The sequence below is a fragment of the Azospirillum sp. VT-I1 genome, from assembly GCF_055698305.1.
The window spans coordinates 360,001-474,439 of record NZ_CP168802.1; the positions used below are offsets into that span (position 1 = coordinate 360,001).

Annotated in this window: 95 protein-coding genes, 1 tRNA gene, 2 rRNA genes, 10 pseudogenes and 1 CRISPR repeat array (1 of these 109 cut by a window edge); of the genes and pseudogenes, 29 read left to right on the plus strand and 79 right to left on the minus strand. The window is 67.7% G+C overall.

Going from position 1 to position 114,439, the window contains the following annotated elements; all coding sequences use genetic code 11:
- The 3 genes from AB8P05_RS15695 to AB8P05_RS15705 form a co-directional block, all read left to right on the plus strand.
- Positions 1–1,581 (plus strand): 23S ribosomal RNA (locus tag AB8P05_RS15695); it begins 1,164 nt to the left of the window's first position.
- A gap of 129 nt (positions 1,582–1,710) precedes the next feature.
- A 5S ribosomal RNA gene (gene rrf / locus AB8P05_RS15700) occupies positions 1,711–1,826 on the plus strand.
- 78 nt (positions 1,827–1,904) lie between these two features.
- Positions 1,905–1,981, plus strand: a tRNA-Met gene (locus AB8P05_RS15705).
- 179 nt (positions 1,982–2,160) lie between these two features.
- On the opposite strand, the gene AB8P05_RS15710 is transcribed toward AB8P05_RS15705, so the two are convergent.
- From AB8P05_RS15710 to ehuR, 22 genes and pseudogenes are all read right to left on the minus strand, one after another.
- Positions 2,161–3,954 (minus strand): helix-turn-helix domain-containing protein, encoded by a 1,794-nt coding sequence (locus AB8P05_RS15710; protein WP_472760003.1) that lies wholly within the window; start codon positions 3,952–3,954, stop codon positions 2,161–2,163.
- 81 nt (positions 3,955–4,035) lie between these two features.
- Entirely contained in the window at positions 4,036–5,310 is a 1,275-nt protein-coding gene (locus AB8P05_RS15715; protein ID WP_472760004.1) for an MFS transporter, read from the minus strand.
- 67 nt (positions 5,311–5,377) lie between these two features.
- Positions 5,378–5,986: an amino acid synthesis family protein gene (locus AB8P05_RS15720; protein ID WP_472760110.1), complete on the minus strand. Its 609-nt coding sequence runs from the start codon at positions 5,984–5,986 to the stop codon at positions 5,378–5,380.
- Between the two features lie 102 nt (positions 5,987–6,088).
- Entirely contained in the window at positions 6,089–7,126 is a 1,038-nt protein-coding gene (gene proX / locus AB8P05_RS15725) for a glycine betaine/L-proline ABC transporter substrate-binding protein ProX (RefSeq protein ID WP_472760005.1), read from the minus strand.
- A gap of 89 nt (positions 7,127–7,215) precedes the next feature.
- Positions 7,216–8,178, minus strand: a complete 963-nt coding sequence (locus AB8P05_RS15730; protein WP_472760111.1) for an ABC transporter permease — start codon at positions 8,176–8,178, stop codon at positions 7,216–7,218.
- 42 nt (positions 8,179–8,220) lie between these two features.
- Positions 8,221–9,381, minus strand: a pseudogene (locus tag AB8P05_RS15735) (quaternary amine ABC transporter ATP-binding protein); the annotation flags it as partial.
- 157 nt (positions 9,382–9,538) lie between these two features.
- Positions 9,539–9,853 carry an NIPSNAP family protein gene (locus tag AB8P05_RS15740; RefSeq protein ID WP_109050212.1) on the minus strand — a complete coding sequence of 105 codons (315 nt, stop codon included), beginning with the start codon at positions 9,851–9,853 and terminating at the stop codon, positions 9,539–9,541.
- Entirely contained in the window at positions 9,850–10,248 is a 399-nt protein-coding gene (locus AB8P05_RS15745; protein WP_472760006.1) for a carboxymuconolactone decarboxylase family protein, read from the minus strand. Before AB8P05_RS15745 ends, AB8P05_RS15740 begins: the two co-directional genes overlap by 4 nt.
- Entirely contained in the window at positions 10,241–11,068 is an 828-nt protein-coding gene (locus AB8P05_RS15750; protein ID WP_472760007.1) for an alpha/beta fold hydrolase, read from the minus strand. Before AB8P05_RS15750 ends, AB8P05_RS15745 begins: the two co-directional genes overlap by 8 nt.
- A gap of 2 nt (positions 11,069–11,070) precedes the next feature.
- A complete protein-coding gene (locus AB8P05_RS15755; protein ID WP_472760008.1) occupies positions 11,071–12,186 on the minus strand; it encodes an LLM class flavin-dependent oxidoreductase in 1,116 nt (371 codons plus the stop codon).
- Positions 12,187–12,231: 45 nt separating this feature from the next.
- A complete protein-coding gene (locus AB8P05_RS15760; RefSeq protein ID WP_472760009.1) occupies positions 12,232–13,743 on the minus strand; it encodes an aldehyde dehydrogenase in 1,512 nt (503 codons plus the stop codon).
- Between the two features lie 37 nt (positions 13,744–13,780).
- Positions 13,781–14,728, minus strand: a complete 948-nt coding sequence (locus tag AB8P05_RS15765; protein ID WP_472760112.1) for a flavin reductase family protein — start codon at positions 14,726–14,728, stop codon at positions 13,781–13,783.
- A gap of 307 nt (positions 14,729–15,035) precedes the next feature.
- Complete coding sequence (gene ehuB / locus AB8P05_RS15770) at positions 15,036–15,884, minus strand: ectoine/hydroxyectoine ABC transporter substrate-binding protein EhuB (protein ID WP_472760010.1); 849 nt, start codon at positions 15,882–15,884, stop codon at positions 15,036–15,038.
- Positions 15,885–16,021: 137 nt separating this feature from the next.
- Complete coding sequence (gene doeB, locus AB8P05_RS15775; RefSeq protein ID WP_472760011.1) at positions 16,022–17,044, minus strand: N(2)-acetyl-L-2,4-diaminobutanoate deacetylase DoeB; 1,023 nt, start codon at positions 17,042–17,044, stop codon at positions 16,022–16,024.
- Positions 17,045–17,046: 2 nt separating this feature from the next.
- Positions 17,047–18,234, minus strand: coding sequence for an ectoine hydrolase DoeA (gene doeA / locus AB8P05_RS15780; RefSeq protein WP_472760113.1), 1,188 nt, complete (start codon positions 18,232–18,234; stop codon positions 17,047–17,049).
- A 34-nt stretch (positions 18,235–18,268) separates the two neighbouring features.
- Entirely contained in the window at positions 18,269–19,219 is a 951-nt protein-coding gene (gene eutC, locus AB8P05_RS15785; RefSeq protein WP_472760114.1) for an ectoine utilization protein EutC, read from the minus strand.
- Positions 19,101–20,233, minus strand: a pseudogene (gene eutB / locus AB8P05_RS15790) (hydroxyectoine utilization dehydratase EutB). Before eutB ends, eutC begins: the two are co-directional and overlap by 119 nt.
- Positions 20,230–21,015, minus strand: a complete 786-nt coding sequence (gene eutA, locus AB8P05_RS15795) for an ectoine utilization protein EutA (protein WP_472760012.1) — start codon at positions 21,013–21,015, stop codon at positions 20,230–20,232. Before eutA ends, eutB begins: the two are co-directional and overlap by 4 nt.
- Before the next feature lie 33 nt (positions 21,016–21,048).
- On the minus strand, positions 21,049–21,705 hold the full coding sequence (gene ehuD / locus AB8P05_RS15800) for an ectoine/hydroxyectoine ABC transporter permease subunit EhuD (RefSeq protein WP_472760013.1): 657 nt from the start codon (positions 21,703–21,705) through the stop codon (positions 21,049–21,051).
- Between the two features lie 10 nt (positions 21,706–21,715).
- Positions 21,716–22,375, minus strand: a complete 660-nt coding sequence (gene ehuC, locus AB8P05_RS15805; RefSeq protein WP_200197015.1) for an ectoine/hydroxyectoine ABC transporter permease subunit EhuC — start codon at positions 22,373–22,375, stop codon at positions 21,716–21,718.
- A 65-nt stretch (positions 22,376–22,440) separates the two neighbouring features.
- The gene (ehuA, locus tag AB8P05_RS15810) at positions 22,441–23,226 is read right to left on the minus strand and encodes an ectoine/hydroxyectoine ABC transporter ATP-binding protein EhuA (protein WP_472760014.1); all 786 of its coding nucleotides are present in this window, start codon (positions 23,224–23,226) and stop codon (positions 22,441–22,443) included.
- Between the two features lie 123 nt (positions 23,227–23,349).
- Entirely contained in the window at positions 23,350–24,735 is a 1,386-nt protein-coding gene (gene ehuR / locus AB8P05_RS15815; protein WP_472760015.1) for a MocR-like ectoine utilization transcription factor EhuR, read from the minus strand.
- Between the two features lie 89 nt (positions 24,736–24,824).
- On the opposite strand from ehuR, the gene AB8P05_RS15820 reads away from it, so the two are divergent.
- The 3 genes and pseudogenes from AB8P05_RS15820 (at position 24,825) to AB8P05_RS15830 (ending at position 28,372) form a co-directional block, all read left to right on the plus strand.
- Positions 24,825–25,334 carry an Lrp/AsnC family transcriptional regulator gene (locus tag AB8P05_RS15820; protein ID WP_472760016.1) on the plus strand — a complete coding sequence of 170 codons (510 nt, stop codon included), beginning with the start codon at positions 24,825–24,827 and terminating at the stop codon, positions 25,332–25,334.
- Positions 25,335–25,624: 290 nt separating this feature from the next.
- Positions 25,625–26,964, plus strand: a pseudogene (locus tag AB8P05_RS15825) (NAD-dependent succinate-semialdehyde dehydrogenase).
- Between the two features lie 28 nt (positions 26,965–26,992).
- Positions 26,993–28,372, plus strand: coding sequence for an aminotransferase (locus tag AB8P05_RS15830; RefSeq protein WP_472760017.1), 1,380 nt, complete (start codon positions 26,993–26,995; stop codon positions 28,370–28,372).
- Between the two features lie 478 nt (positions 28,373–28,850).
- Here the strand turns inward: AB8P05_RS15830 and AB8P05_RS15835 are convergent.
- Positions 28,851–29,093 (minus strand): annotated as a pseudogene (locus tag AB8P05_RS15835) (type II toxin-antitoxin system VapC family toxin); the annotation flags it as partial.
- A 13-nt stretch (positions 29,094–29,106) separates the two neighbouring features.
- Between AB8P05_RS15835 and AB8P05_RS15840 the strand changes: the two are divergent.
- Positions 29,107–29,658, plus strand: a complete 552-nt coding sequence (locus AB8P05_RS15840) for an EAL domain-containing protein (RefSeq protein WP_472760018.1) — start codon at positions 29,107–29,109, stop codon at positions 29,656–29,658.
- A 285-nt stretch (positions 29,659–29,943) separates the two neighbouring features.
- Complete coding sequence (locus AB8P05_RS15845) at positions 29,944–30,717, plus strand: M48 family metallopeptidase (RefSeq protein ID WP_472760019.1); 774 nt, start codon at positions 29,944–29,946, stop codon at positions 30,715–30,717.
- 203 nt (positions 30,718–30,920) lie between these two features.
- Here the strand turns inward: AB8P05_RS15845 and AB8P05_RS15850 are convergent, their stop codons facing one another.
- The 6 genes and pseudogenes from AB8P05_RS15850 to AB8P05_RS15875 all read right to left on the minus strand — a co-directional run bounded on the left by AB8P05_RS15850 (position 30,921) and on the right by AB8P05_RS15875 (position 37,172).
- Positions 30,921–31,499 (minus strand): DUF1826 domain-containing protein, encoded by a 579-nt coding sequence (locus tag AB8P05_RS15850; RefSeq protein ID WP_472760020.1) that lies wholly within the window; start codon positions 31,497–31,499, stop codon positions 30,921–30,923.
- A gap of 258 nt (positions 31,500–31,757) precedes the next feature.
- Positions 31,758–32,522: an amino acid ABC transporter ATP-binding protein gene (locus AB8P05_RS15855; protein WP_472760115.1), complete on the minus strand. Its 765-nt coding sequence runs from the start codon at positions 32,520–32,522 to the stop codon at positions 31,758–31,760.
- Between the two features lie 11 nt (positions 32,523–32,533).
- A complete protein-coding gene (locus AB8P05_RS15860; protein ID WP_472760021.1) occupies positions 32,534–33,511 on the minus strand; it encodes an amino acid ABC transporter permease in 978 nt (325 codons plus the stop codon).
- A gap of 136 nt (positions 33,512–33,647) precedes the next feature.
- Positions 33,648–34,817 (minus strand): amino acid ABC transporter permease, encoded by a 1,170-nt coding sequence (locus tag AB8P05_RS15865; protein WP_472760022.1) that lies wholly within the window; start codon positions 34,815–34,817, stop codon positions 33,648–33,650.
- A 37-nt stretch (positions 34,818–34,854) separates the two neighbouring features.
- A complete protein-coding gene (locus AB8P05_RS15870) occupies positions 34,855–35,910 on the minus strand; it encodes an amino acid ABC transporter substrate-binding protein (RefSeq protein WP_472760023.1) in 1,056 nt (351 codons plus the stop codon).
- A gap of 76 nt (positions 35,911–35,986) precedes the next feature.
- Positions 35,987–37,172: pseudogene (locus AB8P05_RS15875) on the minus strand (trans-sulfuration enzyme family protein).
- A gap of 105 nt (positions 37,173–37,277) precedes the next feature.
- Between AB8P05_RS15875 and AB8P05_RS15880 the strand changes: the two are divergent.
- Entirely contained in the window at positions 37,278–38,177 is a 900-nt protein-coding gene (locus AB8P05_RS15880) for a LysR substrate-binding domain-containing protein (RefSeq protein ID WP_455173427.1), read from the plus strand.
- Between the two features lie 129 nt (positions 38,178–38,306).
- On the opposite strand, the gene AB8P05_RS15885 is transcribed toward AB8P05_RS15880, so the two are convergent.
- From AB8P05_RS15885 to AB8P05_RS15975, 19 genes and pseudogenes are all read right to left on the minus strand, one after another.
- Entirely contained in the window at positions 38,307–39,512 is a 1,206-nt protein-coding gene (locus AB8P05_RS15885) for an acyl-CoA dehydrogenase family protein (RefSeq protein ID WP_455173428.1), read from the minus strand.
- A gap of 30 nt (positions 39,513–39,542) precedes the next feature.
- Positions 39,543–40,529, minus strand: coding sequence for an ABC transporter substrate-binding protein (locus AB8P05_RS15890; RefSeq protein WP_455173429.1), 987 nt, complete (start codon positions 40,527–40,529; stop codon positions 39,543–39,545).
- Positions 40,530–40,563: 34 nt separating this feature from the next.
- Positions 40,564–41,349 carry a class II aldolase/adducin family protein gene (locus tag AB8P05_RS15895; protein WP_472760024.1) on the minus strand — a complete coding sequence of 262 codons (786 nt, stop codon included), beginning with the start codon at positions 41,347–41,349 and terminating at the stop codon, positions 40,564–40,566.
- Between the two features lie 26 nt (positions 41,350–41,375).
- Entirely contained in the window at positions 41,376–42,335 is a 960-nt protein-coding gene (locus AB8P05_RS15900; protein ID WP_472760025.1) for a D-isomer specific 2-hydroxyacid dehydrogenase family protein, read from the minus strand.
- 7 nt (positions 42,336–42,342) lie between these two features.
- Positions 42,343–43,467 (minus strand): LLM class flavin-dependent oxidoreductase, encoded by a 1,125-nt coding sequence (locus tag AB8P05_RS15905; RefSeq protein WP_472760026.1) that lies wholly within the window; start codon positions 43,465–43,467, stop codon positions 42,343–42,345.
- Between the two features lie 47 nt (positions 43,468–43,514).
- On the minus strand, positions 43,515–44,537 hold the full coding sequence (locus AB8P05_RS15910) for an ABC transporter substrate-binding protein (protein ID WP_472760027.1): 1,023 nt from the start codon (positions 44,535–44,537) through the stop codon (positions 43,515–43,517).
- A gap of 28 nt (positions 44,538–44,565) precedes the next feature.
- Positions 44,566–45,399, minus strand: coding sequence for an ABC transporter ATP-binding protein (locus tag AB8P05_RS15915; protein ID WP_455173434.1), 834 nt, complete (start codon positions 45,397–45,399; stop codon positions 44,566–44,568).
- 6 nt (positions 45,400–45,405) lie between these two features.
- On the minus strand, positions 45,406–46,218 hold the full coding sequence (locus AB8P05_RS15920; protein WP_472760028.1) for an ABC transporter permease subunit: 813 nt from the start codon (positions 46,216–46,218) through the stop codon (positions 45,406–45,408).
- Positions 46,219–46,346: 128 nt separating this feature from the next.
- Positions 46,347–47,252, minus strand: coding sequence for a LysR substrate-binding domain-containing protein (locus AB8P05_RS15925; protein WP_455173436.1), 906 nt, complete (start codon positions 47,250–47,252; stop codon positions 46,347–46,349).
- A 28-nt stretch (positions 47,253–47,280) separates the two neighbouring features.
- Positions 47,281–48,276, minus strand: a complete 996-nt coding sequence (locus AB8P05_RS15930; RefSeq protein ID WP_472760029.1) for an ABC transporter substrate-binding protein — start codon at positions 48,274–48,276, stop codon at positions 47,281–47,283.
- 8 nt (positions 48,277–48,284) lie between these two features.
- A complete protein-coding gene (locus tag AB8P05_RS15935; RefSeq protein ID WP_472760030.1) occupies positions 48,285–48,824 on the minus strand; it encodes a TauD/TfdA dioxygenase family protein in 540 nt (179 codons plus the stop codon).
- Positions 48,821–49,162, minus strand: coding sequence for a TauD/TfdA dioxygenase family protein (locus AB8P05_RS15940; protein WP_472760031.1), 342 nt, complete (start codon positions 49,160–49,162; stop codon positions 48,821–48,823). Before AB8P05_RS15940 ends, AB8P05_RS15935 begins: the two co-directional genes overlap by 4 nt.
- Before the next feature lie 9 nt (positions 49,163–49,171).
- Positions 49,172–50,206, minus strand: coding sequence for an ABC transporter substrate-binding protein (locus AB8P05_RS15945; RefSeq protein WP_472760032.1), 1,035 nt, complete (start codon positions 50,204–50,206; stop codon positions 49,172–49,174).
- A 20-nt stretch (positions 50,207–50,226) separates the two neighbouring features.
- Positions 50,227–51,830, minus strand: a pseudogene (locus AB8P05_RS15950) (rhodanese-like domain-containing protein).
- Positions 51,831–51,844: 14 nt separating this feature from the next.
- Positions 51,845–52,483: a cysteine dioxygenase family protein gene (locus AB8P05_RS15955; protein WP_472760033.1), complete on the minus strand. Its 639-nt coding sequence runs from the start codon at positions 52,481–52,483 to the stop codon at positions 51,845–51,847.
- A gap of 12 nt (positions 52,484–52,495) precedes the next feature.
- The gene (locus tag AB8P05_RS15960; RefSeq protein WP_472760034.1) at positions 52,496–53,290 is read right to left on the minus strand and encodes an ABC transporter ATP-binding protein; all 795 of its coding nucleotides are present in this window, start codon (positions 53,288–53,290) and stop codon (positions 52,496–52,498) included.
- Positions 53,284–54,336 (minus strand): ABC transporter permease, encoded by a 1,053-nt coding sequence (locus AB8P05_RS15965; RefSeq protein ID WP_472760035.1) that lies wholly within the window; start codon positions 54,334–54,336, stop codon positions 53,284–53,286. Before AB8P05_RS15965 ends, AB8P05_RS15960 begins: the two co-directional genes overlap by 7 nt.
- Positions 54,337–54,385: 49 nt before the next feature.
- Complete coding sequence (locus AB8P05_RS15970) at positions 54,386–55,003, minus strand: malonic semialdehyde reductase (protein ID WP_472760036.1); 618 nt, start codon at positions 55,001–55,003, stop codon at positions 54,386–54,388.
- Between the two features lie 93 nt (positions 55,004–55,096).
- Positions 55,097–55,339 (minus strand): hypothetical protein, encoded by a 243-nt coding sequence (locus tag AB8P05_RS15975; RefSeq protein WP_472760037.1) that lies wholly within the window; start codon positions 55,337–55,339, stop codon positions 55,097–55,099.
- 421 nt (positions 55,340–55,760) lie between these two features.
- Between AB8P05_RS15975 and tauA the strand changes: the two genes are divergently transcribed.
- The 4 genes and pseudogenes from tauA to tauD all read left to right on the plus strand — a co-directional run bounded on the left by tauA (position 55,761) and on the right by tauD (position 59,340).
- Complete coding sequence (gene tauA, locus AB8P05_RS15980) at positions 55,761–56,741, plus strand: taurine ABC transporter substrate-binding protein (protein WP_472760116.1); 981 nt, start codon at positions 55,761–55,763, stop codon at positions 56,739–56,741.
- Between the two features lie 40 nt (positions 56,742–56,781).
- Positions 56,782–57,540 (plus strand): annotated as a pseudogene (locus AB8P05_RS15985) (taurine ABC transporter ATP-binding protein); the annotation flags it as partial.
- Between the two features lie 40 nt (positions 57,541–57,580).
- On the plus strand, positions 57,581–58,432 hold the full coding sequence (locus AB8P05_RS15990; RefSeq protein ID WP_472760038.1) for an ABC transporter permease subunit: 852 nt from the start codon (positions 57,581–57,583) through the stop codon (positions 58,430–58,432).
- 56 nt (positions 58,433–58,488) lie between these two features.
- Complete coding sequence (gene tauD / locus AB8P05_RS15995) at positions 58,489–59,340, plus strand: taurine dioxygenase (RefSeq protein ID WP_455173450.1); 852 nt, start codon at positions 58,489–58,491, stop codon at positions 59,338–59,340.
- A gap of 31 nt (positions 59,341–59,371) precedes the next feature.
- Here the strand turns inward: tauD and AB8P05_RS16000 are convergent, their stop codons facing one another.
- The 8 genes from AB8P05_RS16000 to AB8P05_RS16035 form a co-directional block, all read right to left on the minus strand.
- Positions 59,372–59,785 carry a hypothetical protein gene (locus AB8P05_RS16000; RefSeq protein WP_472760039.1) on the minus strand — a complete coding sequence of 138 codons (414 nt, stop codon included), beginning with the start codon at positions 59,783–59,785 and terminating at the stop codon, positions 59,372–59,374.
- 3 nt (positions 59,786–59,788) lie between these two features.
- Positions 59,789–61,048, minus strand: coding sequence for a recombinase family protein (locus AB8P05_RS16005; RefSeq protein ID WP_472760040.1), 1,260 nt, complete (start codon positions 61,046–61,048; stop codon positions 59,789–59,791).
- Positions 61,049–61,054: 6 nt separating this feature from the next.
- Entirely contained in the window at positions 61,055–62,140 is a 1,086-nt protein-coding gene (locus AB8P05_RS16010; protein WP_472760041.1) for a tyrosine-type recombinase/integrase, read from the minus strand.
- Positions 62,141–62,144: 4 nt separating this feature from the next.
- Complete coding sequence (locus tag AB8P05_RS16015; protein WP_472760042.1) at positions 62,145–63,821, minus strand: tyrosine-type recombinase/integrase; 1,677 nt, start codon at positions 63,819–63,821, stop codon at positions 62,145–62,147.
- A gap of 197 nt (positions 63,822–64,018) precedes the next feature.
- Positions 64,019–64,210: a helix-turn-helix domain-containing protein gene (locus tag AB8P05_RS16020; RefSeq protein WP_149270952.1), complete on the minus strand. Its 192-nt coding sequence runs from the start codon at positions 64,208–64,210 to the stop codon at positions 64,019–64,021.
- Complete coding sequence (locus AB8P05_RS16025; protein ID WP_472760043.1) at positions 64,207–64,371, minus strand: hypothetical protein; 165 nt, start codon at positions 64,369–64,371, stop codon at positions 64,207–64,209. The genes AB8P05_RS16020 and AB8P05_RS16025 overlap by 4 nt, the downstream gene beginning before the upstream one ends.
- Positions 64,372–64,416: 45 nt before the next feature.
- On the minus strand, positions 64,417–65,142 hold the full coding sequence (locus tag AB8P05_RS16030) for a hypothetical protein (RefSeq protein ID WP_472760044.1): 726 nt from the start codon (positions 65,140–65,142) through the stop codon (positions 64,417–64,419).
- Between the two features lie 176 nt (positions 65,143–65,318).
- The gene (locus tag AB8P05_RS16035) at positions 65,319–65,879 is read right to left on the minus strand and encodes a hypothetical protein (protein ID WP_472760045.1); all 561 of its coding nucleotides are present in this window, start codon (positions 65,877–65,879) and stop codon (positions 65,319–65,321) included.
- A gap of 353 nt (positions 65,880–66,232) precedes the next feature.
- Here AB8P05_RS16035 and AB8P05_RS16040 point away from each other — a divergent pair, with 353 nt between their 5' ends.
- Positions 66,233–66,712, plus strand: a complete 480-nt coding sequence (locus tag AB8P05_RS16040; RefSeq protein WP_472760046.1) for a helix-turn-helix domain-containing protein — start codon at positions 66,233–66,235, stop codon at positions 66,710–66,712.
- 39 nt (positions 66,713–66,751) lie between these two features.
- Here AB8P05_RS16040 and AB8P05_RS16045 read toward each other — a convergent pair whose 3' ends face one another.
- Positions 66,752–67,366: a hypothetical protein gene (locus AB8P05_RS16045; RefSeq protein WP_472760047.1), complete on the minus strand. Its 615-nt coding sequence runs from the start codon at positions 67,364–67,366 to the stop codon at positions 66,752–66,754.
- Positions 67,367–67,469: 103 nt separating this feature from the next.
- Positions 67,470–67,928 carry a hypothetical protein gene (locus AB8P05_RS16050; protein WP_472760048.1) on the minus strand — a complete coding sequence of 153 codons (459 nt, stop codon included), beginning with the start codon at positions 67,926–67,928 and terminating at the stop codon, positions 67,470–67,472.
- Between the two features lie 240 nt (positions 67,929–68,168).
- Between AB8P05_RS16050 and AB8P05_RS16055 the strand changes: the two genes are divergently transcribed.
- The 7 genes and pseudogenes from AB8P05_RS16055 (at position 68,169) to cas2 (ending at position 75,971) form a co-directional block, all read left to right on the plus strand.
- Positions 68,169–70,475 (plus strand): CRISPR-associated endonuclease Cas3'', encoded by a 2,307-nt coding sequence (locus tag AB8P05_RS16055; protein ID WP_472760049.1) that lies wholly within the window; start codon positions 68,169–68,171, stop codon positions 70,473–70,475.
- A gap of 9 nt (positions 70,476–70,484) precedes the next feature.
- Entirely contained in the window at positions 70,485–71,159 is a 675-nt protein-coding gene (gene cas5c / locus AB8P05_RS16060; protein WP_472760050.1) for a type I-C CRISPR-associated protein Cas5c, read from the plus strand.
- Positions 71,156–72,964: a type I-C CRISPR-associated protein Cas8c/Csd1 gene (gene cas8c / locus AB8P05_RS16065; protein WP_472760051.1), complete on the plus strand. Its 1,809-nt coding sequence runs from the start codon at positions 71,156–71,158 to the stop codon at positions 72,962–72,964. Before cas5c ends, cas8c begins: the two co-directional genes overlap by 4 nt.
- A gap of 3 nt (positions 72,965–72,967) precedes the next feature.
- Positions 72,968–73,921: a type I-C CRISPR-associated protein Cas7/Csd2 gene (gene cas7c / locus AB8P05_RS16070; RefSeq protein ID WP_472760052.1), complete on the plus strand. Its 954-nt coding sequence runs from the start codon at positions 72,968–72,970 to the stop codon at positions 73,919–73,921.
- Positions 73,922–73,955: 34 nt separating this feature from the next.
- A pseudogene (gene cas4 / locus AB8P05_RS16075) lies at positions 73,956–74,629 on the plus strand (CRISPR-associated protein Cas4).
- A 4-nt stretch (positions 74,630–74,633) separates the two neighbouring features.
- A complete protein-coding gene (cas1c, locus tag AB8P05_RS16080; RefSeq protein WP_472760053.1) occupies positions 74,634–75,674 on the plus strand; it encodes a type I-C CRISPR-associated endonuclease Cas1c in 1,041 nt (346 codons plus the stop codon).
- Positions 75,675–75,680: 6 nt separating this feature from the next.
- Positions 75,681–75,971, plus strand: a complete 291-nt coding sequence (gene cas2 / locus AB8P05_RS16085; protein WP_472760054.1) for a CRISPR-associated endonuclease Cas2 — start codon at positions 75,681–75,683, stop codon at positions 75,969–75,971.
- Positions 75,972–76,142: 171 nt separating this feature from the next.
- A CRISPR array of direct repeats spans positions 76,143–78,105; the repeat unit is 32 nt; unit sequence GTCGCCCCCTACGCGGGGGCGTGGATCGAAAC.
- 455 nt (positions 78,106–78,560) lie between these two features.
- Here cas2 and AB8P05_RS16090 read toward each other — a convergent pair.
- Both AB8P05_RS16090 and AB8P05_RS16095 read right to left on the minus strand, forming a co-directional pair.
- Complete coding sequence (locus AB8P05_RS16090; protein ID WP_472760055.1) at positions 78,561–79,316, minus strand: helix-turn-helix domain-containing protein; 756 nt, start codon at positions 79,314–79,316, stop codon at positions 78,561–78,563.
- Positions 79,289–79,648: a hypothetical protein gene (locus AB8P05_RS16095; protein WP_472760056.1), complete on the minus strand. Its 360-nt coding sequence runs from the start codon at positions 79,646–79,648 to the stop codon at positions 79,289–79,291. The genes AB8P05_RS16090 and AB8P05_RS16095 overlap by 28 nt, the downstream gene beginning before the upstream one ends.
- 313 nt (positions 79,649–79,961) lie before the next feature.
- Here AB8P05_RS16095 and AB8P05_RS16100 point away from each other — a divergent pair, with 313 nt between their 5' ends.
- The 5 genes from AB8P05_RS16100 to AB8P05_RS16120 all read left to right on the plus strand — a co-directional run bounded on the left by AB8P05_RS16100 (position 79,962) and on the right by AB8P05_RS16120 (position 95,539).
- Positions 79,962–89,075, plus strand: coding sequence for an MBG domain-containing protein (locus tag AB8P05_RS16100; protein WP_472760057.1), 9,114 nt, complete (start codon positions 79,962–79,964; stop codon positions 89,073–89,075).
- A complete protein-coding gene (locus AB8P05_RS16105) occupies positions 89,075–90,895 on the plus strand; it encodes a ShlB/FhaC/HecB family hemolysin secretion/activation protein (RefSeq protein ID WP_472760058.1) in 1,821 nt (606 codons plus the stop codon). Before AB8P05_RS16100 ends, AB8P05_RS16105 begins: the two co-directional genes overlap by 1 nt.
- A gap of 108 nt (positions 90,896–91,003) precedes the next feature.
- The gene (locus AB8P05_RS16110) at positions 91,004–91,504 is read left to right on the plus strand and encodes an invasion associated locus B family protein (RefSeq protein WP_472760059.1); all 501 of its coding nucleotides are present in this window, start codon (positions 91,004–91,006) and stop codon (positions 91,502–91,504) included.
- Between the two features lie 112 nt (positions 91,505–91,616).
- Positions 91,617–92,666 carry an AraC-like ligand-binding domain-containing protein gene (locus AB8P05_RS16115; RefSeq protein WP_472760060.1) on the plus strand — a complete coding sequence of 350 codons (1,050 nt, stop codon included), beginning with the start codon at positions 91,617–91,619 and terminating at the stop codon, positions 92,664–92,666.
- Positions 92,667–93,229: 563 nt separating this feature from the next.
- Positions 93,230–95,539: a tetratricopeptide repeat protein gene (locus AB8P05_RS16120; RefSeq protein ID WP_472760061.1), complete on the plus strand. Its 2,310-nt coding sequence runs from the start codon at positions 93,230–93,232 to the stop codon at positions 95,537–95,539.
- Between the two features lie 5 nt (positions 95,540–95,544).
- On the opposite strand, the gene AB8P05_RS16125 is transcribed toward AB8P05_RS16120, so the two are convergent.
- The 11 genes from AB8P05_RS16125 to AB8P05_RS16175 all read right to left on the minus strand — a co-directional run bounded on the left by AB8P05_RS16125 (position 95,545) and on the right by AB8P05_RS16175 (position 105,557).
- Positions 95,545–95,823 (minus strand): hypothetical protein, encoded by a 279-nt coding sequence (locus tag AB8P05_RS16125; RefSeq protein ID WP_472760062.1) that lies wholly within the window; start codon positions 95,821–95,823, stop codon positions 95,545–95,547.
- Positions 95,813–96,433: an RNA polymerase sigma factor gene (locus tag AB8P05_RS16130; RefSeq protein ID WP_472760063.1), complete on the minus strand. Its 621-nt coding sequence runs from the start codon at positions 96,431–96,433 to the stop codon at positions 95,813–95,815. The genes AB8P05_RS16125 and AB8P05_RS16130 overlap by 11 nt, the downstream gene beginning before the upstream one ends.
- A gap of 34 nt (positions 96,434–96,467) precedes the next feature.
- Positions 96,468–96,947, minus strand: coding sequence for a flagellar export chaperone FliS (locus AB8P05_RS16135; RefSeq protein WP_472760064.1), 480 nt, complete (start codon positions 96,945–96,947; stop codon positions 96,468–96,470).
- 40 nt (positions 96,948–96,987) lie between these two features.
- Positions 96,988–98,682 (minus strand): flagellar filament capping protein FliD, encoded by a 1,695-nt coding sequence (gene fliD, locus AB8P05_RS16140; RefSeq protein ID WP_472760065.1) that lies wholly within the window; start codon positions 98,680–98,682, stop codon positions 96,988–96,990.
- Between the two features lie 176 nt (positions 98,683–98,858).
- Complete coding sequence (locus AB8P05_RS16145) at positions 98,859–99,683, minus strand: flagellin (RefSeq protein WP_472760066.1); 825 nt, start codon at positions 99,681–99,683, stop codon at positions 98,859–98,861.
- A gap of 144 nt (positions 99,684–99,827) precedes the next feature.
- Positions 99,828–100,733 (minus strand): flagellin, encoded by a 906-nt coding sequence (locus AB8P05_RS16150; RefSeq protein ID WP_472760067.1) that lies wholly within the window; start codon positions 100,731–100,733, stop codon positions 99,828–99,830.
- 11 nt (positions 100,734–100,744) lie between these two features.
- Positions 100,745–102,487, minus strand: coding sequence for a flagellar hook-associated protein FlgK (gene flgK, locus AB8P05_RS16155; protein WP_472760068.1), 1,743 nt, complete (start codon positions 102,485–102,487; stop codon positions 100,745–100,747).
- 29 nt (positions 102,488–102,516) lie between these two features.
- On the minus strand, positions 102,517–103,065 hold the full coding sequence (locus AB8P05_RS16160; RefSeq protein WP_472760069.1) for a hypothetical protein: 549 nt from the start codon (positions 103,063–103,065) through the stop codon (positions 102,517–102,519).
- A gap of 168 nt (positions 103,066–103,233) precedes the next feature.
- The gene (locus tag AB8P05_RS16165) at positions 103,234–103,491 is read right to left on the minus strand and encodes a hypothetical protein (RefSeq protein WP_472760070.1); all 258 of its coding nucleotides are present in this window, start codon (positions 103,489–103,491) and stop codon (positions 103,234–103,236) included.
- A 4-nt stretch (positions 103,492–103,495) separates the two neighbouring features.
- Positions 103,496–104,806 carry a flagellar hook protein FlgE gene (gene flgE, locus AB8P05_RS16170; protein WP_472760071.1) on the minus strand — a complete coding sequence of 437 codons (1,311 nt, stop codon included), beginning with the start codon at positions 104,804–104,806 and terminating at the stop codon, positions 103,496–103,498.
- Between the two features lie 37 nt (positions 104,807–104,843).
- On the minus strand, positions 104,844–105,557 hold the full coding sequence (locus tag AB8P05_RS16175) for a flagellar hook assembly protein FlgD (RefSeq protein WP_472760117.1): 714 nt from the start codon (positions 105,555–105,557) through the stop codon (positions 104,844–104,846).
- Here AB8P05_RS16175 and AB8P05_RS16180 point away from each other — a divergent pair.
- The 3 genes and pseudogenes from AB8P05_RS16180 (at position 105,466) to rnk (ending at position 107,206) form a co-directional block, all read left to right on the plus strand.
- Positions 105,466–105,750 (plus strand): hypothetical protein, encoded by a 285-nt coding sequence (locus AB8P05_RS16180; protein ID WP_472760146.1) that lies wholly within the window; start codon positions 105,466–105,468, stop codon positions 105,748–105,750. The genes AB8P05_RS16175 and AB8P05_RS16180 overlap by 92 nt on opposite strands.
- A 15-nt stretch (positions 105,751–105,765) precedes the next feature.
- Positions 105,766–105,915: pseudogene (locus AB8P05_RS16185) on the plus strand (IS3 family transposase); the annotation flags it as partial.
- An 832-nt stretch (positions 105,916–106,747) separates the two neighbouring features.
- Positions 106,748–107,206, plus strand: coding sequence for a nucleoside diphosphate kinase regulator (gene rnk, locus AB8P05_RS16190; protein ID WP_472760072.1), 459 nt, complete (start codon positions 106,748–106,750; stop codon positions 107,204–107,206).
- Between the two features lie 121 nt (positions 107,207–107,327).
- Here rnk and AB8P05_RS16195 read toward each other — a convergent pair whose 3' ends face one another.
- The 8 genes and pseudogenes from AB8P05_RS16195 to AB8P05_RS16230 all read right to left on the minus strand — a co-directional run bounded on the left by AB8P05_RS16195 (position 107,328) and on the right by AB8P05_RS16230 (position 114,284).
- Positions 107,328–107,801 carry an L-2-amino-thiazoline-4-carboxylic acid hydrolase gene (locus AB8P05_RS16195; RefSeq protein WP_455173469.1) on the minus strand — a complete coding sequence of 158 codons (474 nt, stop codon included), beginning with the start codon at positions 107,799–107,801 and terminating at the stop codon, positions 107,328–107,330.
- Between the two features lie 26 nt (positions 107,802–107,827).
- Complete coding sequence (locus AB8P05_RS16200; RefSeq protein WP_455173470.1) at positions 107,828–108,538, minus strand: ABC transporter ATP-binding protein; 711 nt, start codon at positions 108,536–108,538, stop codon at positions 107,828–107,830.
- Between the two features lie 8 nt (positions 108,539–108,546).
- Positions 108,547–109,317, minus strand: coding sequence for an ABC transporter ATP-binding protein (locus AB8P05_RS16205; RefSeq protein WP_455173471.1), 771 nt, complete (start codon positions 109,315–109,317; stop codon positions 108,547–108,549).
- Positions 109,314–110,363 carry a branched-chain amino acid ABC transporter permease gene (locus AB8P05_RS16210; protein ID WP_472760073.1) on the minus strand — a complete coding sequence of 350 codons (1,050 nt, stop codon included), beginning with the start codon at positions 110,361–110,363 and terminating at the stop codon, positions 109,314–109,316. Before AB8P05_RS16210 ends, AB8P05_RS16205 begins: the two co-directional genes overlap by 4 nt.
- Positions 110,350–111,264: a branched-chain amino acid ABC transporter permease gene (locus tag AB8P05_RS16215; protein ID WP_109448152.1), complete on the minus strand. Its 915-nt coding sequence runs from the start codon at positions 111,262–111,264 to the stop codon at positions 110,350–110,352. The genes AB8P05_RS16210 and AB8P05_RS16215 overlap by 14 nt, the downstream gene beginning before the upstream one ends.
- 50 nt (positions 111,265–111,314) lie before the next feature.
- A complete protein-coding gene (locus AB8P05_RS16220) occupies positions 111,315–112,424 on the minus strand; it encodes an ABC transporter substrate-binding protein (protein WP_472760074.1) in 1,110 nt (369 codons plus the stop codon).
- 53 nt (positions 112,425–112,477) lie between these two features.
- Positions 112,478–112,987 (minus strand): L-2-amino-thiazoline-4-carboxylic acid hydrolase, encoded by a 510-nt coding sequence (locus AB8P05_RS16225; protein ID WP_472760075.1) that lies wholly within the window; start codon positions 112,985–112,987, stop codon positions 112,478–112,480.
- Positions 112,988–113,004: 17 nt separating this feature from the next.
- A pseudogene (locus tag AB8P05_RS16230) lies at positions 113,005–114,284 on the minus strand (NAD(P)/FAD-dependent oxidoreductase).
- Positions 114,285–114,439: the final 155 nt, after the last annotated feature.

Below are 114,439 nucleotides of genomic sequence, written 5' to 3' on the forward strand. Positions count from 1 at the left end.
TCGCGTGGTAGCGGAGCGTTCCGTAAGCCTGCGAAGGGTGTCCGTGAGGCCGCCTGGAGGTATCGGAAGTGAGAATGCTGACATGAGTAGCGACAAACAGTGTGAGAAACACTGTCGCCGAAAGTCCAAGGGTTCCTGCGCAAGGTTAATCCACGCAGGGTGAGCCGGCCCCTAAGGCGAGGCCGAAAGGCGTAGTCGATGGGAACCACGTTAATAGTCGTGGGCCTGGCGGAGGTGACGGATCGGAAAGCGTGTACGATCTTATCGGATTGATCGTGCTGTGGACCGGTTCCAGGAAATAGCCCCGCCGTATAGACCGTACCCCAAACCGACACAGGTGGACTGGTAGAGTATACCCAGGCGCTTGAGAGAATGGTGTTGAAGGAACTCGGCAAATTGCCCTCGTAACTTCGGAAGAAGAGGGCCCCGTTGTGGCGCAAGCCATGGCGGGGGGCACAGACCAGGGGGTAGCGACTGTTTACTAAAAACACAGGGCTCTGCGAAGCCACACAAGGCGACGTATAGGGTCTGACGCCTGCCCGGTGCCGGAAGGTTAAGAGGAGAGGTGCAAGCCTTGAATTGAAGCCCCGGTAAACGGCGGCCGTAACTATAACGGTCCTAAGGTAGCGAAATTCCTTGTCGGGTAAGTTCCGACCTGCACGAATGGCGTAACGACTTCCCCGCTGTCTCCAACACCAACTCAGCGAAATTGAACTCTCCGTGAAGATGCGGAGTTCCCGCGGTCAGACGGAAAGACCCCGTGCACCTTTACTACAGCTTTGCAGTGGTGCTAGGGACTTCATGTGTAGGATAGGTGGGAGGCTTGGAAGCATGGGCGCCAGCTCGTGTGGAGCCATCCTTGAAATACCACCCTTGAAGTCTCTGGCATCTAACCGTGGCCCGTGATCCGGGTCCGGGACCCTGCATGGCGGGTAGTTTGACTGGGGCGGTCGCCTCCCAAAGTGTAACGGAGGCGCGCGATGGTGGGCTCAGAGCGGTCGGAAATCGCTCGTCGAGTGCAATGGCATAAGCCCGCCTGACTGCAAGACTGACAAGTCGAGCAGAGACGAAAGTCGGCCATAGTGATCCGGTGGCTCCACGTGGACGGGCCATCGCTCAACGGATAAAAGGTACGCCGGGGATAACAGGCTGATGACTCCCAAGAGTCCATATCGACGGAGTCGTTTGGCACCTCGATGTCGGCTCATCACATCCTGGGGCTGGAGCAGGTCCCAAGGGTTCGGCTGTTCGCCGATTAAAGTGGTACGTGAGCTGGGTTTAGAACGTCGTGAGACAGTTCGGTCCCTATCTGCCGTGGGTGTCGGAGTTTTGCGAGGATCTGTCCCTAGTACGAGAGGACCGGGATGGACATACCTCTGGTGCACCGGTTGTCACGCCAGTGGCATGGCCGGGTAGCTAAGTATGGACGGGATAACCGCTGAAAGCATCTAAGCGGGAAACCCACCTCTAAACCAGAGCTCCCTTGAGAGCCGTGACAGACCATCACGTCGATAGGAGGCATGTGGACGGGCAGCAATGTCTGAAGCTAAGCCTTACTAATCGCTCGATCGGCTTGATCTCACTCCACAAACCGCGCCATGCGCAGCAGCAAGCCTGCTTGACGCACACACCGCAGTTCGATACATCCTCGACCTCACTTGCACTGAACAGCGATACGCTTCGGATAGCGTCGGTCTTGAGCCTTGGTGACCTGGTGGTCATGGCGAGGTGTCAAACACCCGATCCCATCCCGAACTCGGCCGTGAAAAGCCTCCGCGCCAATGGTACTGCGTCTTAAGACGTGGGAGAGTAGGTCGCCGCCAGGTCACTCAGGCTCAAGAGACGCTAAACTCGAAGCACATACGCTGGCATCGACACGATCCATCATCCATAGAAGAGACATCCGCGGGGTGGAGCAGCCCGGTAGCTCGTCAGGCTCATAACCTGAAGGCCGCAGGTTCAAATCCTGCCCCCGCAACCACTGACAGTTGACAGCCCGCCTCCAACGAGGCGGGCTGTCGGCGTTTCGGGTCCGAAGCGTCGCATGCTTCAAGACGGCAGCTGCGAAGGGGCGGGCGCGGTGGGGTTCCGCCCCGGAAGCCGGCCGCATCGCGCCTGCTCGCCAGGACCGGTGCGAGAACTGACGGAACCCTTCGAAGATCAGGTAGACCTGTCGATAACCCCGCTCAAGTGAATGGCGAGCTCGACCGAGAAGCGACGATCCGGGCTTTCGACATCGATGCCGAACAGCTCTGCGATGCGTGTCAGCCGATAGCGCAGGGTGGTGACGTGTACGCCAAGCTGGTCGGAACAGGCCTTGGTGCGGCACCCCGTCTTCAGATAGGCGGAAAGCGTCTCCAGATAAGGCGTACCATGCTGGCGGTCGTACTCGATGAGGGCGCCGATGCTGTCGGCGACGTAGCCGCGCACCTCGTGGGTGTTCGCTGCCGCCAGCAGCATGGGCAGTGGGCCGAACTGCCGGGCATCGAGGACACCGGGGCGGCCGAACTCCTCGGCGATCCGGATCATCCGCCAGGAACGTTCCCACGCCTCCGCATAGTCCGGCGGGGCCGCACAGCGGCTCGTCAACACGACGAACGGTTCGGCATGCAGGATGTCGGCGACGGACCGCGCGATCTGCGCCATCAGCCGCTTGACCGGTCCATGGCTCCGCTCGTCGACGGCAGGAATGAGGCAGACCAGTCCGGCCGGAACGGTGACGAGCGTGCCGGTGACCCCGTGCAGCGACAGAAGCCGCTGGACCGGGAGGTGGAGGTCGGCCGCGGCACTCACCGCCCTTGGACTGCGGCCGGGCAGCCCGACCACGATCATCTGGGTCGGCAGATCAAGGTTGAGGCCGAGCCGAAGCGCGCGTTGTCCGATGTCACGGTGATCCCGCCACCGCCGCTCCACCAGTTCCAGGAACAGGTCGGTCAATGTCCGGTTCTCGTAGCGAAAGCGGATGACGTTGCGCAGCATCTGAATGCCGAGAGCGTGCTTGATGCCGTCGAGCAGAAGCTGATCGGCTTGGCCGTAAGGCTGCGGACCGGGAAAGATCATCAGCGCGCCGACCACCTCGCCGTCGGCGGTCAGCGGGTCGATGCGCGGCGCCGTACGGATGCGTTTGCCGCCGACTTCCCAGAACAGGGTCGCCTCGGTGGCGGGGGGATGGTCGATCGCATCGCGCGCCGCCTTCATGATCGACGGACCGAGGTCGGCCGCGACCGCTGCCTGCCAATCGGCGTCGCCGATGTCGCTGCCGCAAGGCGCCCGGTCGGCGGTAACGAGGTTGGCGGTGAAGTCGACGATGACGATGGAGTAGGGCAGCAGGTCGCGGATGCGGGGCAGAAGGGAGGCCATCGCCCCGTCCTCCAGCGCTTGCCGCAACAGCGAGGTATTCACCTCCAGCGCCCGCTGCAGGCGTTCGGCGGCCAGGGTCTCGGCACGCAGACGATGCTGGCGCTCCACCGCGATCTCGCCGAGCTGGACGATCATGCCGATGAAGGCCAGATCCTCTTCGCTCACCTCGATGATGCCGCGGGACACGACGCTCAGCACCAGCGGCCGGCCGCTGTCGTCGGTGCAGTTCATCGGCACGACCAGCACGCTGTGGTAGTCGCGCTCGAACGCCTCCCGGCGATAGCCGGGAAACTCCTCCGACACCCGGGCATCGGGGATGAAGACCGGCTCGTTCCGCCGCAGGGCGACCAGAGACGGGCTGGTCGCCAGTTCCCAGCGGTCGGGCAGTGGGCGCTGGATCAGCGTCGGGTCGTGGCGGACGACGACCAGGGCGTAGCCATGCTCGACATCGACCGCCATGATCGACCCCATCGACCAGTTGGCATGCCGGCAGGCGGCCAGGACAAGGCGCTGCAGCACCGTCGCCAAATCCCCGCCCGAATTGATCAGGCTCGCCACCACGCGCAGCGACTGGATACGCGACGTCTCGACCAATGTTCCTCCACCGAACGGATGGGCACAGGCCCGGTTTCGACCGACTCTAACCCGATGGCGGCGCTCGGAAAAAGCGGAACGTCAGCGCCTTGCCGACGGCCCGGCACCCGGCGGCTCGATGGTGGAATGCTCGATCCCGGAGGGCTCAATAGCCGGTCGGGGGCCGGAGATCGCCGCACCGGTCAGGCTGTCGGGCGGCAGCGGGCGGAAGGCCGGCCGGCCGGGCGCCTGATCCCGCTCCCGCAAGGCGCGGCGGATCAGGACGAAGCCGGCCAGCGCGGTGCAGCCGACGGCAGCGTAGACGAACAGGCCCGACGGGCCGACCCTGTCCATCAGCAGGGCGCCCGGCACCGGTCCGACCATCGCTCCGGCGGCCCAGACCACCAGCAGGCCGCTGACAGTCGGGACGATGCGGCCCGGCGGCACCACGTCGCAGGCGTGGGCGACGCACAGGGCGTAGATGCACAGGACTTGGCTGCCCCACAGCGCGAACCCCGTCCATACCAGCCAGACCGGACTGCCGGACGGCAGCAGCGCCAGCCCGGCGGACAGGGCGGCGCCGGCCGCCGCCACCGCCGCGATCACGACGCGGCGGTCCCGCCGGTCCGACAGCGCGCCGAGCGGCCATTGGGCGAGAAGGCTGCCGCCCTGGAGAGCGACGAGCAGGGCGGCGGCGGCCGGTTCGGACAGGCCGGTGCGCAGCCCGTACAGCGGGGCGAACGCGATCATCGTGCCGGTCACCACGCCGACCACGAAGCAGCCGACCAGGGCCGACGGCGCCAGTCTGAACAGTCCGCGCAGGTCGAGAGAGACGGCGGTCGGCAGGGCCGGGCGGACCGGCCGGGTGACGGCGACCGGCAGAACCGACAGCAGGATCAGCAGGATCAGCAGCCGGAAGGGCTGGTCGCCGCCGGGGTCGAGGAGGAGGGGGCCGGCCATCAGCGCCAGCTTGGTGGTGACCATATAGACCGCCAGGAGCCGTCCGCGGTTGCCGTCCTGCGCTCCGGCGCCGATCCACCCCTCGATCACCGTGAACAGCCCTGCGAAGCCGACGCCTGTCAGCGCGCGCAGCAGGACCCAGCCGACGCTGCCGCCGGCCAACGGCAGGGCCAGGGCGAGGATCGCCATCAGCGCCGCCAGCCCTGCATAGGCACGGACAAAGCCGAGCCGGCGGACGACCCTGGGCGCCGCCAGGCAGCCGGCGGCGAAGCCGACGCCGTAGGCGGATGCCACCATGCCGATGTCGGCCGCCGACAGACCCTGCGCCTGCATGCGCAGCGGAAGCAGGGCCTGGAGCAGCCCGTTGCCGGCCTGCAGCAGGATGGCGGCCGCCATCACCGGCAGCAACGGCGGCATCAATCGCAGCGTTCCCGATGACGGTCCCGGTCGGCCGGCGGAAGCAATGCCGGCACCATCGGCCGGCTCATGTCCGGGCGGAGGCGAGCGAGCCCGCCTTTTCCGCCTCCATCTCCTCCATGTCGAGGAAGCGGTCGCCGATGCGTGGGTGGGCGCGGCTGCCGTCCGACGCGCCGATGGCGACCAGCAGCTCGTCGGGACCGGGGGCGTCGGGGACCTGGAAATTGGCGGTCAGGAAATGCGCCCGCTTGCCGGTCTCGGTCTTGTGGATCATGGGCAGGGCGAGCAGGGCGCCCGCGGCGTTGCGGGTGTTGGTGAAGCTGAGGAAGGTGGTCCCCTGCGCCGCTTCGCGGAACATGTTGCCGAAGCGCAGCGTGTGGATCAGGGCGGAGGCGTGCTCGACCTCGCCGTTGACGCCGACCGACGCGGCCTTGCCGTAGGCCTCGATGCGCACGGCCGGCATCAGGGCGACCAGTCGCCGCGTCATCTCCGCCCCCAGCACCGGTGCCACCCGCAGGATCTCCGGCCGCAAATTCTCGACGAAGCCCTGGCCGGCCCAGGGATTGCGCAGCACGGCGGCGACGACGACCGACGTGATCGGCCTTTCGGCCGGCTTGCCGCCCTCGACGATGGTCTCCTCGATGAAGGTGGAGATCTTGCGCAGTCCGATGTCCATCATGTCCTGTCCGATTCTCTGATGTCCGGTCCCCGGCGCCGGCCGGACCGCGGGGTCAGCCGGCGGCGTCGGGAGTGGGGAATGGGGAGCGTTCGCGGGCGGTCAGCTCGCTGCCTTGGCGCTGGCGACCCACTGCTCGAAGGTCGGCTTGTTGGCGGAAAGCCACTCCTGGGCGAGCGCGCGGATGTGGCTGTCGCTGGCGCCCTTCTCGCTGATGCTGCGCTCCCAGGCGGCCCAGGTCTGCAGCGGGAAGCCGATGTTTTCGACCAGCGCCTTCACCGCCGGGTTGGCGGCGATGAAGTCCCGGTTGGCGACGGTGTTCCAGTTCCAGGAGGCCATGGCCATCCGGCAGGGGTCGGCGCCGCCGGCGCAGCCCGACACGCCGTTGACCAGCGCCGTGCCCTTGTTGGGGACCGAGGCGGGCAGCGCGTCGAATGGGGTGGGCAGCCAGACCACGTCCTTGCCGGGGACCAGCGTGTTGGTGACCCAGGACGGGCTCCAGGCATAGAAGAAGGCGGGCTCGCCGCGGCGGACGCGGGCGACCGCCTCCACCATCAGCGGCTCGTACTTGCCGCGCACCGAGTTCACCGTGTCCTTCAGGCCGAACTTGTCGAGCTGGAAGTCCACCACGTCGCCGCAGCTCCAGCCGGGGTCGCAGTTGACCAGATCCGCCTTGCCGCCCTTGCCGAACAGCGCGGCGATCTTCGGGTCCTTCATCTGTTCCAGCGAGGTGATGTGGTGGGCGTCGGCCGTCTTCTTGTCGATCAGGTAGCCGTTGACCCCGCCCTCCTTGATCAGGCCGCCGCCGACGATGGTCGCCTGCTGCTCCACCTTGCGGAAGGCGGGCTCGCGCTGCGGGAAGTTGATGTCGGTGGCGATGTCGAGGTCGCCCTGTGCCGCCGCCTGGAAGAACAGGGTGGTGCTCAGCGTGCTGAGCTTGACCGAATAGCCGAGTTCCTTGAAGGCGGCGGTGACGATCTGGGCGGTGACGTAGTTGGCGCCGAGGCTGTCCGACTGGGCGTAGCGGATGGTCTTGCCCTTGCCGGGCTGGTCGGCGGCCAGAGACGGCTGGACGCAGGCCGCGGCGAGGAAGGCGGCGACGGAGAGGGACTTGGCGACCGACTTGGTGAAGAAGGGCATGGCGGTTTCCTCAATCGGGGTCGGGACGGGATTCAGGCGGAACGGGGCGCGGGTCGGGGACCGGATCAGGGCCGGGACCAAGGTCGGGATCACTGGTCCGGACTGGAGATCGCCGGATTGGAGGTGGCCGGGCGGGCGACCGCCTTGTCGTCCGCCGGCCGACCGGAGCGGACGAGGGCGCGCAGGCTGCGGAGCAGCGGGCGTCCGCCGGGGCCGCCGGGCTGGGCCAGCTTCTGGGTGATGCGGTCGAGCATCATCGCCAGCAGGACGATGGCGATGCCGCCCACCGCGGCGCGGCCGACGTCGAGCCGCCCGAGGCCCTGGAGCACCACCAGCCCGAGCCCTTCTGCGCCGATCATGGCGACGACGACCGACATCACCATCGCGGTCAGCACCGTCTGGTTCAGGCCGCCGAGGATGGTCGGCACGGCCAGCGGAAGCTGGACCTCCCACAGCAGTTGCCGCTTGGTGGCGCCGAAGGCGAGGCCGGCCTCGACCATCTCGGTTTCGACCATGCGGATGCCGAGGTTGGTGAAGCGGATCAGCGGCGGGGCCGCCGCCGTCACCACCGCCACCTCGCCCGGCACCGTGCCGACGCCGAACAGCATCACCACCGGCACCAGATACACGAAGGTCGGGGTGGTCTGCATGATGTCGAGGATCGGGCGGACAACGCCCCACATCCGGTCGCTGCGGGCGCAGCCGATGCCGATCGGGATGCCGATGGCCGCGCAGATGACGATGGCGGTGGTGATCAGCGACAGGGTGGTCATCGCCTCCGACCAGACGCCCAGCGCGGCGATGGCGACCAGGGCGACGGCGCTGAAGCAGGCGACCCCCAGGCTGGCCAGCCGCCAGGCCAGCAGCACCGCCACCGCCACGATGGCGAGGAAGGGGATTTCCTGGAGCAGGAAGATGTTGAGGGTCAGCACATACTCGACCGGCCATTTGATGGCGAGGAAGAGCGGGCGCAGGTTCAGCGCGATCCATGCGACGCTGTCCTGGATCCAGGCGTCGACCGGAAAGACGTTGAGGTCGTTCGCGTCAAGCATGCAGGCCTCCCGCTGGATGAGGGGGGCGGCGCCGATGCCCGCCAGGATGCGGTCGGCGGCGAGCGTGCCGGTCAGCCGGCCCTCCTCGTCGACCACCGCCATCGGCCGTCCGGCCCGGTGGGCACGGGCGGCGTCGAGGAGGCTGTCGCACTCTCGCACCGTGACGAAGTCCTTGCGCAGGGCGCCGAGACCGCTGTTTCCGAGGTCGGCATTCCCGCAGCCGGCGGCGTCGCGCAGACCCCGCAGCGTGCCGGCGTCGAGCGCGCCGACGACATGGCCGCCGTCGTCGAGAACCAGCCCGCCGCCGTCGGCCGTCTCGACGAGGCACAGCCCGGCGGCCAGCGGGACCGGCTGCACCGGGGTCATCGCCCAGCGGGCGTCGAACAGGCGCGAGCGGTCGACCTCGCGGGTGAAGGCGGAGACATAGTCGCTGCCCGGCTCCAGCACGATCGACTGGGGGGTGCCTTCGCGGACCAGCTCACCGTCGGCCATGATGGCGATCCGCGTGCCGAGCTTCAGCGCCTCCTGGAAATCGTGGGTGATGAACAGGATGGTCTTCTTCAGCGTGCGCTGGAGGCGCAGCAGCTCGTCCTGCATCTCGGTGCGGATCAGCGGGTCGAGCGCGCTGAACGCCTCGTCCATGATCAGCACGTCGGCATCGGTGGCGAGCGCACGGGCGAGCCCTACCCGCTGGCGCATGCCGCCGCTCAGCTCGTGGGGGTAGTGGTTGCCCCAGCGTGCCAGCCCGACGATCGACAGCACCTCTTCCGCCCGGCGCCGCCGGGCCTGGGGTGAGACCCCCTGGAGCTTCAGGCCGAACTCGGTGTTCTCGGCGACGGTGCGGTTGGGCAGCAGGGCGAAATGCTGGAACACCATGGAGATGCGCTTGCGACGGATGTCGCGGAGTTCCGCCTCGCCGGCGGCGACGATGTCGCGGCCGTCCAGCAGGATGCGGCCGGCGCTCGGTTCGTTCAGCCGGTTGATGCAGCGGGCCAGGGTGGACTTTCCCGATCCCGACAGCCCCATCACCATATAGATGGCGCCGCTCGGTACCGACAGTGAAACATCGTTCAACCCTACGACCATTCCGGTTTTTGCCAGAACTTCGGATTTTTTTGCACCTGCGGCCAGCATCCGCAGGGCCGGATCGGGAGATTTGGAGAAAACTTTATAGAGATTCTCTACCCTCAGTCGTTCTGTCACAACCGTCTCCCATCGTTGTGTTCGGTGGGCTTTCCCTGTCTTTAAGATTTTTACTTGTGCCCATTAGGAAGACTTGCACGTCTTCCTGTCTTCCGGTGAAACAAAGGAATTCTCGACCTATCGTTCCTGCGAACCGGAGCATGACTCCGCCGTTCCGTCACTTCAGGGGCGAGAAGGCGGTCGGCAGCAGGATGCGGTTTTCCGCCGTCTCGATCAGCGCCGCCAGCTTCGGGATGAAGGCTTGCCAGCGCGGATCATCGGAGAGCTGCTGGCGGCGGGCGGTGCGGTCCTCGAAATCGGCATAGCCCCACATGTGGACGACATGGTTGAGCGGGCCGATCTCGCTGACGAAGTAGCCGATCAGGTTGCCGAGGATCGGCTGCTGGATCGCCAGCCCCTCGCTCTGCACCAGCGCCAGATACTCGCGCAGCTTGCCGGAGCGGATGCGGTAGATGCGTTCCTCGACGATCATGGCGTGCCTCCCGTGCCGTCCCCGGCGATCTCCTGACGGATTTTGCGGGCGATGCGGAAGCACTCGACGCCGGCGGGAATGCCGCAATAGACCGCGATCTGGATCAGCGCCGCCTGCAGCTCGGCGTCGGAGAGGCCGTTGCGGATGGCGCCGCGCAGGTGCAGCTCGAACTCGTGCATGCGGCCCAGCGCCGCGATCATGCCGAGGTTGAGCAGGCTGCGCTGGCGGCGGTCGAGCGCGTCGTCGGCCCAGCACTGTCCCCAGCAATATTCGTTGACCATCTGTTGGAAAGGCCGGGAGAAGTCGTCGGCCGCCGCCAGCGCGCTGTCGACATAGGCGTCGCCGAGCACGTCGCGCCGGACGCGTTCGCCCGCCCGTTGCAGGGACTCATCCATGGCTCGCGATCTCCTTCGGGTGCTCGGCGGACGTCAGGAAGCGCCCCATCAGCCCCGCCACCGCGTCCGGCGCCTCGATCAGGATCGAATGGCGCAGGCCGGGCAGGATGTGCAGTTGCGAGCCGGGGATGCTGTCGTGCATCGTGCGCGCCATGCGCGGGTTGGAGCCGATGTCCTCCTCCCCGGTCGCGATCAGGGTCGGGCAGCGGATCTGGTCGAGGAAACCGCCGAAATCGGTTTCCGCCAGGACGCGGTAGGCGGCGGCATAGCAGTCGGGGTCGTTCCCGGCGTTGCGTTCGCGCAGGCCCCGGATCAGCTCCGGGTTCCGCTCCTGGAAGTCCTCGGTCAGCCAGCGCGACAGCGAGGCGTCGTAGTGCGAGCCCGGCTGCCCGGCCTGCAGGGCCGCCAGACGATCGAGCACCCGCCGGCGCTCCTCCGGATTGCGGCCGGCGACGGTGGACAGCAGCACCAGCCGCTTGACGCGCTCCGGATGGGTCAGGGTCAGGCGCTGGGCGATCAGCCCGCCCAGCGAGAATCCCGCCAGGTTGAAGCGGCCGAACCCGACATGGTCGGCCAGCGCCAGCGTCTCGCCGACGAAATCGTCGATCTCGTAGCGGCCTTTGATCCGGGTGGAGCCGCCATGGCCGCGCAGGTCGAAGGTCAGAATGGTGAAGCGGTCGGCGAGCCGCCCCGCCACGCCGTCCCAGGCCTCCAGGTAGGAGCCGACGCCATGGATGCAAACCAGCGGCTCCGGTCCCCGGCCGTCGAGCCGGTAGTTCAGCGTCACCGGCCCGACCGTGAAGTGACGGGAGTCGGCCATGCTCAGCGCCCCGCCGCGGCCATGCGCGGCGCTGCTGCGGCAAGGCGATGCTCCTCTTCGCGCTGCCGGTCGCGTTCGCGCGCGGCGAAGACCGGCAGCACCTCGCGGGTGAACAGGTCGAGCGTCTTGCGCTGGAGTTCGACCGGCAGGTTGAAGGACAGTCCGAGCGAGAACTGGTCGACGCCGGCCGCCTCGTAGTCCAGCAGCTTCTCGATCACCTCGTCCGGCGTGCCGAACATCAGGTTCTTCAGGACGTTCTCCGGCTTGTAGTTGTCGCGGCCGGCGACGCTTTCATAGGACACCGCGGTCGGGAAACCGTTGGTCACCGTCCCGATGTTCTGGAACAGGTTCTCGAAGCTGCGGCCGTAGTCGATGCTGTGCCGCACCGCCAGTTCGGCCTCCTCCGGCCGCTCGTAGCAGCAGGTGCGGCGCTGCATCATGAAGCGCGGGCGCGGCACTTCCGGATGGTCGGCCACCGCCTTGCGGAACTTCTCGCCCAGCACCGCGATCTCGGCCGCCGGGGCGGCCAGCGGCGTCGACAGGATGCTGGCGCCGATGCCGACCGCCCAGTCGAAGGTGCCGGGGTCGCGGGCCGCCACCCAGATGCGCGGGTGCGGCGCCTGCAACGGCTTGGGCACCGAGGTGGCCAGCGGGAACTTCCAGTAATGGCCGTCATGGGCGTAGTCGCCGGCCCATAGCTTCTGAACCGCCGGCACCAGCTCCTTCATGTAGGCGACGCCCTCCTGCTGGGGCATGCCGCCGGCCATGCGGTCGAACTCGTACTGGTAGGCGCCGCGGGCGATGCCGAACTCCAGCCGGCCGCCGGTCAGGTGGTCGCACAGCGCCGCTTCGCCGGCCAGCCGGATCGGGCTCCAGTAGGGGGCGACGATGGTGGCGGTGCCGAGCCGGATGCGCTCGGTGTGCTGGGCGAGCCAGGTCAGGATGGTGAAGGGGTTGGGGGAGATCGTGCACTCGATGGTGTGGTGCTCGGCGGTCCACAGGGTCTCGAAACCGCCCTGGTCGGCCATCTTCACCAGCTCCAGCATGGTGCTGGCCACGTCGCTCATCGGCGTGTCGGGTGAAAAGCGTTCCATGGAAAGCGCGACGGCGAACTTCATGTCCTTGTCCTTTTCTCGGGGGAGGAGAAGCCCGGTCGGGGCGGATCAGCGCAGCCGGATGACGAAGGGGTCCTGCATGGCGCCGGAGTAATCGATGACGACGTTCTTCGACCGCGAGAACTCGCGCATCACGTCGAAGCCGCCGCGCCGGCCGTAGCCGCTCTGCTTGAAGCCGCCGTTCGACGACATGTAGGCGGCGGCGCGGTAGGTGTTGATCCAGACGGTGCCGGCGTCGATCCGGGTGGCGAAGCGCATCGCGCGGTCGATGTCGCTGGTCCAGATGCCCGACGCCAAGCCGTAACGGGTGTCGTTCGCCATGGCGATCATCTCGTCCTCCGAGGCGAAGGGCACCACGCCGACGACCGGGCCGAAGATCTCGTCCTGCATGAAGCCCATGTCGTTGCGCGCGTCGGCCAGCACCGTCGGCTCGAAGTACCAGCCCTTCTCCAGCCCCGCCGCCTGGGGCCGCCGGCCGCCGGCCGCCAGCCGGGCGCCGTCGCGCAGGCCCGACGCGACATAGCCCTCGACCTTGGCGAGCTGCGCCGACAGGGCGAGCGGGCCGATGTCGGTGCTCTCCTCCATCGGGTGGCCGACGGCGATGCGTCCGGTGCGGGCGACCAGCGCCTCGACGAAGCGGTCGTAGATGGCGGCCTCGACGAAGCAGCGCGACCCGGCGACGCAGGTCTGCCCGGCTGCAGCGAAGACCCCGGCGACCACGCCGTTCACCGCCCGCTCGATGTCCACGTCGCCGAACACCACGTGGGGCGACTTGCCGCCCAGCTCCATCTGGCAGGGCACGAGGTTGGCGGCGGCGTTGGCGGCGATGCGGCTGCCGGTCTGGGTGCTGCCGGTGAAGACGATCTTGGCGATGCCGGGGTGGCGGGTCAGGGCCTCCCCGGCGGTGGCGCCGCCGCCGGTCACCACATTGACGACGCCGTCCGGGAAACCGGCTTCGGTGACCAGCTCGGCCAGCGCCAGGGTGGAGGCGGCGGCGTGTTCCGACGGCTTGATCACCACCGTGTTGCCAATGGCGAGGCAGGGCGCCAGCGTGCCGGTCAGCAGCATCAGCGGCGAGTTCCACGGCGTGATCATGCCGACGACGCCCAGCGGTTCGCGCAGGTTGAAGTTCAGCATGTCCAGCTTGTTCACCGGGATGGTATCGCCCTGCAGCTTGTCGGCCATTCCGGCGAAATAGACGTAGCTGTCGGGGATGGCGCGCATCTGGGCGCGCATCTCCTTGATCAGCTTGCCGTTGTCGCGGGTCTCCATCAGCGCCAGCTCCTCGGCGTTGGCGAGGATCAGCTCGGCCAGGCGGCGCACCAGCTTGCCGCGGTCGCTCTGGGTCATCCGCCGCCAGGCCGGATCGATGAAGGCGGCCCGCGCCGCGGCGACGGCGGTGTCGACGTCCTCGGCACCGGCGTCGGCCAACTCGTACCAGGGCTCGGCGGTGGTGGGGTCGTAGCTCGGGATGTAGCGGCCGCTTTTCGGTTCGACGAACCGTCCGCCGATATAGAGGGCGCGGCGGGTGCCTTCGAGCGACCTGCAGGTGGTGTGCATCGCGGTCTCGTATTTTTTGTGAAGGGGCGGCGGGGGATCAGCCGTTTTCGGCGAGGGCGCCGGGCCAGGGAGAGGGGCGGCCGTCGACCATCGCCAACCGCCCGCCGTCGCTTGAGTCGATGTAGATGCCGAAGCGGTCCGCTTGCCGTTCCCGGACATAGCGGCGCAGCATCGCCCGGGTCTCGCGCGTCGCCATCGCCTCGAAGGGCAGGGCGTCGAGCGCGAAGAAGCGGAGGCCCGGCGGCAGGGCCGTGGTGGCCGCATCGGCCGCGAGGCGGGTGCGATAGACCAGACAGCCGGCGTCCTGCCCGGCGACGTCGAAGACCGAATAAAGGAAGCTGTCCTCCGGCCGCAGCGGCAGCGTGCTGCCGTCCGCCAGGGGCAGTGCCCGTTCGGCCTTGCGGCTGCGGCCGCCCGGCAGGCGCCAGCCGCCCGCCCCGTCGGATTGCAGCAGGATGCCGTCGTCCGCTTCGACGAGGTAGCCGACCTGCATGCCGTGCGGCATCTCTCCACCGGCGTTTGGGGCTTCGTGCACCGTCGCGTACCGGCCCCGGCAGAAGCCGAGCGGGGCTGTCCGGCCTGCCGTCCCGCCAGCGGCCCCGCCTGGGCCGAAGGCCTGCACGCGGCCGATGAGAATCAGATGGTCGCCGGCCGTCACGCGGTCGTGCACCGTGCAATCGAACCAGGTCAGGCAATCGGTCAGGACCGGGGCGCCGGTGTGTTTCGGGCCGAAGCCGGTTGACTGGAATTTTTCGGGGGAACGGGAGGCGAAAAGGCTGGAGACATCGGCCTGTCCCTCGTGCAGCAGATTTACGGCGAAGGATGGCGTGCTGCAAAAAATCGGAAAGCTGAACGATCGGTTTCCGATACAGACAAGGACCAGAGGCGGGTCGAGCGAAACGGATGTGAAGGAATTTGCCGTTATCCCACGGGGATTTCCGTCTTCGTCGAGCACGGTGACGACCGTAACCCCGGTCGGGAACATGCCGAAGGCGTTGCGAAGGTCCCTTTGATTGATGGGCGATGGGTCATTCGAAGAGAATGTCACGTCAGCCTCCCTTCCATTACGAAGACGAGGCTACGCCGGGCGGATGCCGCCATCTTCCTCCTCTACAGAGGAATGTGCGACATTTTGTCCCATCGATTCCAAGGAACGGGCTCTGCCGCGGCGGCGCCATCGCTGGCGGACGGGGGCTAGGGGAAGAGGGAAATGCAGCAGGGGCGAGGCAGATTTCCTGCCCCGCCCCTGCTCAGGCCAACGTTGGACTTTAATCCACGCGCCGCCTGACCAATCAGTTGGATGCGGCGCAGAGCTTTTCGCGGGAGGTCTGCTTCGCAGCCTCGGCGGAGAAGCCGTAGGGCTCGATGATCCTGGCGAACTCGCCAGACGCCTTCATCTCGGCCAGCACCTTGTCGAAGGCGTCGCGCAGGGCGGTATCCTGCTTGCGGAAGGCGGCGCCGTCGCAATAGACAGGGGCGCCCTTGACCGGAGCGACCACCTCGATGTTCGGGTCGTTGGCCTTGCCGACCAGATCGTGGATCGACAGGACCGGCAGCGAATAGACGTCGATGCGGCCGTCCTGCAGCATCTTCAGGCCGCTCTGTGGGTCAGGCACCACGATCACGCGGTCGCGCGGCACCCCGGCCTGCAACGCCAGCTTCTCCTCGGTGCCGCCGCCGGGAGCACCGATCTTGGCGTTCGGGTTCTTGGCGATGTCCTCGTAGGAGGTCAGCTTCAGCGGGTTGCCCTTCTTCAGGGCGAAGGATTCCGCGTCGCAGAGGATCGGTTCGGAATAGGCGACGGCCTTGCAGCGTTCCGGCTTCATGAACAGGCCGGCGGTGACGACGTCGAAGCGGCGGGCCTGCAGGCCGGGGATCATCGCGCCATATTCGGAGATCGAGGCGACGACGTCGTTGACCCCCAGCTTCTTCATCACCGCGCGGGCAACGTCGGGGGCGGCACCCGACACGGTGCCGTCCGGCTTGACGGCGGTGTAGGGTGGTTCGTTGGCGATGCCGATACGGGCAAATCCCTGTTCGCGCAACGTCTCCAGCGTATCGGCGGCGAAGGCCGGTGCGGCGAGCGTCAGGAGTGTCGCGGCGGCGATGCCGAAGCTTTGGGCGATCTTGAAGTGTTTCATGTCGGCCGTCCCTCTTTCGTGACGTGGTGAGTGCCCGGCCGGCGTCCCAGTCGGAGCGCCGGCCCCTGTTCTGTCGGTGTCGATACCGTTCTTCTGCATGCCCGCCTTCTTCCTTGGCGGGTTCCCATAGGCGGCGGTCAGATTCCGACCGTACCGACCACCGCGATGCAGTCGCCGGCCTTGACGAGGCCCGGGAAATGGCGGGCCGCCAGGATGCCGTCCAGCGCCGCGCGGTACTCTGCCGGCGCCAGTCCGGTGCGGCCGATGGGGTGGATGCGGGCCAGCAGATCGCCTTTCCGCACCGGCTGGCCGAGATCGACGCAGGCCTCGATCAGGCCGTTGTCCTCGGCGAAGCGGAAACAGTCGGCCGACGGCATGTCGAGCCAGCGGCTCGCCTCTGCGGGTTGGCCGTTCTCCGGCGCCCCGTCCGTCAGGATCCCGGCGTGGCGCAGGACGTTGCGGACGCCGCGCTTGGCGATGGCGATGGTCTCCGCCCGGCCGGTGCCGCCGCCGCCGAGTTCGGTGGTGACGAAGGTCTTGCCCAGCTCCTCCGCCGCGGTGTCGTACATGCCGACCGCGTCGATCTCCAGCATCCGCATGGAATAGGGCGCGGCGAATGCGGCCACTGCGGCGAAGCAACGCGCCTCCTGATCCTTGTCGGGCAGGATGTGGGCGGCGGCGAAGGGAACGAAGTCCAGCGTCCGGCCGCCGGAATGGATGTCCATCACCAGATCGGCCAGCGGCAGGAGTTCGCGGGCGAAGTAATCGGCGATCTTCTGCGTCACCGTGCCGTCGGGGCGGCCGGGAAAGCTGCGGTTCAGGTTGCCCCTGTCGATGGGCGAGGTTCGGGTTCCCGCCTGGAAGGCCGGATAGTTCATCGCCGGGACGATGATGACGCGGCCAGCGACCCGGTCGGCGGTCAGCGTCTGGGCGAGGTCGAACAGGGCGACCGCGCCCTCGTACTCGTCGCCATGGTTGGCGCCGGTCAAGAGGGCGGTCGGCCCGCTGCCGTTGCGCACCACGGTGACCGGGATCATCACGGACCCCCAGGCCGAATCGTCTCGGCTGTAGGGCAGCCGCAGAAAGCCGTGCTGCACACCGTCGCGGCCGAAATCGACCGTCGGGGTTACCGGGGAGGGGGCAAGTGTGACGGGCGCCATGGTCAGGACTTCACGAACAGCTTGCGCGGCACATTGGCCAGGCATTCGACGCCGGTGTCGGTGATGGCGATGCTCTCCGTGATCTCCAGCCCCATATCCTCCAGCCATAGGCCGGTCATGAAGTGGAAGGTCATTCCGGGCTGGAGTTCGGTGCGGTCGCCTGGGCGCAGGCTCATGGTGCGCTCGCCCCAGTCCGGCGGATAGCTGAGGCCGATGGGATAGCCGGTACGGTTGTCCTTGGTGATGCCGTAGCGTTTCAGCACGGCGAAGAAGGCGTTGGCGATGTCCTCGCAGCTGTTGCCCGGCTTGGCGGCGGCGAGGCCGGCCTCCATCCCCTCCAGCGTCGCCTTCTCGGCGTCGAGGAAGGCCTGGGTCGGCGTGCCGAGGAAGACGGTGCGCGACAGCGGGCAGTGGTAGCGCTTGTAGCAGCCGGCGATCTCGAAGAAGGTGCCCTCGCCCAGCTTCATCGGCCGGTCGTCCCAGGTCAGGTGCGGCGCCGAGGCGTCGGCCCCCGACGGCAGCAGCGGGACGATGGCGGGATAATCGCCGCCGAAGCCGTCCGCCCCACCGATGCCGCGGATGCCGGCGTCGTAGATCTCGGCCACGAGGTCGCATTTGCGCATGCCCGGTTCGACCCGCTCGACGATGCGGGCGTGCATCGCCTCGACGATGCGGGCGGCCTTGCGCATGTAGTCGAGTTCCTGGGCGCTCTTCACCGCGCGCTGCCAGTTGACCAGCGCCGTCGCGTTTTGGAAGCGGGCGTTGGGCAGGTGGGTGGCCAGCGATTGGTAGGCGGCGGCGGTGAACCAGTAATTGTCCATCTCGACGCCGATGACCAGCCCGCCCCAGCCGCGATCCGCAAGGATCTTCGACAGCAGGTCCATCGGATGGCGTTCGGTCGACTGCACGTAATGGTCGGGATAGCCGATGATGCCGTCATGGGCCAGATAGGCGGTGCGCTTGGCGCCGTTGGCGTCCTGGCCGCGGCCGTACCAGATCGGCTCGCCGTGCGGCGGCACGATCACGCATTGGTGGACGTAGAAGGACCAGCCGTCATAGCCGGTCAGCCAGGCCATGTTCGACGGATCGGTGACGATCAGCAGCTCGATGCCGGCCTTGTCCATGGCGGCACGGGTCTTGTCGAGCCGTGCGGCATATTCGGCCCGGCTGAAGTTCAGCGTCGGTTCCAGCATGTCGGGGTCTCTCTTTTGAGAAGAGGGCTGTTCAGGCGTCGAAGACGGTGCCGGCGCCGGCTGCCAGGGCCCGGCTGCGCGCCAGCATGGCGATGGCGGTGTCTTGCACCCCGGTTCCGGTGAGGTCGCAGACGGTGATGGTGTCGGTGGACGGGCGGCCGGCGGCATGCCCGGCGATGACGGCGCCCAGTTCGGGGAACTCCCGGTCGGCGGCGACCGTGCCGGCGGCAATCGCGTGGTGCAGTTCGCCCAGCCGGCGGGTCTGCGTCAGGCTGTCGGCGACGTAGAGGCCGGCGCGGGACAGGATGGCGGGTTCGAGTTCGTTCTTGTGCTCTGCGTCCGACCCCATGGCGGTGACGTGCTGGCCGGGTTCGAGCCAGTCCGCCATCAGGATCGGCCGGGCAGCCGGGGTGGTGGTGACGATGACGTCGGCTCCCGCGACGGCTGCCTTGCCCTCCTCCACGGCGCGCACGGGGAAGCCCAGCCGCTCCGACAGGCGGGCGGCGGTGGCGGCGGCGCGCTCGGGCTGGCGCGCCCAGAGGCGGGCCTCGCGGATCGGGCGGACCAGGGTCAGCGCCTCCAGTTGTAACGCCGCCTGCACCCCGGCGCCGAAGACGGCGGCGACGGCGCTGTCGGGACGCGACAGATGCTTGGCGGCGACAGCGCCCGCAGCCGCGGTCCGCACATCGGTCAGATAGCCGTTGTCGAGAAGCAGGGCCTCGACCAGACCGGTCCGGCTGCTCAGCAGAACCATCAACCCGTTGACGCTGGGCAGGCCGAGTGCCGGATTGCCGAAGAAGCCGGGGCTGATCTTGATGGCGAAGCCGTCGAGACCGGGGATATAAGCGGTCTTGACGTCGACCTCACCCCGATATTCCGGGATGTCGAGCCGGAGGATCGGCGGCATCGCCACCGGGCGGGTGGCCAAGGCCAGGAAGGCGTCCTCGACGCAGGCGACGGCATCGCGGTTGAGCGGAACGATCCGCCGCAGCTCCGCCTCGGTCAGGATGGTCATGCGGGGCATGAATGGACTCGGAGATGATGCGGCGGTGCAGGTCCATGGCGATGTTGCGGCCGGACAGCAGTGCGATCGTGGGGCCGCGCGGCGCCACCTTGCCGGCGAGCAGTGCTGCGATGCCAACGGCGCCGGCGCCCTCGACGATCTCCTGCTCGGCGGAATAGGCGTGTTCGATGCCGGCGGCGATCTCCGCCTCGGTCAGCAGGACCACATCGTCGAGCAGGTTGGCGGCGAGGCGGTGGGTGTAGTGGTTGTCTAGGCCGATGCCGCCGCCGAGCGAATCCGCCAGTGTCTCCAGCTCCTCAACCTGGACCGGACGTCCGGCCTTCAGGCTGGCGTGCATGGCGGCGCCGCGTTCCATCGACACGCCGATCACCCGCAGGCTTGGCCGCAGCGCCTTGGCCGCCAGCGCCACGCCGCCGATCAGGCCGCCGCCCGACAGCGGCACCAGCAGCAGCTCGGCGTCGGGCACCGCTTCGATGATCTCCATCCCCAGCGTGCCCTGACCGGCGATGACGTCGGCATGGTCGAAGGGGGGACGGTGGCGAAGCCCTCCTCGCGGACCAGCCGGTCGACCTCGACCTGCGCGTCGTCCTGGGAGCGGCCGACAATGCGGATCTCCGCCCCCAGCGCGCGGATGGCTTCGACCTTGTTGGCGGGGACCAGCGCCGACATGCAGACGACGCAGCGGACGCCGGCCTGGGCTGCGGCATGGGCGAGCGCCCGGCCGTGGTTGCCGGTCGAGGCCGCCGCGACCCCCGTCGCAATTGCCTCGCGCGGCAGGGCCGACAGCGCGTTGGTGGCACCGCGCAGTTTGAAGCTGCCGGTGGTCTGGCGGGTTTCCAGCTTCAGGAAGACGGGCACGCCGCAGCGGGCGGTCAGGCTGGGCGAGGCCACGGTCGGCGTCACCGCGATCCGCCCGGCCAACCGCGCTCGGGCGCGGAAGACATCCTCCAGGCCGATATCCTGCCCGCTCATGACCAAGCCTTCCCGGGCAGCGGCAGGGTCATCAGCCGCCCAGCCCCGGGACGGGGCCGGTCGTCGCCGCACAGGCGCAGGGTGGCCCAGGCGGTGGCCTGATTGCTGGTCACCACCGGGCGGCCGATCGCGGCCTCGATCTCGGCGGCGACCGAGGCCGAGCGCAGGGCGGTGCAGGAGATGAACAGCGCGTCCGCATCGGACGCCATCGCGTCGACGGCGGCGCGCACCAGACTGGCCGGCGCGATGCGTGCCATCTCGCGGTCGTCGTCCAGCCCGAAGCAGGTGAAGCGCGCAATGTCGAAGCCGTGCTCGGCGAAATAGGCGGCCATCGGCCGGCTGGTCTGTTCGGTGTAGGGGGTCAGCACGGCGATGCGCCGGGCGCCGAACGCCGCCAGGGCATGGCGGGCGGCGGCGGGCGGCGTGATGACGGGAACGCCCGGCTTGGCAGAAGCGATGGCCTCCTCGATGGCGTCGTCGCCCATCACGACGCTGGCCGAGGTGCAGGAATAGCAGATGGCGTCGAGCGGCTCGTCGGGCAGGATCAGCGCCGCCCCTTCGGCGAGGCGCGGCTGCATGCGGCGCAGATTCTCCGGCGTCGTCGGGTTGGCGTAGGCGATGCGCGCGGAGTAGACGCCGATGCGCTCGCTGGCGACCATGCGGCGGAAATCCGGCTCAGTCGTATGGTCGGTCGCCAGGACGACGAGGCCCACGCGCTTTTCCACCGGGCGGTCGTCGAAGTCCAGCGCGGTGTCCGAGCGCAGGATGGGGATGGAGGGCATGGCGCGGAAACTCCAGAGTCAGCGTGTCGGCAATCAGCGTGTGGGGCGGAACCGGCGTTCCAGCAGGTGCAGGGCGGGCACGGCGATCAGGCTGATGCACAGGAAAAGGATGCCGACCAGCGTCATCGGCTCCAGATAGCGGTAATTGCTGTTGGCGACGCTGCGGGCCTCGCTCATCAACTCGATCACCGTGATGGCGGAGAGCAGCGGCGTTTCCTTGAACATCGCGACGAAATAGTTCGCCAGCGCCGGGATCATTGGCGGAATCGCCTGCGGCAGGATGACATGGCGCCAGGTCTGGTAGGGCGTGAGGTTGCAGGCCTTTGCCGCCTCCCACTGGCCGCGCGGCGTGTTGTCGATGCCGGCACGGAAGACCTCCGACGTATAGGTGGCGTAATGGAGACCCAACCCGACCACCCCGGCGGTCAGCGGCGACAGCAGCAGCCCCAGTTCCGGCAGCACGTAGAATAGGAAATACAGTTGCACCAGCAGCGGCGTGCCGCGGATGAACTCCACCACGAAGCCGGTGGTGCGCGCCACCGCGCGTCTCTTCGAGCGGCGCAGCAGGGCGAAGCCCAGCCCGGCGGCGGCGGCCAGGAATGATCCGAGCAGCGTGGCCAGCAGCGTGATGCGCAGGCCGTCCAGCAGCGTCGGCATGATCTCGCGGACGAATTCCCAATCCCATTCCATGACCGGCTCCTCAGGTGCGCAGCCCGTCGAGGCCGCGGGTCATGCGGCGCTCCAGGGCTTTCATGCCGAACGAGATCAGGCTGGCATAGGCGAAGTAGATGACCAGGACGGTCAGGAAGGGCAGCGCGGTGCTGCCGGTCTGCGAGCGCACGACCTGGGCCTGGAAGGTCAGGTCGCTGAGCGAGATGAGCGACACCACCGAGGTCGCCTTCAAGAGTTCGATGGCGTTGTTGCAGAAGGTCGGCACCATCACCACCGCCGCCTGCGGCAGCAGCACGTGACGCAGGCTCTGCCAGCGCGTCAGGTTCAGGGCGACGCAGGCCTCGTGCTGTTCGCGCCCGATGGACTGCACCGCCGCCCGCACCACCTCCGCACCATAGGCGCCGACATTCAGCCCGAGCGCCAGCACGCCGGCCTGCAGCGGCGTCAGCGTCACGCCCATCAGCGGCAGGACGAAATAGGCCCAGAAAAGCTGGACGAAGATCGACGTGCCGCGAAAGAACTCGATATAGGCGACCGACACGGCGCGCACGGCGGAGTGGCGCGACAGCCGGCCCAGCCCGGCGAGGAAGGCGGCCGGCAGGGCCAGCGCGCAGCCGAGCACGGTCAGCTTCGCCGTCACCAGCGCGCCGTCCAGCATCAAGCCCAGATAGCCGGCCCAATCAGCCATGAAGCCGAGATCTCCTGCATTCGGGGGAAAGGCGGTAACGGACGCCTTGCGGCCGCGGGGAGCCGTCAGATGCGCTGGCCGGCCGCGATGATCTTCTTCAAAAAGGCCTGGGTCCGCTCATGCGACGGATTGGTGAAAAGGATGTCGGGCGGCCCCTCCTCCACGATGCGTCCGCGGTCGAAGAACAGCACGCGGTCGGCGAAATCATGGGCGAAGCTCATCTCGTGGGTCACCAGCAGCATGGTCATGTCGGTGGTGGACCCCAGCATCCGCATGACGTTCAGCACCTCTTCCACCAGTTCGGGGTCGAGTGCCGAGGTCACCTCGTCGAACAGCATGATCCGGGGCTGCAGCGCCAGGGCGCGGGCGATGGCAACCCGCTGCTTCTGGCCGCCGGACAGCTGGGCCGGCATGGCGCGGGCCTTGTCGGCGAGACCGACGAGGTCCAGCAATTCCATCGCCCGGCGTTCGGCATCCGCCTTCCTGACGCCTTTGGTCAGCATCGGCGCCAGCGTGACGTTGTCCAGCACGCACTTGTGCGGGAACAGGTTGAACAGCTGGAACACCATGCCGATCTTGGTCCGCATCCGGTGCAGGTGCGCCTCGTCGGCGGCGACCAGACGGCCGTTGCGCTCCATCTGGAACAGGTGCTCGCCATCGATGCGGATGGTGCCGCTTTCGATGGTCTCCAGCGTCATCAGCGTCCGCAGGATCGTCGTCTTGCCGGAACCGGACGGCCCGATCAGCGCCAGCTTCTCACCCGGCCGGACTGAAAAACACAGGTCCTGCAGCACGGTGTGCGAGCCGTAGCGTTTCGTGACCCGGTCGATGTCGATGATTGCGTCGGTCACACCGGTCTTCCCTTGCAATGGTTGGCGACCGTGGATGTGCACGAACGATGCGGGACCGTCTAAATCATGTCAATCCGGAAAATTAAATCATGACAATTCTGGAGAAGCTCGCCTCGGAATCGTTCAGATGGCGAGAAGCACCGGCTCCGGATCGCTGTTCAGCAGATTGACGATCACGCGGAGGCCGGCGTGCAGTTCCGCCTCGGTGGTGGAGCCGATGGAGACGCGCAGCGCGTCGGACCGCGTGCCGGGGCCGATGGCGAAGGCCGATCCCGGCGCCAGCGCCACCCCCTGATGGCGGGCATGCGACACGAAGGTCGCCTCCGGCCGCCCTTCGCCCAGCGGCAGCCACAGATGCAGCCCCTCGGCATGGCTGCGGTGGGGAATGCCCTTCAGGATTTCCGCGGCCAGTGCGTGCCGGCGGTGCAGGGCGTTGCGCTGCCACTCCACCATCTCCATCGCAAAGCCGCTCTCGACCCAGCGGGTGGCGATCTCGGCGACGATGGGCGTTGCGATCCAGTTGGTCACCAGATGGCGGTTGGTGACGGCGGCGAGCAGCCGGTCGGGAACCACCAGATAGCCGGTGCGCAGACCGGGCATCACCGTCTTGGTGAAGCTGGTGACGTAGAGCGTCCGTTCCGGCGCCAGGGCCGCCAGCGGCGGGCGGCGGTCGCTCAGCAGGGGGCCGAGCGGATCGTTCTCGACGATCGACAGATTGTGGCGCTCGGCCAGCCGCGCGATCTCCGCCCGCCGGGCCTCGCCCATGTGGGTCGCGGTGGCGTTGATCGGGTTCGGCATGACGAACAGGGCCTTGGCCGCGCCGTCGCGACAGGCTGCGTCGAGCGCGTCGGGCCGGATCCCCTCTTCGTCGATGGCGAGGCCGCGCAGCTTGATGCCGAGATAAGAGGCGAGCGGCAGCAGCGTGTGGTGCCCGACCTCCTCCGTCACCACGGTCGATCCGGGAGGGGCGGCGGCCATCAGGGCGATGGTCATGCCGGCGGTGGCGCCGTTGGTCAGGGTGACGTTGTTTGCAGTGGTCTCCACCCCGCAATGGCGCAGCCAGGATACCGCCGTCGCCCGGTGGCGGGCGAACAGGGTGTTGGGACGGAAGGACAACACCACGGCCGGCGGCAGGTTGGCGGACAGCTCCACCAGCGCCTGTCGCATCGCCTCGACATGCAGCGGCTCGCAGACCGGCTTCAGGATCGACAGGTCGATCACCTCGTCGGTGCGCTGGGGGATATAGGGCGGATCGACCTCGGTTTGCGCTGCGCGGATGAAGGTGCCGCGCCCGGTCTCCCCGCTGATCAGGCCGCGCCGGATCAGCTCCTCGTAGGCGCGGCTGACGGTCTGGACGGAAATGCCCAATTCGTCGGCAAGCTGCCGGTGGGTGGGCAGCTGGTCGCCGACCGCCAGTTGGCCTTGCGTGATCGCCCGCTGCACCTGATCGGCCAGCGAGAGATAGACGGGCCTGCTCAAAGCCGATGCATCGGGGTGCCACTTTGTCATGCAACATTTCTGCTGGAAATCATCACATTTGACAATGCCGGAAAGCGCGGACATCGTCAGAACGTCATTTTTCAGAGGCACCCCGCCCCATGCCTGACCTGAAGCTCGATCCCATCGACCTGCGCATCCTGTCGGAAATCCAGCGTGACGGCCGCATCACCAAGCTGGCGCTGGCCGACCGGGTGGGACTGTCGCCGACGCCCTGCTGGGTGCGGTTGCGCCGGCTGGAGGAGGCCGGAATCGTCACCGGCTATCACGCCCGGCTGGCCCTGCGGCAGGTAACGCCCTTCGCGATGGCGCTGGTCGAGGTGACGCTGGGCAGCCACCGGCAGGTCGATTTCGACCGGTTCGAACGGGTGGTCAAGGCCGAACCCGGCATCGTCTCCTGCTGGTCGGTCGGCGGCGGGGTCGATTATGTCCTGCGGGTGGTGGCGCGCGACGTGGATGCCTATCAGCGGATCATCGACCGGCTGCTGGAGGGCGATGCCGGGATCGACCGCTATTTCACCTACATCGTCACGCGGACGGTGAAGGACGATGCGGCGATGCCGCTGGAGGCGCTGATGGAGGAGCCGGGCGGGTCCGTCCCGTCGACATAGAGACTTTCTCTTCCTCCCCACCCCGGCAAAGAGATACTCTCCGCCACACAGGCCCAGTTCGGACACAGTCTCCACCGCATCACCGCTAGACTCCGGAACACCGGCGCTTCCGCGCCCCCCATATTCCGGAGGTGACCATGACCGCGCAGCTGTCCCGCCTCGACCGTCACGACGCCGTCAGCCGCCTGACCGACCGCCGGCTGCTGCGCGAACTCGCCTATGTCGGCGGACGCTGGACCGCGGGGCCGGACGGCGCCACTTTCGCGGTGACCGACCCGGCCAGCGGACGGATGCTCGCCCATGTCGCGGCGCTGGAAGCCGCCCAGGCGACCGCCGCCGTCACCGCAGCATTGGCAGCGTTCCCGGCCTGGAGCGCCCGGCTGCCGCAGGACCGCGCCGCCCGCCTGCGCGACTGGTTCGACCGCATCACCGCCGCCAGGGAGGATTTGGCCCTGCTGATGACGCTGGAGCAGGGCAAGCCGCTCGCCGAATCGCGGGGGAGATCGACTATGCCGCCTCCTTCATCGAGTGGTATGCGGAGGAATCCAAGCGCGTGGGCGTCGAGAGCATCGCCAGCCACCTGCCCGGCGCCGAGATGCTGCTGCGGCGGGAAGCGCTGGGGGTCGTCGGCATGGCGACGCCGTGGAACTTCCCATCGGCCATGTTGACGCGCAAGGCGGCGGCGGCCCTGGCGGCGGGCTGCACCGTGGTGGCGCATGCATCCTCCGAAACGCCGTTGTCGGCATTGGCGTTGGCGGAGTTGGCGGAGCGGGCGGGCATCCCTGCCGGCGTGATCAACGTCCTGACTGGCGATCCGGAGCCGCTGGTCGGCGCGCTGTGCGACGATGCCCGCGTCCGCGCCATGAGCTTCACCGGCTCCACCGCGATCGGCAGCCGCATCGCCGCGCGCTGCGCACCGACCATGAAGCGGCTGGTGATGGAGTTGGGCGGTCATGCGCCGCTGCTGGTCTTCGCCGACGCCGACCTGCAGCAGGCGGTGGACATCGCCATCGACGCCAAGTTCGCCACCTCCGGCCAGGACTGCCTCGCCGCCAACCGCATCTATGTGCAGCGTCCGCTCTACGACAGCTTCTGCGCCGCCTTCACCGCCCGCAGTGCTGCCCTGCGCGTCGGGCCGGGGCTGGAGCCTGACGTGCAGATCGGGCCGCTGATGAACGCACGGGCCGTCGACAAATGCGCCCGACACGTCCGCGACGCGGTGGACCGCGGCGCCCGCTGCCTGACCGGCGGCGAGCTTCATCCCGCCGGCCCGCTGTTCTACCGTCCGACCGTGCTGGCCGATGTGGCGCCGGACTCGCTGATCCTCCGTGAGGAGACCTTCGGCCCGGTCGCTGCGATCCTGCCCTTCGATGACGAGGCGGAGGTGGCGGTCCGCGCCAACGACACGGAATACGGCCTCGTCGCCTATCTGGTGACCCGTGACGCCGGCCGGATCCTGCGCCTGTCGCGGGCACTGCACTACGGCATGGTGGCGGTCAACCGGGTGAAGATCACCGGTGCGCCGGTTCCCTTCGGCGGGGTCAAGCAGTCCGGCCTCGGCCGCGAGGGCTCGCGCCATGGGATGGAGGCCTTCACCGAGCTGAAATACGTCTGCCTCGACGCCGCCTGAACAGAAATTCTTATCGGGAAAAAGCGCCATGACCGACCTGACCAACGAGCTGACCGCCTGGGATCGCGACCATTTCTTCCACCCGTCGACCCACATGGCGGCGCATGCCCGCGGCGACACGCCGACCCGCGTCGTCACCAGCGGCGAGGGCGTCTACATTTCCGACCGTGACGGCAGGCGCAGCCTGGACGCCTTCGCCGGCCTGTACTGCGTCAATGTCGGTTATGGCCGCCGCGAGATCGCCGACGCCATCGCCGAGCAGGCCGGCAAGCTCGCCTATTATCACGCCTATGTCGGGCATGGCAGCGAGCCGTCGATCACGCTGGCCAAGATGATCATCGACCGTGCGCCCGACGGGATGTCGCGCGTCTATTTCGGCCTGTCGGGATCGGACGCGAACGAGACCAACATCAAGCTGGTCTGGTATTACAACAACATCCTCGGCCGGCCGGAGAAGAAGAAGATCATCTCGCGCTGGCGCGGCTATCACGGGTCGGGGGTGATGACCGGCAGCCTGACCGGGCTGGAGCTGTTCCACAAGGCCTTCGACCTGCCGCGCCCGCCGGTGCTGCACACCGAAGCTCCTTACTATTTCCGCCGGGCCGACCGCAGCATGAGCGAGGAGCAGTTTTCCCAGCATTGCGCCGACCAGCTGGAGGCGATGATCCTGGCGGAGGGGCCGGAGACCGTCGCCGCCTTCATCGGCGAACCGGTGCTGGGCACCGGCGGCATCGTCCCGCCGCCCGCCGGCTATTGGGAGAAGATCCAGGCTGTGCTGAACAGGCACGACATCCTGCTGATCGCCGACGAGGTGGTGACCGGGTTCGGCCGGCTCGGCAGCATGTTCGGATCCGGCCATTACGGCATCAGGCCGGACCTCATCACCATCGCCAAGGGGCTGACCTCTGCCTATGCGCCGCTGTCGGGGGTGATCGTCGGCGAGCGGGTGTGGAAGGTGCTGGAGCAGGGATCCGACCAGCTCGGTCCCATCGGCCATGGCTGGACCTATTCGGCCCATCCGCTCTGCGCCGCCGCCGGGGTGGCGAATCTGGAGCTGATCGACACGCTCGATCTGGTGACCAATGCACGCGAGACCGGAGGCTATTTCCGTGCGGCGCTGGACGACGCGCTGGGCGGACATCCGATGGTCGGCGAGGTGCGCGGCGAGGGTATGCTGGCGGCGGTGGAGTTCGTCGCCGACCGGGACGAGCGCCGCTTCTTCCCCGCCGAGGCGAAGGTGGGACCGCGCCTGTCCGCAGCGCTTCTGGAGCGGGGTGTCATCGCCCGCGCCATGCCCCAGGGCGACATCCTCGGCTTCGCACCGCCGCTCTGCCTGACCAGGGAGGAAGCCGACATCGTGGTGGCCGCGACGGCAAAGGCGGTGAAGGCGCTCGCAGCAGAACTCTGAGCGGGGTTCCGTCGGCTCTCGCGCCAATCCTGGCGACCGGGCGCGATGTGTCCGGCTATCGGCAAGGTTGGTTGGGCGAAGACAAGCGGATCCGAACCCCTCGGCAACTCGGGTGGTATCGCCGATGATCTTCAGCCGCGGTTGCTACATGCGCCGGCGGGTCAGCCGGCGCAGCAAATTCGTACGTAAACGCCCGGCCATCGCAGTCAGGCGATCCGGGACCTATGTCGTGGGTGTGTGGAGTGCTTGTGGCCCCGGACGGTCCGGGAGCCTTGCGTCAGGCGACCAGATCCGGGGCGGGCAGGCCTGCATGGACACGGCCGGCGCGCAGAAAATTACGGAAATGGCGGGACGTCAAAGTCATGGTCAGCCAACCATGGCCGGTTTCGCATCAAAGTTCAAGACAAGGTTGCTGAAGAAGCCGGGCCGGCGGCGTCCGGCGGGTGCGGACGGGCAGTTCTCCCGCCGCCCGGTTTGCCTACCGCGCTTCGGGCGTCGTCAGAACCACGGACGGGAAATACGAACGGTAACGTCTGGCATCGCGGGTCAGCAGCGGTAGCCCGAGTACGGCGGCATGGGCGCCGATGAAGAAATCCGGCAGCACGCCCGAGCGGGCACCGCCTGCGGTCCGATACCGGCGAAAGGCCTTGCCGGCCAGGAACAGGGCGTCCCGCGGAATCTCGTCCATGACGATCCCGGCTTCGTCGAGCAGATCGTCAAGATCCGACACCGCGATGTCGCAGCTCGCGGCTTGGCGAACGGAAGGGATCGATCTGGCGCTCTCCATCAACATCTCGGCATCGAACCTGGACCAGCGGGATTTTCCCGCCCGTCTGGCCGGCTTGGCCGAACGCCGTGGAGTTCACCCGAGCCGCGTGGAGCTGGAGCTGACGGAAAGCGCCATTCTCCGCAATGGTGAGAACGCATTGCAGAGGATGGACGAGCTGAGATCGACGGGTTTCTGCATTGCGATCGACGACTTCGGCACCGGGTACAGCAGCTTGTCCTACCTTGAGAAGATCCCGACGGATGTGGTGAAGATCGACCGTTCCTTCATTCAGGGCCTCGGCGGCCAGGACCGCAGCTCCACGCTGGTCAGCGCCATGATTTCCCTGATCCACCAGCTGGGCTATCGGGTCGTCGCCGAAGGCGTGGAGAACCACACCGCTCTGGACATGCTGTCGGAAATGGGTTGCGACGAAGTCCAGGGATACCATATCGCGCGCCCGATGACGTCGGCGGCGTTCGAGAGTTGGCTGCGCGATCGTTCCGGCGGTCCGGGCTGACTGGCAGCAGGGGCTTGGAAGATCATGACCGACGACGGCGGTGCCATGCTCATCTCCTCTTAAGTGCCGGCTTCACTGTCGACGACAATCCCTGCGGGCATCGTTTCCGCCGCGCGGCTGCCCCGCATCCTGGACAATTCATGCACGCGTCGTTGCAATACGCCGTCACGGTGCAGGGGAGCCGTCCAATTCACCTCGCCCCGTCGAAGCGTACCGGCATTTTGCCTGGAACCGTCACGCCCTGCCGCGGTTAAGCCGGGCAGACAGCATACGGAGCGATCATTCATGCCAAACGAACCGATGCGTTCGCTGCGTTTCGCGGCGATGATGGCCGGATGCCTTGCGCTGGTCGGGTGTGGCGGCGGGGCGACGGGGCTCGGCCTCAACCTCGTCTCGCAGGAACAGCTCGCCGATCTGGGCCGGCAGGACTGGCAGCGCCTTGTCTCGACGACGCGCCCCTCCGGCAATCCGTCCTATCAGCGCCGGGCCGAGGAGGTGTCGACCCGCCTGCTGCGTGCCGCCGGCCTCGAATCCGGCCAGTGGGAGATCCGCGTCTTCGAAGGCGACGACGCCAATGCCTTCGCTCTGCCCGGCCAGAAGATCGGCGTTTACGAAGGGCTGTTCCGCTACGCCAGGACCGATGCGCAGCTGGCCGCGGTGATCGGGCACGAGATCGCCCACAACCTGGAAGCCCACGCCGCCGAGCGCGTCAGCACCCAGATGGCATCGGAGGCCGGGGCCGGAATCGTCGGCGCGGCACTCGGCGCCGGCGGCGTGCCGGGCGGCGAGCGGATCGCCGCGGCTCTCGGCACCGGGGCGCGCTACGGCCTCATCCTGCCCTATTCGCGCAACCAGGAGCTGGAGGCCGACCGTGTCGGGCTGATGATGATGGCGCGCGCCGGCTACGATCCGCGCGAGGCGGTCGAGCTTTGGAGCAACATGCGGCAGGCCGGCTCGCGTCAGCCGGTCTTCCTGTCCACCCACCCCGGCATCGACGACCGCATCGGCCAGCTGAACCGCCTGATGCCGGAGGCATTGAACGCCTACACCGCCAAATGACGATTCCCGCGCACGGCCCGTCCGCGTCGTCGTCGCGCGTCGATCTCATGGCGGCCGCATTTGCCCTGACCGCCTTGACCTATGGGCTGGGGCGTTTCGCCTATGGTCTGCTGCTTCCGGAAATCCGGGAAGACCGTTCGCTCGCCGCCGCCGGACGCCGCAGTGGACCGATGCCTGGACGAGTCCGCCCGGCCCTGAAGCGGTCAGTGATCATCATGATCCAGGCAAAGCAGCAGACGGCGCGCGCCGGACGGGTCGGCCGGCGGCGAGCGATGGACGAGGCCGCGACCGCGGTTGCCGGGCCATTCCTCGCCCTTCAGCAGGGCGACGTGGCCTGCGCGGAGCGCCTGGACGCGGCCGGCATCGGACAGCACGGCGTCGTTGTCGCCGCGACCCAGTGCCGAACGGATCACGGCTGCGTCCGGCACCCACTGTGTCCCGGCACCCTGGTAGGTGCAGAGCAGGCGCAGGCCGACGTAATCGACATGGAAGAACCGGCAACCGTCACCCGACATGCTGTCCAGGCGGAGCCGGATCGCCGTGCATCCAAGGATGTCCGCGTACACCGTCACCAGATGGACGATATCGTCGAGCAGCGGCCCGGTGGTCCAGCGTGACGGAAGGGCGGCGGCCAGATCGGCCGCCGCCTCGTCCGGTGTGGTGGCGAGCTGGAAGGACGGCCAATCCTGTTCCGGAAGCTGCGCACACTGCCTGGAGAGTCCGGATGGCAGCCGGCGTCGCCAAACAGCCAGAGTCACATCGGAACGTGCGATGGCGGACAAGGCATTGGGCCCGCCGCAAATGGCGACACGACCGTGCCCCTTCGGACCGGCCGGGGGCAGAGTGGCAGCGGGGGGCAGAGGGTCGGGAAGGCTGCGCATGCGGTCTCGGCGGAAAACGGCGACACCAAAGTAATGTTATATCATAACAGATAATGCAAGCGCGCACTTGCTTCGGCCGGACCGACGGAGGGAGTGTGCCCAGGATCGGGTTGGCGCAAGCGCCTGTCCCTTCTCACCCGATGCCTGCCGAGGTCCACTTCAATGAAGGATCTGGTGCAGGAAGCTGCGGGTCCGTTCATGGCGCGGGGCATCGAAGAACGCGTCGGGGGCCGCGCATTCGACGATCCGTCCACCGTCCATGAAGACCACCCTGTCGGCGACCCGGCGGGCGAAGCCCATCTCGTGCGTCACCACGATCATGGTCATCCCGTCTTCGGCCAGCGACACCATGGTCTCCAGCACCTCCTTCACCATCTCCGGGTCGAGCGCCGAGGTCGGCTCGTCGAACAGCATCACCCGCGGTTCCATGCACAGGGCGCGGGCGATGGCCACCCGCTGCTGCTGCCCGCCGGAAAGCTGGCCGGGGAATTTCGCCGCCTGTTCGGCGATGCGGACGCGCCGCAGCAGATGCATCGCCCGCTCCTCGGCCTCCCGGCGCGGCGTGCCGCGTGCCAGCATCTGCGGCAGGGCGCAATTGTCGAGGATCGACAGATGGGGGAACAGGTTGAAGTGCTGGAACACCATGCCGACCTCGCGGCGGACGGCGTCGATGTTGCGCACGCTGTCGGTCAGCTCCACCCCGTTGACGGCGATGCGGCCGGCCTGATGCTCCTCCAGGCGGTTGATGCAGCGGATCAGCGTCGATTTGCCGGACCCTGACGGGCCGCAGACGACGATGCGCTCTCCCGCCGCGACCGTCAGGCTGACCTGGGAGAGGACCTGGAAGGTGCCGTACCATTTGTCGACCGCCTCGATCAGGATGGCGGGGCTTGCGGCAGCGGGGGCAGGGGAGGGGATGAGCATGGGGGAGGTCATCAGCGGATGTCCTTTTCCTGGACGCGGCCTTCCAGCCAGCGGGCATAGAGCGAGATGGCGAAGCAGATGAGGAAATAGACGGCTCCCACGAACAGGTAGCTTTCCGCGTAGGGAGCCGGCCAGACGGGGTCGGAGGCGGCGGTGCGCCCGGCGCTCAGCATGTCGAAGACGCCGACGATCAGCACGAGGCTGGTGTTCTTGACCATCACGATGGCGGTGTTGGTCAGCGGCGGGATGACCTTCTGGATCGCCTGGGGAAGCACGACGTGCCAAACCGCCTTCCACACCGGGATGCCTAGCGCGCGGGCGGCCTCCATCTGCCCGCCGGGAACGCCCTGCAGGCCGCCGCGGATCACCTCGGCCAGATAGGCGGCGGCGAAGATGGTCAGGGCGGCCAGCGTGCGGCCCAGCTTGTCGACCGTCCAGCCCGCCGGCAGCAGCAGCGGCATCATGATCGAGGAGATGAAGAGCAGTCCGACCAGCGGCATGCCGCGGATGGTCTCGATCACCAGCACCGAGAGGAAGCGCGGGACCGGCACCTTGGAGCGGCGGCCGAGCGCCAGTGCGACGGCGACCGGGAAACCCAGCCCGAGCGACAGGATCGCCAGCAGTAGCGTGACCGGCAGGCCGCCCCAGTTGGCGGTGGAGACGAAGGGCAGGCCGGCGAAGCCGCCCCACATCAGCGCCAGCATCGCGCCGACCGCCACGCCCCAGGCCGCCAGCAGGCGGCGTCCCCAGTGCCGCGGCGGCAGCGACACCAGCACCATGACCAGCACCAGCCCGATCACGACCAGCGGGCGCCATTGCTGGTCCGCGGGATAGACGCCGAACAGGATGAAGCGGATCTTGGCGGCCACGAAGGCCCAGCAGGCACCGCCGGCGCCGCATCGGCCGGGATCGGCGGTGCTCCACACGGCGTCCAGTACGCCCCAGCGCAGCGCCGGCAGCAGCGACAGGACGAGGACGCCGGTCAGCACGGTCAGGCCGGCCGCGATCAGGTCGCCGAACAGGATCTGAAGGACGGGGTGCGGCGTCGCCGCGGCGGCCCTTCCGGTGCGGCGGCGGGAATGGCGGTCGTCATGGTCATGATCTGTAACTTTCCCATCGGCCGGCTCATCGGGTGACCAGGGCGGTTCTGGCGTTGCACCAGTTCATCAGCACGGAGACCGCGGCGCCGATGGTCAGATAGACGGCGAGCAGGATGGCGATGCTTTCCAGCGCTTGGCCGGTCTGGTTGATGACGGTGCCGATCACCAGCCCCAGCTCCGGGAAGCCGACGGCAAGCGCCAGGGTGGAGTTCTTGACCGTCGAGAGATACTGCGTGGTCAGCGGCGGAATGATGACCCGCAGCGCCTGCGGCATGACGATCCGCATGAGCGTCTGCCGCTCGCTGAGGCCGAGCGCGCGCCCGGCCTCCCACTGGCCGCGGCCGACGGCGTCGATGCCGCCGCGGATGATCTCGCCGATGAAGGCGGAGGTGTAGAGCACCAGCCCGACCATCAGCGCCGCGAATTCCGGCGACAGCCGCATCCCGCCGCTGAAGTTGAAGCCGCGCAGCTCCGGCAGGCTGGCGGCGGCGCCGATGCCGGTCGTCCAGGCGAGGAGCAGGATGGCGGCCGCAGCCCCGGCCCCTGCCGCGGCGACGGGCAGGGTGCGCGCCGATCCCCTGAAGCGATCCCGGCGGCGCAACAGCCGGGCCAGCACCGCCGCAACCGCGAGGACGGCCGCGGTGCCGAGCGCGAAGCCCCAGCCGTCGCCGCTCCACTCGATGCCCGGCAGATAGAGGCCGCGCTGCGACAGGTAGACGCCGGGCAGGGGGTGCAGGGCATTGCGCGGCGCCGGCAGCGCCGTGGTGGCAAGCGCGTACCAGAACAGCAGCTGCACGATCAGCGGCGTGTTGCGGACCACCGTGACGAAGACGCCCGCCGCGCCCGACAGCATCGGGTGCGCCGCCCGCCGCGCCAGCCCGACGAACAAGCCGAGCAGGGTGGCGAACAGGATCGCCAGCACCGAGATCATCAGGGTGTTGCCGATCCCCGCCACATAGGCCCAAGCGAAGCTGTCGGTCGGGCTGTAAGGGATCACGCTTTCCGAAATCGGAAAGTTGGCCGGCCGGCTGAGGAAGTCGAAGCCGACGCGGATGCTGCGGACGGCCAGATTCTCCACCGTGTTGGCGGCGAGCCAGACCAGCGTCCCGATGAAGAGGAAAAGAAGAAGTGCCTGACCGGCCCAGGCCCGGAGGCGCGGGCTGTCCCATAGGGCGGCGAGATGGGCGGCGAGCATGGGCCGATCTCCCGGATGCTGCGTGGATGCGCGAGAATTACTGGAAGGCGAGTGGGAACATCAGGCCGCCGTCGCGGAACAGGCGGTTGTAGCCGCGGTCGATCTTCAGCGGGCTGGCGGCGCCGAGGTTGCGGTCGAAGACCTCGCCGTAGTTCCCGAGCTGCTTGACGATGTTGTAGGCGAACTTGTCGTCCAGCCCGATCGCCGTGCCGTTGCCCGGCTCGACGCCGAGGAAGCGGCGGATGCGGGGATCGCCGGAGGTGAGTTTCTGATCGATGTTGGCCTGGGTGATGCCGAACATCTCCGCCGCGGTCAGCGCCTGGAACGACCAGGTGACGATGTCCATCCACTGGTCGTCGCCATGCCGCACCGCCGGGGTCAGCGCGTCCATGTAGGGGGTGGCCGGGAAGATGACGTAGTCGGCCGGGTTCTTCGCCTGGGTGGCACGGATGGAGGCGAGCGCCGCCGCGTCGGTGATGAGCGCGTCGCAGCGGCCGGAGAAGAAGGCCTGGCGCAGCGCCGACACGCTGTCGAAGACCACGGTCGTCAGCTGGAGCTGATGTTCGCGGGACACGTCGTTCACCACCACCTCGGTGGTCGAGCCGGTCTGCACGCACACCGACGCGCCCTTCATGTCCTGGACCCTGGTGACGCCGAGATTCTTGGGCATCAGGAAGCCGGTGAACTCGTAATAGTTCGGCGTGGTGAAGTTGATGCCGTTGCCGTCGCGCTGGATCGTCCAGGTCAGGGTGCGGGGCAGGATGTCGATCTCGCCGCTCTGCAGGGCCGGGATGCGCTGCTGGCCGCTGAGCGGCACGAATTCGGCCTTGTCCTTGTCGTTGAACACCGCGACCGCCACCGCGCGGCAGGTCTCGACGTCCAGCCCGCGCCAATAGCCCTTGTCGTCCGGCGCGCTGAAGCCGATGGTGCCGGAACTGGCGGCGCAGATCACCTTGCCGCGGGCCTTCACGGCGTCGAGGGTGGGGCCGGCCGTCGCCGGAAGCGTGGTCGCCGCGCCGAGCGCCAGGACGGCCGCTGTCGTTGCGATGGCGAGGCGGGCGGCGCGGCGCCAGCCGGATGTCCGTTCGGTCATGTGGAAAATCCCTGTTCGTCGTCTTGCTCTTTGTCCGCCCGCCATTGCCGGCGGTGCGTGTGTGCGTCGGTCGCCTTCAGGCGGCCTGCGCCCTGCTCGTCCGTGCGGCGATGTCGTCGAGGAAGGCGTCGAGGTCGTCCTGCAGGTCGGACGGATCCTCCAGCCCGACGCTGATGCGCAGTATCAGGTCCTCGCCGGCCCAGGGACGGGCGGTGCGGTTGCGCTTGACCGGCATCGGCGCCATCAGGCTGCGGGTTCCGCCCCAGGAGGCGCCGATGGCGAAGGTCCGCAGCACGTCGAGCGCCGGTGAGACGTGCGGCGTCGCCGCGGGCGTGAACACGACGCTGAAGACGCCGCTGGCCCCCAGGAAATCGCGCTTCCACACCGAGTGGCCCGGGGAGCCGGGGAGTGCCGGATACAGCACCTCCTCCACCAGCGGATGGCCGGCCAGCCGTTCGACCAGCGCCATCGCCCCGGTGGACGCCTGCCGCATCCGCACGCCCAGCGTTTCCATCCCCCGCAGCACCAGAGAGGCGTCGTCGGGCGACACGCCGATCCCGTAGCGGCCGAGAACGCTGCGGATCGGCGCAATCAGGGACTCGTCCCGCACGGTGAGGGAGCCCATCAGCAGGTCGGAATGGCCGCCGACGTACTTCGTCAGCGCCTCGGTGACCAGATCGGCGCCATGGTCCAGCGGCTTGAAGTTCAGCGGGGTGGCCCAGGTGTTGTCGCAGCCGACCAGGGCGCCGTGGCGATGCGCCACCGCCGCGATGGCCGGCAGGTCCTGGACCTCCATGGTGGTAGAGCCGGGGATCGCACCAGACGATCCTGGTGCGTCCGTCGATCCGCCGCTCCAGATCGGCGACGGAAGTCGGATCGTAATAGTCGATTTCGATGCCGAACCTGACCAGATCGCGGTTGGCGAAGTCGCGCACCGGCGGATAGGAGGTGTCGGCGATCAGCATCCTGTCGCCCGCCTGCAGGAAGGGCAGCACGGCAAAGCTGTTGGCTGCCTGCCCCGACGGGAGAAGGAAAGTCCAGGCACCGTTCTCGAGCGCCGTCAGCTTGGCTTCCAGCGTCCGGGTCGTCGGGGTGCCGTAAAGGCCGTATGTATAGCCGGTGTGCCCGCGTTCGCCGCGTGTCGCATAGCCTTCGGCATTGGCGAACACGATTGTCGATCCACGATGAACGGGCACGCTGAGGCTGTCGAATCCTTCGGTGGCAACCGAAGGATTCACCACGCATTGGGTAAGATCTTTCATGGGAGGCGTCCTTTGACTGACGCCCCCGATTTGACGCCACCAGCCCTATTTCGTCCAATATTGATTTTCAGCTACCCTATTCCCACAGGTTATAGGGAGGCCACCATGAATCTGCGGCAGGTCGAGGTGTTCCATGCGGTCATGACCAATGGCACCGCGTCGCGCGCGGCCGAGGTGCTGCGCATCTCGCAGCCCGCCGTCAGCAAGGCGATCCAGGAGCTGGAGCGCGAGATCGGCTTTCCGCTGTTCCACCGCACCATGGGGCGCATGATCGCGACGGAGGAGGCGCGGCTGTTCTTCCAGGAGGTGTCCTCGTCCTTTGCCGGCCTGATCCATCTGCGCGCCGCCGCCGCCCGCATCCGCGATTTCGGATCCGGCGAAATCCGGGTCGCCTGCCAATCGGCGATCAGCACCACCATCCTTCCGAAGGCACTGCGCGCTTTCCAGCTGCGGCATCCGGACGTGTCCATCACCGTCCAGGCGCGCATGTCGTCGGTGGTGAAGGACCTGATCGCCTCCGGCCAGTTCGACGTCGGGCTGGCGGCCGACGAGATCGACGTGACGGGTGTGGATGCGACGCTCTTCATGGAGCAACGGCTGGTGATCGCGGTTCCGGCCGACCACCCGCTGGCGCAGCGCAAGGTCCTGCATCCCGCCGATCTTCACGGCACGCCCTTCATCGCCCTCGCTCCGGAGGACACCGCGCGCCGCCGGCTGGACGGAGTATTGGCCGCCCATGGCGTGATGCCGAAGATCGTGCTGGAGACACCCTATTCGACGACCGTCTGCGCCATGGTGCAGGCCGGCATCGGCTGCGGTCTGGTCAGTCCGCTGACCACCGAACCCTATCTTGGCCGTGGCTTGGTCGCCTGCGCCTTCGAGCCGGTGATCCGCTCCCGCACCCTGCTTCTCCTGCCGCCGAACCGTCGCCCATCGCGGATCGTTTCCGATTGCATCAAGGAGTTGATGGCCTTTTCGTCCACCGGAGCGGGTGCAATCGAGTGATCCTCGATAACCGGCAACGCCGCATCTTATTCCGCCGGGTTGGTTACGCGCCGATTCGGTCGCGGAATTGCTGGTGGCGGGCGGAACTGGCCCCGGTGCGGTATGGTGGGTTACCGGAACGGGATGTGATTATCCTGCAAGGGAGGCGCGTCCGGCACCGGTCAGGATCATGTCGTTCTGCGGGGCGTGGACGCGGGCGCACAGAACGTCGCGATGATGGCGCTCCAGCGGGTTGTCGCGCGACAGGCCGGGATTTCCGGTGACCTCCAGCGCCCGCGCCACCGCATCGATGGCGTTGTTGGTCACCGTGTATTTCACCAGCAGGGCGTCGCTGGACGAAGGCGGGGAGCCGCCATCCACCGCCGCCGACAGGGAACGCAGGAGGATGCGGTTGGTCAGCAGCAGCGCCTCGATTCCGCCAAGCGCTTCCTGCAGACGCGGGACGGTGGCGAGCGAAGACCCATTCAGCCCCGTCGGCTTGCGGGCATGCAGGAAGCCTACCAGCCAGTCGCGGGCCGCGCGGGCGATGCCGTCGTAGACGCCGCTGAACAGGGTGGCCATCCAGGCCGTGGCGACCGCGTCGGGGGCGGCCCAGCCGGCGGGCGGGCGCAGCTCGCCGGCATGATCGTCGGGGACGAAGACGTCACGGAACACCACCTCGTGGCTGCCGCTGGCCCGCATGCCGATGTGGTTCCAGGTCTCCCGCACCTCGATCCCCTGCTCCGCCAGCCCGGCACCGCGCGGGACCACCCAGGTGCCGACAAGCGGTTCGGTATCGTCGGTGCGGGCCCAGACGCCGAGCCAGGACAATGCCGGAATGCCTGTGGAGTAGATCTTGGTGCCCGAGAGGCGCCAGCCCCCCGGCACCTTGCGCGCCACTGTGGCCGGCAGGCCGCCGCGGTGGGGCGTGCCCAGTTCCGGCTCCACCCGCAGGATGTTGACCAGGGCACCGTCGGTCGCTGCCGAACGGGCGATCCGGTCGCGCAGCGCCTCCGGCCACGCCGGGCCGCGCCAGAGCTGGTTGTGGATGACGTATTGCAGCACCAGAACCAGGGCTGTGGAGGGTTCGCCGCGGGCGATGCCGTTCACCACCGCCAGCGCATCCCCCAGCCCGCCGCCCTTGCCCCCCGCCGCTTTCGGCGTGACCAGCGCCGGAATCCCTTTGCCTGCCAGCCGTTCGAAATTCTCGAACGGGAAGCTGGCGGCGGCGTCATGCTCGGCGGCGCGCAGCGCGAACTCCGCCGACAGAGCGGAGATGAGCGACGGATCGACTGCCGGAGCAGTGCCGGCTTCACCGAAGGGAGCGGGCGGAAAGGGCAGATCGTCGAAGGGCATGGCAGGCTGGTCCGCTTCAGTGGAGATGGATCAGGCGAGATCGACCGTGATGCGGCCGGCGAAGCGCTGGCTGTCGGTGGAGCGCTTGATGACCGACACGCTCTTCAGCTCGTCGGTGTAGAGCGCCAGTTGCTGGCGCAGCTCATCGCCGGTGGGAGTGACGTTGTGGGCGTGGCTGCGCAGCATGGCTTCCAGCTCCTCCACCGGGAATTTCGGGGCGAAGGGGGCGTAGGCCGCGGCGGCGGCACGCAGGTCAGCATAGGCGGCGTGCTGAGCCTCGATAAGCGCCGTGGTCAGCGCCTTGGCCGCCGGGCGGTTGTCGCGCAGCAGGCTGCCGCGCACGCCGACGAGGCAGCAGGTGCGGGTCGCGAACTCGCCGCAGACGTTGTTGGTGATCTCCACCATCCGCGGGTCCTTGGTGTGGCGCCAGACCAGCGGGTCGCCGTCGGCGATGGCGTGGATTTCGCCCTTCTCCACCGCCAGCCCCAGCAGGTCGGCGGGGAACTGGCGCCATTCGACGTCCTTGTTCGGATCGATGCCGAACTTCGTCAGCACGACGGAGAAGAAGTTCTTCGACGGGCTGGCCATGTCGCTGACGCCGATGGTCTTGCCGGGCAGGTCCAGGACCGTCTTCACCCCCGCTTCCTTCGCCCCGAACAGCCGCATGCAGCCGCCATGCAGGCCGGCGGAGATCTTCACGTCGAAGCCCTGCTCCAGCGGCTTCAGCCAGCGCAGCGCCATGCCGACGCCGGCATCGGCCTTGCCGGTGGCGATGGCCTCCAGCAACTGGTCGGTGGAGCCGGTGAAGTTGATCAGTTCCACCTCCAGCCCGTGCTTCTTGAACAGGTCGAGTTGGAAGGCCAGCGGCACGGCGGAGAAGCAGACCGCGCCAGCATTCCAGGACAGGCGCAGCGGCTCCGCCGCCACCGCCCGGCGGCGCAGGACGAAGGGGGCGGCGAGCGTAACGGCGCCGGCGGCGATCAGGCCACGGCGGGAGAGAGCGGTGTTCGCGGTCATCGTTCGGGTGCTTTCGCGAAGGATGGGGACAGGATCAGTCGAGCAGGTCGGGCTCGGCCGCGACGATCCATTCCCACAAGGGGTGGAAGTTGTAGGCGCCGCCCTGGTGGGTTCCCACCTGCGAGCGGGTCAGCAGGGCCGTATCATGCTCGATGGGCTGGGGCCGTCCGGCGGCCTCCGCCAGCAACTGGGTATGGGCGGCGTTGTCGGCGCTGATGAACCACCAGGCCGCCGCCTCGACGCTCGGTCCGACGGTCAGCAGCCCGTGGTTCTTCAAGATCGCCAGCTTCTTGTCGCCCAGTGAATCCACCAGCCGTTTGCCCTCGCCCTCGGTCAGGACGACGCCGGAATAGGGGTCGAAGATCACCTGATCCTCGTAGAAGGCGGCCGAATCCTGGCTCAGCGGCGCGAGCGGCAGGCCGAGCGCCGACCATGCCTTGCCATAGGTCGAATGGGTGTGGGCGGCGGCCACCACGTCGGCGCGGGCTCTGTGGATGGCCGAATGGATGGTGAAGCCCGCCTGGTTGATGGCGCGGTCGCCTTGCAGGATGTTGCCGTCGCCATCGACCAGATGCAGGTCCGACACCCGGATGGTGCGGAAATGCTGGCCCAGCGGGTTGATCCAGAAGCGGTCGGGATGTTCCGGATCCCGCGCGGTGACATGGCCGGCCAGCCCCTGGTCGAAGCCGTAGCGGCCGAACAGGCGGAAGGTGGCGGCCAGCCGCTGCTTGCGGTGCCGCCGTTCCTCCTCGGCGCTGGTGTGGCTGACCGGATCGACCGGCGGCCAGAATTTCCGCGGTCTTGGTTGGATGTGGGTCATCGCAAGGGGCTCCGTCGGGAAAGGATTCAATAGCCGGTGCCGGCGTCCACCACGTCGCGCAGCGGTTCGCCACATACGTAGGCGTCGAGGTTGGCCAGGATGCGGTCGGCCAGTCGCTGGTCGAACGCCGGGTCGGACCAGGAGACATGCGGCGTCAGCCGGATGGCGGGGTGGCTGTAGAAAGGGTGTCCCGCCGGCAGCGGTTCGGGATCGGTGACGTCCAGCGTGGCGCCGGCGATCCGCCCGCCCTCGATGGCGGCGAGCAGCGCTTCCTGATCGATCAGCGCGCCGCGCGCGACATTGACCAGATGCAGTCCAGGCTTGGCCCGGGCCAGCAGCCCGGCGCCGACCAGACCGCGGGTGGCGGCGGTCAGCGGCAGCGCCAGGACCAGATGATCGCTGGCGGCGACCAAATCCTCCAACCGGTCGAACGGCTCGACGCCCGGCACCGGCTCCGCCCAGCCGGAGCGGCGCACCGCCCCGACGGCCAGATCAAAAGCGAGCGCTCGCTCGGCAACCGCTTGGCCGATGGCGCCGAAGCCGGCCAACCCCAGCCGCTTGCCGGACAGGCTGCCCAGCGTCTCGTGCCGCCAGTCCTGCGGTCCGCGCAGGCGGATGGCGTCCCAACGCTTCTCGACGGCGAGGATGGCGGTCATCACGTAATCGGCGATGGCCACCGCCGAGACGCCGCGGGCGCAGGTGACGGTCCGCCGATCCGCCAGCAGCCAGGGCGGATAGAAGTCAATCCCGGTGGAGCCGGACTGGATCCAGCGCAGGGTCTCGCCCCAGCCGGGTGGCGGGGCAGCGGGGGCCGCATCCCAGCCGATCAGCGGGCGGGTCAGCAGCACCTCGACACCGGCCGGCAGATCCCAGGGGGCACGGCCCGCCTCATGCTCCAGCACCGCCGGCCGGCAGCGGTGGGCGGCGATGCGTCCCCCCACCACCGGACCAAGCTGGTTGAGGATTACCGGCGACCGGCCCACCACAGCACCCTCACTCCGCTGCGACGGCTTGGGCGCGCTGGCGGTCGGCCACCAGCTGGCGGACGCGCGGCAGCAGGTCGCGCCCATAGGCGATGGCGTCGGGCAGCGGGTCGAAGCCGCGGATCAGGAAGGTCGTGACGCCGAGGTCGTAGTAGTCCAGCAGGGCGTCGGCGACCTGATCCGGCGTGCCGACCAGCGAGGTGGAGTTGCCCTTGGCACCGGTCAGGGCGGCGATGGCGGTCCACAGACGCTTGTCGTGGCGGTGACCCTTGTCGGCGATGGCCAGCAGGCGGCGCGCTCCTTCGTTGTTCGGCAGGTCGCCGCGGCTGAAGCCGGTCTTTTCCAGCAACGCCTTGGCCTTGTCGTAGATCGCCTCGGCCTTGGCCCAGGCGGCGTCCTCGGTGTCCGCCAGGATCGGGCGCAGCGACAGGCTGAAGGCGGGCTGCGGACGGCCCGCCTTGGCGACGGCGGCACGGACGCGGGCCAGCAGCTCGCGCACCTGATCGTGGGTCTCGCCCCACACCGCATAGGTGTCGGCATGGCGCCCCGCCACCTCGATGGCCGCCGCGGAGGCGCCGGCGATCCATACCGGGATGCCGGACGCGTTGTAGGGCTTCACCTGCGAGAAGGCTTTCTCGACCTGATAGAAACGGCCCTGGTAGTCGAAGGGCTTGTCGCTGCTCCACTCGGCGCGGACGATGTCGAGGAATTCGGACGTGCGGGCGTAACGGTCGTCCTTGTCGTCCACCGTGTTGCCGTCGCGGGCAAGCTCGCTGCGCTCCGCGCCGGTGATGACGTTGATGGCGACGCGGCCGCGGCTCAGCTGGTCCAGCGTGGCGAGCTGGCGGGCCAGGATGGTCGGCGCCTGGAAGCCGGGGCGGTGGGCGATCAGCACGCCCAGCCGGTCGGTGACGCTGGTGATGTGCTGGCTGACCTGCAGGCTGTCGGGCGCGTCGGCGTGGAAGGCCTGGAGCACCGAATCGAAGCCGCCCAGCTCATGCGCCTTGGCGACCGTCTCGATATAGTCGCGGTCCACCACCGGACCCTGGCGCGGGATGATTTCGGACGAATTGTGGTTGCCGACGAAGCCGACGAAGCGGAGCGGATGGGCGGCAGCGGTCTGAGAGGAGGTCATGTCAGCGGTCCCCATTCTGGGCTGGCGAGTGTTCAGGGTGTTTTCCGCTAGCTGAGCGGACGCGACAGAATGTCGGTGAAGCGGCGGTCGAAAGCCGGGGCGATGTCGATGCGCTTGGGCAGCACGCCCAACTGGTGGAAGGTGTCGGCGACATTCTGGGCCGACGCGATGTCGGCATCGGTGATCGGCGCCAGATCGCGCTGGCGCGAGTTCCTGCGCAGGATCTCCAGGTCGGTTTCCACCGGCACTCCGATGGCGGCGGAATGGACCTGCGCCCAGCGTTCCAGGTTGGCGGCGCGCCAGGCGAAGGCACGGCGCAGCCGCAGGAAGTAATCGCCAATGGCGGCCGATTTGCCCGGATCGGCGAGCGTGTCGGGCGAGGCGAGATACAGGTAGTTTCCCGACAGGTAGCCATTGGAGGTGATGAGAACGCGCGCACCCTTCTTGATGGCGAAGGGCACTGAGTAGCCGTAGATCGCCCAGGCATCGAGCGCGCCCTGTTCGAAGGCGGCCTGCCCTTCAGACGGGGTCAGGCTGACCGGCTGGATGTCGGTGAAGCGCAGGCCGGCCTCGCCCAGCATCTTGGCAAGATAATACTGCGTTGTGGTGGCGCGGACATAGCCGACGCGCTTGCCCTTCAGGTCGGCGACGGACCGGATCGTGCTGCCCGGCGGCACCAGAACCACCTGCCAGTTCACGTCGTCCTTGACGACCGCGACGATGGACAGCCGGGCGCCGGCCGCGATGCCGAAGGCGGGAGGGATCTCGCTGCTGGACCCGACATCGATGGAGCCGGCGTTGATCGCCTCGACGATCAGGTTGCCCGATGCGAACTCCGCGAACTGCGACCGGTAGGTGGACTGCGCGTTGCCGGACGCCTCCAGCGCGAGCCCGTCCAGCGCCTTGTAGTCGGCGATGCGCAGGACGGTTTCCGCCGTCGGACCAGAGGCGGCCTGCGACAGGGCTGGCATACCGCCCAGCGCCAGGGCGCCGCAGGTCCCGGCGGCACCGCGCAACAGGCTGCGGCGGCCGATCGTGGCGGAGGGGTGGCGGAAAAAATGGGTCGTCATGGCTGGCGAAATCCGTCGGCGGTGAAGGTCAGAGGCTTGGCGCGGCTGCGGCACCGGCGGGCAGGCCGTAGCCGCCGGGCTTTGCGCCGGTTGCCCTGGCGTCGGTGCGCTGTGGTTCCCGCGCGGCCAGATGCTCCTCGTCGACGCCCAGTTCGGTGAGCAGGCGGGAGCGCAGCGCGATGAAGCCGGGGTCGCCGTGGCGGCGCGGGCGGGCCAGCGGGATCGGGATGTCGGCGGCGATCCTGCCGTTCGCCATCACCACGGCGCGGTCGGCCAGCAGCAACGCCTCGTCGACATCGTGGGTCACCAGCAGGACGGCGGGTGAATGGGCGCGCCACAGCGTCTCCACCAGCCCCTGCATGCGCATCCGGGTCAGCGCGTCCAGCGCCGCGAAGGGTTCGTCGAGGAGAAGCAGCCGCGGTTCGCGGACCAGGGCGCGGGCCAGCGCCGCCCGCTGCGCCTCGCCGCCCGACAGGGTCAGCGGCCAGGCGCGGGCACGGTGGGACAGCCCGACCTCGGCCAGGGCCGCCAAGCCGCGGGCTTCGGCATCGGGATGGCGCAGCCCCAGCGTGACGTTGCGCAGGACGCGCATCCAGGGCACCAGCCGCGGCTCCTGGAAGACCACCGCGCGCTCGTCGGGCAGTTGCACGGTGCCTTCCGGCGCCGGGTCCAGCTTCGCCAGCGTGCGCAGCAGCGTGGACTTGCCGCAGCCGGAACGGCCGAGCAGTGCGGTGAAGGAGCCCGGCTGGAGGTCGAGCGACAGGCCGTCCAGCACATTGCCGTTGCCGAAGTTGCGGACGAGGCTGCGGACGCTGACGACCGGCTTGGGCGGAGTGGAAATCCGGGAAAGGGCGTGGCTCATAGGGGCTCACTCCTTGATGAAGGCCGGGCGCCAGACCAGCGCCGAGCGTTCGATGACGCGGACGATCAGGTCGGCGAGCAGGCCGAGGATGGCGTAGACGATCAGGGCAACGATGATCACGTCGGTGCGCAGGAACTCCCGCGCCGTCATCGCCAGATAGCCGATGCCGCTGGAGGCGTTGATCTGCTCCCCCACCACGAGGCTGAGCCACGCGACGCCGAGCGCATAGCGCAGGCCGGTCAGGAAGGCGGGCAGGGCGCCCGGCAGGATCACCTGGGCGATCATCTCCCATCGCGTCAGGCCGAGGGTGGAGACGGCCTCCACCACCTTGGCGTCGACGGTGCGGATGCCGGCGAACAGGTTCAGGTAGATCGGGAACGCGGTGCCGAGCGCCACCAGGGCGATCTTCGGCGTCTCGCCGATGCCGAACCACAGGATGAACAGCGGCACCAGCGCCAGATGCGGCAGGGTGCGCAGCATCTGCAGCAGCGCGTCCAGCGCATCCTCCCCCCGACGCGACAGGCCGGCGATCAGGGCGCAGACGGTGCCAACTGATACGCCGATGGCCAACCCGGCGCTGACCCGGCCGAGCGAGACCAGCAGATGCACCGCCAGCTCGCCGCTGACCGTGAGGTCCCAGAAGGCTGTCAGGATCTGGCTGGGCGAGGGAATGGACCGGGTGGAGATCCACCCGAAACCGACGCTGGCCTGCCAGAGAACCAGCAGCGCCAGCGGCACCGCACAGCGGCGCAGGCCCGCCGGAAGCGTCAGGGCGCGATGCTGGCGTCCCGTCGGTGTGGTGGCGGTGGTTGCCGTCATGGTCCCTCCCGAGCCCGTTCGGTTGCAGTGGCTACAGGAGAAAGCCTATCTCTATTGCAGAAATAGGAAAAACAAAAAACACAAAACGCACTGTTGAGAAAATCTTAAGTAACGAAAAAACACTGTTGTTATGGTGCCGTGGCGTCGGTCAGAAGGGACGCCAGCGATTCCGTCAGAATCCCGCACAGCCGGTCTACAGCCGGATTGGCGGCCGACTGGGCGCGGTGCAACTCCAGGGGAACCGATCCCAGTTCCGGCAGGCCATGGCGCGGCTCAAGGATGGCCAGCACGTCGGGCAAGCCCAGGGGCGTGCGGATCGTGACGCCCAGTCCGGCCTCCACCGCCGCCCACAGGCCGGACAGGCTGGGGCTGGTGAATGTGATGCGCCAAGGGCGCCCGCCGCCGTCCAGACGCTCGATGCCGTGCTGGCGGAACATGCAGGGCGCGTCGAGCAGGGCCAGCGGCAGGGGATTTTCCGGATCGGCGCGGAAGCCGCCGGACGCCACCCAGGTGACCGGCAAATGGGCGAGGGTCGCCGCACCGGCCGCCGTCGCGGTGGAACTGGCGCCTATCTCGCCGAAGGCCAGCGCGAGGTCGAGCGCGCCCTGCGCCACCCGCTCGCGCAGTTCGCGCCCACGGCCGACCTGTGCCTCGACATGGATGCGGGGATGAGCCTGATGGAAGGAGCCGAGCACGGCGGGCAGCCAGCGCTCCGCCAGATCCTGGGGGAAGCCGACGCGTACCGTGCCGTCCATCGTCCGGCCGCGGGCAGCCGAAAGGGCTTCGTCGTTCAGCGCGACAATGCGGCGGGCGTAGCCCAGCAGCAGGTCGCCGGCATCGGTCAGCGCCACCGTGCGCCCGGCCTTGCGGAACAGCGGCTGGCCGACCTGCTCCTCCAGCTTCTTCATCTGCAGGCTGATCGCCGACTGGGTGCGGCCGAGCCGTTCGGCGGCGCGGGCGAAGCCGCCATGCTCCATGGCGATCACCAGCGCCCGCAGCACGTCCATGTCGAGGTTGGTGGGGAACATCGCCATCGCGTCGCCTTCGGGCCGACCTTCGCCGTCAGGCCGGCAGAGCGCTGTTGAAGCCGGGATCGAAGATCGCCGCGGCATCCAGCCGGTTCTGGATGATGCCGAATTCGCGCCAGACATCGGATGTCGCCTGCTGGTCGGCGATGACCGAGTTGTCGATGGCGACTGGCCGCGCCCGTTCGACGCCGAAGGTGTGGCGGGCGATGGCCGGATCGACGCCGACGGCCTTGGCCCAGATGTCGGCATAGGCGGTGCTGTTCTCCAGCGCCCACAGCCGGGCGGCGGCGGTGCGGCGGATCAGGTCGGCCAGAGCCTCGCGCTTGGTGGCGATGGCCTCCAGCGTAGCGGACTGGTAGGACAGGCCGCTCATCAGCCCCGTTCCGGTGACGACCGCGCGGGCACCGTCCACCAGCAGCGCCTGCGACACATAGATGCCCCAGGTCGACCATGCGTCGATCGAGCCGGCGGCGAGCGCCGACTTGGCGTCCGACGGCAGCAGGAAGGCGATCTTCACGTCACCGGGCTTCAGCCCGTTCGCCTTCAGTGCCGCCAGCACGAGGTAATGGCCGATGGAGCCGCGCCCGGTGCCGATGGTCTTGCCCTTCAGGTCGGCGACGCTGCGGATGGGAGAGTTGCCCGGCACCAGGATGGTCGTGCTCTGCGGGTTGGAGCGCACGGCGCCGATGATCTTGGCCGAGGTGCCGGCGGCCAGCGCGAAGGTGGTCGGCGCGTCGCCGGCATAGCCGACCTCGATGGCGCCGGCGTTCAGCGCCTCCAGCAGCGGGGCGGCGGCCGGGAACTGGCTCCATTCGATGCGGTAGGGCAGGTCGGCCAGCAGCCCGGCGGCCTCCAGCACCGACTGCACACCGCCCTTCTGGTCGCCGACCTTCAGCACGGTTCCGGCCGGAATGGCCGCCTGTGCTTGCCGAAGTGGGGAGATGGTCAGGCCGGCGAGTGCGCCGAGGCCGAGGCCGAGGGTGTGGCGGCGGGTGAGGGAGGTCGAAATGAGATGCTGTGACTTGGTCATGGTGTTTCCTAAGCAGAGGCGTTCCGAGGGTTGCGGGCAGGCACGGCGATCTGGGTGCGGTGCATGCGGCGGCGCTGGTCGTCGGGGAAGGGGTCGCGGCGGTGCATGGTCCAGCGGTTGTCCCACATCACCAGATCGCCGACCCGCCAGCGGTGGTGCCAGGCAAGTTCCGGCCGCACCGCCGCCGCCCAGATCTCGTCGAGCAAGGCTTCGCTTTCCGCCACGGACAGGCCGGGGATGTATGCATGGGGACGGCGGCCCAGCAGCAGCGCCTTGGCGCCGGTCGCCGGGTGGGTGACGACCAGCGGATGCACCGTGCCGGGCGAGGTGGCGACATCGGTCGGCGGAGCGAAGCCCTGGCGCAGATAGCCGCCGCTGTTGGTGGTGCCGTCATGCTTGATCGACAAACCCTCCACCCGCCTCTTCAACGTTTCCGGCAGGGCATCATAGGCGGCGAACATGCTGAGGAAGCCGGTGTCGCCGCCCTCTGCCGGCACCTCCAGCGCATAGAGGCTGCTGGCGTAGGGTGGGGGCTCCAGATAGGTCATGTCGGCGTGCCACACCGACTCCCCGCCCCCAGGGCGCCGATGGGCCGCCCATTCTCGGTGATGTTGGAGATGACATAGACCTCCTCGTAACCCGGCGCGTGCAGCCGGCCATGCTCGGTGATCGGCGCCTTGTCGAGCGGGCCGAAATGGCCGGAGACGCGGACGAGATCGGCGTCGGACAGGGTCTGGCCACGGAAGACCAGAACCAGATGGCGGTCCAGCGCGTCGGCCAGCGCCGACGCCGTGGCCGGGCCGAACGGCTGCGACAGGTCGAGGCCGCGGATTTCGGCGCCGAGCGTGGGGGAGGCCGTGTGAATGGTGAATCCTGTTTCGGGCATGGCGGGACCTCAGCTGCCGGCGCGGTCATGGATGTCGGCGAAGAACAGGTCCCGCCAGTCGGCCGGCCGGTTGCGGATGGAGCCGATGCGCGCCATGAAGTCGGTGAAGATGCCGATGCCGCGCGGGGCGAGGTCGTAGGAGATCTCCGGATGGGCGATCATCGCCGCGACCTCCTCCACGCCCAGCTTGGAGTTCTCGATGCGGATGTAGGCGCGGGCGGCCTCCTGCGGGTCGGCCTTGATCAGTGCGACCGACTCCTCCAGCGCCGCCAGCACCGCCTTCGTCAGCTTCGGGTTGGCGTCGTGGAAGGCGGCGGCGGTCCACAGCGCGCTGAAGGAGGCCGGGCCGCCCAGCACGTCGTAGCTGCTCAGCACCTTGTGGATCCTCGGATCGCGCAGCTGCTGGTCCTGGAAGGGCGGGCTGGTGAAATGCGCCGTGATTTCCGTCTTGCCGGACAACAGCGCGGCGGTGCCGTCCGGGTGGGCCAGCGAGACGGTCTGTGCATCCAGCTTCGCGTGCTGGCCGGGGCCGAATGCCTGCTCCGCCGCGATCTGCAGCACGATGGCCTGGTAGGAGGCGCGGACCGACGGCACGACGATGCGGTCCTTCGCGGTAAAGTCCTTCAGGCTCTTCACCTCTGGCCGGTTGGTGTTGAGATAGGCGGGCTGGGCGTTCAGCGCCGCCAGTCCGCGCAGGTTGGCGTTCCCCTTCGTCTTGTCCCAGGCGATAATGAAGGCGGGCACGCCGGCAGCACCGAAATCGGCGTTGCCGGACAGGGTGGCCTCGGTGATCGTCGTCGGGTTGCCGAGCGGGGTGTAGCTGGCCTTCACCTCCCCCAGCCCGGCGGCGCGGGCCTGCTTTTCCACCAGCCCCTTGTCCTGCATGACGTAGAGCGGCAGATAGCCGAGGCCGAGATTGCGGGCGAAGCGGACCTCCGTGGCCTCCGCCCGTGCCGGTTCCGGCGTCAGGCCGGCGATCCCGGCGGCGAGGAGCAGCGCCGTGCCCAGCAGGGTCCGGCGCAGGATGGGAAGGGGCTTGGTCATGGCGGGCCTCACCGGGAACATCAGATGACGTGGAAATTGTGGGCGCCGTCGCGCTTCAGCTGGTCGACCAGTTCCAGTTCCCAGTCGATGTAGCCCTGCATGGCGGCGGCGCTGTTGTCGGTTCCCTCGTAGGGACGCTTGTAGACGTCGTCGGGTTCACCCCCAGCCGGTCGAGGTCGGTGCTGAGCGGCAGACCGGCGGCGACCCAGCCCCTGGTACCGCCCTCCAGCAGCAGCGGGCGCTGACCGGCGGGAAAATCGGCGACGGCGTAGCGGGTCAGCGTGCCGTCGCCGCAGGTCAGCACCGGGCGGACCCCCTTGGGAAGGCGGGTGATGGTGCCGGCCAGCCGGGCGCGGGTGGAGAAATACGCCCCCGGAATATGGCCGGCGCGGTAGCGCGGGCTGCGGGTGATGTCGATCACCGCGGCCTCGCCATTCTCCAGCAGGGCCAGCAGGTCGCGCGGCGCGACGGTCTCCGCCCCCACATCGGGTTCCGGCGGCAGGCGGCGGCGGTCGGGACCGCTCTCACTGCCCAGAGCCGACACGTCACCCTCCAGCACATGCACCTCCCAGCCGAGCTGGGCGAGCCAGGAGGCGGTCATGTCGGCGCGCGGACCGCCGCCGCCGGCCGGATCGTCGGCCAGCACGATGCGGGCGCCGCGCACCGCCACATGCTCGTCCGTCGCCTGGACCAGCTGGCCGCCGGCGGCATGGCGGAAGCCCGGCAGATGGCCCGCCTCATATTCCTCCGGCGTGCGCACGTCGAACAGGTGCAGCGTGCGGCGCTCGTCGCCGCGGAAGCGGTCGAGCGTCTTCACATCGATCCGGCCGACGCCGGCCCGGTCGGCAACCGCGCGCGCCGCCCGGCGGCCCCATGCGTCGCCCTCGGCCGAGACCTCGGGGAAGCGGCCTTCACGCCCGCCGTCGAGCGCCAGCCCGGCCAGAGTCCAGCCGATGGTGCCGTTGCGCAAGGCGGCCACGCGGTTGGGAATGCCGGCATTGACCAGCGACTGCGTGCCGATGATCGACCGGGTGCGGCCGGCGCAGTTGACCACCACCAGCGTCTCCGGGTCGGGGGCGATGTCGTGGATGCGCTTGACCAGTTCGGCGCCCGGCACGCTGATGCCGCCGGGGATCGACATGGTGCGGAATTCCTCGAAACGGCGGGCGTCGAGAATGACCAGATCGGCCTTGGCATCGAGCAGCGCCTTGACCTCCGCCGCCGGCAGCGAGGGGGTGTGACGATGGTGCTCCACCCATTCGCCGAAGGCCTTGCTGGGTACATTCACGTCCCGGTAGACCTCGAAGCCGGCGGCAATCCAGTCGGCCAGACCGCCTTCCAGCAAAGTCACGTCGCGGTAGCCCAATGCCTGGAGCCGGCGGGCGGCCGGCTCGGCATAGCCTTCGCCATTGTCATAGACGGTGATCGGCACGTCGCGCCGCGGCAGCAGGTCGTAGGCGAGCAACTCGACGCGGCTGAGCGGGATGGAGACGGCGAACAGCGGGTGGGCCAGCGAATAGGGGCCTTCCTCCCGCGTGTCGAGCAGGGCGACCTCGTCGCGCTCGATCCAGGCGCGGCGGATGTCGGCGGGCTTGCGGGTGGCGAGCGGTGCGGCTGCGGTCATGATGCTTCGGATCCTCAGGCGGCATGGGGGACGGGTTGCGAGCGGTCCCACAGGTTGGGCAGGGCGCTGTTGGCGTAGCCGGAGATGAAGGGCTTGCGCTGGCCGGTCAGCGGGTCGAACACCGACCGCCGGACGGCGCCGATGTTGCCGCCATAGACGTGGATACTGATGGACGGCCGGTCGGGCAGCGCGTTGGCGATGGCATGGACGTCGCCGATGCGGGGCGACACCGCCTCCACGGAGCCCGCCTTCAGGATCTCGGGCGGATGGGCCAGGGGCGGCCCGCCCTGCTGCTGCAGATCGTAACGTTGCGAGCGCTCCGCCCCGCGCAGGATGCCGACGAGGCCCCAGACGGTGTGGTCGTGGATCGGCGTCCGCTGCCCCGGTCCCCAGACGAAGCTGACGACGGAGAAGCGCTCGTACGGATCGCAATGCAGCAGATATTGCCGGTAATGCACCGGGTCGGGCTGGGCGTAGGCGTCGGGCAGCCAGTCGTCGGTCGCGATCAGATCGGCCAGCAGGACGCGGCCGGCGTCCAGCACCGCGGCTTCGTCGTCGCCGTGCCGTTCCACCAGCCGGGTGAAGTCGGCGATGAAGCCGCGCAGGCGCGACAGATTGGGAGTGGCTGTATCGGGCGCTTTGCTGTCGGTCATGGTCGGTTGTCCTCACCAGGTCTCGGCAAGGCCGAGCAGTTCGAGAATGCGGTGGCGAAGCTCCGTCAGAACGGGATCGCCGCGGTGGCGGGGATAGGGGCGGTCGACGGGCAGGTCGGCCTTGATGCGGGCAGGGCGACCGCTGAACACGATGACGCGGGTCGCCATGAACAGCGCCTCTTCGACGTCGTGGGTCACGAGAAGGCCGGTGAAGCCGGTGCTGCGCCAAAGATCGACCAGTTCGCTCTGCATGGCGAGCCGGGTCAGGCTGTCCAGCTTGCCCAACGGCTCGTCGAGGATCAGCAGGCGCGGGTCGTTGACCAGCGCGCGGGCCAGCGCCGCCCGCTGGGCCATGCCGCCCGACAGCTGGTGCGGATAGGCCTTTTCGAAGCCGGTCAGCCCGACGAGCGCCAACGCCTTGTCCACCCGATGGCCCTGGGTGCGCAGCAGGCCGCGCGCCTCCAGCCCCAGGGCGACATTGTCGCGCACTGTGCGCCAGGGATAGAGCGTCGGGTCCTGGAACACGACGACGCGCGACGGGTCGGGGCCGGTGATCGGGCGGTCGTCGGCCAGGATGCAACCGCGGCTGGGCGGCTCCAGACCGGCGACGAGGCGCAGCAGGGTGGATTTTCCGCAGCCGCTTGGCCCCAGCAGGGCGACCAGCTCGCCCGGCTCCACCCGCAGATCCACCCCGTCCAGGACCGGAAGCGGCGCGCCGTGCAGTTCGAAGCTGTGGCTGACCGCCTGCACGTCGATGGTCATGCCGGCGGACTGGCCGGCAGTGTCGGTGCTTTCGAGCGCTACCATTTCAGCATTCCCTTCTGCCAGGCGAGCAGGCGGTCGCGGACGCGGAACAGCAGCGTCACCAGACCGGAGCAGACCAGCGCCATCACCAGCAGGGCCGCGTACATGTTGCCGTAGGCGGCCCAGCCCTGGGCCCATTGCAGGTACCAGCCGACGCCGGACTTCACGCCCAGCATCTCCGCCACCACCAAAACGGCGAAGGAGGCGCCGAGCCCCATGAACAGGCCGACGAAGACATGCGGCATCGCCGCCGGGACGGCGACCTTCAGCACCAGGAAGCGTTGCGACGCGCCCAGAGTGCGGGCGATGTCGTAATAGGCGCTGTTGACCCCGGCCACGCCGGACCATGTGAGGACCGTCACCGGCACGCCGCTGGCGAGCGCGATCAGGAAGACGCTGGCGCTCCAGCTGGTCGGGAAGGCGAAGAAGGCGATGGGCAGCCAGGCGGTCGCCGGCAGCGGGCCGATCAGCCGCAGCACCGGATGCACCCAGTAGCCGACCGCGCGCGACCAGCCGATGGCGACCCCCGTCACCACGCCCAGCACCGAACCCACGGCAAAACCGGTGACCAGAAGTTTCAGCGAGGCGGCGAAGCAGTCGAGCAGCCGCGGCCAGTCGTCGAGATAGACCTCCAGCAGGGCCTGGGGCGGGACGAAGAAGGGCCGCGGCAGCAGGTTGAGCTTGGCGGTCAGGACCTCCCAGCCGGTCACGCCCAGTGCGAGAGAGACCAGCCAGGGCACGGACGCCGACAGGCCCGCGATGGCGGATGCCAGCCGGCTGCGCGCCGCCGGGCGGATGACCACGGTCAATGGTGCGATCAGCGCCAGCAGTCCGGCGGCGACCACCAGCAGACTGGCAAACTCGCCGGTCCGTTCCCACGGCTCCGCATCGGCGGCATCGGGCCACAAGGCCGTTACCCCGGAGGCAGCGAACCACAACAGGGCGGCGGTGGAAAATCTTAGGGGAAGGCTGGACGGGAGGAGCCCTCCGATCGGCAAGGCTCCGCCGTGGGCCGCCGGCAGGGCGGCGGCCGTGTCGTTCACGCTCATGATCGATCTCCGGTTCGGCCGGGGGTGGTCGGCCGCTACGGCATTGGACTCAAAGGATCACCACCGCCTTCGACACGTCCAGCCGCGGGGCGCGCGGGCGCGACGGCTGTCCGTCGGCATGGCCCAGCGCCACCAGCAGGTTCGTGCGCAGGCGGCCGTCGGCGAAGAACTCCGCATCGACCGCCTCGGCATCGAAGCCGGACATCGGTCCGGCATCCAGCCCCAGCAGCCGGGCGGCCAGGATCAGGTAGCCGGCCTGCAGCGACCCGTTGCGGAACGCCGTGGTCTCCGCCAGCGAGGGTTCGTCGACGAACATCGGCGAGGGGTCGTAATGCGGGCTCAGCAGCGGCAGATGTTCGAAGAAGCGGCGGTCATAGGCGGCGATGGCGATGGCGCCGGCGGTCAGCTTGGACTGGTTGCCGCGGCTCAGCGCCGGGCGCAGCCGGTCCTTGGCCTCCGGAGTGGTCAGGAAGACGAAGCGCGCCGGGCTGCCGTTGAAGGCGGTCGGCGCCAGCCGGACCAGTTCATAGAGGCGATGCAGCGTCTCCGCCGGGACCGGCCGGTCGGACCAGGACTGCGGCGTGCGGGCGCTGAGGAACAGGCGGTCCGTCGCCAGAGCGATGTCGTCGGGCGGTTGCTCGGTGACAGGAAGATGGGTGTCCGGCATGGGAGCGGGCTCCGTCAGGGGATTGGGTCACGACCGGCTTACGGCAGGCGGCCCCGCGGGGTTTGGAGAGTGTATGAGCGGCCGGCGGCCCGATCAGGCCAGCGCCGCCAGCGATGCCAGGAGAATGGCCGAGACGATGCCGAGACCGATGGGCAGCAGGCTGCCGTCCTGATGGCCGCCGCCATCCCCATGGCCATGGTCTGCGACGCCATTGCCGCTCATCCCGGCCGGCGGATCGGCCGCCGGCCCATCGGGCGGCAGAAGCGGCAGCACGAGCGCGCCGGAAGGGCAGAGCGACGCCATCACCATCCGGTCGAAATCATTCAAACCCTGCATGGCAGAACTCCTTAGTCTGGTGGTGGGGTCACAGGCTTTTCCGAACGGTTGCGGGAAATCACATAGCGCAGACGTGTAATTTATTAATAACCTATAGGAAAATAGGAAAATGGAGCGAGGTCAAGCGCCAGCTTCGTATCGGACAATGTTTTTGGCGGAATCTGCACCGCGCCCGGTGGCGGAAGGACGGAAATCCGGGTTGCCGTAGCGCCTTGCGACGCTCAGTACGCCATATTCAACACCAATAATAAGGTATATTAAACTATTTCCCCATAGGAAAGTAGATTTTATAGTGACAACGGCGCGAGCGTCGCCTTAGAGTTCCCGGACATTCGGATTTCCGGCGCTCGCATGCCGGCATTCACACCGTGACGGGGAACACGACGATGAAGCCCATTCTGCCCCCTTCCTCTATGCCGCCCTGGCGACCATCGCTCCCTTTGCCGCTCCCCTCACTGCCGAAGCCGCATCCGGCAAGGTCGTGGTCGGCTATCAAACCGACGCGCTTCCCTCCTCAGTCGCCATCGCCAACGGCGATTTCGCCAAGGCGACCGGTACCGAGATCGACTTCCGCAAGTTCAACTCGGGGGCCGAGATCTTCGCCGCCATCGCTTCGGGCGACGTGCAGATCGGCTATGTCGGCTCCAGTCCCTTCGCCGCAGCGGTCAGCCGCGGGCTGGACGTGAAGGCGTTCCACCTCGCGACCATCTCCGGCACCGACGAAGCCCTGGTTGTGCGCAACGGGTCCGGCATCGAAAAGCCGTCGGACCTGAAGGGCAAGAAGCTGGCCGCGGCGCCGGTCTCCACCGACCATTACCAGCTGCTCGCCGTCCTGAAGCAGGAGAAGCTGACGGAGCGTGACGCCCAGGTCTTCGCCATCCCGCAGCCGGACATCGTCGCCGCCTGGAACCGCGGCGACCTGGACGGCGCCTTCGTCTGGGACCCGGCGCTGACCGAACTGAAGAAGACCGGCAAGGTGCTGCTGACCTCGCGCGAGGTTGCCGACCGCGGCGCTCCCACATTTACCGCCTGGGTGGCGACCGCCGCCTTCGCCAAGTACAATCCCGCCTTCCTGAAAAACTTCGCCGGCACCATCGAGCGCTACAGCGCCTCCTTCCGCAACGACAAGGCGGCCTGGGGTCCGGATTCGGAGAATGCGAAGACGCTGGCGAAGCTGCTGGGCGGCACCCCGTCCGATCAGGCGTCGGCGCTGACCAACCTGTCGCTGGTCCCGGCGGAGGTGCAGGCCTCAACCGCCTGGCTGGCCGGCAACGATTCCGCAGGTGCCGCCAGGATCCTGAAGGACACTGCCGAATTCCTGAAGGAGCAGAAGAAGATCACCACCGTGCTGCCCAGCTACGGCGGCTTCGTCACCGCGGAATATGTCAAAGATATCCGCTGATTATCCGGCTCTCGATCCGGCCGCCGACAGGAGAGCGCCCATGCTCCAGGTCCGCAACGCCAGCGTCTTCTTCTCCGCCCGCGACGGCCGGGTGGTCCATGCGCTGGACCGCGCGTCGCTCGACATCGACGCCAACAGCATTGTCGTGGCGCTCGGGGCATCGGGCTGCGGGAAATCGACGCTTCTGAACGCCATCGCCGGTTTCCTGCCCCTGTCGGAAGGATCGATCACGCTGGACGGCCGGCCTGTCGCCAACCCCGGCGCCGACCGCGGCGTGGTTTTCCAGAAGGACACGCTGCTGCCCTGGAGCAGCGTCGCCGACAATGTGGCGCTCGGTCTGCGCTTCGCCGGGGTTCCCGCCAGGGAGCGGCGCGAACGGGCGGAGGATCTGCTGGGGCTGGTCGGGCTGGAAGGTTTCGCCGACGCCGCTCCGCATGAGCTGTCTGGCGGCATGCGCCAGCGCGTCGGCATCGCCCGCGCGCTGGCGACCGATCCGAAGATTCTGCTGATGGACGAGCCCTTCGGCGCGCTCGACAGCCTGACGCGCGAACAGATGCAGGAACTGCTGATCGACGTCTGGTCACGCACCGGCAAGCGCATTTTCTTCATCACCCATTCCATCGAAGAGGCGCTGTTCCTCGGCACGACAGTGGTGGTGATGTCGCCGCGCCCCGGTCGGATCGTCGCCCGTTTCGATCTGGATTTCGTCCGCCGTTTCGCCGCCGAGCGCGACGTGCGGGCCATCCTGTCGGCGCCGGAATTCGCCGAACTCTACGACGAGATCCGCTCCCTGGTGCATCGGCCGCACGCCGAGACGGACCCCGCCGGAAGGTGCTGCAATGACCGACATCGCCCGCCCCGGCGACCGCGTCGCCAGTCCAGCGGACCGGCCCAGGATCGTCCGGCTCCATCCCTTCGGACTGGACGGTGCCCGCACCGGGCCGATCAGCCTCGCCACCGCCGCCCTGCTGCTGGCGGCATGGTTCCTGGTCGCGCAGTACCGGCTGGTGCCGCCGCTGTTCCTGCCCACGCCGCAGGAGGTGGCGACCCAGTTCCTGGCGGTCCTCGAGGATGGCTATGCCGGTGCCACCCTGTGGGAGCATGTGTCGGCCAGCCTGTTCCGCATCTTCGCAGCCGCCGTCATTGCCGCTTCATTCGGCATTCCGCTGGGGCTGGCGATGGGGCTGAACCGTTGGGCCAAGGGCATTTTCGACACGCCCATCGAATTCTACTGGCCGCTGCCGCCGCTGGCCTATCTGCCGCTGATGATCATCTGGCTCGGCATCGGCGAGGTGTCGAAGATCGTCCTGCTGACGCTGGCGATGTTCGCGCCGGTCTGCCTGTCGGCCCAAGCCGGCGTCCGGGCGCTGCCGATCGAGCGGGTGAACGCCGCGCTGTCGCTGGGTGCCAGCCGCTGGCAGCTGTTCCGCACCATCGTGCTGCCCAGCGCCCTGCCGGAGATCCTGACCGGGCTGCGCATCGGCATCGGCGTCGGCTGGAGCACGCTGGTCGCGGCGGAACTGATTGCCGCCACCCGCGGCATCGGTTTCATGATCATGTCCGCCTCGCATTTCCTCGCCACCGACGTCGTCTTCGTCGGCATCGGCATCATCGCCGCCTTCGCCTTCGCCTTTTCCTATGGAATGCGTCTGCTGGAAGCCTGGCTGGTGCCCTGGAAGGGCAAGTCCTGAGGCGGGCAAACCATAAGAACGCATTCTGACGAACAACAAGATTTTGGGGAATCGCCATGCCTGACATCGCCTTGTCCACTCTGACCATCACGCCCGTCAGCCCCGCCATCGGCGCGCGGGTGGAGGGTATCGACCTCACCCACCCGCTGTCGGACAGCGAGGCGGCAGCGCTGGAGCGGGCGCTGGTCGCCCATCAGGTTCTTTTCTTCGAGAACCAGCCGCTGACGCCGCAGGCGCAGCGTGACTTCGCGGCCCGCTTCGGTCAGCTGCACATCCACCCGATCTATCCCAAGGTGCCCGAGCAGCCGGAGATCATGGTGCTGGACACCGGTCCGCACAATCCGAGCGACAACGACGTCTGGCACACCGACGTCACCTGCATTGAAACGCCGCCGGCCATCGTCGCATTGTCGGGCAAGCTCATTCCGCCCAGCGGCGGCGACACGGTGTGGGCCAGCAACATCGCCGCCTACAACGGCCTGTCCGAACCGATCCGCCGCCTGCTGGAGCCGCTGAAGGCCCTGCACGACTTCACCCGCTCCTTCCCGGAATGGCGGCACAATGGCGATCCGGAGACCCATGCGCGCTGGAAGGCGGCGCGGGACAAGCACCCGGCGGTGGTGCATCCGGTCATCCGCACCCACCCGGTCAGCGGAGCCAAGGCCCTGTTCGTGAACGAGAATTTCACCTCGCGCATCGTCGGGCTGAGCGACCGCGAAAGTGCGGCGATCCTCGATTTTCTGTACGACCATATCAGCCGGCCCGAATACACGGTGCGCTGGCGCTGGAAAGCCGATGATCTGGTGTTGTGGGACAACAGGTCGACCCAGCATTATGCGGTGAACGACTATGCGCCGCACCGGCGCATCATGCACCGCGCCACCGTTCTCGGCGACCGTCCTTATTGAGGAGGGAAGCGGGGCATCAATCCTGCCGCGCTCAAGAGCGACCCATCGTTCGGTAAAGGCCAGATCCTGCCCCCGCAACCACCGACACTTGACGCCCCGGTTCGAAAGAGCCGGGGCGTTCGTGCGTCTGGGTTCTGCTCATCTGAGTGGCCCCCTCGCAGACAGCCAGGACACCGGCCAACTCGCCGTGCAGGTCGGCGTCCAACCCCGCTCCGGCAGGGGAGGGCGTCAGCACGACGCGCTCGATCATGATCCGCACCATCTCCATTGCCTCGGCGCTGTCCTCGCCGCCAGCAAGAGCGGCCTCCAGCGCTTCCACCTTGCGGCGGTAGAGGTCCGACAGCTGGGGGTGCAGCAGGACCGACGGCAGGTCCGCATCGGGCTCCTCGGCCGCGGCGAGCAGCCGGGCCTTGTCCGCCTCCAGGATGGTCAGGCGCTCCTTCATCGACTAGTGGTACAGCCCATCCTCGATCGCCTTCAGGATGCCGGCGATCTTGCGCTCGACGGCCGTCAGCTCGCGCTCGCGCGTGCGGCGGTTGGCTTCGCGGTCGGCCGTTGCCGCTTCGACGCCGGCACGGAAGCTGTCGACGAACTCCCGGACCAGCTCGGGCGCCAGCAGGCGCTCTTTCAGCCCGGTGAGGACCCGCCGCTCGATGTCAAAGCGGCTGATGGTGCGGTCGTTGGCGCAATTGCCCTTGCGGCGGCGACCACCGCAGCCATAGAGCTCCTTGCCCATGATGGTGTAGCCGGCGCCGCAGCACCCGCAGGTCAGCAGCCCCGACAGCAGAAACTTGCGGCGGTGCGCCCGGTTCAGCGCGTTGCCCTGGTCATCGCGACCGATTTCGAAGCTGATCGACGCCTGCCGGTCCTTCACTCGCTCCCACAATGCGGCATCTACGATGCGCAGTTCCGGCACCTCCACCACCTCCCAGGCCTCCGGCGGGTTGGGCCGCGCAACCCGCTTGCCGGTTTCCGGATCCTTGACGTAGGAGCAGCGGTTCCATTCCAGCCGGCCGGCATAGAGCGCGTTGTTGAGGATGCCGGTGCCCCGTTCGACCTGACCGCGGATGGTGGTGTCCTGCCAAAGCCGGCCCTCGGGGCCGGGCACCCCGTCGGCATTGAGGCGCTTGGCGATGGCGCGCGGGCTGGCGCCGTCGGCGTACAGGCGGAAGATGCGCTGGACAACCTCGGCTTCCGCCGGGTTGATCCGCCGCTTGCCGCGACCGTCGGCGTCACCCTCCAGCACGTCATAGCCGAAGGCCTTGCCGCCCGGCATCCGGCCGGACATGGCGCGGCCGAGCTGACCACGGCGGGTCTTGTCCGCCAAGTCTGTTAAGGCGACCTGCGCCATCATGCCCATGACCGCGACATGAATGGTGGTGATTTCGCCGAGCTGCGGGGTGAACAGCCGCACGCCGTGGAAAGCGAGGCGGTCCTGAAGGTCAGCGGTGTCGGCAAGGCGGCGGCCGAGGCGGTCGATTGCCTCACACAGCACGATGTCAAAGCGGCGCTGTCCGGCCTCACGCATCAGCTTCTGGAAAGCCGGACGATGACGGCTGGCGCCGCTGAGGGCGGCATCGCTGTAGTGGTCGACGACGGTCCAGCCCTGGCGCTCGGCATAGCGCCGGCAGACCTCGATCTGGTCGGCGATGGAGGCTTCGCGTTGCTGGTCGCTGGAGTAACGGGCGTAGATGACGGCGCGCATCATGGGCTCCTACGGGCGCTCGCCGCGGACGGCGCGGCGCAGGTGGGTGATGTGATCGGTGAGGGTGGTCTGATAGCGGCGGCTGGCTTCCAGCCCCTTGGTCATCGTGTAGTGGCGCTCGCTGGTCCGCTGGGTGCTGTGGCCGAGCAGCGCCGCCGTCAGCCGGGCACCCTGCGGGTCGTCGAGGGCGATGCTGGTCGCGGCGCAGTGGCGCAGCAGGTGCGGATTGATCCGCTCGCCGAGGACGGCCGGGGTGGCGCGCTCGAAGCGGCTGGAGACGCCGTTGAGGGTCATCGGCAGCCCGTCGCGGGTGATCCACAGGGCATCATGGGCGTGGCCTCGCAGCAGCCGCGGCCGGTGCTGGTCGAGATAGCGCGCCATGTGGGGCTCCAAGCTGGCCGGCAGCGGGAAGCTCATCGGACCGCCGCACTTGAGGTCTTCGCGTTCCAGCTGGATCAAGAAGCCATCGGAGGTCGGCCGGAGATGCTGCCCCACCCGCAAACCGGCCAACGTGCGGCGGCGGATCGGCCGTGAAATGGTGAGGGCGAACATCAGGGCGTCGCGGAAGCCGGTGGCATGGGCGAACGGCCGGGCTTCGGGCTTGCCGTCGATTCCGGCAAGGGCGGCGAGGGCGCGCTGGTAAAGGTCGGCAGCGTTGCGGATGCGCGGTGTGATCGGACGCTGGTTTGCGGCGCCACGCTTCAGGCGACCGGCGGTACGGCGCAGCCACTCCCAATCGGCGTCGGGCGCCAGGGTCGCCATGATGGCGGCGAGTTGGTCGATGGTGGTCCACAAGGTCAGGGGCGCCAAGGTCGGACGCAACAGGTCGATGTAGCTGCGCACCATGTCCGGCGTCACACGGTCGCCAGGAGCGGCATCCGGCATCAGCATACCCTGCTGGTCGAGGAAGGTGAGCCATCGGCCGTAGTTGGCGGCGCGGCTGCAACGGGTCGCGGGCGCCCAGTGGATGGCGGCACCGGCGTCATCCAGCGGCCCGCCAGCTTCGCAGGCGGCTTGCCACAAGGCGCGGTCCTGCTCAGGCCACGCGCTGACCGGCATGCTGCGGCGGTCGATCGTCACGGAGGTCTTGCTCATCGCCTTAGCGCCCCATGACTTGGCCGCGAAGCGAGCGGGCGCGCTCCAGGATGTTGGCGTCGTAGCGGGCGACCGCGGCGGCAGTGTCCTGACCGGTGTAGTAGGTCACCGTCGTATCGGTGGAGCGATGGCCGAGGAGCTGGCGCGACAGCTCGTAATTGCCGGGATCGAACTGCTGGCTGAGCTTGCCGGCGAGGTGGCGGAACAGGTGGGGATTGACCACGAGGCCGGTGTGGTCGCGCACTGCCCGCTCGATCTGCGCCGTCAAAGCGGTGATGTGCTTGCAGCCGCCGTCGCGTCCGGGGAACAGCAGGCCGCCGCTGTCCGACGTCAGCAACGGACGATAGCGCGTCATGAAGTGGTCGATCATCCGCACCAGCGGCTCCGGCAGCACCGCCTCGATTGGCTGGCTGGTCTTGGTCTCCTCGGCCGGGATGACGAGATGGACGACGGCGTGACGGCCGGAACGGCTGCGACAGAGATGGCGATGGACGTCCAGCCGCAGCAGATTGAGGCGGCGCAACGGCACCAGCAGCAGGATCTGAACCGCCAGTGCGGTTTGCGCCATCAGGGCTTCCCGGCGGCCGGGTGCGCTCACGCGGTCGGCCTTGTCCATCAGCCGCTCCGGCAGGGTGAGTAGCGCCAGCAGGTGCTTGGGGTCGTCGAAGGCGCGCAGGCGGGCGCGGTTCTTGGCGGTCATGCCCTTGCGGCGGACACCGAGCTTGGCGGCCAGCTTGTCCAGCCGCTCCAGGTCGGCCTTCGGTGCCTGAACCCAGTGGCGGGCGACAGAGAGCAGGCACTTCGCCTGTTCGATCAGACCGGGGCTGGCTCCGCACCGCCGGGTCATCAGCCACAGCAGGGCGGCCTTGAAGCGCTCCGGCACCACCAGCGCCGCCAGCGTGGTCAACGCCTGGGGGTCTTCGCCGGCATGGACGAGGGCAGCGGCGAAACGCAGCACATGGCCCCGAGCGGTCTTCAGCGAGCTGGGGCGCAACGGGCGGGCTGGGCCGAACTCGTCCAGCGGGTCGGCGCCGGACAGCCGCCGCATCCATGCCGCCAGATCGGTGGCAAAGGACGGCGGGAGGCGGTCCAACGGCAGCTGGTAGTCGTCCCGGTTGCTGGTGACCGGCACCGGCGTAACCGGCCAGCCGGGCAGGGCGGCGGCGACGGCGCGGTTCCACTGCTGGCGCGCCATCCGCTCGACCCGCTGCGGCTTGGCGACCAGCGTACCGGTCGCCAGCGAAGCGGCGAAGGCGGTGAAGGTGGCGTCCGACACGGCGTCCGGCACGATGTTGTGGTCGGCACAGTAGCGCAGGAAGCGGGCGAGACCGCGCTGCATCGCCGGGTCGGTGACCACGGCGCGGAGGCTGTACCAGGGCTCCGGCAGGTGGCAGGCGAGGCGCCGATGGGTCGCGGTGGTGCCGTAATGGCGCAGCAGGGTGCTGACGGCGGAGCGGATGTTTTGCCAGCGCTTGAGCGACAAGCTATGGGCCGCCGGATGGACGGAGGCGATCAGCGGGCGCAGCGCATCGAAGCTGGCAGGGATGGCGGCGAGGTCGCGCCCGATGATGCGGCCGAAACGGCGCAGGGAGGAGGCATGGTCCCGGGCGCGCTGCGGTGGCAGGGCGGGGTCGGCCAGGACGCGCGTCAGCAGGTCGGCCAGGGAGCGCATCGGCGGCATATCAAGCACCGCAGGCGAGCTGGGCTGAGATTGGGAAGTGGTGGAAGTGCTCATCCGTGGCCTCGGGAAGACAGGAGTGGACAGGAAGTCCTGATCGGGAAGACGTAGCACGTTTTTGGTTCGAAAATACGCGGGCTACATCTTCCTGATGATCGTCTAAGTCCTTGACGCTACTGGACAAGGATGGACAGCGATGGTCAGCTGATCCAGCGCTGCCGCAGGAAGATGTCGAGGTCCTTCGGCTGGATGCGGATCTGATGGCCGAGCCGGACGGTGGGCAGGTCGCCCGACGCGATCCAGCGGCGGATGGTCTTGATGCTGACCTGCAGGCGCTCGGCGACCTCAGGGATGGTCAGCAGGGCGGGGGGACGGGAGGAGGGTTTGGTCATTCCGGCTTCGGGGGCTGCGTCGCCTCGCCCGAAGCCGCCAGGTACTCCCGCGCCGCCATGCGGCCCAGCAGGCGCGCCAGCGCACGCAAGCGCTCGACCGCAGCCTCGGAATCGGGAGGGGTGGACGCGGCGGTGTCGGGGGAGGGGACATGGTGGGTCATGCCCTCTTCGTGCCAAAGCTGGACTCTTGTGCCGAAAGGGCCAGATCAGCTTTGCGGCGCAGCTGATTTGTTCGGGTCGGTTCGCCGGGCTTTGATGGCGCGCTTCACTGCGGTGCGCAGGGCGTTCTTGGTCGGCGTGTAGCCCAGCGCCTGCAGGCAGAGCTGGAGGAAGTCGACCAGCGGCCCGCCGGCTGCTCCGCCCATGTCGTCCCAGGAGGTACCGAGCGGCCGGTCGCTGATCGCCTCGTAGACGTCCAGCAGGAAGTCGAAGGTCATGTGGTAGCCGGCCGCGGCCTTGTGGCGCGTTCCGCCGACGCCGGAGGCAACACGGTCCGCTTCGGCATCCCGCACCAGTTCAGCCGCGGTCCGCAGCATCAGCACGCCGCTGAAGGCGTCCTCAAGCGCGTGGTCTGCCTGTCCATCGATGATGGCGGCGTTGGGGTCCTCCGGCGCCAGCTGCGCGGCCAAGCCCCACAGGAGCTGAGGGACGGGGCGGAGGTGTCCATCCTGCGGTGTGTCGTCCTGGATGGCATCCAACAGGGCGTCGCACGCTGCCAGGATGCGCTTCATCCGGTCGCGGGTCGCGCTGGGGGCGGGCGTCTGGTCGATGGCCGCCTGGGACGCCGCCAAGGCCGGAAGTTGCTCGACGTAGAGGCGCCATGTCGCAACCCTGCTGGGATCGGACAGCTGCAGCCGATCGACGACAGCATCGAACAACGGCCGCCATGGCTCATCCTGCATTTCCGTCGGCGGAGGTGCCTGTTCCGTCATGATGGCTCGGTGTGATGTCGAAGGGGGATAGTGCCGCGGTACCGCGTCGGATCATACCGGGACCATTCGGCGGCATGAAGGGCGACTGACGCCGCCCTTCCCCTGCCATGCCCAGCCTTGCCATGCCACGCCGATCCATGCCACGCCAAGGTCGCATCGAGGCGCCGGTCGGCCCCTCAATGCACCGTGAAGCGCCCGAATTTAGGGCGCCAATCTCCAAGGCCGACCACCTCGCCAGTGGTGCGGATGATGTCCCGGACGTCATCCTCGTTCAGCAGCGACGGCATGAACTGGATGGTGACCGCAGCACTCCAGTCGTCAAAGCGCGGCCGGACCCGCATCACCCGCAGGCGTTCGACCCGGACGCCGGTGCGAAAGCGGAAGCGGCCATCATCCCACAACGCCTCCGGCTCACGGGGGCCGTCATACTGAAGCCGGATGTTGCCATCACATAGGATGCCCGCTTTGGCCAGCGGCCCGCGGCGTTTGCGCTTGGCGCCGTCGATCAGCGCCGCCTCGATCAGCTCGCCGGGGAGGCAGGGTTCGCCGCCATGCAGATACAGCGAGCCGAGGAACTCAAGCTTGGCCATCTGCTCCAAATCGGCTTCCGTCTTCGGCCGCTTACTACTCAGCTTCTTGATGTCCTTGACCAGCGGGTCTAGCGGATCGGCCAGCCGGCCGTTGTGCATGAGGAGGGGTGAGACGCCGGTGATCTGGAAGCTCAGGGGCTGATACATCGGGGGCCTCCAGCCGCGGACGGGGGCGGCTTGGCTGGGTGTCGGGGAGATTGACCGTGGCCGTGGCGTAGCGGCGGCCGCGCAGCATGCCGGTCACCATCGCGTGGCAGGGCGCGCACAGCGTAGTCACGGCTTCCAGGCGATCCTTGGCCCAGTCGCCGCCGGGCGGGTAAACGCGGTGGTGCCCTTCCAGCTGGTCTGTCGCGTTACACAGGACGCACCGCCCGCCATCGCGGGCGAACGCATCACGCCGCAGGGCGCGCCATTGAGGACTGGCGAGGTAAGCGGCGTAACCAGCAGGGCCGCGGGCCGAACCCGGTGTTGCCGCTGATGGGGACACTGCTGACGGGGATATGTCCGCCGCTGATGTGTTTGTCGGCTTGCATGGGCTCATGCCGATCCGCTGGTTCATTCTGATCGACGAATACCGATTTGATGGATCGTGGTCAAGGCGCTATAACGGCGTAATGATCCGGCTCATGTCATTGAGCTTGAAGCAGCGTGTCGGGTTAAGGGTCAAGGAGGCGCGGGTGGCCCGCGGCCTCACCCAAGAGGCATTGGCGGATCTGGTCGGACGGACGGTTGAAGCCGTGTCCAACATTGAACGCGGCCGCACCTTTCCGACGATCGAGACGCTGGAGCAACTTGGTCGGCATCTTGATGTGCCAATACAGTATTTCTTTGAAGATGTTGAACGGAAGGTAAGCGATAAGCGGTTTGTTCTAGAAGGCAATCTCAAGGCCCTCGGCCGAGAGTTGTCGAACGAGGATCTTGAGATTGCTGTAAGGCAGCTTGCGGTCGTAGTGGAACTCAGAAAAAATGTTCTTAGATAGCGATGTTGTTAATAGGCCCCGAATCCCTCAACGTCCATTCTACCTTGCCCAGCTTGGCGTAATGATTCTTCCAAGATAACTCTGAAAGACCGGTCGAGTTATGCCCGTTTTCAGTACCTTAACTTCTACATACCCGTCATCGGTCCAACCATCGAGAACCTCAACGGGACCAAAGTGATGGTGTTCCATGATGTTTCCAGGTGCATGCATACGGATGTGAGGTTTCGGCTTCGACGGCTCGGAATTGTTTACAATTTGGTTGCAATTTTTGCTTTTATTGGGTCTCTGACTCCGTGCTACTTCGGGGCTGCTTGATTTCTTATTCTTAATGGAGTGCTTTTTTTCTTCTGAGATAGCCGCCTTACGGGCTAACTCGGTCTGCTTCTCAGTTGATGGCTGTGGTGATTTCGCCAGCTTTGCCTTCGGCGGCTGAGGATCCTCAAGCCAGCATTCCCCGCGCAGCCAGTTGTGCGCGAACTTGAGGTACTTCGGGTCAGTCAGGTGGGCCTTGGCGATCGCATAGCGGTGCATGGCCGCGATCAAAACAGACGGTGTCGCGACACCAGAGGCCAAGGCGTCTCGGTAAGCTTCCATGGCTTGCTTCCGCTGCTCCCGTTTGGGGCAGGCTGACCAGAACTCGTCAAAGCGTTCCATATGGGCGTCGTCTCCATCCGTTACCCCGCCGTCGACGGCGCCGCCAACGGCGGTGACGGCGTCAGGCGGCGGTGGGGTAACCCCCTCTTCCTCTCCCCCGGGGTTAAACCCGGGGAGAGAAGAGGAAGGGGAGCGTGGACGCTACCAGTCTGGTGCGCCCACGCTCCTGGTCGACGGCGTCTGCGTTACTGGTAGCGTCCGCGCTGCTGGTGCTGCCAGAAACCTCATTCGCATCGCCTGCGGTCTGAAGATGGGCAGGACGATAGGAGAAATTCGGGCGATAGACATTCGCCATGCGATCGCCCTCCTTGTTCGATCCACCGCGCCTGTGGACCGGCAAGACTCCAGTGCGTTCCAAATTTTTAAGTCCTCGTTGAACGCCGCTCCTGCTGGCGCCCGTCCGTTCGGAAAGGCGCTCAAATCCAACGCGAGCGAGGCCGCTGTTGTTGTCGAGGCAATGGAGGACGCAGGCGACGATGCCGATTTCGATGCGGCTACGATCAGGGTCGCAGGCAACTGCATCCAGAAGGCGAAATTTGTCGAGCAGGCTGATAGCGGGCAAGATAGGCTCCCAAGGGTGTTGAGGTGCCTACTCTTGGCGCTGGGTTCCGGTTATGCCCGATCGGTTACCAGCGATAGGGAAGGGACTAATCAGTGGCTGACTCCTGCTGCGGCCATTAAGGAGACTGGGCACGTACACAAATAACTTCTTTTACGAGATAAAACGTAAAATCTTGATCAAATCCGGATCGTGACGCATGCTGACAACTCTCAAATGAGTTGATGGATCGCGGGTCATCTCATGAGTGCAGTGGTATACGCGCATTCTGTTCCCGGGCGGGATGAAGTGCTATGGGAGCCGCTGGCTGCTCACCTGACCAAGGTCGCCGATCGGGCGGAGAGGCTTGCCGCCACGTTCGGCGGCCAAGAGCTTGCACGGGCCATGGGCGCGCTCCATGACATCGGCAAGGCTCGGGACGCATTCCAATCCTATATCCGGGGCCAAGGGACGAGCGTTGACCATTCGACCGCGGGCGCCGTCATCGCTGAGCGCAACCACCCTGCGCCGTATGGCCGGATGATGGCTTATGGGATCGCCGGCCATCATGCTGGACTGGCGAACGGGGGCATTGCTGGGGGTGGGTTATCGTCGCTGAAAGACCGGCTGGCAGCCGGGGCCGCCACGCCCCTGCCGGTACGCTGTCTGACGCCCGACCTCGACATCACGCCGACGTCGGTCGCTCTGGCTGCGCCGGTGCTGTCGGAGGGGTTCACGCACGAGTTCTCAGCCGCTTTCCTCATTCGCATGCTCTTTTCCTGTCTCGTCGATGCCGATCGGCTGGAGACGGAGCGGTTTTATTCCGATCTGCTTGATGAGCCGGTCGAGCGGGGATGCACGCTCACGGTCGCCGATCTTCGTGACCGGCTAAACGCGCATCTGGCCCGATTTGAGGGACGGACCAGCGCGGTCGATAGTTTACGGGCGGAGGTGCTGACTGCAGTTCGGGCGAGAGCAGACGACGAGCCGGGGTTGTTCTCGCTGACGGTGCCGACCGGCGGCGGCAAGACCCTGTCGTCGCTGGCCTTCGCCCTGGACCATGCGGTTCGGCATGGGTTGCGGCGGGTCATCTATGTGATCCCCTTCACCTCCGTGGTCGAACAGACGGCAGCGGTCTTCCGCGACGCGCTGGGCAGCGACGACGCCGTGCTCGAACATCACAGCGGTTTCGATTTCGGACCGGCGGACGACAGCGACCCCGACGATGAAGGCAAGGACGGTGCCCGCAAGCTGAGACTCGCCGCTGAAAACTGGGACCGGCCGGTGGTCGTCACCACTGCGGTGCAGTTTTTCGAAAGTCTGTTCTCCAACCGCCCGTCGGCCTGCCGGAAGCTGCATGCCATCGCCGGATCGGTGGTGATCCTGGACGAGGCGCAGACCTTGCCGTTGAAGGTCCTGCGTCCAAGCCTGGAGGCGCTGCGCGAGTTGGCGCGCGGCTATCGCAGTTCAGTGGTTCTGTGTACGGCGACCCAGCCGGCGGTGACGACGGAAGCCGGCTTCAGGGGCGGGCTGGACAAGGTGCGGGAATTGGCGCCCGACCCGCCGGATTTGTACCGCCGGCTGAAACGGGTGATGGTCAGCGCCATCGCCGAACCATTGTCCGACGAGGCGCTTGCCGACCGGATGCTGAACGAACCCCAAGCCTTGTGCATCGTCAACAGCCGCCGGCATGCGCGTGACCTGCTGCGGCGGATCGCGGTGGAGGAGGGAGCGAGGCACCTGTCGACTTGCCTGTGCGCCAAGCACCGGAAAGCGGAATTGGCGGCCATCCGTCAGGACATCAAGGATGGCAAGACCGTCCGGCTGGTTTCGACCTCCCTAGTCGAGGCTGGGGTGGATTTCAGCTTTCCCGTCGTTTACCGGGCGATGGCAGGCCTCGACTCCATCGCTCAGGCGGCGGGCCGCTGTAACCGGAACGGCGAGTTGCCCGAGCTGGGGCGAGTCTTCGTCTTCGACAGCCCGGAGGACGAAGGCCACCGGCCGCCGGCGGAGTTGGCGCTGTTCGCCCAAACAGCCGCCAGCGTTCTTCGCGTCCACGACGACCCGCTGGCTCTCGACACGTTGCGCGCCTACTTCCAGCAGGTCTACTGGTTGCGCGGTGACGAGGACCTGGATGCGGCCCTGGTGGGGGAGGGGGAGGGGGCGATCCGCGGTATCCTGAACGCCCTGCGTCTTCATCGGCGCAAGCACGACTTCCCCTTCGCCGACATTGCGAAGGCGTTCAGGATCATCGAGTCGCCGCTGGTGCCGGTGATCGTACCCTATCGTCCTGCCGGTGAGCCGGACGCCGTCCCGCGCCTGCTAGACGCCCTGTTCCACGCTCCGGCGGACAAGACCGGGGGGATTGCCCGCGCCCTGCAGCCCTATCTGGTCCAGGTTCCCCGTTCGGCCCGTGCCGGCTTGCTGAAGGCCGGGGCGGCGGAGTGCATCCGGAGCGGTGAGTTCGGCGACCAGTTCGTCGCGCTGGTCAACGGCGACCTCTACCACCCCGACGTCGGGCTGGATTGGGAGGATCCGACCTTCCGGCGGTTCGAAACCAGCAGTTTTTGAGGGAGAGCCATGGCCTACGGCGTGAAACTTCACGTGTGGGGCGACCGCGCTTGCTTCACCCGGCCGGAAATGAAGGTCGAGCGGGTGTCCTACGACGTCATGACACCCTCGGCCGCGCGCGGCATCCTGGAGGCGATCCATTGGAAGCCGGCGATCCGCTGGGCGGTCGACGCCATCGAGGTGCTGAAGCCGATCCGCTTCCAGTCGATCCGCCGCAACGAGGTGGGATCGCGCGTGCCGACCGCGGCGGTGCGCAAGGCGATGAAGGCCGGTGCGGTAGAGGACCTACGCATGGTGGTGGAGGAGAACCGGCAGCAGCGCGCCGCGACCCTGCTGGTCGACGTTGCCTATGTCATCCACGCCCATTTCGAACTGACGGAGCGCGCCGGACCGGGCGACAGCGAGGCCAAGCATCTGTCGATGTTCAACCGCCGTGCGGCCAGCGGACAGTGCTTTCAACAGCCCTGCCTGGGCGTGCGGGAGTTCCCGGCGAATTTCGCCCTGCTGGAGGATGGTGTCGCACCGGTGTCGGAACTGCCGCCGGACCAGCGTGACCGCGACCTCGGCTGGATGCTGCTCGACATCGACCATGCCAACGACATGACCTCGCTGTTCTTCCGCGCGGCGCTGCGCGACGGAGTGATGGCAGTGCCGCCGCTGAACTCGGTGGAGGTGCGGTCATGACCGTCCTTGCCGCGCTCAACGGCTATTATGGCCGGCTGGCCGACCGTGGCGAGGTGCCGCCCTTCGGCTATTCGACGGAGCGCATCGCCCACATCATCGTCCTGTCGCCCGATGGCGAGCCGGTGGAGATCCTGCCCTGGCAGAGCCTATCGGGGAAGAAGTCGGAGCCGCGGCCGACGGCGGTGCCGCAATCCTTCAAGCGTCCGGGGACAACGCCGCGCTCCTTCTTCCTGTGGGACAACGGAAAGTTCGTGCTCGGCCTTGGGGTGGACAAGGTGACGCGGCAGCGGGTGGCCCATCCGGCCAACCATGCAGCCTTCCAGGAGTTGCACCGTCGGCTGTTGGCCGGAACCGAGGATGCCGGGCTGGCCGCCCTGTTGCGCTTCCTCGATGGCTGGTCGGCCGACCGTTTCGACGCCTGCGGTTTCACCGACGCCATGCTCGACCAGAACTTCATGTTCATGCTCGACGGCGACCGGAATGATCGGGGGGAGCCGCGCTTCCTGCACGACCGTACCGCCGCCCGGCGCATCTGGGAGCGGGCGGTGGCCGAGGGCGCTGGGGAGGAGGGTATCTGCCTGGTGACGGGAGCGCGCCAGCCGATCGCTCGTCTGCATCCCGCGATCAAGGGGGTGATGGACGCGCAGAGTTCCGGTGCCTCCATCGTCTCCTTCAACAATGACGCCTTCACCTCCTATGGCAAGGAGCAAGGGCTGAACGCGCCGGTGTCGGAGGCAGCGGCCTTCGGGTATGGCGCCGCCCTGAATGCGCTGCTGGCGCGGGGCAGTGGCAACCGGTTGGTGATCGGCGACGCGACCACCGTGTTCTGGGCCGATGCCTCCGGTGGCGAGGAGTCCGCCCAGAGGGCGGAGGTGCTGTTCCACGATCTGCTCAGTCCGCCCGCCGCCGAGGATGCCGACGAGGCGCAGGCGATCCGCAACGCCCTGCTTCCGGTCAGCCAGGGGCGGCCGGTGCGGGAGATTACGCCGGAGCTGGATGAGCGGACACGCTTCTACGTTCTCGGCCTGTCGCCGAACATCGCCCGGCTGTCGGTGCGTTTCTGGCTGGAGGACAGCTTCGCGGCCATCGCCGAACGTGTCGGCCGCCATTGGGAAGATCTGCGGATCGATCCCGCGCCCTGGCGCACCGCGCCGGCGGTCTGGATGCTGCTGCGCGAAACCGCTCCGCTCGGCAAGACCGAGAACATCGCGCCGCAACTGGCCGGGGAGGTGATGCGCGCCATCCTGACCGGCGGCCGCTATCCCCGCAGCCTGCTGGCGGCGGTCATCACCCGCATGCGGGCCGGCGACCCGGTGAATGGTGTCAAGGCCGCGATCTGCCGGGCCTGCCTGAACCGCGACTCCCGCCTGGGAACGAAGAAGACGGAGGAGATACCCGTGAGCCTGAACCGAGACGAGGCGAACCCGGCCTACCGGCTGGGCCGCCTGTTCGCCGTGCTGGAGGGTGCCCAGCGGGCCGCCCTGGGGGACGTGAACGCCAGCATCCGCGACCGCTATTTTGGTGCCGCATCGGCCACCCCGGCGAGCGTCTTCCCGATGCTGCTGCGCAACAGCAACCACCATCTGGCGGTGCTGCGCAAGGGCGACAAGCCCCGTCTCGGTGGCTGGTTCGAGGGGGAAATCAGCCAGATCCTCGGCGGGCTGGACAGCGGCTTCCCGCGCTCGCTGCGCATCGAGGATCAGGGGCGCTTCGCCATCGGCTATTACCACCAGCGCTATTCCGGCAAGGCCGCAGCGTCCACCGAGCAGGCCGTCGCCACTGAACAGACCGATTCCGAGGATTGAACCATGTCCGCGATCCAGAACCGCTACGAATTCGTCTATCTGTTCGACGTCACCAACGGCAATCCGAACGGCGATCCCGACGCCGGCAACCTGCCGCGGCTCGACCCGGAAACCAACAAGGGTCTGGTGACCGACGTCTGCCTGAAGCGGAAGATCCGCAACTTCGCCGCGCTCAGCCGTGACGGCGAGCCGCGCTACGGCATCTATGTCCAGGAAGGGGCGATCCTGAACGAAAAGCACCGTGCCGCCTACCGCGCGGTCCGCCCGGACGATAAGGACGTCGAGAGTGCGAAGAAGCTGTCGCCCAAGGAAGCGGAGGAAAAGGCCGTCCGGCAGTTCATGTGCGACAACTTCTTCGACGTCCGCAGCTTCGGCGCAGTGATGAGCACCAGCATCAATTGCGGGCAGGTGCGCGGGCCGGTCCAGCTGTCCTTCGCCCATTCGGTGGAGCCGATCCTGCCGCTGGAGATTTCGATCACCCGCATGGCCGCCACCTCGGAGAAGGAGGCGAAGGAGCGCAAGGATGGTGACCCGGCGGATGATGGGCGCCGCGACAACCGCACCATGGGGCGCAAGCATGTCGTCCCCTACGGCCTGTATCGCTGCCATGGCTACATCTCCGCCAAGCTGGCGGAGGGGACCGGCTTCGACGAGGACGACCTGGACCTGCTGTGGACCGCGCTGGAGGGGATCTTCGACCATGACCGCTCGGCTGCCCGCGGCGAGATGGCCGGCCGCAAGCTGGTCCTGTTCCGCCATGACAGCGCGCTCGGCAACGCTCCCGCCCATCGCCTGTTCGACCTCGTCACCGTAAAACGGCACTTCCAGGGCGAGGATTACGAGCTGGACGGCCCCGGCACCGGCAACCTGCCGCCGGCCCGGCGCTTCGCCGATTACCGGATCACCCTGGATGCGGCGCACGTGCCGACCGGGGTGACGATGATCGAGAAGTTCTGAACCAAGCGGGCAGCCAGCCGGGGAAGGGGGCGGTATGGACGACGATGATCTTCTTCCCCTGTCGGCGTTGCAGCACCAGCTGTTCTGTCCCCGCCAATGCGCCCTGATCCATGTCGAGCGGCAGTGGCAGGAGAACACCTTCACCGTCGAAGGCCGGCTGCTGCATGACGCGGTGGATGCGGGCGGCCGGGACAGGCGGGGGCCGTCCGCACGGTGCGGTCGATGCCGTTGCGTTCGCGGAGGCTTGGCCTTGCCGGCGTCGCCGATCTGGTCGAACTGCATGGCCCCGAGCAGCGGCCTTATCCGGTCGAATACAAGCGCGGCCGGCCCAAGGCCCATCGGGCGGACGAGGTCCAGCTCTGCGCCCAGGCCATGTGCCTGGAAGAAATGTTCCACACGGACATCGCCGAGGGGGCACTCTTCTATGGGGAGAACCGGCGGCGTGTCGTTGTCCGGCTCGACGGCGAGTTGCGGGAGCTGACCGAACGGACGACGGCCGCCGTTCGCTCCATGATCGAGTCGGGCCGCACCCCGCCGCCGGTCTACGAGGCGGCCAAATGCCGGAACTGCTCGATGATCGAGCTTTGTCGCCCACGCCGGCTGGGCCGTCCGCCGCCGGTTGCCGACTGGCTTGTCCGGCACTTGGAAGACGGCGAAGACGCGATGCCGCCCGATGACCGTGGAGACACCGACCGGGGAGACTCCTGATTCCATGCGCCAGCATTTGAATACGATGTTCGTCACCACCGAAGGCGCATGGCTGTCCAAGGACGGCGCCAACATCGTGGTGGAGGTGGAGCGGCGGGAAATCGGCCGCGTGCCCATGCACATGATGGGCGGCATCGTCTGCTTCGGCCGGGTCGGCATGTCGCCGCCGCTGATGGGGGCCTGCGCCGAAGCCGGGGTGACGGTCTCCTTCCTGACCGAACACGGCAAGTTCCTGGCGCGGGTGGAGGGGCCGTGCAGTGGAAATGTGCTGCTGCGGCGGCGCCAGTATCGGGTGGCCGACGATCCGGACGCCGGGCTCGTCATCGTCCGCGCCATCGTGGCGGCGAAGGCGGCAAACCAGCGTGCGGTGCTGCGCCGCGCGTTGCGGGACCATGGATCTTCGATGGCGGAGCCCGGCCGGGCGGGATTGGACGATGCCCAGCGCCGCCTGGGAGACGTGGCGCGCCGGGTGATGGAAGCGGGGAGCATCGACGTCGCGCGCGGCCACGAGGGGGACGCCGCCAATGCCTATTTCGGTGCGTTCGACCATCTGATCCGCCGCGACGATGATGCCTTCCGCTTCCGCGGTCGCAGCCGCCGTCCGCCGCTGGATGCCTGCAACGCCCTGCTGTCCTTTCTGTACGCCATGGTCGGGCACGATTGCCGCTCGGCGCTGGAATCCGTCGGCCTGGACCCGCAGGTCGGCTTCCTGCATCGCGACCGTCCCGGCCGTGCCGGCCTCGCCCTTGATCTGATGGAGGAGTTCCGTCCTGTGCTGGCCGACCGGGTCGTTCTGACGCTGATCAATCGCCAGCAGATCGGGCCGAAGGATTTCACCTATATGGAGGGCGGTGCCGTGCTGCTGCGGGACGATGCCCGCAAAGCGGTCCTTGCCGCCTATCAGGAGCGCAAGAAGGATGAAATCACCCACCCGTTCCTGAACGAGAAGGTCAGCCTGGGATTGGTCCCGCACATTCAGGCGCAGCTGCTTGCCCGCCATCTGCGCGGTGACCTGGACGGCTACCCGCCCTTTCTTTGGAAATGACCGGCCATGCTGATGCTGATCACCTATGACGTGAACACCCAGGACGCGGCCGGCCGCCGCCGATTGCGCCGGGTTGCGAAGGCATGCCGGGACTTCGGCCAGCGGGTTCAGTTTTCCGTGTTCGAATGTGAGGTCGATCAGGCACAATGGACTGCGCTGCGTGCCCGCCTGCTCGGTGAAATCGACCAGAGCACAGACAGCCTGCGCTTCTACCATCTTGGCGCCAATGCGAGCCGTCGCATTGAACATGTCGGCGCCAAGCCCGCGCTGGACCTCGACGGGACGCTGGTGTTCTGAGCGTGCGCGAACCCAAAGCGGGCAGGAAACTCCTGGGAGGTCCGCACCGCAGCGCTGTCAACGACTTAGCTTCTATGGCATAATGAGCGACGCCCGACAGAGTGGGGCGCACGAGTGGTTCGCGCTCGATCCGGGATTGTGGGTTCCTGAACAAGTGGATATTGACTGGCAGTCGCCCCCTACGCGGGGGCGTGGATCGAAACGCATAGTGGCTCTTGGCGCTGCCCGGCGGCATGAGTCGCCCCCTACGCGGGGGCGTGGATCGAAACAACTCAGGCGCCCGCTGGACTAGCAAGCAGGTTGTCGCCCCCTACGCGGGGGCGTGGATCGAAACTGCATCGCCGCAAGCAGCCTGTCGTTGGCCGCGGGTCGCCCCCTACGCGGGGGCGTGGATCGAAACGCTGGTCAATGGCCGTGTCAGAGCGCAGCGGCTTGGTCGCCCCCTACGCGGGGGCGTGGATCGAAACCAGCGCGAACGGCTGTGTCTGCATTTGCAGCGTGAGTCGCCCCCTACGCGGGGGCGTGGATCGAAACCACGTCAACCGGCACCGGGACCGCCGCCCGAACGGTCGCCCCCTACGCGGGGGCGTGGATCGAAACCAGGCGGGCGCGGCACGAACGGAATGCTCCGGCTGGTCGCCCCCTACGCGGGGGCGTGGATCGAAACAAGTCCTGCCCCGCCCCGCAAGGCTGTACCCGGACGTCGCCCCCTACGCGGGGGCGTGGATCGAAACGGCTGCCTGCGCCTTCAGAGCGGCGGAGATGACGCGTCGCCCCCTACGCGGGGGCGTGGATCGAAACCTGGCTTTCCGCCCTTGCTGACGAAGACCCGGACGTCGCCCCCTACGCGGGGGCGTGGATCGAAACTCCGTCAGCGGCACGGTGATGAGCTTGTCAACGTGGTCGCCCCCTACGCGGGGGCGTGGATCGAAACCGTCGCTCCGACGCCGCCGGCATCCAGCCCGAGCGGTCGCCCCCTACGCGGGGGCGTGGATCGAAACCAGGCAAGAGTGGTGGCTGCGGCAGACGGAAGACGTCGCCCCCTACGCGGGGGCGTGGATCGAAACGCCTCATCTTTGCTCACCAGAGCATGGGTCAAGGCGTCGCCCCCTACGCGGGGGCGTGGATCGAAACGTCGACTACCTGCTGCCCCACGTCCGCGGCGCCAGTCGCCCCCTACGCGGGGGCGTGGATCGAAACTCGCTCTTGTGAGCAAGTCGAAACTGGTGCTCCGCGTCGCCCCCTACGCGGGGGCGTGGATCGAAACTCCCGTGGCGTCGCCGGCGTGCCGGTCGAGGTGCGTCGCCCCCTACGCGGGGGCGTGGATCGAAACCGATGCGGTCCACCTTGCCGGAGATGCCATAGGCGGTCGCCCCCTACGCGGGGGCGTGGATCGAAACCCACAGGAGGCGCCCATGCCGCTTGTTTTGCGCGCGTCGCCCCCTACGCGGGGGCGTGGATCGAAACTGCCAACCTTTGACGCTTGGGTGGAGGCATGGACGGTCGCCCCCTACGCGGGGGCGTGGATCGAAACTCCAGCCACTTGTCGGCCTGGATGGCGCCGTTGGGTCGCCCCCTACGCGGGGGCGTGGATCGAAACATCTGGTCTTCGTCGGCGGTCATCATTTCAGGCTCGTCGCCCCCTACGCGGGGGCGTGGATCGAAACCAGGGCTTATCCGGCCATCTGGACCGGCACGCCCGTCGCCCCCTACGCGGGGGCGTGGATCGAAACCTTGGTCAGGGTCTCAATCGAGCCGGAGTGTTCCAGTCGCCCCCTACGCGGGGGCGTGGATCGAAACCTGCTCGTCCGCCGGGTGCGCGGCCGCAAGCTGGTCGCCCCCTACGCGGGGGCGTGGATCGAAACTTCGCCAAGGACAACAAGTGGATCGTCACTCCGAGTCGCCCCCTACGCGGGGGCGTGGATCGAAACAGCTTGTTCCGCTTCCAGAACCACAGGGCGCTGACGTCGCCCCCTACGCGGGGGCGTGGATCGAAACTCCGACGAATGCGCCGATGACCCAGCAAAGCGGCTGTCGCCCCCTACGCGGGGGCGTGGATCGAAACGGTACCGGCGGGAGCGGTGGAGGGGCCGCGCCGGCGGTCGCCCCCTACGCGGGGGCGTGGATCGAAACACCGAAGAGGCCGAATTCACGGCGGGGACCGAGGAGTCGCCCCCACGCAGGGGCGTGGGTCGAAACTGGACCTTCGGCACCTTCGGATCCGACCTGATCGCGTCGCCCCCTGCGCGGGGGCGTGGGTCGAAACGGCAGCGGCCACTGCACCGCCGGGGTGCCGGGCTGGTCGCCCTCCATGCGGGGGCGTGGATCGAAACACCAAGCCGGCCGAGACGTGGCTGACCGGCACGCGTCGCCTCCCATGCGGGGGCGTGGATCGAAACAGGCAGGTGCCTTGACCACATCGGCCTGAGCGGCAGTCGCCCCCTGCGCGGGGGGCGTGGATCGAAACAACCGCATCGGCACCTATTGGCACATGCTGCCGCGTCGCCCCCTACGCGGGGGCGTGGATCGAAACGCGAACCGCATTCGCGCCCGGGCCCGCAACGCCGGTCGGCCAAGCTGACAGTACGGTCAACTCCGCCGGATCGCTCCGCCTTGTGACGCCTGCGGCGTCAGTGAACGCATCCAGCGATGAAGGACGCGCTCTATCGCCGCGGCGTCCTTCCGGGCGGTCCGCCGCACATACCGGGCCGTTTCCCGTGCTTCTCCGGGCGACATGCCGTAGTTGGTCCGGAAGGCCCGGATGAACGAGGCTTCGGAGCCGAAGCCCCAGTGGTAGGCGATGTCGACGATCCGCGGGCGGTCTTGCCGGGGGGTCACCAGATCATCCAGTGCCCGCGCTAGCCGCCGGTCCCGCACATGCTTCGCCACCCCGCCCAGCGGTTCGAACAGCCGATAGAGAGCCGAGCGAGACAGGCCGAAGCTGTCGCAGATGAGGGCGGTCCCGAGTTCGGGAGCTTCGAGCCTCATCTCGATGAATTCCTTGATGCGGTCGAGCAACGCCCCCCGCGGTTCATCGACCGGACTGCGGGCGTCGATCGCCGATCCGACGCATGCGGCGATCAGCCCGGCGATTCCGTCGGCGACCGCCATCGCCGCGGAGGCGTCCAGAGCGGGAAGCTGCGCGTCCAGCGCGCGCAAATGGTCGTTCAGGAGCATCCCGACCGCCGAATCCGCAGGCAGCACCAGCCCATGCAGGGCTTCCGGCACCTTGACCAGGGGGGCCAGCCCGTCCCGGGGGATCACCAGGGCCAGCAGTTGGAACGCGGAGGTCTCGACGGTGACGGGACACCCCAAATTCAGGAACCCGATGTCGCCGGTGCGCATTGCGACCGTACTCCCCCCTTCGAGACGGTGCAGCCACCCTCGAGATAGAGCGTAACCATGCAATGGTCCAAAGCGTCTCGGGCGATGGTGGCGTTGGTGCGGCGCAGGGCCATTGCCGGCCCGCCGATCCGCAGCATGAGAAGGCTCCCGAGATGGAAGGCCGTCGCCGATCCGGCGAGGCCGGTCTCGTCCGCCGCGCCAGCCGGTTCCGCTTCGAAGAGGATCGACAGCAGATCACGCCACCGGGTGAAGCCGGCCCGGCCCATGGTCTCCTGCGGATCGAACAACAGCGTCGGGATCGGCCGGCGTTCCGCCGCCTCACGGGGTCCCATCGTGATGACTTGCCTCATTGTTCCGAAGCCTCGCCGCGCGCCCGACACGGGTGTCGATAGCAGGCGTCCGTCGTCGCCTGCAAGATCGCGGTTTAGTCCGGTCCCCCGCCGCTGGCCGGAACTCTCGTATTGAGACGCAATGTCAAATCTTTGGGACGGATCGACGAGTGTAACCATGGACGATCCGGTAAATTGCGCCCTCGACTAAAAAAATTACCGTGGGCCGATGGGTCGCCGGGACGTGGCTGCCTCTACACCGCGCACCGGCCGCGCCCCTTTCGCCGCCCACCCGACAGAGGTTGGCGTCAGAGGCATGCGACATTCGACCGACAGGCGGCCACGCTCCGCCGGACAGCTCATCGGCCCGGGTGGCCTGCTGTTCGCCCTGATGAGCTGCACGGCGCTCACGCCCCTGCATTCCGCGGTGGCCGACGAGGCTCTGCCGACCGGCGGGCGGTTCACCGCCGGGTCGGGGCGCATCGTCGAGCAGCCCGGCGGCCTGCGGATCGAACAGGGGTCGCGCACCGGCACCGTCGAATGGCAGGGCTTCTCCATCGGCAGCGGCAAATCCGTGCATGTCGAGAACGGCGCCGGCGCCACCCTCAACCGCGTCACCGGCAGCCTGCCCTCCCGTATCGACGGTTCGCTGACCGCCACCGGATCGGTCTATCTGGTCAACCGCGCCGGCATCGTCGTCGGCAAGGAGGGGCGGGTCGATACCGGCGGCGGCTTTTACGCCTCCACCCACGACGTTTCCGATGCCGCCTTCGCCGCCCAGCGCGACCTGACCTTCGCCGGGGACTCCAAGGCCGCCGTGGTCAATATGGGGACCATCGCCTCGCGCGGCGGCGACGTGGCGCTGATCGCCCGCTCCGTACGCAACGAGGGCAAAATCTCGGCGCCGAAGGGAACGGCGGCGCTGCTGGCCGGCTACGAGGTGCTGGCGAAGGAGACGGCCGACGCCGACGGACGCTTCGCGGTCAAGGTCGGCGGGTCCGACACCGAGGCGGTCAATGCCGGCACGCTGGCGGCGGCCAACGCCGAGATGCGGGCCAATGGCGGCAGCGTCTACGCGCTCGCCGGCAACACCGGCGGCGTGGTCAAGGCGACGGGCGTCGCCAAGCGGGACGGGCGCGTCTTCCTGACAGCCGGCGACGGCGGCAGCGTCACCGTCGAGAGCCCGGTGGTGGCGCAGCGCCGGACCGAGGAGGAGAGCCGGCGCCCCGACGCGGCGAAGCCGGACGCCACGAAGGCGGAGAGCGCGGGGAAGACCGCCAAGCGGGAGCCGCGCCCATCGCGGCGGCCGGAGCGGGCGGGCGGAGACATCCGCGTCTCCGGCGGATCGGTGACGGTGTCCGGCAGGCTCGATGCCTCGGGAACGACCGGGGCCGGCGGCACGCTGGTGGCGACCGGCAAGGCGGTGGTGCTGACCGGCAAGGCGGCGCTGGACGTATCGGGCGCCTCGGGCGGCACGCTGCTGGTCGGCGGCGATTACCAGGGCGGGCGGACCCCTGCGACGCGCTACCTCGCCGAGCCGGTGGCGACGGCGCGGACGGTCACGGTGGAGGCGGGGGCGCAACTCCGCGCCGATGGGACGCGGGGGGACGGCGGCCGGGTGGTCGTGTGGTCCGACGGTGACACCGCCTTCGCCGGAGCGGTTTCGGCGCGGGGCGCCGGCAAGGGCGGCGACGCGGAGGTGTCGGGCAAGGCGCGTCTGGCCTTCACCGGCACGGCGGACCTGCGCGGGACGGCGGGCTTCGGCACGCTGCTGCTCGACCCCTACAACCTGACCATCTCCGATGCCGCCGACAGCGGGATGTCCGGCTTCAGCGCCAGCGCCGCCGACAGCGTGCTGAACGTGGACACGCTGAAGTCGGCGCTGAATTGGGCCAATGTCCTGGTGACGACGGGGGACGGCGGCACCCAGGCCGGCGACATCACGGTGGCAGCACCGTTCACCTGGAACCAGTCGACGATGCTCACCCTGTCGGCGTACCGGGACATCACGGTGAATGCCGCCCTCACCGCCCAGGGCGACGAGGGCATGATCGTGCTGAAGGCCGGCCGCGACATCGCGGTGAACGCGGCCGTCACCGGCGAAACCAGATCCAACCTTTCGCTGCTGGCCAAGCGCGACGTCACGGTGAGCGCCGCCATGCGCGGTGCGCAGGTGGTGCTGTGGTCGGATTACGGCGGCATCGGGACGGGAACGGTGCGGTTTGACGCGGGGGCCACCGTCACGGCCTCCGGCGGAGCGTCCATCCTCTACAATCCCACCGCCTACACCGCGCCGACCGACTATTCCGGCATCGCCGGGGCGGGCACGGCGGTGACCGGCTTCATGCTGGTGAACTCGGCGGAGAATCTCCAGGCCATCGCCAGCAATCTGGCGGGCACCTACGCGCTGGGCCGCGACATCGACGCGCAGGCCACCGCCGGCTGGAACAGCGGCGCCGGCTTCGCCCCGCTGGGCAGTGCCGCCACCCCCTTCACAGGGCGGTTCGACGGCCGGGATCATGCCATCGACGGGCTGACGATCAACCGGCCGGGCAGCGACGATGTCGGCCTGTTCGGCGTCGTCGGCGCCGGCGGCGTGGTGCGGGACGTCCGCATGGTCGGCGGCAGCGTGCTGGGGGCGAACCGGGTGGGAGCCCTGGCCGGCAGCAATGCCGGGACGGTGAACTGGGCGTCGGCCACCGGCACGGTGACCGGGCGGGGCGGCGAGGTCGGCGGGCTGGTCGGCAGCAACGCCGGGACGGTCGGCCAGTCCTTCGCCACCGGCGCGGTGACGGCACAGGGCGGTGCGGCCGGCGGGCTGGTCGGCAGCAACAGCGGGACGATCCTCCAGGCCTATGCCAGCGGCGCCGTAACGGCCGGGGGCGATCAGGTGGGGGGCTTGGTCGGACGGATGACCGCAGGGTCTTTGACCGAAGCCTACGCCCTGGGCAGCGTGACGGGAACGAGGTCGGTCGGCGGTCTGATCGGCGACAACGGCGGCACGGTGACCGAGAGCTATGCCACCGGCGCCGTGACGGGGCAGGATGCCGGCGGCCTGATCGGTGCCAACGGCGGCACGGTCGAATGGTCCTTTTGGGACACGCAGACCACCGGTCTCGGGAGTGGCGTCGGCGTCGGCAACGGCACGACCACCGGACTGAGAGGCCTGACATCAGACGAGATCCGGGATTCCAGCGTCGTAGCGGACGGGAATTATTTCAGCTCCGGTACTTACAAATGGTACTCGAATATCTTCGATATAGGCCCGGACTTCAGGCCCATCGGGGTATGGGAGGCGGCCAGGACAGGAGCGGACGGCTACAGGGTCGTCAGCAATCTGCATCAGCTCGTCCTGATAAACGCGAGCGATGGCTGGACCGAATATCCCAAGGGCAGCTATCGGTTGGCCATGGACATCGACGCGTCTGAAACCGCAGGCGCCAACCCCGCGGGGATCTGGGGCGAGCGCGGATTTTATCCGATTGGGAACTTAAGCGTCAGATTTCGAGGAAATTTCGATGGCGACGGTCATGTAATCAAAGGACTATTCATCAACCGTCCAAATGAGCGGTACGTCGGATTTTTTGGCCAAGCAGTTGGATCTGCTAATAATAATGCCATTATCAAAAATATTGGAATTACCGATGGTCATTTTACTGGACAAATTTTTGTTGGAGGTCTTGTAGGATCTATTGAAGGTGGAGTGTCTATCGAAAGCTCTTACTTCACTGGAAGTGTTTCTGGCCAAAGTATTGTTGGTGGTCTTGTTGGAAATTCACAATCCCCCTTGGATCGGATCAAACGATCTTACGCGGTCGCATCGGTCACTGCGGCAGGGAATCGGGCTGGAGGGCTTGTCGGAAGAAGTTATGCAGGGATCGATCAGTCCTATGCCTCCGGCAGTGTGACAGGAGCCACCAACGTCGGCGGCTTCATCGGCGAGCATACTCAAGGCACCATCACCAACTCCTATTGGGACACGCAGACCAGCGGACAGCAGAACGGCGTCGGCAACAAGGTGGTGACCGGCCTGACCGGCTTGACCACGGCCGAGGCGCGACAGGCATCCTCCTATGTCGGCTGGGATTTCACCAAGGACTGGTACCAGTCCGGGGACATGCGACCGATCGGGCGGTGGGAGGCGGCGAAGGCGGGAAGCGACGGGGGCGCCGCCATCACCAACCTCCACCAGCTCCAGCTGATCGATGCGAACCCGGCGGGGTCCTACCGGCTCGGCGCCGACATCGACGCCCAGGCCACGTCGGGCGCCAGTGCCGCCGGCATCTGGGGGACGGGCGGCTTCACCCCGCTGGCGGGCGCCGGCTTCACCGGCAGCTTCGACGGGCGCGGCCATCTGGTCCGCGGGCTGACGATCAACCGGCCGGCGAGCGACGATGTCGGCCTATTCGGCAAGATCGGCACCGGCGGCACGGTGAGCAATGTCGGCCTCGACGCGACCGGCGCCATCACCGGCCGGAACCGGGTCGGCGCCATCGCCGGGACCAATGGCGGCACCATCCTCCAGTCCTTCTCCCGCGCCGGCGTGACCGGACAGGGGGCCGGCACCGGTGGGCTGGCGGGCAGCAACGCCGGCACCATCCGTCAATCCTATGCCGCCGGCACGGTGGCCGGGCAGGGCGACGGCGTCGGCGGGCTGGCCGGCGTCAATGACGGCACCATCCTGCAGACCTACGCCACCGGCGCGGTCACCGGGCAGGGCGACCGGGTCGGCGGGCTGGCCGGGACCAACGGGACGGGCGGCAGCATCGCCCAGTCCTACGCCACCGGCGCCGTGGCCGGCCAAGGCACCGCACTCGGCGGGCTGGCCGGACGCAATGACGGCACCGTCACGCTGTCCTATTGGAACACCGAGTCCAGCGGCCGGGCGGCCGGCGCGGGGGCCGGGGCCGTCACCGGCATGACCGGGCTGACCGGCGCGCAGATGCGCGACGCGAGCAGCTTCAGCGGCCTCGACGCCCTGGCCTGGGCGCCGGCTGACGGCACCGGAGCGCCGCTGCTGTTCGGCGTGTCCGGCGCGGTCGGCATCGTCCACAACACCGTCTATGGCGACGATCCGGCGACTGTGCCCATTGCCGTGCTGGGCGGGTCGGTGTGGAACCGGATCAGCGGCGGAGCGACCAGCACCCTGGCGGCCGGCGCCAATGTCGGGACCTATCTGAACCTCGTGGACGCGTCGGGGGTGACCGGCAGCTTCGGCCTCGGCGGGGCGGCCCGCGTGGTGAATGTCGGCGCCGTGGTGACGCCGGCCACCCTGACGCTGACGGCCGACGGCGGCACGATGGTCTATGGCGACGCCGTACCGACGCTGACGGGGTTTACGGTCACGGGCTGGAAGAATGGCCAGACCGGCGCGCTGCTGTCGGGCGTGACTGTCTCGACCGACGCCACCTCAACCTCGAATGTCGGCACCTCCTACCGCACGATGACGGCGGGCGGGACGCTGTCGGGGGCGGCCACCGGCAACTACACGATTGCCCGTACGGACGGTGCCTTCTCGGTGACGAAGGCCACGCTGACGGTGACGGCATCCGACGGCACCATGGTCTATGGCGACACCGTGCCGACGCTGACCGGCTATACGGTGACGGGCTGGAAGAACGGCCAGACCGGCGCGCTGCTGTCGGGCGTGACCGTCTCGACCGACGCCACCTCCGCCTCGAATGTCGGGACCACCTACCGGACGGCGACGGCGGGCGGGACACTGTCGGGTGCCGCCACCGGCAATTACAGCTTCAACCGTGTGGACGGCGGCTTCTCGGTGACGCCGGCCACCCTGACGGTGACGGCATCGGACAGCACCATGGTCTACGGCGACGCCGTGCCGACGCTAGGCTACAGCCTGTCCGGCTGGAAGAACGGCCAGACCGATGCCCTGCTGACGGGCGTGACCGTCTCCACCGATGCCACCTCCGCCTCGAATGTCGGCAGCTCCTACCACACCACGGCGACGGGCGGCACACTGTCGGGTGCCGCCACCGGCAACTACACGCTCAGCCATGTGGGCGGCGCCTTCTCGGTGACGCCGGCCACCCTGACGCTGACGGCATCCGGCGGCACCATGGTCTATGGCGACACCGTGCCGGCGCTGACCGGCTATTCGGTGTCGGGCTGGAAGAACGGACAGGGCGACGGGCTGCTGTCTGGCGTCACGGTTTCCACGGACGCGACGTCTCAGTCGAATGTCGGGACGGCCTACCGCACGATGACGGCGGGCGGGACGCTCTCCGGTGCCGCCACCGGCAACTATACGATAGCCCGTGCGGACGGGGCCTTCTCGGTTACGCCCGCCACGCTCACGGTGACGGCGGCCGGCGGCACGATGGTCTATGGCGACGCCGTGCCGACGCTGACCGGCTATTCGGTGGCGGGCTGGAAGAACGGCCAGGGCGACGGGCTGCTGTCAGGCGTCACGGTTTCCACGGACGCGACGTCTCAGTCGAATGTCGGGACGGCCTACCGCACGATGACGGCGGGCGGAACGCTTTCCGGCGCTGCAACCGGCAACTACACGTTTGCCCGTGTGGACGGCGGCTTCTCGGTGACACCCGCCACGCTGACGGTGACGGCGGCCGGCGGCACGATGGTCTACGGCGACGCCGTGCCGACGCTGACCGGCTATTCGGTGGCGGGCTGGAAGAACGGCCAGGGCGACGGGCTGCTGTCGGGCGTCACGGTTTCCACGGACGCGACGTCTCAATCGAACGTCGGCACCGCCTATCGGACCATGACGGCGGGTGGCACGCTCTCAGGTGCTGCCACCGGCAACTACACGATTGCCCGTGCGGACGGCGGCTTCTCAGTGACGCCGGCCACCCTGACGGTGACGGCGTCGGACGGCACGATGCTCTATGGCGACGCCGTGCCGACGCTGGGCTACAGCCTGTCCGGCTGGAAGAACGGGCAGACCGATGAGCTGCTGACGGGCGTGACCGTCTCCACCGATGCCACCTCCGCCTCGAATGTCGGCACCTCCTACCGCACCACGGCGACGGGTGGGACGCTCTCCGGTGCCGCTTCCGGCAACTATACGATTGCCCGTGCGGACGGCGCCTTCTCGGTGACGCCGGCCACCCTGACGGTGACGGCGGCCGGTGGCACGATGGTCTATGGCGACGCCGTGCCGACGCTGACCAACTACAGCGTGACGGGCTGGAAGAACGGCCAAACCGACGCGCTTCTGTCGGGTGTGACCGTCTCGACCGACGCCACCGCCGCCTCGAATGTCGGCACGTCCTACCGGACGATGACGGCGGGTGGCACGCTGTCGGGTGCCGCATCCGGCAACTACAGCTTCAACCGTGTGGACGGTGCCTTTTCGGTGACGCCGGCCACCCTGACGGTGACTGCGGCCGGTGGCACCATGGTCTATGGCGACACCGTGCCGGCGCTGACCGGCTACAGCGTGACGGGCTGGAAGAACGATCAGACCGACGCGCTTCTGTCGGGCGTGACCGTCTCGACCGACGCCACATCGCAGTCGAATGTCGGCACCTCCTACCGCACGATGACGACGGGCGGCACACTGTCGGGGGCCGCCACCGGCAACTACAGCTTCAGCCGTGTGGACGGTGGCTTCTCTGTGACGCCTGCCACGCTGACGGTGACGGCGGCCAACAGCACGATGGTGTATGGCGACGCCGTTCCGGTGCTGGGCTATACGGCATCGGGCTGGAGGAACGGCCAGGGCGACGGGCTGCTGTCCGACGTGACCGCCTCCACCGACGCCACCTCCCTGTCGAATGTCGGCACCTCCTACCGCACGACCACGGCGGGCGGCACGCTGTCGGGGGCCGCCGCCGGCAATTACACGCTCAGCCATGTCGGCGGCAGCTTCTCGGTGACGCCGGCCATCCTGACGGTGACGGCGGGCAGCCGCGAAATGGTCTATGGAGACGCTGTGCCGGGGCTGGACTACAGCGTGGCCGGCTGGAAGAACGGGCAGACCGACAATCTGCTGTCGGGCGTCGGCGTCTCGACCGACGCCGCCGCGCAATCGAATGTCGGCGCCTACCGCATCGCCGCGACGGGCGGTACGCTGTCGGGCGCCGCCGTCGGCAACTACACGCTTCGCCATCTGGATGGCAGCCTTTCGGTGACGCCGGCCACCCTGACGCTGACGGCGGCCGACGGAACCATGATCTATGGCGACGCCGTGCCGGTGCTGGGCTACAGCGTATCGGGCTGGAGGAACGGACAGGGTGACGGGCTGCTCTCCGGCGTCGCCGTCTCCAGCGATGCGACGGTGCTTTCGAACGTCGGCACCGGCTACCGCAGCATGACGGCGGGCGGCGCGCTATCGGGCGCGGCGGCCGGCAATTACAGCTTCAACCGTGTGGACGGCAAAGTCTCGGTGACGCCTGCCACCCTGACGGTGACCGCGGCGGACGGCACCATGGTCTATGGCGATGCCGTGCCGGTGCTGGGCTATAGCGTGTCCGGCTGGAAGAACGGCCAGGGTGACGGGCTGCTCTCGGGCGTCGCGGCTTCCACCGACGCAACCTCCCTCTCGAACGTCGGCACCGGCTACCGCACCATGGCGGCGGGCGGGACGCTGTCGGGTGCGGCGACTGGCAATTACAGGCTCAGCCATGCCGGTGGCACCTTCTCGGTCACGCCGGCCCTGCTGACGGTCAGTGCCTCCGACGGCACGATGGTCTATGGCGACGCCGTGCCGGCACTGGGATACTCGGTGACGGGTTGGAAGAACGGCCAGACCGATGCCCTGCTGTCGGGCGTCACCCTGTCCACCGACGTCCGCTCGCGGTCGGCGGCTGGGGCCGGCTACCGCATCACGGCGACCGGTGGGACGCTGTCGGGGGCGGCCAGCGGCAACTATGTGATCCGCCATGCCGATGGCAGGCTGACGATCGGCCGGAGGCTGCTGACGGTCGCGGCGGACGATGCCGCCCGGCTGTCCGGCACCGCCAACCCGGCCCTGACTTACCGGATTGTCGGCCCCGGGCCGCTGGACGGCGACCGGATCGACGGCCTGCCGGAAACCCTGGCGACGGCGGCATCGCCGGCCGGAGCCTATGCCATCACGCAGGGCGGCCTGACCGCCGGGGACAATTACGACCTGCGCTTCACGCCGGGGCTGCTGACGGTATCGCCCCAGCCGTCCGGTCTGGCCGCCATCCTGCCGGCGCGCCTGATCGAACCGGGCACTCTGTCGGGACCGGCCATCGCAACCCCCGGCCGCCCGGCCGAAGCGGGAGGATCGTCGGAGTCCGCGTCGCCGGCCTCCATGTCGGCAGCGCCCGCGTCGGAGGTCACCGGCCAAGAGGTCGCCGACACCCGCAAGGACGGCGCGCAAGACGTCTGCAGGGCGGCGGGCGGCGAAGGCTGCGCCTCGCTTCCGCATCCCGCCAACCGCTTCCTCGGAACCTTCCTGAGTGTGAAGTCCCCCTGATGCCCGCAACCGCCTTCCGTTTGTCCTTCGGTGCCCTGGCGCTGGGCGCCCTTGCCCTGACGGGTGGGGGAGTGCTGGCGCAATCCCTGCCGGTCGAACGCAACCCGCCGCCCCGGCCGGCCGAACCGTCCAACACGCTCTCGATCGACCCCGGCAACGGGGCCGCGGCGGACCGGACCCCATTGGGCGTCGAGTTGAGCGCCATCAGGCTGATCGGCCGCGATGCCGCCGTCCCATCGGCGGGAGGGGCGGCGGACGGGGCGGCGGGCGGGGCAGACGTCGGCACCGGTGGGATCCTTACCGGCCGGATCGGCATCGGCGGTGCCGAAACCGACCAGGCGCTGCGGGACGACCTGCGCACCGCCCTTTCCGGCTTCATCGGGCAGCCGCTGTCGATGGCGCTGATCGCCGATGCGCAGGCCGCCATCGCCGGAGTTTACCGCGAGGCCGGCCATCCCTTCGTGTCGGTCAGCATTCCGCCGCAGGAGGTCACCGCCGGCACCCTGACCCTGCGGGTGATCGAATTTGCCCTGGGGAAAATCTCCATTCAGGGGGAAGCGGACGGCCAGGGTGACGGGCGCGCTGCCGCTATCGCCGCCGGCATCCGCGGTGCGGAGGGGGAGCGGATCGAGGTGGCTCGGATCGACGAGGATCTGCGCTGGCTGAACCGCTACCCCTACCGCCGCGTCCAGGGCGTCTTCTCTCCCGGCGACGGGTTGGGCCGCTCCGACCTGACACTGGAGTTGTTCCCGCAGAAGCCGTGGCAGGTCTTCGCCGGCTATGCGAACACCGGCACGCGGGAAACCGACCGCAACCGCTTCTTCCTCGGTGCCGGCTTCGGCCTTGCCCAGCTTGGCGATGCCTACGGGTCGTGGCAGACCACCGGATCGCGCGACCTGTTCGCGGGTGCCGGGCGCCTGTTCCCCGGAGACGGCGAGCGTGCCCATTACCTCAGCCATTCGGCGCGCTTCGTCCTGCCCACCGCCGCCCGCCAGGCGATTGAGATCAGCCCGAACTTCGTGGCGACGCGGCAGAGGAACGGCTCCTTCACCTCCGACAACAATTTCTTCGAGCTGCCGGTCTATTACCGCGCCGCGCTGTCCAGCCTGCTGCCCGGTGTCCATCTCGGCGATGTCCAGGCCGGGGTCGAGGCCAAGACGCTCGACCGCCGGACCTTCTTCGACGGCGCCGGTCTCGGCCGGGCGCGCGTGGACGTCGTCCAGGTCGGCCTCGGTTGGGACCGGAGCTGGGGCGACCGGCTGGGAGCGACGGCGCTGAGCCTGATCGGCAAGATCAATCCGGGCGGCGTGATGGCCAACAACGACGATGCGGGCTGGACAGCCTTTTCGAACGGCCGGGTCCGGAAGGCGCGCTATGCCTATGTGACCGGCGTCGCGAACCGCAGCACCGACCTTGGCGGCGGGATCAGCCTGACCAACGAGTTGACGGTGCAGTTCGCCGGGCAGGCGCTGCCCGACACCGAACAGATCGCGCTCGGCGGGCTCTATGCCGTGCGCGGCTACGACCTGGGGAACGGGGCGGCCGACCGCGGCGTCATCCTGCGCAACGAGTTGCGCCTGCCTGGCGTTCCGCTGGTCCGGGGCGACATCCTCCAGCCCTTCGCCTTCGTCGACGGCGCAGTCGGCAAGGACATCGGTGCGCGCCGCGACCTGTTCCTGGCGGGGACCGGTCTCGGCCTCGACTACCGCGTCGCCGACCATGTGACGACGAACCTGACCGCCGCGGTCGCGCTGGCCGACGAAGGCAAGCGGCAGGCCGGCGATTTCGACCTGAAGGTCCGCGTCTTCGCCACCTATTGATCCTCCACCACCGATCCCGTCTTGAAAGGACGATCGAGCATCGTGACCATGACCCGCCGAAACATCGTTTTCCGGGGCACCGTTTTCCCGGGCGCCGTCTTGCCTTTGGTGATCCTTCTGTCCGCAGCAGGCACGGCAGCGCAGCAGCCGACTCCCGTTCCGGCACCGAACCGGACGACGGCCAATTACGACGATTGGCTGGTGCGTTGCGAGACCGAGCGCGACGGCACCAAGGAAACGAAGCTGTGCGAAACCGTGCAGACGATCGCCGGGCCGGACGGCCGGATCGTCGCGCAGGTCGTGATCGGCCGACCGACCGGGGCTGCCGGGGACAAGATCCTGGCCGAACTGCCGGCCGGCGTGCTGCTGCCGCCCGGCGTCGCCATCCGTGTCGGCGACAAGCAGGTGGCATCGCTCACCTTCCGGCGCTGCCTGCAATCCTGCCTTGCCGAAGCGGAACTGCCCAAGCAGAGCCTCGACGCCCTGGCGAACGCCACGCAGCCGATCAGCCTCGGCTTTTCGGACGGGGCGGGAAAGGCGGTGACACTGCCGCTGTCGGCCAAGGGGTTGCGCAACGCCTATGCGGCCGCCGGCGCTCCCGGAAAGTAGCAGTGGCGAGGAGGGGGTAAGTGTCGCCCGTGGATGCTGCCCCCCTTGATGCTTGACAGAGGGCATATGCGGATGCTTCCCCTTTCGGAGGGGAATTGTTCGAGTGCGATCGATGTCCGATGCGGCCCATGTGACGGAACCCGGTATGACGGCTCCGGTACTTCGCTTCGACAGCTCGGCCATGCCGGCGGAGGAGGGATTCGGGCAGTGGCGGGACCAGATGTCGCCGATCTTCGACATAAGCCTGTCGAAGGAGGATTTCGACGGCTTTCGCGGTAGCCTACAGACTTACCATCTGGGCGGCGTGCTGCTCGGCCGCTGCACAACAGTGACGCAGACCTTCCACCGCACCCCCCAGGTGATCACCCGCAGCGGCATCGACCATTATCTGATCCAGTTGCAGGTGAAGGGTGGGTCCTGTGGGACGATGGGGCGGCGCGAGGTCGACGTGCGGTCTGGCGACGTCTGCATCCTGGATCTGGCGCAGACGGTCCACACGGTGGATTACAACGTCGACACCCTGACTCTCTGCCTGCCGCGGGAGATGCTGGCTCCGCTGGTGGCCGCGCCGGATGAGCTTCATGGGCTGGTGCTGCGCGGCGGCAGCTCGATCGGCTCCCTGTTGTCCGCTCACATCCAGTCCCTCTATCGGGTGGCAGGCCAGCTGTCTTCGCGCGAGGCCATGACCGTGACCAAAGGTGCAGCCAGCTTCATCGCTGGTTGCCTAGGGCCGACCGTCAATGCGCTCGACCTCGTCTGGCCTGAGATGCAGGCGTCCCGCATGGCGGAGATTAAACGCTACATTGACGGGCATCTCGGCGATCCGGGGTTTGGAGCGACCCAGATCGCCGAAGCGTTCGGCCTTTCCCGCCCCACCTTGTACCGCTTGTTCGAACCGCTGGGCGGGGTGGCCGCCCATATCCTGCGGAGGCGGCTGGACCGCAGCCTGGCCGACCTGACTGCGGCGCACCGGTCCCAGCGCATCGCTGAGATTGCCCATCGCTGGGGCTTTCGCTCCGAAGCCGCCTTCAGCCGTGCATTCAGGTCGGCGTTTGGAATGACGCCCAGCGATGCCAGAGACACCGGGCAACGCCTGCGCCAGCCGGTTTCCGGCTCCACCGATGTGTTCAAGCGCTGGTTCCACGAACTCGCCGTTCTCTGATCAATTTGGTTACCAACTCTGCTGAAGACCCGCAATGACTGGCCTGTTGTGCGGGATCGGCGCGTTTGCACCAGCCCCGGGAGGCTATGCCGAGGCGTTTCTCCAGAGAAGATCCTGCACCATGCGTCGCAACACGATCCGAAGCGGTCCTTGGGGCATGTCGGAAGCGTCGCTGGCGACGGGCAAGGGACAGGGTAGGAGTCGATCAGATCGGCACCGGCGGCAGAGTCAATTCTCGGTGGCTTCGCGCCCCCGCAACCAAGTTAAGAAAAGCCCGCTGAGCTAACGCTCGGCGGGCTTTTTGCTGCGCGCGTTTTGCCGGTGATCCGCCCTCCCGATCCCCAGCCAATCTTCCCGAGCGTCAGGTCGCTGCGCCGATTGCCGGCCTCCGGCGCTTTATGCGCCAACGTCGGGGCGAGATCGTCGCTCGGCTGAAAACTGAGGGCTGCCACCGCGACCGAAAAGTTGCACGCCCGCGCAGGAGTTCTGCGCTGGCACCGTAAAACGGAAAGATGCGGCCTCGGATGCCGCTGACCAGTTTATTCGATGGAACTGTGACGACCATGGACGGGAACGCGACACGGCGTACCGACGGATTGCTGCGTCTGGCGGTCCAGCATCACAACGCCGGACAAACCGAGCGGGCGGAGCGATTCTATCGCGAAATCCTGCGCATCGACCCGACGCATGGCGATGCCGCCCATCTGCTAGGTCATATCGCCCTACAGGATGGACGGCGGACCGACGCCACCCGTCTGTTCGACACCGCAGCACGGTCCAATGCGTTGATCGGCTCCTACCATCTGGCGCTGGGGCAAATATTGTTGGAGGAGGGACAGGTGACGGCCGCCCTCGCCAGTGCCCGCCATGCACTGGCGGTGGATCCCGGCGATGCCGACGCGCTGTGCCTGATGGGGGCCGTTTCCGGGCGGCAGGCGCGGTCGGTGGTGGCGCTGCGTTGCTACCGTGCCGCGGCGCGTCTGATGCCGGGTGCGGCCGAACCGCTGCTCGGCATGGGCCGTGCCCTTGAGGATTTGCGGCAGCCCGGTGCGGCAATCGGCTGTTACAGGCTGGCGGCGAGGCTGCGGCCCAAGGATGCCGCCCCCCGCGTTACGCTGGCCAATGCGCTGCGCCGCTGGGGCGCAGTGGCCGAGGCCACCGTCGTTTATCGGGAAGCCATCGAACTCGGTAGCAAGAGCGGATCGGTCTGGGCCAATCTGGGGGCCGCGCTGCAGGCATTGGGCCGACCGGACGAAGCGGAAAACGCTTACATCGAGTCCCTCCGGCGCCAGCCCGACCATGCCGAGACCCGTAACAACCTGGGACTGCTGTTGCTTTCCTTGGGGCGCCATGGGCAAGCGCAGGAGCGGTTCCGTGTCGCGCTTGCACTCGATCCATGCCATGTGCCGGCACTCGTCAATCTGGGATTGGCGGACTCCGCGCTGGGGGATCAAGGCCGTGCCGAGCGCTGGCAGCGCCGTGCCGTTGCCAGCGAGCCGTGCCGGGCGGAGGCCTGGAACAATCTCGGCAACGCCTGCAAGGCGCAGGCACGGCGGGAGGAGGCGGATGCCTGCTGGAAACATGCGCTCGTGCTGCACCCTGCCTTCGCCGATGCGCTGGGCAACCTCGGCGGCGATTTGTCCGACCGGGAGGCCTTCGGTCCAGCGGTGGTGCAGGTTCGCCGCGCCATCCGGTTGATGCCCGGTAATGCGCCGCTGCATGCCGTGCTGGCTTATGCGCTGAACGGCGCCCAAAGTCCGGTCGAGGCCGACACCGCCTGCCGCAGAGCCCTGGCATTGGCGCCGTCGTCGGCCGACCCGCTCTGCACCCTGGGCCTGGCGGAACAGCGGCAGGGGCGGGCCGATGCCGGCCGCTGGCTGGAGCGTGCGGTCACCGCCGCACCCGGCCATGCGCTGGCCCGCTTCAACCGCGGTCTGCTGTCGCTGGAACGCGGCGCGCTGAGCGCCGGCTGGGCCGACTACGCCTTCCGTTTCAAAGCCGGCCGCGTCCGTCCGGAACGGCGCTTCACCATTCCCGAATGGAAAGGTGAGCCGCTGGACGGCAAGCGGCTGTTCCTCTGGCGTGAGCAGGGGGTGGGCGACGAGTTCCTGTTCGCTTCCTGCTATCCCGACCTGATCAGGATGGCGGAGCACGTGGTGATCGAATGCGAGCGACGGCTGGTGCCGTTGTTCGCCCGCTCCTTCCCAAAGGCGACCGTGCGAGCCGAGCAGCCACCCTGCGGGCTGACGGAGGCGGAGACGGTCGATTGCGACTATCACATTCCGGCCGGCTCGGTCCCCCGTCTCCTGCGGGAACAGCTATCGGCCTTCCCGACGCGATCCTGCTGGCTGTTCACCGACGCCGGCCGCGTTGCCGACTGGCGCGAGCGGCTGGACGGCGCGGGCGACGACCTCCGCGTCGGCATCAGCTGGCGCAGCCAATTGATGACCGCCGACCGCCGCAGCGCCTATCTGCCGCTGGACGCCTGGGGCGCGGTCTTTGCTGTTCCCGGCGTCACCTTTGTCAACCTGCAATATGACGAGTGCCAGCGCGAGGTCCTGGCGGCGGAGCGCCGGTTCGGGAAGCCGATCTATGGCTGGACCGGGCTGGACCTGCGCGACGATTTCGAGGAGACGGCGGCGTTGGTGTCGGCTCTCGACCTCGTCATCGCGCCCGCGAATTCGGTGGCGGAGCTGGCCGGCGCGCTGGGTGTGCCGGTCTGGCGCTTTGGGCACCGGGATTGGACGCAACTCGGCAGCGCTGTGCGACCCTGGTATCCGTCGATGCGCCTGTTCCAGCCGCTGGGCGGGCAAAGGCTTGAGCAGGCGCTGGAGCGGATCGCGGGGGAACTGCGGCGGGTGGCGGGTGGCTGACCGGCCTACATCAGCCGCGGCGGCTGATCGCCATCCTCGTCGAAGGTCCGGTTGGACGGCGGCAGGCGGAAGGCGGCGGCGAAGATGCGGTCGGCAAGGTCCGGCGGCGGACGGTCTTCCGATTGCCCCAGCGCCAGTTCCATCGTCACCATTTCATCCAGCATCGCCTGCGCCTTGACCGAACGCAGAAGCAGGCGCCGCGCGTCCCTGGCTGCATCGGCCGGCCAGAGGGCGAGGTCGCCTCCATAGCGATCGAGCCGATCGCGAAACTCCTCATCCGTCATCGAACGAATCCCTGGCCGCCTGCGCACTGGCGCGCAGCAGCAGCCGGAGCTGTTGGCGCGCACGTTTCAAAAGCGACTCTACAGCACCGACGCTGATTTGCATAACGGCGGCGATGTCGGCGTTGCTTAAATTTTCGTAATAAAACAGCGTCACGGCGGCACGCTGCTGCGGCGTCAACTTGTTCTGGGCGTCGGACAAACGTGCGGCGACCTGCCGGCGGTGGATGGTGCTGACCGCGTCTGGCGCGCTGTCCGACGGCTCCGCCACGGTTTCCAGATCCTGCCCGACCGGCCGGCGCTTGTGGTCGATGCAGCGGTTCACCACCACGCGGTACAGCCAGGTCGTGAACCGGGCGCCACCGACGTCGCTCCATTGGGTGCGGCGCTGCCAGACCTGGAGGAAGGCGTCCTGCACGACATCTTCGGCCTCGGCCTCGTTGCCGGTCAGGCGGCGGGCCAGCGCGTAGGTGCGTTTCAGGTGGCGATTCACCAGCCGCCGGTAAGCCGTCTGGCTGCCGGCGCGGATTTGCGCCATCAGCGCTTCGTCGCTGTCCTCATTCGTGGGGATGATGACACCGGAGGCGGGACCCCGGCTCAGGTCCCCGGACATGGAGCGCCCGACGCTGGACTCCTCCCACGGAAGGTCAAGCCGAGAATCCGCCATTTGCATGATCCATCGTTCTCCCGACGACGGATGCATGCGGCCCTTTGGCCGGCGCACCGACGACAGTGGATGGCCCGCCGCGTTCTGCGGCGATGGCCTGCCAAGCCTTCAGCATGAAGGACGTCTGGCGGATGAGCGAATCGCATGCCGCCACCGGATCCTTCCGGCTGGCGGCGGCGCCGGCCTGCGCGATCAGCCGGTGGTAGAACCGGCGAAGCGTGAGCGCGACATCCTCATTTTTGTCGAAAACCAGAATGGAATCAAGGCCTGCGAACACCATGATCGCATTTCGAATCGCATTGTGGTGCGCTTCGAACCGGCGGTCCGCAGCGGCGTCGCGGGCGGCATGGAGATGGGTCATCGCCCGTTCGTACAGCCGCACCACGGCGACCAGCGGCGGCACCGCGCTGTTGGCGACGGCGTAGGCATTCAGGGCTTTTGAATAGGCGGAATTGCGCATGGCGCCAAATCCTCTGGATGGGATGTGCCGTGACCGGGTGTCAGCTGTCGTCGCTGCTGTCCTTGTAGGTCAGCTGTTTCAGCAGAAGGGCAGCCGTCTCGGCAGCCGCCTCCAGCCGGGCGTAATAGGCGGTCAGGGTGCTGCGGTAGGTCTCGGCCTTGGTCTTGATGTCGGTGGACCGGCTTTCCAGCTCGGTGTCCCGGGTTTCCAGGTCGCTGATGGCGGTCGCGAGGTCGCTGTCGTAGGTGGCGGACGCATCGTCGATGACGCCGAACAGATTGTCGGCCAACCCCCGCGAGAAATCGACGTCCACCCTGCCGCTGCTGCCGGTATAGACCAGAACGATGCCTTCATAGGCGGTGCCGGTCGCGCCGACGGTGCGGTTCCCGCTGACGGTGAACAGGCTGCTGTCGCCGTTGACGGAGGCCGAGGTGAGGGTCCCGTCGTCCCCGCGCACGATGTCCAGACTGAAGGACAGCGCCGAGGCGCTGCTGGTATAACGGAGAAGCGACATCTGGCTGGACGACGAAGTCATGTTAAGGCCAAGCAGCTGCTTGACCGCGTCGACGTCGGTACTGAGGATGCTGTTCAGCGTGTCCTCGTCCAGTTCCAGCTCGTTCTTGCTGTTGAAGCTGATGCCCAGAGAGGCGAGTGACAGCACCGTTCCGCTGTCGGTGGTGACGGACGTGTTGAGCGCACTGTTGATCGACCGCACGATCTGCCGCAGCAGGCTGTCGGAAAACAGCGTCGCGTCGCTGGACGCCGTGCCGTCGCTGGTCGTCGCCTGCTGTGTCAGAACGAAGTCGCGGTATTCGTTGTAGGCGTCGACGAAGCTGGTGATCGCCGACTTGATCGAGGACAGGTCGGTAGACACCTCCATCGAGACCGCCGTGTCCGGACTGGCGCTGTAGAGGTTCAGCGTAACGCCTTCGATGGCGTCGCCGATGGTGTTGGAACTGCGGGTGATGGTGACGCCGTCGATCTGAACGATGGCGCTTTGCACCGCGATCAGTTCGTTCTTGATGGCGCCGTCGCTGTCGGTCAGGCCGAGCGAGGACAGGACGCCGCTGCCGCCGCCATCGCCCCCGTCGCTCAGCGAAATGCTCTGGCCGGTGTTGTTGGAGGTCAGGATCAGCTGATAGCTGCCGTCGCTGACCTGCATGATGCTGGCGGTGACGCCGCTGGTCGACTTGTTGGCATTGATGGCGTCGTGCAGGTCGGTCAGGCTGTCGTCGCTGTCCACCTGGATGGTGACGGCGCTGCCGTCGGCGGCCTGGAGCGTGAAGCTGCCGGAATAGCCCAGCGCCGAGGTCTTGCTTCCGACGCTGTCGGCCGCGATCTTGTGCTTGGTGGCAAGCTGCTGCACAACGACCGAATAGGTGCCGACTTCCGTATTGTCGTCCACCGTGGCGCTGAACACGTCGTCGTTGCCGACATAGGCGGTGCGCCGGCTGAACAGGTTGGAGGACGCGCCGGTCGAAACAGTTCGATTGCGCAGACCGTCGAGTGCCGTGTTCACCGCCTGCAGCTTGTCCTGAAGGTCGGTGTAGGCGGTTATCTTCGCTTCGTTCGCGGTGATCTTGGCATCGATACGGTCGGCCTTCGCCAGCCTTGCATTGACCTTCCCCTCGATCAGGGTGGCATAATCGATGCCGGTGCCCGAAGCGCTGGAAGACAGGGCGGAATAGCCGGTGCTCGCGGCCGTGCTGGACGTCGTGGAACTGACCGTCGTCATTGCAGAACTCTCCCGGCTCCGGCCGCCCGACGGGCGGCTGATGGCACGGCCGTGAAGAGGTCATGACCGTGAATTCCATGGCGCTGATGGCGATTGGGAAACGGCCGCCGGGGGACGCGCCCCACGAGTGTGTGAGGCTGTGCGGGACGTGTCCTGGCCGGCGGCCTTGCGAACCGTCAGCGGAGGAGGGAGAGAAGATTTTCCGGCATCTGGTTCGCCTGGGACAGCACGGCGATGGCGGCCTGGGTCAGGACCTTCTCCGATGCCAGCTTCGACTGCTCCTGGGCCACGTCGACGTCCATGATGGCGGACTGGGCGGCCTCGGTGTTCTCGATGGTGGTGTCGATCATGTCGCTGCGGAATTCGAACCGCGAGATCAGCGCGCCGACATCGGCGCGGGCGTCCGACAGGGTGGTCACGGCGGCGTCGAGCGCGGTCAGCGCGGCGGCGGCGGTGGCGGACGTGCCGACGTCCAGCGTGTTGATACCCAACCCCGTGGTGGTGACGCCAGCGATCGTCACGGTGATGTTGTCGTTCGAGGTGGTGCCGACGCGGAAGTTCACGCCCGAGGCCCAGTTAGTCGAGCCGTCGAGCAGCGATTCGTCGTTGAAGCGGGTGCCCGAGGCGATGCCGTCAATTTCGTCCTGCAATTGCTGGAACTCGGCATCCAGATATGAGCGCTCATTGTCGGTGACCGAGCCGGACAGCGACTGCGTGGCCAGCGAGCGCATGCGCTGCACGATGTCGGAGATGCTGGACATGCCGCCGTCGGCGGTTTGCAGGATCGACGACCCGTGCGAGGCGTTGGTGGCCGCCTGGTTCAGCACCGTGACGTCGGACTTCAGCGAGGTGCCGACGGCGAGGCCGGCGGCGTCGTCCGACGCCTTGGTGATGCGCGAACCGCTGGCGATCTTCGAGACCGAGTCCGACTGGTTGGTCGAGTTGATGTTCAGGTAGCGAAGTGCCGAATTGGAAGCCGTGTTGGTCGAGATGACGGGCATGATGTGGTCTCCTGATCGAACCGGGCCGTTTCGGCGACCCTCAATGGGACTCACGGGGGATGGGGCGAAAGCTGGCGGGCTTTTTCGATCGGGTTGGCGCTTTTTTTGCGCAGGCCCCGCCAACACAGATATCAGGCACCGCCGTCACAGATATTTGGACAGGTTGTTCTCTTCGAGGATCTTCATCAGGCTCATGGTTGCTTCCAGCGAGGCTTGGAGCTGAGATAGTTTGGTGGTGGATTCCGCCAGATCGACGCTGCGGATGTCGTCCACCTGGGTTTGCAACACCAGCTGCTCGTCCACATGGCGGTCGATGGTGTTCTCCAGCGAGGAGCTGGCGGCGCCGAGCTTGGCCTGAACGATCGCCAACCCGTCGGTGGCGTCGGAGGCGAGCTGCGTCGCCTCGGCCAGCAGATCGTCGTCGACCGGCTCGGTCGACATGTTGGCGATCAGGCTGAAGGCGCGCAGGGCCTTCTCGAAGGCCGGCTGGTTGGCGGTGACGCCGTAGGACAGCACGAAATCATCTGCCGCCTGGAAATGGGAGACGGTGGAATCGCCCTTGTAGTAGCTGGTGTCGGCGCTCGACGGATAGGTCGCTGCGGTGTAGCCGTCAAGGTCGACCGCCTGCTGGTCGGTGCGCCCGCCGGCGAACAGGTAACGACCGTCCTGGCGCGTGTTCAACAGGCCGCCGAACTCCTGCATCAGCTGGGCGGCTTCCGCCACCACGCCTTCGATACCGGCCGCGTTGTTGCCCTGCACGCCGGTGATCAGCGCGCTGAGGCGGGAGGTCAGGTCCGACATGCCGCCGACGGCGTCGTACATCGACTGGATGCGGCCGTTCACGACCTCGCCTTCGTCGATATACTGTTCCAGCCGGCGGTAATGGCTTTCGAGGTTGATCAACCGGCCGCTGTCCGAAGCGATGCCTTTGTAGTCGGTGGAATTCAGTCCCGACGCCGAGCGAATCTGTTCCGCGGCCACCTTGGCCTCGGCCTTCATCATGTACTGGACGAGCGTGTTCTGATGGTTGTAGGTCGCGACCCGTTCCATCGCGGTCTCCTCTACTGGACCATGTCGAGCGCCGTGCTGAACATCTCCTGCAGCGTCTTCATGACCGCGGCTGCGGCCTCGTAGGCGGATTGCAGGGTGGAGATCGCCGCGGTCTCCTCGTCGACATTCACGCCGCTCTGCGACGAGAAGGTCGATTCAAGGCTGCTGGTGTAGGTCTTCTGGCTGTCGTAGGCGGTCGATGCCTTGTCCGCGAGCGTCGCCGCACCCTGGATCACCGCGCCGGCATAGCCGGCGAAGGTCGTCCGGCGCGCGCTCAGACCGCCGGCGGCATCGAAATCGTAGCTGGTGGAAAAGGCCGCCGATAGCGCCCGCGCCACCGATCCCTCGCCGCTGGTCAGCACCGTGTCGCCGGCGGACAGCCCGCTTGTGGAGGACAGGGCGCTGGTGGCGAGCAGGCTGCTGTCGCCCGCGATGCGGGTCGCGACCTTGATGTCGGAGGCGCCGGTGCCGGTCAGCAGGTCGTTCATGCCGTACGCATCGGAAAATGCGCCGTTATCCCCGCCCAGTGCGATGCCGTTGCTCGCGTCGTTGGCGGAGATCACCAGCTTGCCGTCGGCGGAGATCGAGGCGGACGCATTGCTCATCGTGTTGATGGCGTCGACCACATCCTGCAGCGTCGACATGGTCGACAGGTCGATGTCGAGGACCTCCGCCGCGGTGCCGCTGCTGTCGGTGACGGCGACGCGCAACGTGCCGCTGGTCACCTTCAGCGCGTCGCCGGCCGAGACGGTCTCGGTGCCGGTCAGGCTTTGCGGGGCGGGGTAGGAGGTGCCCTGGTTCTGGATCGCGTTCAGCGTGTCCATCAGGGTGGTCGCCAGTTCGTCAAGGCTCGCCTGCTGGGCCGGCAGGTCGGTGTCGCGCAGTTGCACCAGGGCGCCCAGCGTCCCACCCAGCGAGGAGCCGGTGATATCGGTGCCGTTCAGCATGATGCCGCCAAATCCACTGCCGCCACTGGCATTGTAGACCGTGCTGGCGCTGACCGAGGCGGCCGGCGTGTAGGACAGTTCATGCACCTTGCCGTCGAGCAGCGATTTGCCCGACGCGGTGGAAATGCGCATCAGCCCGCTGTCGTCGACCTGATAGGTCACATCGATGTTGGTCGCCAGGCTCTTCAGCGCGGTGTTGCGCTGGTCCTCCAGGTCGGTGACGTTCTGGCCGAGCGCCTTGCCCTTCACAATCTGGTCGTTCAGGGAATCGATGCTCTTCAGCGTCTCGTTGATGCTGTCGACGGTGGTGGCGATCCCGTCGTCGGCCTGGGCGCGCAGGGATTGGATGGAGGAGGAGGTGTTGCGCAGCGTCGCCGCCAGATCCGACAGATCCTGCACGGCCGCCGCCTTGGCGCTCTCGCTTTCGGGAGAGGTGGCGAGCGTGCCCAGCGTGTCGGCCAGCGCGTCGATCATCGACCCGATGTCGGTGCCGCTGCTGTCGTCGTCGCTGACGCTGCCGAAGGCCGACTGCATCCGGTCGAGATAGCTGTTGCGGGTGTCGGTGTAGCCGAGGTCCGATTGCGCCGCGACCAGGGTCTTCAGCAGAAAGCGGTCGACATTGCTGCTGACGGCGGTGACATCGACGCTGGAGATGTTGGTGCCGGTGTTGCGCGTGACGTTGGACGCGGCCTTGCGGGTGTAGCCGTCGGTATCGGCATTGGCGACGTTGGAGGAGGCGACGGCGATCCCGACCTCGGACGTGCGCAGCGCCGACGTGGCGATGGAACTGGCGACGCGAAGCGACATGGCGGTTTCCTCCCCTCTGTTGCCTGCCGTCAGGCCGTCAGGCCGACGACATGGCCTGTGGTGCGCATCGCCACGCGTGCGCCGTAGCGCCCCGCAGCGCCATAGGCGACGCCATAGACGCCGGCCGGCGCGGTGGAGGCGGCGCGCAGGGCGGCGCCGATGGCGTTCTGGCGGGCGCGATGCACCTTGATCTGCGCCTCGATCTCCCGCATGCGGGCGGCCAGCGACGGCAGCACGCGGTCGGCGGCGGCCTTGGCGGCGCCACGCACGGTGGGAGCCACGCGCTTGCTGCGCGTCTGCGCCAGCGCATCGTCCAGCCGGTCCTTCCAGGTTCGCAGCAGCGTCTGCATGTCGCCGGCCGCCAGCAGCGCATCGCGCGGCCGTCCCTCGCGCACGGCGGCCTCGGCACGTGCCGCGCTGCGATCCAGTTCGGCGACGAAGGCCTCCAGCACCTCCACCGCGTCGACGCGGAGGAAGATGGTGGGGGAGGCGGGGTTCGCGGGGTGGGTGGGCGCCTGCGCCTTGGTCGGGACGAGCTTCGGCGGGGCCGGCTTCCTCAGTGTCTGCTTGAGCGCCATGGCGATAGCTCCGGGTGTTGGATGTCTGGTTCCACGGCGGGTGGGGGGAAAGCTGGCGGAGTTTTTTGGGGGGAGTGTCGGCTTCGGTCGCCCCCACCTAACCTCCCCGCCCAGCGGGGGAGGGTTAGGGTGGGGGTATTCGAAGCCGACCCTTACGCACTCAACGGCTCACCGCCGCGCCGCCATCGCCCTCCCATAGGCGCTCATCGCAGCATTAGCGACCCGTCCGCGATAGATCCGCGCCCCAAGTGCGCGCTTTTCCTCGCCCAGCCTGTCGATCAGCGCGATCAGGTCGTCGGCCAGCGCCAGCCGTTCGGCCCGCGTGGTCCGGCTTGCCAGCACTATCCGCGCCTGCACCATCAGCCGCCGGTGATCCAGCAGCAGGGCTTCGGCGCGGGCGAACCCCTCGTCCGGTGCGGCGGTCATGGCGTCACCGCTTCATCGAGATCAGCGTGTCCAGCATGTCCTGCGCCGTCGTCATCACCTTGGACGCGGCGGAATAGGCCTGCTGGGCGACGATCATGCGGCTGAACTCGTCGGTCAGCTCCACGGTGGAGCTTTCGAGCGAACTGGCCTCGATCTCGCCGGCCTTGCCGTCGCCGGCGGTGCGCAGCTGGTAATTGCCGGACTCGTAGGTCTGGGTGAAGGTGGTTCCGCTCTCGCTCTCCAGTCCGTTTGCATTTGCGAAGGTCGCAATCGGAATCTGGTAGATCGCCCGCGTCTCACCATTGTCGAAGGTGGCGCGCACCACGCCGCTGCTGTCTATGGTGGTTCCGGTCAGGGTGCCCGGTTCATAGCCGTTGCCGGTGGCGGTCCAGTCGCCGATGGCGGCGGTGTCCTCGCCCGACGCGTATTGCGTCAGCCCGGTGGTGCTGTTGGCGCTGCCGAGATTCATCGACACAGTGCTGTCGCCGGCGCCGGTGGTCCAGCCGCCGACCGAGAAGCTGATGGCAGACGGATCGACGCTGGTGGTGGTGCCGCTGCTGTCGGTCTGGGTCGCGCTGGCGAGCGAGCCGTCGCTGTTGAAAACGATGGAGATCGGGAAGCCGGAGATCGTGCCGGTGGTGGCCGTGCCGTCGGCCGAACTCGTCGGGTCGGACGCGCCGAGCGACCATGTGTTGTCGGCGGTCTTGCTCCAGGTCATCGTCACCGAATGGCTGTTGCCCAGAGCGTCGAACAGTTCCACGTCGGTGGTGAAGCTGTCGCCGGTCGCGGCGTCGGACGGCAGGTTGGCCTCGATGTCCAGTGTCGAGGTCGCCTTGGGCGTGCCCTTGATGCTGGTCAGGTTGATCGCCTCCAGGCTGTCGGTGGAGGTCTTGTTGCCGGCCTTGATGGCGCCGTCGTCGCCCACCGCCCAGCCATAGAGGTAATAGCCTTCCGAATTGACCAGATTGCCGTTCGAATCGGTGGAGAAGGAGCCGTTGCGGGTGAAGTAGGTGCCGCCGCTCGCCGTCTGGTCCGACACCACGAAGAAGCCGTCTCCATTGACCGCCATGTTGGTGGTGGTGGCCGACGACTGGATTTCGCCCTGGCGGCTGATGCTGCGGGTGTTCGACGCGATGACGCCGCCGACCTGCTCGTCCACCGTGGTGGTCTTGTTGATGTAGGAGGTGAACTGCGTCACCGTGCCCTTGAAGCCGGTGGTGCTGGAATTGGCGATGTTGCTGGAGATGCTGGCGAGCGCCTTGCTCTGGGCGGTCAGCCCGGACGTGGCGCTGTACATTGCGCTGGTGAGGCTCATGGTGGCACCCGTCTTTCGACTTTTTCAGGGAAGGGGGTCAGGAAACCGTCAAGACGTCGTCGGCCGATATGCTGACGCCGCCGACAGTCAGCACCGCCGTGCCGGACGAGCTGTCGACCGATGTAACCGTGCCCCTGAAGCGGGTGGTCGTGTCGATGGCGTTGCCGTTGGAGTCGAGCGCGGTCACTGACAGTGTGTAGATGCCGCTGCTGTAGCTCTTGCCGTCGGTGCCGATGCCGTCCCAGGTCACCTCATGGGTGCCGGCGGCGGTGGAGGAGCTGACGTCGCTGTAGACGGTGTTGCCGGAAGAGTCGGTTATGGTCAGCCTCACCGAGGCGGCGGTCGAGTTCAGGTCGTATTCCCAACTGGCTTCGCCGTCCTGCAAAGGGGTGGTGGAGCCTTCGGCTTCCACGGTCTTGCCATAGTAGTTGACGGCGGCGCTGGTGGTGCCGAGCGACGATGTGACCGAGCTGGCGAGGTCCGCAACCGTACTGTTCAGTTCATCGAGCTTGTCGTTGACCGACATCTGCTGTTCCAACGAGGACAGCTGAACGATTTGGGTGGTGAAAGTGGTGGTGTCGACCGGATTGGTCGGGTCCTGGACCTCCAGCTGCTTCATCAGCAGGGTCAGGAATGTTTGATAGCTGTCGGTCGCAGTCGTGGTTGACGAACTGCTCCCCGTGGATTTCGTCGACGTCGTTGAGCTGACAGAATCGACCAGCATCGCCTTCTCCACCCAATCACGGCCCATTCGCGGAATCCTGGTGGGATTGCACGTCTGTTCGGGCCGGAGGCTCTTCGGAATGGACGGCGGTTCGGCGCCGCCCTGTTTGTTCTGTGGCTTTCCACGGAACGGCTGGCGAAAGCTGGCGCAGATTTTTCGGAAGATATGCGGCAAACATGAACTGAACCGCGCCGGGTTTTCTGGAGGCCCCATCATCTGAGAGAGTGGGGTCATCATGACGAAACAGGCATCACCCAAGTACGCTCTCGAAGTGCGCGAGCGCGCGGAGCGGATGGTGCTCGAGCAAGAAGGCGAGCATGCCTCGCAATGGGCGGCGATCAGCTTGATCGCTGCGAAGATCGGCTGCAATCCCGAGACACTGCGGAACTGAAGGCGACTGTCGTTCCGGTGGTTGCGCCTTCGCTCAACACGATCGGCTTCATGGCCGTGAGCCCGGCCTCGGGCTCGCGGGTGACCGGCGTCCCGTCGCCGGTTGTGCTGGTCCCCTCGGACTCCCGGGACGGCCCGAGCATGATGGTGGTTGGAGTGGTCGGGGACCGCACCGTCGTCGGTCGACCGAACGACATCCCTTTACCCGCTCGGACTTTCCAGAGCACCAATCCAAACGCCAAGATCACTCTGGAAGCCACTTTTGCTGACGGATCGCCGCTGTCTGACTGGTTGAAGTTGGCACCTTCACCGGCAATCCGCCGGTCGAGCTTCAAGGCGCCTCTCCATCACGGTGGTGGCCCGCAACGCCAGGGCGAGGAGCCTGACCGTCCACCGCGAATGCAAGGGAAAGGCGCGGGTCATGAGCGAGACGGCCTGCGTCGCGAAACGTGGCGTTCAGCCCCGCCGGAGTGGCCTGGATCGCGCAACCGGGAAGGAATTCATGCTGCGACATGGCGGAACCGCGACGCTGCTTTCCGTCGCGATCGGGTAAGTCTTGAAGTCCAATGCGAAACCGGCCATGGTCAGCGGACCATGATGTCGCCCTTCCGCCATTTCCGTAATTTTCTGCGCGCCGGTCGTGTCCACGCAGGCTCGCCCGCCCCGGATCTGGTCGCCTGAAGCAAGGCTCCCGGACCGTCCGGGGCCATAAGCACTCCCAGCACCCACGACGACTGTTGCGGATCGCCCATATAGGCGTCCGAACATTCATATACGATTTGCCGCCGGCTGAGAACGCGCCAACCGGGAGGCGCGCCGCGCCGCTGGTGCATGCGATCACCGGCAATGACAGGAAAACCAAGATGCGTTCCGCAGGCCAGTTTCCGCCCATCACCCTAACCGCGATCGATCATGATCGCCTTTCCGGCTTGGCCGAGGCCATCGCCGATACGGTGCCCGATGTCCACGACTATCTTGCGGCGGAACTTGACCGCGCGGTCGTGGTAAGTCCCGAGGAAATCGCCCCATCGGTTGTTACGATGAACGCGCGCGTGACATTCCGGGACGAGGTGGCAGGGCAGGAGCGGACCGTCACCCTGGTCTATCCGCAGGAGGCGGACGTTGCGGCCGGACGGGTGTCGGTGCTGACCCCGATCGGCGCGGCGCTCATCGGCGTCGCCGAGGGGCAATCCATCACATGGTTCACGCGTCGGGGAGTGGCGAAAACCCTCGCCGTGCTGGAGGTCGAGCATCCCCATGCAGGGGAAGACGCCGGCGCTGCCTGACGGCGGTCAAGGCAGCTCTATGGCCGGCCGATCCGCAGGTCCGGCCACCCGACGATCTCCGTCGCCCAGTCGAAGCGGCGGAGGTCGTCGGATGCACCTGGGAGAAACCGTATCCGGACGGCTACTCCTTCGCCTCGAAGCGATAGCGGAAATCGCAATGATCGGCACCCTGCATGATGGTCTGCGTCCGCTCCATCTTGATGCGCGGGTCATAGCCCGTGCAGAAGGCGGCGTCGCGGTTGCAGGACAGCAGATGTCCGATCGACCCCAGTCCCATTTCCCGGTACATCTCGGCGTAACGGCAGCGGGTGACGTTGTAGTCGAAATGCGTCTCGTCCTGCCGCTTCACGTCCAGGCGCAGCGCGTCGTCCTTGGTCCACAGCGGCTGAAGATCGGCGAAGCTCTTCAGGCTGGTGCCCTCCGGCTCGGTCGCGGCGAAGGATTTGGCGGCGGCCAGCGCCGCCTTGGTGATCGCAGCACCCAGGATTTCCTGAGCCGTGGCCTCGCCCAGCCGGGCGACCATCTCCTCATAGACCGGCTTCAGGATCTCCGCTTCAATGCGGCGCCGTTCCAGAATGCCCATGGATTGGGTCATGACAGGCTTCCTTGCGTCAGGTGGCGTCAATGGGCATGGCCGCCGAGGTAGGCCTCGGCAATGCGCGGGTCGTCCCGCAACTGGTCGGCCGGACCGGCCAGCATGATCCTACCATCCTCCAGCACCGCGGCGTGGTCGGCGATTCGCAGCGCCGCGCGGGCGTTCTGCTCGACCAGCAGGATCGACACTCCCTCGGCCCGGATGCGGCCGATCAGGTCGAAGATCTGCGCGACGATTTTCGGTGCCAGGCCCAGCGACGGCTCGTCGAGCAGAAGCAGGGTCGGACGGCGCATCAGGGCGCGGGCGATGCACAGCATCTGCTGCTCGCCGCCGGACAGCGATCCGGCATTCTGGCGCAGCCGTTCACCCAGCACCGGGAACATCGCCAGCACGCGGTCCAGCTCGCCCAGACCGACGTCGCCGCCGCCAAGCACCAGATTCTCCCGGACATTCATGTTGGTGAAGATCTGCCGCCCTTCCGGCGCCTGCAACAGGCCGAGCTGGACGATGCGGTGGGCGGGCATGTTGGTGATCGGCTGGCCGCGGAAGGTGATGCTTCCTTGGCGAGCCCGGTAGATGCCGGACACGGTGCGCATCAGCGTGGTCTTGCCGACGCCGTTGGAGCCGAGCACCGCCACGATGGCGCCCTGGGCCACGTCCAGGCGGACGCCGTGCAGGATCTCCTGCGGCCCCATGGCGACATGCAGGTCGGCGATCGAGAGCAGAGGCGCGGTCATTGGCGCGGTCATTCGTCCACCCCAAGATAGGCTTCGAGGACAGCCGCATCGTTGCGGATCGCATCGGGGGTGCCGTCGGCGATCTTGCGGCCGGAGGCCAGCACCAGAATGCGCTGGCAGATGCCCATGACCAGCGTCATGTCGTGCTCGACCAGCATGATCGTCAGGCCCTGACCGTGCAGCCGCTTGATGAAGGCGGCCAGATCGCGCGTTTCGGTGTCGTTCAGACCGGCGGCCGGTTCGTCCAGGATCAGGAAGCGCGGCCGCATGGCGAGCGCGCGGGCGATCTCCAGGTACTTGCGCTGGCCGTACGGCAGGTTGGCTGCCAGTTCCGCTGCGGCGTGCGTCAGGCCGACCGCCTCCAGCGCTTCCCAGGTGCGGCTGCTGATCTCGGCGGACTGGGCGCGGCCGCCCTTGTGGAAGCGGCCGAAGAGGGCGCCGAAAGCCCCCTGCGGCAGCGCGCCGACGGCACCGACCGACACGTTGTCGAAGACCGACATGTTCGGGAAGACCCGCAGATTCTGGAAGGTGCGGCTGATGCCCAGCCGCGCCACCTGGTTAGGCTTCAGCCCGCTGATGGTCTTGCCGGCGAAGGCGACCGTTCCGCCGGACAGCGGCGTGAAGCCGGAAATCAGGTTGAACAGTGTGGTCTTGCCGGCCCCGTTCGGTCCGATCAGGCCGACCAGCTCGCCCTCGTCCACATGGGCGGTGACGTCGCCGACCGCCTGCACGCCGCCGAAGCGGCGGCTGACGTTGCGGATTTCAAGAAGATGGGTCATCGCCAGCCGATCCCTTCGCTCTTCCCGTTGGCTTGGCCGGCATTGCGCCATGCCGCGCCCAATTGGCTGCGCACGAGCCGCAGGGCGGACACCTCGCCCAGCAGTCCCTTCGGCAGCAGCAGGATGGACAGGAACATCACCAGCCCGACCATGATGTTGCGGAAATCCCCCATGCCGCGCAGCCCTTCCGGCAGCAGGATCAGCAGCAGCGCGCCGATGACCGCCCCCGGCAGGCTGCCCAGGCCGCCGACCACCACCATCGCCAGGATCAGGATGGATTCGGAGAATTTGAAGTCGCCCGGCGAGATGTAGCCGGTCATGTGTGCCCACAGGCTTCCCGCCACCCCGGCGAAGAAGGCCGACAGGGTGAAGGCCTCCATCTTCAGCCGCACGGTGCTGACACCCATGGCGTCGGCGCACTGGTCATCCTCGCGGATCGAGCGCAGTGCATTGCCGTAATAGGAATGGCTGAGCCGGTGGATCGCGACGACCGACAGCGCCACGACCGTCGCCACCGTGTAATAGGCGGCCAAACGCCCGGACAGGCTGATGCCGAACAGCTCGAAGCCTTTGGAGACGATGATGCCGTTGGGGCCCTTGGTGAAGTCCACCCAGTTCAGCATGACCAGATACAGCATCTGCCCGATGGCCAGCGTCGCCACGGCGAAATAGATGCTGACCAGCCGCATCGTCGGCAGCGCCACCAGGAAGGCGACCAGCGCCGCCACCAGCCCGGAAAGCGGCAGCGTGACGGTGAAGCCCAGCCCCAGCTTGGAGGTCAGCAGCGCCGCGGTGTAGGCGCCGACGCCATAGAAGGCGGCGTGTCCCAGATGCAGCAGCCCGGCCACCCCCGTCACCAGATGCATGGAGGCGGACAGCAGCACGAAGATCAGCGCCAGATTGGCGATCTGGTAGAAATAGCCCCGGTCGAAGCCGGCCAGCAGCGCCGGCAACGCGGCAAAGACCAGCAGCAGGATCAGCGCCGGAACCAGCCAGCCCCGGCGGCCGGTGCGATCGGCGGGCGCCGCAGTCTCAAACGCGTTCACGGCGCGCTCCGAACAAACCGTTGGGGAAGAAGATCAGCGTCAGGATCAGGAAGCCGTAGGCCACCATGTCCGACCAGCCCGACGAGACGAAGGTCGTCGCCATGCTCTCCGAAATACCGAGGATCAGCGCGCAGATCACCGCACCGGGGATGGAGGACAGGCCGCCCATCACCATGGCGACGAAGGCCTTGATGCCGGGCGTGAATCCCATGGCCGGGAAGACCGCGCCGTAATAGAGCCCCATCAGGATGCCCGCCGCCGCGCCCATCATCGATCCGACGACGAAGGTGGTGATGATGGTGCGGTCGGTGTCGATGCCCACATATTTGGCGCCCAGCGGGTTGTTCGACACCGCGCGGATCGCCAGCCCGACGCGGGTGCGGGTCAGCAGATATTGCAGGCCGATCAGCATGGCGGCGGCAACGCCGAAGATGATGAAGTCGCCGGTCACCAGGATCACCGGGCCGACCCGCACCGGCGTGTTGATCAGGTAGTCGAAGGGGACCGAGCGCATCTGCGAACCGAAGACGATCTCCAGCGCCTCGCGCACCACGATGGACACCGCCAGCGAGGAGAGCAGGGTCGATTCCCGCATCGCCCGCGATTTCAGCGACGCCTCGTCGGTGAAGCGGCGGAACGGCTTGAAGGCGATCCGCTCCAGCGAGAAGCCGGCCAGCGCCCCGATCGCCAGCGCGCCCAGGATCACCGCCACGATGGGCGGTGCCGTGGCCGAGATCAGCACCAGCCCGGCGAAGGCGCCCAGCGTGTAGATCTCGCCATGGGCGAAGTTGACGACGTTCAACACGCCAAAGATCAGCGTGAAGCCGATCGCCATCAGCGCGTAGGTCATGCCCAGCGACAGGCCGATGGCAAGCTGCTGGAGATAATAGGGATCGAACATGCGGGCTCTGTCGCTGGAGAATGGGGCGCTGGAGATCGGTTGCCGGATCGTTATTCGGTGACCGGAACGAAGGCGCCGCCCTTGACCTCGACCTTCACCAGTTCCTTCTCGGCCTCGCGGTCGGCACTGAAGCTCGTCCTGCCGGTCACGCCGGGGAAGTCCCTGGTCTGGGCCAGTGCGTCGCGCACCTTCTCGCGGGTCGGGTTGGGCTGGGCCTTCTCCACCGCCGCCAGCATGATGCGCACCGCGTCATAGGCCTGGGCCGGGAACTGGCCGGGGACGGCACCGTCGGAGCGCTTCTTCCACTCTTCGACGAAATGCTGGACGTTCGGCGACGGATCGGTCGGCAGGAAATTGGAGGTCAGATGCACGCCCTCCGCGGCGCCACCGGCCAGCTCGATCAGCTTCGGGCTGTAGGCCGCCGAGGTCGAATAGACCGGCGTCTTGATGCCGAGCTGCTGCAACTGCCTCAGGAACTGCGCGCCGTCCTCATAGAAGAAGCCGGTGTAGATCGCGTCGGGCTTCGCCCGTTCGATCTTGCTGATCAGCGAACGGTAGTCCTTCAGGCCCCGGTTGAAGAATTCCGAGAAGGCGACCGTGCCGCCGTTGGCCTTGACCGCGTCGGAAAAGCCGCTGACAACCGACTGGCCCCAATCCGTCTGCTCGGCGATCACCGCGACATTCTTGAAGCCCTTGGCTGCCATCCATTTCGCGTTGTAGGGGCCTTCCTGTGCCTGGGTGGCGATGTTGCGGAACTGGTACTTGGAGATCTTGGTATAGTCCGGGTGCGAGGCGGTCTGCGACAGCTGCGGCATGCCGGCGTCCTTGTAGACCTGCGCCGCCGCCATCGACACGCCCGAGGTGAAGTCGCCAAGCACGCCGACGATCTCCTTGTCGTCCACGAACTTGCGGGCGATGTTGGTGCCTTCCTTGGCGTCGGAGCGGCTGTCCTCGAAGACGATCTCGACCTTGAACGGCTTGCCGGCGGCGTTGAACTCGGTCAGCGCGATCTCGGCGGCCTTACGGAAATCCTGGCCGTACTGCGCCGTGTCGCCGGTCAGCGGCAGCTGGTAGCCGAGCTTGACCGTGTCGGCGGCGAAAGCCGAACCGGCGATGCCGGCGGCGGTAAGGGTCGTCAGCGTGAGGAGGCGGAGCTTCATGGTGAGGACACCTTCTTTTTGTACGTCGTTGCAGGCTTCGCGGCAGTGTGCGTCTATTCGGCGGGGTTGGCGGCAGGTTGGGCGCCCGGCAGGACCTTCAGCCGGCAACAGCCTTCGTCGCCCGGCTTCCAGGTTTCGCCCTTGAAGACGAAGCCGGCCGCTTCGAACAGGCCGCCGTCGATGGCACCGGCCATCTTGCAGAGCAGCTCCAGATCGGTGTCGGACCGGCCCTGCGCCTGCCAGGCCTCCTTCAGCGGGCAGCGGTGGAAATGGATTTCCAGCACCTCGCCGTCACAGCGCTTGATCTCCGGCGCGAACATGCTGTCGCGGTTGGGAATGCCGTCGAGGAACGCATGGCACAGGCCGGTCAGGTCGTCCGGGCCGTGGCCGGCATACTTCACGCCCATCGCCTCGCCGAGACGGCGGGTGGCCTCCTGGCCGACCTCCAGCGCGGTATCGGTGCCGAAGCGCTCGCGCAGCACGTCGAACATGTGGGCGTAGGATGCCGCGCGCATCGCATAGGCATTGCGCAGAAGGGTGGGGTAATCGGGGGTGTCCGACATGCCGGCCGTCTCCTTGGTCAAATTTCTCGGGCGTCGTTCCAGCGGTATTGCAGGATCTTCAACGGCCCGATGCGTTGCAGCAGGGCGTTGAAGGGCAGGGTGTCGGTGCGGTGAAGGGCAGGGCGAGATCCTTGGTATCCTGCCCGATGGCGGCGCGGGCCAGTTCCCGCCCCAGCGAGACCGACAGTGCCACGCCGCGTCCGTTGCAACCGGCCCAGGCGAAGCCGTTCGGCCCCAACCTGTGGACACGGGGGAAGTAATCGGTGGTCATGGCGATGCGGCCATTCCACACATGGTCGAAGGTGACGCCGTTCAGCGCCGGGAACATGCCGGCCAGACGGGCGCCGACGATGCGCTTCAGCCGTTCCGCCCCGTTAACCGGGTTCAGCAGCGCGCCGCCGGTCACCAGCCGGTTGTCGGCGGTGTAGCGCATGAAACGCAGGTCGCCATGGGTGTCGGACATCGCCTGCCGGCCCGGCAGGATGGTCTTGCGGATGTTGTCGCCGAGCGGCGCGGTTGCCATCTGCCAGGACAGGACCGGCACGACTTCCGTCCGGATTTCCGGGAAGATTGCGGCGGCATAGCCGTTGGTGCCCAGCACCAGCGCGTCGGCGGTCACCATGCCCTGCGGGGTGCGGGCGACCCAGGAGTCGCCGCGGCGTTGCACCGACAGGGCGGGGGAATTGACGTAGACCGCCGCCCCCGCCGCGACCACCTTGGCGGCAAGCCCGCGCACCAGCGCCAGCGGGTTGATGTGCCCGCCGGTCCGGTTCGTCCAGCCGCCGAAATAGGCGTCCGTGCCGAGAATGGCGGAGACGGCGGCGCGGTCGAGCAACTGGACATCGGCGCCGAATTTGCCCCATTGCGTTGCCCGACGCTCGGCGATCTTGATGCGGCCCGGCGAATGGACCGGCTGGACCCAGCCGGTCTGCTCGGCGGCACAATCGATGCCCAGGCGGCGCACCAGATCGAACAGGGTGGAGGCGCTGTCGCGGATCAGCCCGACGAAGCGCTCCCCGGTCTCCCAACCGAAGCGATCGATGAGGTTGGCGGGGTCGGGGCGGGTCAGGGTCGGGATGACCTGCCCGTTGTTGCGGCCGGAAGCGCCCCGGCCCAGTTCGGACGCCTCCAGCACCACCACGCGTTTGCCGGCCTCCCCCGCGTGCAGGCCGGCGGACAGGCCCGTGAAGCCTCCGCCGATCACCAGCACATCGGCCTGGACGCTGTCCTGCAACACCGGCAGGGCCGGCGGCGGTGGGGCGGTGGCCTCCCACAGGGAGTCCGGGCGTTGCCAGATGCCACCCCGGCCTGGAAGATCCTGCGCTTGGCCCGCCGCCTGATGTGCCCCTTGGTTTGTCACGTGACACCCGCCCCGTTCAGCTAAAGCCCATCGGGCCCTAACCCTTCCGGGATTGGGGCCGTTCATTTCCCTCCGAACTATGGGGCAATAGG

Excerpts from the sequence above, each read along its gene's own strand:
- AB8P05_RS15715 (WP_472760004.1), bottom strand. The coding sequence starts at position 5,310 with ATGCCGCCGTTGCTGCCGGTGATGGCGGCCGCCATCCTGCTGCAGGCC.
- AB8P05_RS15720 (WP_472760110.1), bottom strand. The coding sequence starts at position 5,986 with ATGGACATCGGACTGCGCAAGATCTCCACCTTCATCGAGGAGACCATC.
- proX (WP_472760005.1), bottom strand. The coding sequence starts at position 7,126 with ATGCCCTTCTTCACCAAGTCGGTCGCCAAGTCCCTCTCCGTCGCCGCC.
- AB8P05_RS15730 (WP_472760111.1), bottom strand. The coding sequence starts at position 8,178 with ATGCTTGACGCGAACGACCTCAACGTCTTTCCGGTCGACGCCTGGATC.
- AB8P05_RS15740 (WP_109050212.1), bottom strand. The coding sequence starts at position 9,853 with ATGATCGTCGAGGAACGCATCTACCGCATCCGCTCCGGCAAGCTGCGC.
- AB8P05_RS15745 (WP_472760006.1), bottom strand. The coding sequence starts at position 10,248 with ATGGATGAGTCCCTGCAACGGGCGGGCGAACGCGTCCGGCGCGACGTG.
- AB8P05_RS15750 (WP_472760007.1), bottom strand. The coding sequence starts at position 11,068 with ATGGCCGACTCCCGTCACTTCACGGTCGGGCCGGTGACGCTGAACTAC.
- AB8P05_RS15755 (WP_472760008.1), bottom strand. The coding sequence starts at position 12,186 with ATGAAGTTCGCCGTCGCGCTTTCCATGGAACGCTTTTCACCCGACACG.
- AB8P05_RS15760 (WP_472760009.1), bottom strand. The coding sequence starts at position 13,743 with ATGCACACCACCTGCAGGTCGCTCGAAGGCACCCGCCGCGCCCTCTAT.
- AB8P05_RS15765 (WP_472760112.1), bottom strand. The coding sequence starts at position 14,728 with ATGTTCCCGACCGGGGTTACGGTCGTCACCGTGCTCGACGAAGACGGA.
- ehuB (WP_472760010.1), bottom strand. The coding sequence starts at position 15,884 with ATGAAACACTTCAAGATCGCCCAAAGCTTCGGCATCGCCGCCGCGACA.
- doeB (WP_472760011.1), bottom strand. The coding sequence starts at position 17,044 with ATGGCGCCCGTCACACTTGCCCCCTCCCCGGTAACCCCGACGGTCGAT.
- eutA (WP_472760012.1), bottom strand. The coding sequence starts at position 21,015 with ATGCCCTCCATCCCCATCCTGCGCTCGGACACCGCGCTGGACTTCGAC.
- ehuD (WP_472760013.1), bottom strand. The coding sequence starts at position 21,705 with ATGGAATGGGATTGGGAATTCGTCCGCGAGATCATGCCGACGCTGCTG.
- ehuC (WP_200197015.1), bottom strand. The coding sequence starts at position 22,375 with ATGGCTGATTGGGCCGGCTATCTGGGCTTGATGCTGGACGGCGCGCTG.
- ehuR (WP_472760015.1), bottom strand. The coding sequence starts at position 24,735 with ATGACAAAGTGGCACCCCGATGCATCGGCTTTGAGCAGGCCCGTCTAT.
- AB8P05_RS15820 (WP_472760016.1), top strand. The coding sequence starts at position 24,825 with ATGCCTGACCTGAAGCTCGATCCCATCGACCTGCGCATCCTGTCGGAA.
- AB8P05_RS15830 (WP_472760017.1), top strand. The coding sequence starts at position 26,993 with ATGACCGACCTGACCAACGAGCTGACCGCCTGGGATCGCGACCATTTC.
- AB8P05_RS15840 (WP_472760018.1), top strand. The coding sequence starts at position 29,107 with ATGTCGCAGCTCGCGGCTTGGCGAACGGAAGGGATCGATCTGGCGCTC.
- AB8P05_RS15845 (WP_472760019.1), top strand. The coding sequence starts at position 29,944 with ATGCCAAACGAACCGATGCGTTCGCTGCGTTTCGCGGCGATGATGGCC.
- AB8P05_RS15855 (WP_472760115.1), bottom strand. The coding sequence starts at position 32,522 with ATGCTCATCCCCTCCCCTGCCCCCGCTGCCGCAAGCCCCGCCATCCTG.
- AB8P05_RS15865 (WP_472760022.1), bottom strand. The coding sequence starts at position 34,817 with ATGCTCGCCGCCCATCTCGCCGCCCTATGGGACAGCCCGCGCCTCCGG.
- AB8P05_RS15870 (WP_472760023.1), bottom strand. The coding sequence starts at position 35,910 with ATGACCGAACGGACATCCGGCTGGCGCCGCGCCGCCCGCCTCGCCATC.
- AB8P05_RS15880 (WP_455173427.1), top strand. The coding sequence starts at position 37,278 with ATGAATCTGCGGCAGGTCGAGGTGTTCCATGCGGTCATGACCAATGGC.
- AB8P05_RS15885 (WP_455173428.1), bottom strand. The coding sequence starts at position 39,512 with ATGCCCTTCGACGATCTGCCCTTTCCGCCCGCTCCCTTCGGTGAAGCC.
- AB8P05_RS15890 (WP_455173429.1), bottom strand. The coding sequence starts at position 40,529 with ATGACCGCGAACACCGCTCTCTCCCGCCGTGGCCTGATCGCCGCCGGC.
- AB8P05_RS15895 (WP_472760024.1), bottom strand. The coding sequence starts at position 41,349 with ATGACCCACATCCAACCAAGACCGCGGAAATTCTGGCCGCCGGTCGAT.
- AB8P05_RS15905 (WP_472760026.1), bottom strand. The coding sequence starts at position 43,467 with ATGACCTCCTCTCAGACCGCTGCCGCCCATCCGCTCCGCTTCGTCGGC.
- AB8P05_RS15910 (WP_472760027.1), bottom strand. The coding sequence starts at position 44,537 with ATGACGACCCATTTTTTCCGCCACCCCTCCGCCACGATCGGCCGCCGC.
- AB8P05_RS15915 (WP_455173434.1), bottom strand. The coding sequence starts at position 45,399 with ATGAGCCACGCCCTTTCCCGGATTTCCACTCCGCCCAAGCCGGTCGTC.
- AB8P05_RS15920 (WP_472760028.1), bottom strand. The coding sequence starts at position 46,218 with ATGACGGCAACCACCGCCACCACACCGACGGGACGCCAGCATCGCGCC.
- AB8P05_RS15925 (WP_455173436.1), bottom strand. The coding sequence starts at position 47,252 with ATGGCGATGTTCCCCACCAACCTCGACATGGACGTGCTGCGGGCGCTG.
- AB8P05_RS15930 (WP_472760029.1), bottom strand. The coding sequence starts at position 48,276 with ATGACCAAGTCACAGCATCTCATTTCGACCTCCCTCACCCGCCGCCAC.
- AB8P05_RS15935 (WP_472760030.1), bottom strand. The coding sequence starts at position 48,824 with ATGACCTATCTGGAGCCCCCACCCTACGCCAGCAGCCTCTATGCGCTG.
- AB8P05_RS15940 (WP_472760031.1), bottom strand. The coding sequence starts at position 49,162 with ATGCCCGAAACAGGATTCACCATTCACACGGCCTCCCCCACGCTCGGC.
- AB8P05_RS15945 (WP_472760032.1), bottom strand. The coding sequence starts at position 50,206 with ATGACCAAGCCCCTTCCCATCCTGCGCCGGACCCTGCTGGGCACGGCG.
- AB8P05_RS15955 (WP_472760033.1), bottom strand. The coding sequence starts at position 52,483 with ATGACCGACAGCAAAGCGCCCGATACAGCCACTCCCAATCTGTCGCGC.
- AB8P05_RS15960 (WP_472760034.1), bottom strand. The coding sequence starts at position 53,290 with ATGGTAGCGCTCGAAAGCACCGACACTGCCGGCCAGTCCGCCGGCATG.
- AB8P05_RS15965 (WP_472760035.1), bottom strand. The coding sequence starts at position 54,336 with ATGAGCGTGAACGACACGGCCGCCGCCCTGCCGGCGGCCCACGGCGGA.
- AB8P05_RS15970 (WP_472760036.1), bottom strand. The coding sequence starts at position 55,003 with ATGCCGGACACCCATCTTCCTGTCACCGAGCAACCGCCCGACGACATC.
- AB8P05_RS15975 (WP_472760037.1), bottom strand. The coding sequence starts at position 55,339 with ATGCAGGGTTTGAATGATTTCGACCGGATGGTGATGGCGTCGCTCTGC.
- AB8P05_RS15990 (WP_472760038.1), top strand. The coding sequence starts at position 57,581 with ATGACCGACATCGCCCGCCCCGGCGACCGCGTCGCCAGTCCAGCGGAC.
- tauD (WP_455173450.1), top strand. The coding sequence starts at position 58,489 with ATGCCTGACATCGCCTTGTCCACTCTGACCATCACGCCCGTCAGCCCC.
- AB8P05_RS16000 (WP_472760039.1), bottom strand. The coding sequence starts at position 59,785 with ATGAAGGAGCGCCTGACCATCCTGGAGGCGGACAAGGCCCGGCTGCTC.
- AB8P05_RS16005 (WP_472760040.1), bottom strand. The coding sequence starts at position 61,048 with ATGATGCGCGCCGTCATCTACGCCCGTTACTCCAGCGACCAGCAACGC.
- AB8P05_RS16010 (WP_472760041.1), bottom strand. The coding sequence starts at position 62,140 with ATGAGCAAGACCTCCGTGACGATCGACCGCCGCAGCATGCCGGTCAGC.
- AB8P05_RS16015 (WP_472760042.1), bottom strand. The coding sequence starts at position 63,821 with ATGCCGCCGATGCGCTCCCTGGCCGACCTGCTGACGCGCGTCCTGGCC.
- AB8P05_RS16020 (WP_149270952.1), bottom strand. The coding sequence starts at position 64,210 with ATGACCAAACCCTCCTCCCGTCCCCCCGCCCTGCTGACCATCCCTGAG.
- AB8P05_RS16025 (WP_472760043.1), bottom strand. The coding sequence starts at position 64,371 with ATGACCCACCATGTCCCCTCCCCCGACACCGCCGCGTCCACCCCTCCC.
- AB8P05_RS16030 (WP_472760044.1), bottom strand. The coding sequence starts at position 65,142 with ATGACGGAACAGGCACCTCCGCCGACGGAAATGCAGGATGAGCCATGG.
- AB8P05_RS16035 (WP_472760045.1), bottom strand. The coding sequence starts at position 65,879 with ATGTATCAGCCCCTGAGCTTCCAGATCACCGGCGTCTCACCCCTCCTC.
- AB8P05_RS16040 (WP_472760046.1), top strand. The coding sequence starts at position 66,233 with ATGTCCGCCGCTGATGTGTTTGTCGGCTTGCATGGGCTCATGCCGATC.
- AB8P05_RS16045 (WP_472760047.1), bottom strand. The coding sequence starts at position 67,366 with ATGGAACGCTTTGACGAGTTCTGGTCAGCCTGCCCCAAACGGGAGCAG.
- AB8P05_RS16055 (WP_472760049.1), top strand. The coding sequence starts at position 68,169 with ATGAGTGCAGTGGTATACGCGCATTCTGTTCCCGGGCGGGATGAAGTG.
- cas5c (WP_472760050.1), top strand. The coding sequence starts at position 70,485 with ATGGCCTACGGCGTGAAACTTCACGTGTGGGGCGACCGCGCTTGCTTC.
- cas8c (WP_472760051.1), top strand. The coding sequence starts at position 71,156 with ATGACCGTCCTTGCCGCGCTCAACGGCTATTATGGCCGGCTGGCCGAC.
- cas7c (WP_472760052.1), top strand. The coding sequence starts at position 72,968 with ATGTCCGCGATCCAGAACCGCTACGAATTCGTCTATCTGTTCGACGTC.
- cas1c (WP_472760053.1), top strand. The coding sequence starts at position 74,634 with ATGCGCCAGCATTTGAATACGATGTTCGTCACCACCGAAGGCGCATGG.
- cas2 (WP_472760054.1), top strand. The coding sequence starts at position 75,681 with ATGCTGATGCTGATCACCTATGACGTGAACACCCAGGACGCGGCCGGC.
- AB8P05_RS16090 (WP_472760055.1), bottom strand. The coding sequence starts at position 79,316 with ATGCGCACCGGCGACATCGGGTTCCTGAATTTGGGGTGTCCCGTCACC.
- AB8P05_RS16095 (WP_472760056.1), bottom strand. The coding sequence starts at position 79,648 with ATGGGACCCCGTGAGGCGGCGGAACGCCGGCCGATCCCGACGCTGTTG.
- AB8P05_RS16100 (WP_472760057.1), top strand. The coding sequence starts at position 79,962 with ATGCGACATTCGACCGACAGGCGGCCACGCTCCGCCGGACAGCTCATC.
- AB8P05_RS16105 (WP_472760058.1), top strand. The coding sequence starts at position 89,075 with ATGCCCGCAACCGCCTTCCGTTTGTCCTTCGGTGCCCTGGCGCTGGGC.
- AB8P05_RS16115 (WP_472760060.1), top strand. The coding sequence starts at position 91,617 with ATGTCCGATGCGGCCCATGTGACGGAACCCGGTATGACGGCTCCGGTA.
- AB8P05_RS16120 (WP_472760061.1), top strand. The coding sequence starts at position 93,230 with ATGGACGGGAACGCGACACGGCGTACCGACGGATTGCTGCGTCTGGCG.
- AB8P05_RS16125 (WP_472760062.1), bottom strand. The coding sequence starts at position 95,823 with ATGACGGATGAGGAGTTTCGCGATCGGCTCGATCGCTATGGAGGCGAC.
- AB8P05_RS16130 (WP_472760063.1), bottom strand. The coding sequence starts at position 96,433 with ATGTCCGGGGACCTGAGCCGGGGTCCCGCCTCCGGTGTCATCATCCCC.
- AB8P05_RS16135 (WP_472760064.1), bottom strand. The coding sequence starts at position 96,947 with ATGCGCAATTCCGCCTATTCAAAAGCCCTGAATGCCTACGCCGTCGCC.
- fliD (WP_472760065.1), bottom strand. The coding sequence starts at position 98,682 with ATGACGACGGTCAGTTCCACGACGTCCAGCACGGCCGCGAGCACCGGC.
- AB8P05_RS16145 (WP_472760066.1), bottom strand. The coding sequence starts at position 99,683 with ATGCCCGTCATCTCGACCAACACGGCTTCCAATTCGGCACTTCGCTAC.
- AB8P05_RS16150 (WP_472760067.1), bottom strand. The coding sequence starts at position 100,733 with ATGGAACGGGTCGCGACCTACAACCATCAGAACACGCTCGTCCAGTAC.
- flgK (WP_472760068.1), bottom strand. The coding sequence starts at position 102,487 with ATGTCGCTTCGCGTCGCCAGTTCCATCGCCACGTCGGCGCTGCGCACG.
- AB8P05_RS16160 (WP_472760069.1), bottom strand. The coding sequence starts at position 103,065 with ATGGCGCTCAAGCAGACACTGAGGAAGCCGGCCCCGCCGAAGCTCGTC.
- AB8P05_RS16165 (WP_472760070.1), bottom strand. The coding sequence starts at position 103,491 with ATGACCGCCGCACCGGACGAGGGGTTCGCCCGCGCCGAAGCCCTGCTG.
- flgE (WP_472760071.1), bottom strand. The coding sequence starts at position 104,806 with ATGAGCCTCACCAGCGCAATGTACAGCGCCACGTCCGGGCTGACCGCC.
- AB8P05_RS16175 (WP_472760117.1), bottom strand. The coding sequence starts at position 105,557 with ATGGGCCGTGATTGGGTGGAGAAGGCGATGCTGGTCGATTCTGTCAGC.
- AB8P05_RS16195 (WP_455173469.1), bottom strand. The coding sequence starts at position 107,801 with ATGACCCAATCCATGGGCATTCTGGAACGGCGCCGCATTGAAGCGGAG.
- AB8P05_RS16200 (WP_455173470.1), bottom strand. The coding sequence starts at position 108,538 with ATGACCGCGCCTCTGCTCTCGATCGCCGACCTGCATGTCGCCATGGGG.
- AB8P05_RS16205 (WP_455173471.1), bottom strand. The coding sequence starts at position 109,317 with ATGACCCATCTTCTTGAAATCCGCAACGTCAGCCGCCGCTTCGGCGGC.
- AB8P05_RS16215 (WP_109448152.1), bottom strand. The coding sequence starts at position 111,264 with ATGTTCGATCCCTATTATCTCCAGCAGCTTGCCATCGGCCTGTCGCTG.
- AB8P05_RS16220 (WP_472760074.1), bottom strand. The coding sequence starts at position 112,424 with ATGAAGCTCCGCCTCCTCACGCTGACGACCCTTACCGCCGCCGGCATC.
- AB8P05_RS16225 (WP_472760075.1), bottom strand. The coding sequence starts at position 112,987 with ATGTCGGACACCCCCGATTACCCCACCCTTCTGCGCAATGCCTATGCG.